The following is a 112,774-nucleotide window of genomic DNA, read 5'->3' on the forward strand; positions in this document are numbered from 1 at the left end:
AAGCCGCCACGGTCGCCACCACGGTCATCGCGGTTGAAGCCACCCGAGGGACGGTCGTCACGACGGAAGCCACCACCGGACGGACGGTCGCCGCCGGAGCGGAAGCCGCCGGAGGGACGGTCGTCACGGCGGAAGCCGCCACGGTCGCCACCACGGTCATCGCGGTTGAAGCCACCCGAGGGACGGTCGTCACGACGGAAGCCACCACCGGACGGACGGTCGCCACCCGAGCGGAAGCCGCCCGACGGACGGTCGTCACGGCGGAAGCCGCCACGGTCGCCGCGGTCGCCACCACGGTCGTCACGGTTGAAGCCACCGGACGGACGGCCGCCGCGGTCGCCGCGGTCGTCACGGCGGAAGCCGCCACGGTCACCACCGCGGTCACCACCGCGGTCGCCACCGCGGTTGTCGCGACGCTCGAAGTTGCCGCGGTCGTCGCGCTGGGCGCGCTGCTCCTCGCGGCGCTCCTGCGCGGCCAGTTCGGCGGCGGCAGCAGCGGCGGCGGCAGCGACCTCGGCCTCGGCGGCCTCGGCCACCTCGGCGACAGCGGCCTCCGGGTCCTCGCCACGCTCGCGCGCGGAGCGGGCGACCAGGCGGTCGGCCTCCTCGCGCAGCTCCACGGCACGGCGCGACAGGCGCTCCAGCTGCTTGGTGAGCTCGGCGACCTCGCGCTCGGCCTGCTTCGCGGCGTTGTTCGCGGAGTCGGCCTGGACCTCGGTAAGCGAACGGGCACCGGTGATCTCGGCGACCTCGGGCTCGAAGGCGCCGGCGCCCTGGACGATGTGGCGCGAGGCGTCGACGCCCGCGTCCTCCATCAGACGGAAGATCTGGCGGCGCTGGTGCGGCAGCGCCAGGGAGACCACGACACCGGACTTGCCGGCGCGGGCGGTACGGCCCGAGCGGTGCAGGTAGTCCTTGTGGTCGCCGGCCGGGTCCACGTTCAGGACCAGGTCGATGCCGTCGACGTGGATGCCGCGGGCGGCGACGTCGGTGGCGACGAGCGCGTTGACGTAGCCGTCCTTAAAGTCGGCGAGGACGCGGGTACGGGCACCCTGCGTCATGCCGCCGTGCAGCGCGTCGGCCTTCACGCCGGCCTCGACGAGCTGCTCGGCGATGCGGTCGGCGCCCAGCTGGGTGCGGACGAAGATGATGGTGCGGCCCTTGCGGGCGGCGATGGCGGCCGTGACCGGCGCCTTGTCCTTCGGCTTCACGACGAGCACGTGGTGCGTCATGGTCGTGACGTTGCCCTGCGCGCTGTCGACCTCGTGCGTGACGGGGTTGGACAGGTAGCGCTTGACCAGGGTGCCGATCTCGTTCTCCATGGTGGCGGAGAAGAGCATGCGCTGGCCGCCGCCGGGGATCTGGTCGAGCAGCTCGGTGACCTCGGGCAGGAAGCCCAGGTCGGCCATCTGGTCGGCCTCGTCGAGGACCGCGACCGAGACGTTCTCCAGGGAGCAGGCGCCGCGGTTGATGATGTCGCGCAGCCGGCCCGGGGTGGCGACGAGGACGTCGACGCCGCGCTCGAGGGCGTAGATCTGGTTGCTCATCGAGGTGCCGCCGCAGACGACCTTCATCTTCAGGCCGAGCACGTCGCCGTAGGGCTGGAGGGCGTCCGCGACCTGCATCGCGAGCTCACGGGTCGGCGTGAGGATGATCGCGCGGGGCTTCTTCTTCTCGGTGAAGCCGCCGGCCAGCGTGGCCAGGGTCGGCAGACCGAAGGAGAGGGTCTTGCCGGAGCCGGTGCGGCCGCGGCCGAGGATGTCCTTGCCGGCCAGGGCGTCCGGGATGGTCGCGGCCTGGATCGGGAAGGGGGTGGTGACACCGTTCTGCGCGAGCTTGCGCACGACGCCCTCGGGCAGACCGAGGTCCGCGAAGGTGATCGTGGGCTCGGCGTCGGCGCCGGACTCGTCGTCGCCCTCGGCGTCGACGGAGTCGATGGACTGGTCGGTCGTCACGTCGGCCTCAAGGGCCTCGATGGTCTCGTCGACCACAAGGGTCTCTACTGCGTCGACGATCTCGTTCGAGTCGTTCTCGGGCATGACGGCACGGTCAGAACTGGAAATGGACATGCGAAATGCGAAACCTTCCGGAGTCTCGGCACGCGCCCAAACTCCGTGAATCGCAAATCGACCGCCTCAATGCGGTCAGCCACGGCTAGGGAGAGTACGCGCCACACGGCGCTCTTCGGATTCGGCGCCGGGCAATGGGATCAAACGATCTATAACCATACGCACCCTCCCCCGGGTCTGGCAAGTCACTCCGGCAGGAACGGCTCTGACCTGCGGATATGACCGGAGCCCGGGGGTGGGTCGGAGCAGGGGGCGGCGGCGAGGACGGGAGGATGACGGCACGAGGACGGGGCGAGGACAGCGCGAGGACGGGACCGGGACGAGGCTTCGCGCCGGGCCCTGAACGGCCCCGGACGCCCCCGCACGGCACCCCCCGCTACGCCCCCGGCGCGGTGCTCGGCTCCGGCTGCTGGCTCGCCGGCGGCGTGGGTTCCGTCACAGGGGGCGTGGTGGCCGGCGGCTCCGGAGTCGGGCTCGGCGACTGCTGGCCGCCACCCGGGCCACCAGAACCGGAACCACCCGCTCCGCCCGAACCCCCGGACCCTCCCGAGCCGCCGGATCCGCCCGACCCTCCCGAGCCGCCCCCGGAGGGCTCCTGCGGCCCCTGCCCGCCCGCCCCGCCGCCCGGCTCCGCCGACGGCGAGGGCACGCCCGGCTGCCCGCTCGGCGCCCCCGGGCTGGGTGAGCCGCCGGTCGCACCGGACGCCTTGCCGTCCTCCTTGGGCCTGCCGTCCTGGCTCCCCGTACCGTCCTTCGTGCCGTGCCCGTTGCCGTGCACCCCGGAGCCCCGGCCGGCCGTGGACCCCCCGCCCGCCGCCGCACCGCGGCCGTCGGACGAGGCGGAGGGCCCGGGCTTCGCCGAGTCCTCGCCGACACTCATGCAGCCCGCCGTCGCCGCGACCGCGAGCGCGGTGACGGCCAGTCGGAGGGAAGCGGACAACTGGCGCACGAGGGCACCTCCGAGCCTGAGGGATGAGCGGTCCGCATGAGCGGGTCAAACAGCCCAACTCCCTTTGCCCCGTATGGGACACGCCCTCAGCCGAACAGCTGCCGCGCCACCTGCGACCCGAGGTGTACGGCGCCCAGCCCGACCAGCACCGATGCGGCGACGTTCGCCGCCGCGAGGAACTTCCAGCCGCGCTCGGCCAGTCGCAGCGTCTCGTACGAGAACGTCGAGTACGTGCTCAGCGCCCCGCACAGCCCCGTCCCCAGCAGCAGCTCCAGCCGGCTGGAGGCGGCCCCGGCCAGCAGCGCCCCGGCCAGCACCCCCAGCAGCAGGCAGGCGGCCGCGTTGACCACGAACGTGCCCCAGGGGAACGGCGAATCACGGCGCGCCTGCACCGCACGGTCCGTCAGGTACCGCAGCGGCGCCCCGACCACCGCGCCCGCCACCACCAGCAGCCAGTTCACCGCGGCTCCGCCCGGCCACGGCCCGTACGAACCGGCGCTGCCCGGCCCCGTACCGCCCGGCGCGTCACCGAGGCCGCCGCCCACACCGCGCCGAGCGCCGCGGCCACCGTGAGCCCCGCGTACGCCAGCGCGGTGCCCGCCTCCCCCTCGTCCAGGAGCCGCGAGAAGTCCAGCGCGTACGTCGAGAAGGTGGTGAAGCCGCCCAGGATCCCGACCCCGGCGAAGGGCCGGACCAGCGGATGCGGGGCCGTCCTGCCGCCCTCGCTGATCAGCACCATCAGTACGCCGATCAGCGCACTGCCGGCCGCGTTGATCACCAGGGTCGCCCACGGGAACTCCCCGGGCCCGGCCGGCCACAGCAGGCCGATCCCGTACCGCGCCGAGGCCCCGACCGCCCCGCCCGCCGCCACCGCGACGAGCACCCGGCCCTGCGGCTCGGCGGCCTGCGCGGGCACGCGCAGGTCGACGTCCGGGTCGATGGCCTCACCGCCGGGGACGGCCGGCCGGGTCATCCGTAGCCCAGCGCGTGCAGCCGCTCGTCGTCGATCCCGAAGTGGTGGGCGATCTCGTGCACCACGGTGACCTCCGTCTCGGCGACCACGCTCTCCCGGTCCTCGCACATCCGCAACGTGGGGTTCCGGTAGATCGTGATCCGGTCCGGCAGCACCCCGGCGTACCACTCGCCGCGGTCCGTCAGCGGGGTCCCCTCGTACAGGCCGAGCAGCTCGGGGTCGTCGGCGGGAGGTTCGTCCTCGACGAACACCGCCACGTTGTCCATCAGCCGCGTCAGCTCCGGCGGGATCCGGTCCAGGGCCTCTGCGACGAGCTCTTCGAACTCCTCGCGCGTCATCTCCAGCACCGGGCCATTGTCCCCCCGGCGGGGGCGCCTTCCGCTTGCCGGGAGAAACCGTTTTGGCGATAGCTCCCCGGATCCCATATGCTTCTCACGTCCCCGACGCGCTGGAAAGTGCCCGGCGGGCCTTTAGCCCTCATCGTCTAGTGGCCCAGGACGCCGCCCTTTCAAGGCGGTAGCACGGGTTCGAATCCCGTTGGGGGTACGCATTACCGTGTGCAAGACTTGTCTCGCACACTGCAAGGTCCTGTGGAGCAGTTGGTTAGCTCGCCACCCTGTCAAGGTGGAGGTCGCGGGTTCAAGTCCCGTCAGGATCGCTGAAGCCGGAAACGGTTTCGTGGCTGGGTAGCTCAGTTGGTACGAGCGATCGCCTGAAAAGCGATAGGTCGCCGGTTCGACCCCGGCCCCAGCCACCATCAAGAAGGCCCCGTCCTCTGGACGGGGCCTTCTGTGGTTACTCCGTCTCGGCCGCCTCCGCCGCCTCCGCCGTACGGGTCCTGCGGCGCCACTGCGCCAGCCCGACGGCCGCCGCCCCCGCCGCGACCAGGCAGAGCAGCGCCCAGTCCGGGACCCCGTCCGCCACCGACCGGACCCACTCCTCCACCGCGAACGAGTCGTCCACGTCCAGCAGCCCGGGCAGTGCGCTCGCCCCGTCGAAGACCAGGAACATCGCGCCCAGGGCGGTGAAGAACAGCCCGGACAGCAGCGAGGTGGTGTGCAGCTCGAAGCGGCCCGCCGTGAAGGCCCGCCCGCGCAGCCAGCGCCTGCGGCCCAGGTCGAACCGCTCCCACAGCAGGGCCAGCAGGAACAGCGGCACGGCCATCCCCAGGGCGTAGACGGCCAGCAGCAGGCCCCCGTAGACCGGGCTGCCGCTGACCGCCGCCACGGTCAGGACGCTGCCCAGGATCGGGCCCGCGCAGAAGCCGGCCAGCCCGTAGACCGCGCCGAGGGCGTACACGGACAGGGCCGTCGTCGGCCGGATCCGCCCCGACAGTTCGGAGACGCGCTTCGAGGCGAAGCCCAGTCCGAGGATCTGGGCGAGCCCGAGCGCGATGATCAGCCAGCCGCCGGCGAGGACCAGCGCGTCGCGGTTGCCGTGGAAGAACCGCCCGGCGTACGAGCCGGCCGCCCCCAGCGGTACGAGGGTGGTCGCGAGGCCAGCGTAGAAGATCCCCGTGCGGGCCAGCAGCCGGGACGTGGAGTCGATCGAGTACGCGAAGAAGGCGGGCAGCAGCAGGGCGCTGCACGGGCTGAGCAGCGCGAGGAGGCCGCCCAGCAGGGCGGCCAGGTATCCGATGTCGGTCACGGGCGGGCCGCCGCCTCGGCCTTGGCGATGGCGGCGGTGAAGGCGTCGAGGGGCTGGGCGCCCGCGATGGGCTGCCCGTTGACCAGGAACGACGGGGTGGAGGTCACGCCGATGCGGTAGCCCTCGTCCTGGTCCTTCTTCAGGGCCGCCGCGGCCTGCTCGCCGGCCATGTCCTTCTTGAAGCGCTCCAGGTCCGGGACGCCCGCCTGCTCGGCCAGCTCCATCAGGCGGGCCTCGCCGAAGCCCTTCTCCTTGGATCCGTCGGCGTACGCGGCCGCGTGGAAGGCGGCGAAACGGTCCTGTTGCCCGGCGGCCCAGGCGGCCTTGGCGGCGGCCTCGGAGTCGGCGCCGAAGATCGGGAAGTTGCGCCACTCGATGCGCAGGGTGCCGTTCTCGACGTACTTCTTCACCAGGGCGGGCTCGGTGTCCCGGGCGAACTTGCCGCAGTAGCCGCACTTGAAGTCGGAGTACTCGATCAGCACGACGGGGGCGTCGGCGCGGCCGACGGCGAGCTTGTCGCCGGAGTCGCGGCGGGCCAGCGCCTTCAGCTCGGCGGCGGGATCGGTACGGGGCGCGGCGGACGCGCCTGCGCCTGCGCCGGCGCCGGCCGCGGGCTGGTCGGTGGAGGCGGTGGAGGCCTGCCAGGAGACGAGGCCGAGGGTGAGCGCGGCGAGGGCGACCCCGGCGGCGATGTGCAGGGGCTTACCGGACGCCTTCCCGGACTTGCCGGGCTTGGCGGACGCCTTGGCGGGCTTGGCGGTGTTGTCGGGGGTGCCGGGGTGGGGAGTGGGCATGCGGGCTCCAGGGGTGCGGGTGGTGGGGTGGACCGGTGGGGTGACCGGTCCTCCTAGACCCGCATCACGGACAGCTCCACAGGGCCGGGCGCCGGCTGGTCCGGCCCGCGTACGAGGATCCGTACGGGTATCGCCCGGCAGTCCCAGGCCCGGTCCGCCGAGAGCCGCCCGGCGGCCGGGGCCTGGCCGTGCGCCGGGTCTCCGGCGCGCGGCGGAACCGCCGGCGGGCGGCCGTGGTCCCCGGTCGCGGGGGCGCAGGACGGGCCCCCGCCCGCGTACGCCGCCGCGTGGACCAGGGCGGCCGGCGGCGGGGACGAGAGCGGCTGGGCCGCGGCGGCCGGCACCGCACACCCCGCCAGCAGGGCCAGTACGGCGCCGAGCAGGCACCACACACGGCTGCGGCGGGACAAGGTGGGCTGCCTCTCACTCGTACGGCCGGGGGACTCGTCCCGAAATGGTACGGGTCCGCCCCACAAATGCGTTCGCCACCCGGCGGCCCCGGGTGAGATCCTCGACCAGGTATGTCTACTTCCTTCGCCGCCCTGCAGACGCTTCTCGGTGAGATCTCCCTCCGCGACGCGCACCGCCTAGGCCGCCGCCTCGAGGGCGCCCGCCGAATCCGCAAGCCCGAGGCCAAGCAGGCCGTGCTCGACGAGATCGCCGCGGAGGCCTCGAAGGCCGCCGAGCGACTGGCCGGCCGTGCCTCGCGGATGCCCGAGGTCACCTATCCCGAGAACCTGCCCGTCAGCCAGAAGAAGGACGAGATCGCCGAGGCGATACGCGACCACCAGGTCGTGATCGTCGCGGGCGAGACCGGCTCCGGCAAGACCACGCAGATCCCCAAGATCTGCATGGAGCTGGGCCGCGGCGTCCGGGGCATGATCGGGCACACCCAGCCCCGCCGGATCGCCGCCCGCACGGTCGCGGAGCGCATCGCCGAGGAGCTGAAGTCCGAGATCGGCCAGACGGTCGGCTGGAAGGTCCGCTTCACCGACCAGGTGGACCAGGACGCGACCTTCGTGAAGCTGATGACGGACGGCATCCTGCTCGCCGAGATCCAGACGGACCGCGAGCTCCGCGCGTACGACACGATCATCATCGACGAGGCCCACGAGCGGTCGCTCAACATCGACTTCCTGCTCGGCTACCTGGCCACGCTGCTGCCCAAGCGCCCCGACCTCAAGGTGATCATCACCTCCGCCACCATCGACCCGGAGCGGTTCTCCCGGCACTTCGGGGAAGCGCCGATCGTCGAGGTCAGCGGGCGGACGTATCCGGTGGAGGTCCGCTACCGGCCGCTGCTGGAGGAGGATTCCGAGGAGAGCGACCGGGACCAGATCACCGCGATCTGCGAGGCCGTGGACGAGCTCCAGTCCGAGGGCGCGGGCGACATCCTGGTCTTCCTCTCCGGAGAGCGCGAGATCCGCGACACCGCCGACGCCCTGAACAAACGGAACTTGCGCTTCACCGAGGTGCTCCCCCTCTACGCACGGCTCTCGCACGCCGAGCAGCACCGGGTCTTCCAACAGCACACCGGCCGCCGGATCGTCCTCGCGACGAACGTCGCCGAGACCTCCCTCACCGTCCCGGGCATCAAGTACGTGATCGACCCGGGGACCGCCCGGATCTCCCGCTACAGCCACCGCACCAAGGTCCAGCGCCTGCCCATCGAGCGGATCTCGCAGGCCAGCGCCAACCAGCGCAAGGGCCGCTGCGGCCGCACCAGCGACGGCATCTGCATCCGGCTCTACTCCGAGGACGACTTCAACGCCCGCCCGGAGTTCACGGACGCGGAGATCCTGCGCACCAACCTGGCCTCCGTCATCCTCCAGATGACCGCCGCCGGGCTCGGCGAGATCGAGAAGTTCCCCTTCATCGACCCGCCGGACCACCGCAACATCCGCGACGGCGTGCAGCTGCTCCAGGAGCTCGGGGCGCTCGACCCGGCCGAGAAGGACCCGAAGAAGCGGCTCACGCAGATGGGCCGCCAGCTCTCCCAGCTGCCCGTCGACCCGCGGCTGGCCCGCATGGTCGTGGAGGCGGACAAGAACAACTGCGTCCGCGAGGTCATGGTCATCGCGGCGGCCCTGTCGATCCAGGATCCGCGCGAGCGGCCCTCGGACAAGCAGACGCAGGCCGACCAGAACCACGCCCGGTTCAAGGACGAGACCAGCGACTTCCTCTCGTTCCTGAACATGTGGCGCTACGTGCGCGAGCAGCAGAAGGAGCGCGGCTCGTCCTCCTTCCGCCGGATGTGCAAGCAGGAGTACCTGAACTTCCTGCGGATCCGCGAGTGGCAGGACATCTACTCGCAGCTGCGCACGGTCGCCAAGACCATGGGGATCCACGTCAACGAGGCCGACGCCCCCGAGACGAGCATCCACATCTCGCTGCTGGCCGGCCTGCTCTCGCACATCGGGCTCAAGGACACCGACAAGAACGAGTACCTGGGGGCCCGCTCCGCCAAGTTCGCGATCTTCCCGGGCTCGGCGCTCTTCAAGAAGCAGCCGAAGTTCCTGATGTCGGCGGAGCTGGTGGAGACCTCGCGGCTGTGGGCCCGGGTCAACGCCAAGGTGGAGCCCGAGTGGGTCGAGCCCCTGGCCCAGCACCTGATCAAGCGCACCTACAGCGAGCCGCACTGGGAGAAGGACCAGGCGGCCGTGATGGCGTACGAGAAGGTCACGCTGTACGGCGTGCCGATCGTGGCCCAGCGGAAGATCAACTACGGGCGGATCGACCCCGAGGTCTCGCGCGAACTGTTCATCCGCAACGCCCTGGTCGAGGGCGACTGGCGCACGCACCACAAGTTCTACGCCGACAACCGCAAGCTCCTCACCGAGGTGGAGGAGCTGGAGAACCGGGCCCGGCGCCGCGACATCGTGGTGGACGACGAGACCCTCTTCGACTTCTACGACCAGAAGATCCCCGAGCACGTGGTCTCCGGGGCGCACTTCGACTCCTGGTGGAAGCACAAGAAGCGCGAGGAGCCCGAACTCCTCGACTTCGAGCGGGAGATGCTGCTGACCGAGAAGGCGGCCGGGGTCACCAAGGCCGACTACCCGGACTCCTGGCGGCAGGGGCAGCTGAAGTTCCGGGTGACCTACCAGTTCGAACCGGGCGCGGACGCGGACGGCGTGACCGTGCACATCCCGCTCCAGGTGCTGAACCAGGTCACCGACGAGGGCTTCGACTGGCAGATCCCGGGCCTGCGGGAGGAGGTCGTCACCGAGCTGATCCGCTCGCTGCCGAAGCCGATCCGCCGGCACTACGTCCCGGCGCCGAACTTCGCCGGCCGCTTCCTCGACACGGCGGTGCCCCTGCAGGAGCCGCTGCCGGTCACGCTGGCGCGCGAACTCCAGCGGATGGTCGGGGTGCCGGTCTCGGCCGAGGACTTCGACCTGACCCGGATCCCGGACCACCTGAAGATCACCTTCCGGATCGTCGACGAGCGCCGCAAGAACCTCGCCGAGGACAAGGACCTGGAGGCCCTCCGGCTGCGGCTGAAGCCGAAGGCCCGCCAGGCGCTCTCCAAGGCCGCCGCTGCCACCGCCGAGCGGGCGGGCGGGGAGTCGGTGGAGCGCACCGGGCTGACCGACTGGACAATCGGGACGCTGACCAAGGTCTTCGAGACCCGGCGGGCCGGCCAGCCGGTGAAGGCGTATCCGGCGCTGGTGGACCAGGGCTCGACCGTCTCCGTACGGCTCTTCGACACGGAGGCCGAGCAGCAGCAGGCGATGTGGCTGGGCACCCGGCGGCTGATCCTGCTGAACATCCCGGTGAACCCGGCGAAGTTCGCCTCGGATCACCTGACCAACCAGCAGAAGCTGGCCCTGTCCAGGAATCCGCACGGCTCCATCCAGGCGCTGTTCGACGACTGCGCGACCGCCGCGACCGACCGGCTGATCGCCGCCCACGGCGGCCCCGCCTGGGACGAGGCGGGCTTCCGCAAGCTCTACGAGGCCGTCCGCGCCGACCTGGTGGACACGACCGTGCGCACGGTCGAGCAGGTGCAGCAGGTGCTGGCCGCCTGGCAGGCCTGCGAACGCCGCCTGAAGGCCACCGGCAGCCTCGCGCTCGTCGCCAACCTTCAGGACGTGAAGACGCAGCTGGCGGCGCTCATGCCGGCGGGCTTCGTGACGCTCACCGGGCTGCGCAGGCTGCCGGACCTCATGCGCTACCTGGTGGCGGTGGACCGGCGGCTCCAGCAGATGCCCACGGGCGTCCAGCGCGACACCACGCGCATGGAGAAGGTGCACGAGATGCAGGACGAGTACGCCTGGCTGCTGGAGCAGTTGCCCAAGGGGCGGCCCGTGCCGGCGGCGGTCACCGACATCCGCTGGATGATCGAGGAACTGCGCGTCAGCTACTTCGCGCACGCCCTCGGAACGGCCTACCCGATCTCCGACAAGCGGATCGTGAAAGCGGTGGACGCGGCGGCCCCGCCGTCTGCCCGGTGATCGGGTTCGACTGCACCCCCTGAGCTGCGGTACAGTCTGATTCGCAGCCGCCGAGCGGCCGCAAATCAAGGACCTGTGGAGCAGTTGGTTAGCTCGCCACCCTGTCAAGGTGGAGGTCGCGGGTTCAAGTCCCGTCAGGTTCGCAGAAACGTCAGGGCCCGTATCCCCCAGGGGATACGGGCCCTGACGCGTTGGCGGGCAAATCCGCAGGGCCGCCTTGGGGACCGCCGGGACCCGCGCGGCCCCCGGGGCTCCCGGGGCTCCCGAGAGTCCCGAGAGTCCCGAGGCCGGCCGCCGGTCCGCCGACGCCCTCCGGGCCCCTCCGAGCCCTTCCCGGACCAATCCAGGCCCTTCCCGGCCCTCCGAGCCCTTCCCGGACCATCCAGGCCCTTCCCGGCCCTCCGACGCCCGTTCCGGCGCCCAGGGCGTCCCCTGACGGCCGCTGCGCCCACCCCGTCCCTTCCCGCCCCGCCCAAAGGGCCCTGGGCCCCTCCCCGCCAGAATCCCCCGTTCGCGTGATGCCCTCCGGGCCCGACTTCCCCTTACGGGGTGCATTCCCGTGAATACAAGAGTGATCATCTGTGACGGGAGTCACCGTATGAGTTTTTGGGATGTGTACGTTTATCGCACCCATACACCCCCTCGATTTAATATGTGCAATGGCACCTACCCCGCCGGCATCCGCACACCAGCCCGATACCGCCCCCACCGGGGCATAAAAAGATCGCGCTGGACCCGGCGGAGTCCAGCGCGATCGACGACTTGTGAACCTGTTGGGGCAGGCTCAGCCGTATCAAGCCATGTGGGTTTCATCGGATTGGGGGACCCGATGGAAACCCGTTAAAGCAGGGGTGCTTGCGCGACCTCAGGCCTCGCTGCGCTGCTGCGGAATTCCCGCGAGCAGTGCGCGAACCTCGGCCTCGCGGTAACGGCGGTGTCCACCCAGGGTGCGGATGGACGTGAGCTTGCCAGCCTTGGCCCAGCGGGTGACCGTCTTCGGGTCCACGCGAAACATCGTGGCAACCTCAGCCGGGGTCAGCAGCGGCTCGGCATCAGGGGTGCGAGCGGTCATGAGCGGCCTCCTCGGGAGAACCGAACCATCTCGGTTCTTTCCTCTAAATTCTGCACCTTGGCCCGCGTTGCCCGAAATGGACATACGCGGGCCGAGTCGGTTATAGGACGAACGGCTTGTCCTCGGCACTACAACTACACCATCCGTCCAGCCCCAAGGGCCAAACCGACGGAATTGCCCTCCGAGGTGTTCATCAGCGGCGGAAGCCGATGGACCGCCCCATAACGGACAGTCACCCCACTGTGACGATCAGTCACAGAGCCATCAGGAGTCGTCAGACCCCCCGTAGAGCGCAATGCCGAGCATTCCGCCCTTAGTTGGACGGAAGGAACCCTCCCCGGACTCCTTGTCCTATTTTGGCACGAGGGTAGGGGAAGGGCGCAAGGGTGTGGTTAGTGCGGTCCGTCACGCTTGGGCCAATGGCCCGTATCGGGACGTAGGTCCTGGTACAACGTCCCTAAAGCGATGATCAAGCCCCTGATCAGCCACTTATGGCCGAAAGACCGATACGCGGGGGTACGTACGGGTGCTACCGGAGCCGGATCCGGGCCCCGCCGGCCCCGGAAACTAATTCGCGAACAGTCTCTCCCGGACCGCCCTCCACCGTTCCGCGAGCTCCTCGTAGACCTCGGCCGCCCCGTCCTCGTCACCCGCCCGCAAGGCCGCGATCCCCTCCGCCAGGTCGCCCGCCGAGCGGTCCGCCGCCAGCCGGTCCGCCGGCAGCGCGTGCAGCAGCCCGCCGTAGTCCAGCTCGACCATCGACCGCGGGTGGAACTCCTCCAGCCAGCTCCCGACCTCCACCAGGCCGTCCGCGAGCATCCCGTACCCCTCCGCCGACCGCAGGGTCCGCAGGGCGCGCGCCAGCCGCCGCCGCGCCTGCACCATCGGCGTCCGGTAGCGCAGCCGCTCGCCCGGCACGTAGTCCCGCTCCTGATCCGCCACCAGCACGAACCAGCGCAGCGGGACCTGCCACACCCCCGTACGGATCCACGGGCGGGCGTCCGGGTTCCGCTCGCGCCAGCGCTCGTACTCCTCGGCCGCCCGCAGGCGCACCGTCGGCGGGAGCGCCGCGTCCAGCACCGGCAGCGGGAACCACTCGACCAGCTCCTCCAGCGCCAGCCAGCCGCGGAGCCGGGTGCGCCACGGGCAGACCAGCAGCACCCCGTCCACCTCGGCGGTGAACGCGTCCGCACTCTCGTGGGCCGGCACCCCCACCACGGGAACCCGCACCAAGTCGGTGAGCGACCGGCGCAGTTCGTCCTGGGCCGTCGGGGCCGTCCCGCGCCGGGCGTAGTCGGCCCAGTGCGCCCGCTCCGGCTCCGGGAAAGCCACCAGGGGCTCGTACACTCGCAGGTAGGAGGCGTACGGGACGGCCGGCGCCGAGCGCGCGGAGGGCAGCAGGGGATCGGGAGATTCGCTCACGCTCTCGTACTCCCCTTTTTGCGGCTCCGCTACCTCCGGCGCGCCAGTGACACGGGAGTGTTCCGATCCTCGGACAGGCGGTCCCCACGCCCCCCGGAGGTCTTACGCTGCTCCCAGCACGCCCTCCCCCACCCGCAGGGCGGGCGTCATTTCCGCGCCGCATCTCTTCCATGGGAGTCACCACCGTGACCGAAATGACCGACGGCGTCCTGCACACCCTGTTCCGTACGGAGCAGGGCGGCCACGAGCAAGTCGTGCTGTGCCAGGACCGAGCCACCGGCCTGAAGGCCGTCATCGCGATCCACTCCACCGCACTGGGCCCGGCCCTCGGCGGCACGCGCTTCCACGCCTACGCCTCGGACGAGGAGGCCGTCCTCGACGCGCTGAACCTCGCGCGCGGCATGTCGTACAAGAACGCCCTCGCCGGTCTCGACCTCGGCGGCGGCAAGGCCGTGATCATCGGCGACCCCGACGTCCTCAAGAGCGAGGAACTGCTGCTGGCCTACGGCCGGTTCGTGGAGTCCCTCGGCGGCCGCTACGTCACCGCGTGCGACGTCGGCACGTACGTCGCGGACATGGACGTCGTGGCCCGCGAGACCCGCTGGGCGACCGGCCGCTCCCCCGAGAACGGCGGCGCGGGCGACTCCTCGGTGCTCACCGCCTTCGGTGTCTTCCAGGGCATGCGCGCCAGCGCCCAGCACCTGTGGGGCGACCCGACCCTGCGCGGCCGCAAGGTCGGCGTGGCCGGCGTCGGCAAGGTCGGCCACTACCTGGTCGAGCACCTGCTGCAGGACGGCGCCGAGGTCGTGATCACGGACGTGCGCGAGGAGTCGGTGCGCCGGATCCTCGACAAGCACCCGGGCAAGGTCACCGCGGTCGCCGACACCGACGCGCTGATCCGCGTCGAGGGCCTGGACATCTACGCCCCCTGCGCGCTCGGCGGCGCGCTGGACGACGAGACCGTGCCGGCCCTCACCGCCAGGATCGTCTGCGGCGCGGCCAACAACCAGCTCGCCCACCCCGGCATCGAGAAGGACCTCCAGGACCGCGGGATCCTCTACGCCCCGGACTACGTGGTCAACGCGGGCGGCGTGATCCAGGTCGCCGACGAGCTGGTCGGCTTCGACTTCGACCGCTGCAAGACCAAGGCCGCGAAGATCTTCGACACCACCCTGGAGATCTTTGCTCGCGCGAAGGCGGACGGTATCCCGCCGGCCGCCGCGGCCGACCGGATCGCCGAGCAGCGGATGGCGGACGCCCGCTCCGCGCGCTAGGCGCCGGCCCCTTCCGGGGGCGTCCGGACGCGCCCGCCGGGGTGCGGGGAGACAGAACTCACTGCACTTCGGCGGGTCGCGGGCCAGGAAAGCGTTAAAATCGCGGTGACCAGCGAGGACGGGGCGCCTTGTTGGTACTGCACCGGGGCGCGTCATGCGGGCGGCGTACCGTATGGCCGCGGAAGCAGGTACCGTTAAACCCCTACGGACGGTCTCTCCACGGAGAGCCCGCTCCGAACCATGAACGCGTGTCAGACTCTGGGGCCGTCGAGCCCCGTCACCGAGGGGGTCGAGCCATGGGGCGCGGCCGGGCCAAGGCCAAGCAGACAAAGGTCGCCCGCCAGCTGAAGTACAACAGCGGCGGGACTGACCTCTCGCGTCTGGCCAATGAGCTGGGCGCATCGCCGACAGAGCCGCTGCAGATCAGCGAGCCGGTCGAAGTCGATGACGATCTGGACGACGACGACCCGTACGCCAAGTACGCGGATCTCTACAACAGCGATGACGACGACGAGGACGAAGAGTCCGGTCCGTCGGCACAGCGTCGCGGCGCTTGACGCTTTCTCGAGAGCGTCTGCACAACAAGGTCAAAGACTGAAACCCGGTCCAGGGCATCGCCCCGGGCCGGGTTTCAGTGCTGCTCAGCTCGCGTAGGACCCGGTCAGGGTCGAGCCCTCGGTGTGCTCGCCGCGCTCGACGATCTCACCGGCGACCCAGGAGTCGACGCCCCGGTCGGCCAGCGCGGTCAGGGCCACGTCCACCGATTCGGCGGGCACGACCGCCATCATGCCGACGCCCATGTTCAGCGTCTTCTCCAGCTCCAGCTGCTCGACCTGCCCGGCCTTGCCGACCAGGTCGAAGATCGCGCCCGGGGCCCAGGTCGACCGGTCGACCGCGGCGTGCAGGTGGTCCGGGATGACCCGGGCCAGGTTCGCGGCCAGGCCGCCGCCGGTGATGTGCGAGAAGGCGTGCACCTCGGCCGTCCGGGTGAGGGCCAGGCAGTCCAGCGAGTAGATCTTGGTGGGCTCCAGGAGCTCCTCGCCGAGGGTGCGGCCGAGCTCCTCGATCTCCTGCTCCAGGGACATCCCGGCCCGGTCGAAGAGGACGTGCCGGACCAGCGAGTACCCGTTCGAGTGAAGGCCGGACGAAGCCATCGCGATGACGGCGTCACCCGTACGGATGCGATCCGCGCCGAGCAGCCGGTCGTACTCGACGACACCCGTGCCGGCGCCCGCCACGTCGAAGTCGTCCGGGCCCAGCAGGCCCGGGTGCTCGGCGGTCTCGCCGCCGACCAGGGCGCAGCCGGCGAGGACACAGCCCTCGGCGATGCCCTTGACGATGGCTGCGACACGCTCGGGGTGCACCTTGCCGACACAGATGTAGTCGGTCATGAAGAGCGGCTCGGCGCCGCAGACGACGATGTCGTCCATGACCATCGCGACCAGGTCGTGGCCGATGGTGTCGTACACGCCGAGCTGACGGGCGATGTCGACCTTGGTGCCGACGCCGTCGGTGGCGGAGGCGAGCAGCGGACGCTCGTAGCGCTTGAGGGCGGAGGCGTCGAAGAGGCCGGCGAAACCGCCGAGGCCGCCGAGGACCTCGGGGCGCTGCGTCTTCTTCACCCACTCCTTCATCAGCTCGACGGCGCGGTCTCCCGCTTCGATGTCCACGCCTGCGGCTGCGTAGCTGGCACCGGTGGTCTTCTCTGTCATGACAGGAGAGAGCTTTCGTGTCGTTACTGCGTGTGGTGCCGGGCCCTGGGAGAAGCCTCAAAGACAGGGCCCGGCGCAGGTTGAACCAGGGGGGCTACGGGCGACGGAGCGCGTCGGCGGCGTCCGTGCCGCCCGCGAGCTCGGTCTCCAGGAGCTGCTTGCCCAGGAGCTGCGGGTCGGGCAGCTCCATCGGGTACTCGCCGTCGAAGCAGGCACGGCAGAGGTTGGGCTTCTGGATGGTCGTCGCCTCGATCATCGAGTCGAGCGAGATGTACGAGAGCGAGTCCGCGCCCAGGGACGTGGCGATCTCCTCGACCGTCATGCCGTTGGCGATCAGCTCGGCCCGGGTGGCGAAGTCGATGCCGAAGAAGCACGGCCACTTCACCGGCGGCGAGGAGATCCGGATGTGGACCTCGGCCGCGCCGGCCTCGCGGAGCATCTTGACCAGGGCGCGCTGGGTGTTGCCGCGGACGATCGAGTCGTCGACGACCACCAGGCGCTTGCCCCGGATGACTTCCTTGAGGGGGTTGAGCTTCAGGCGGATGCCGAGCTGGCGGATCGTCTGCGAGGGCTGGATGAAGGTCCGGCCGACGTAGGCGTTCTTGACCAGGCCGGAGCCGTACGGGATCCCGCTGGCCTCCGCGTACCCGACGGCGGCGGGCGTGCCCGACTCCGGGGTCGCTATGACCAGGTCGGCGTCGACCGGGGCTTCCTTGGCCAGGCGCCGGCCCATCTCGACACGCGAGAGGTAGACGTTCCGGCCGGCGATGTCGGTGTCCGGGCGCGCCAGGTAGACGTACTCGAAGACACAGCCCTTGGGCTTCGCTTCCGCGAATCGGGAGGTGCGCAGGCCGTTCTCGTCGATCGCGATGAGCTCGCCCGGCTCGACCTCGCGGACGAAGCTGGCGCCGCAGATGTCGAGGGCGGCGGTCTCGCTCGCGACCACCCAGCCGCGCTCGAGGCGGCCGAGGACCAGCGGGCGGATGCCCTGCGGGTCACGGGCGGTGTAGAGGGTTCCCTCGTCCATGAAGACGAGGGAGAAGGCGCCCTTGACCTTCGGGAGGACCTTGGTGGCCGACTCCTCGATCGTCAGGGGCTTGCCGTCCTCGTCGGTCTGCCCCGCGAGCAGGGCGGTGACCAGGTCGGTGTCGTTGGTGGCCGCCACCTGGGTGGCGCGGCCGTCCTGACGGGGAAGGTCGGCGACCATCTCGGCAAGCTCGGCGGTGTTCACCAGGTTGCCGTTGTGACCCAGGGCAATGGAGCCGTGGGCGGTCGCGCGGAAGGTCGGCTGGGCGTTCTCCCAGACGGAGGCTCCGGTGGTCGAGTAGCGGGCGTGACCGACCGCGATATGACCTTGGAGCGAGCCGAGAGAGGTTTCGTCGAAGACCTGGGAAACGAGACCCATGTCCTTGAAGACGAGGATCTGGGAACCGTTGCTCACAGCGATTCCCGCGGACTCTTGTCCGCGGTGCTGCAGCGCATACAGTCCGAAGTAGGTGAGCTTGGCGACCTCTTCACCCGGAGCCCAGACACCGAAGACGCCGCAAGCGTCCTGGGGGCCCTTTTCTCCGGGGAGCAGGTCGTGGTTGAGTCGTCCATCACCACGAGGCACACCTTGAGTGTAGGCGAGGTCGACCACTGGTCCGAATTCGGGATGCCCGGGAAATGTCACAGCACAGAGGGTGACGGGGCTGCTCCGTCTCGGTATCCGGATTCCTTTGTTGACAGCTGTATGGACATTCGTACAGGTTCTCGGCCCATGCAGCCTCTCGGTGACCGCACCGTCACCCTCGTCGAGCGCCGGCACGTGGACCTGGTCCGTGTCGCGAGCGCCATCTGTCGCTGTTCTGCGTAGTCACACGCCGCAATTCCTTTCCCTCTCGTGAGCGCCGCCGCCGCGGCCGTGGGACTGGGTGCCGCCGCCCCCGCCCAGGCCGCCGAGGCCGCGCACGAACGGGAGTTCCGCGCCGCGCGCGGACGTAAGTCCCGGCGTCCCAACATCCTGTTCGTCCTGGGCGACGACCTGGGCTGTGCGGACCTGTCCTCGTACGGATCTCCGCACATCAAGACCCCGAACCGGCAGGTCAGCCGCGTCCCGGTGTTCAGCCCGGACTGGACGGCGACGCTGCTGCCCTACCCGGTCTGAGCCCGCCGTGGCCCGCGCGACCCGCGGGTCACTCGACCGCCGTGGCGCCCTTGGCGGTGAGGCCCTTGCCGTCGGGGGCGGTCAAGGTGAGGTCCTGCCCGTGGATCTTCCAGGTGAGCGGGCCGCCGCCGAACAGCGCGGTCAGGGTCCGCTCCAGCTCGCCGGCCGGGCCCTCGCAGGCCATCCGGGTCGTGGTGAGCGGCCCGAAGGTGACCGAGGAGCCGTCGACGGTGGCCTTGGCGTTGAACCGGTTGCAGCCCAGGCTGCCGCTCGCCGCGCCGTCGGTGGTCAGGGTGAACCGGGCCTTGCCGGCCGCGTCGGCGGGTACGGCGGACACGGTCCCGCCGTCGACCAGCGCGTCGACCTGCCACTCGGTCGAGGCGAGCGGGGCGTCCGGGGCCGGGGGCTGGGAGGTCAGGGCGATCGTGCTTCCGTCGGAGGTCTTCAGGGTGAGCCGGTCGGGGCCCCGGTCGATGGTGAGGCGGCCCTTGAAGAGCTTGGCGAACGCGTTCTCGAACTCCTGGTCCTCGCAGGCCATGGTGGTGGTCACGCCGGGGGTCACGGTGACGGCGGAGGCGCCTTCGAAGACGGCCTTCGCCAGGAGGCCGTTGCAGCCGTAGCTGCCCCTGGCCTCGTCCGCCGTGAACTCGACGCGGGCGGCCGCCGGCCCGTGCAGGGTGCGGCCGCCGGTGGTGAGGGACTCGACGGCCCAGGAGCCCTGGGGGTCGGGGAGGGGCCTGCTCGCGCCGTCCCCGGACTGCGCGCACGCGGACAGCGCGAGGACGAGGGCCAGGCCGGTCGGAAGGTGCCTGAGGGTACGCATGACGATGGGACGGAGCAGGCGCCCGGGCGGTTCCGCCCTGCTGGCGGCTCAGCCCATCAGGGGGAGCAGCGCGGACAGGTCGGCCCGCTCGCCGCTGGCCCTGACCTGCGCCGCGTCGAGGGCCGCGGCCCAGTCCGTACGGCCCGTCGCGAGCCGGATCCAGGTCAGCGGGTCGGTCTCCACCACGTTGGGCGGGGTGCCGCGGGTGTGGCGGGGGCCCTCGATGCACTGGACCACCGCGAAGGGCGGGATCCGCACCTCGACCGAACCGCCCGGCGCCTTGAGGGCGAGGGCGTCGGCGAGCAGCCGGGTGCAGGCGGCCAGGGCCTGGCGCTCGATGGGGATGTCCGCTCCGGCGGCCCGGTTCAGGTCGTCGGTGTGGACCACCAGCTCCACGGTCCGGGTGACCAGGAAGTCGGCGAGGGTCATGTCCCCGATCCACAGGTTCAGCACGCGGTCGCCGGTGTTGGCCTCCAGTCCCGCGGCCAGGCCGGCGGCCGCCCGGTCGAAGAGCTCGGGGAGCGGGGCTCCGGCGAGGGTCTCGCGGGCGGCCTCGGAGATCTTCCCGGCGAGGGAGGCGGTGGCGAAGGGCCACTCGACGGCGGTCAGCTCGGGGACGGCGGCGGGCGGCCGCGCGAGGCCGACGGCGAGCGAGTCCGCGATCCACGCGATGTGCGCGGCAAGGTCGGCGACGGTCCACGCGCCGAGCCCGCTGGGCCGCGCGAGCTGCTCGTCCCCCAACTCCCGCACGCCCCGGGAGACATGCCCGAACTGTGCGGTGACGGCCGTACGGATCTTGACGGGGTCGTAGGCGCGCGGCTTCTTCTTGGCGGGCGGCATGTCCCGACCCTACTCGGGCGGAGGCAGCACGAGCCCGGAGCATCCGCGGCGCGCGGCCGCGTCGGCGGCGTAGGCCTTGAACAGCTCGTCGAGGCGGGCGCCGAGCACCGTGTCGTACCGGAAGGCCACGATCATGCCGAGGACGGCGGGGCGGCCCTGGCAGGTGGCCGAGGCGTACAGGAAGCGGTACCCCCGTCCCGCCTGGCCGGCGGCGATCGCGGTGGCCTTCTTCCCGGCGCCGATTTCCGCCATGGTCCCGGCCGCGTCGTCGCCGAAGTGGGAGAAGGTCCGCAACCACCAGGGGTTGGTGAAGCGCTCGCCGGGGCCACCGTAGGCCACACCCTCCGCGAGGAGCCGGGCCTCCATGCCTTCGCGGGTCTCGGCGTCCAGGGCCAGCACGCAGGATTCGCTCCCGCCGTGCTCCGACACCGGCGCTCCGAGCGCCTTGTCGGGGAGCCGCTCCCGATCCTGACGGCCGCGCAGGAAGGCCGCGTACCAGGCACAGCTGCCGGTGCCCTGCTCGGCGGGGCCGAGGGCGCGGCCCTGCGCGGGCAGGGCGGCGGGCAGTTCGGGCGCGGTGGCGGCGCAGCCGGCGCGCCCGGCCGCCGTGACGGCCGCCGAGCGGGCCATCACTGCCAGGGCCTTGCGTTCCTTGTCGGTCGGGTCGCCGTACCCGGCGGTCGCGGAGGCCCGGAAGGCGGTCACCCCGGCGACGGGCTGCGCGCAGACGGCGGTCACCGAGACGGTCCGGGCGGAGTAGGTCCCGGCACGGCCGTCACCGAGGGGGGCGGGGAGCGGATCGGTCACCTCGTCGGTGACGTCCTCCTCCGCGGCCCGCGGGCTCCACGGGTTGAAAGGTTTGTCGTCGGTGTCGAGTACGTGCAACCCGTGCTGGGGCAGCGCGTGCACCTTCAGGCCGAAGTACGTGGTCCACCGGGTCTTGCCTTCGTCCTCGTACGAGGAGAGCAGGACGCATTCGTCCGGCAGTTGCCCCAGGTCCAGCTGCTTGCGGCTCGTGACCTCGCTCGGCATGAGCCAGTCCCGGCCCCCGTCCAGCAGCATCACCGCATCGGGGTCCACCAGGTCCGCGCACGCCTTGCCGATCGCGGTGCGGCTCTCCCCGCGGTGCTGCCAGGACTGGTAGGAGTCGTACAGGGACCAGCCGGCCAGGCCCACGCCGCCCAAAGCCGCGATGCACAGCAGCACATTGACCGCGTTGCGCCAGCGGCCCCGATCCGGCAGCACCCCACCCCTGTAAGGCCCCAGTGGCTCGAACATCCCCGACCCCCGCTTTTGCGAACGCGATGACCCGGCCGACCGTACCAACCTCCGCCGACAACGCGGAGGCCCCGCCCACACGATGGGCGGGGCCTCGTACGGCCGAGAACCGGATCAGGCCAGCAGGGCCGGGATCGTCTTCTCGTGGGCCTCGCGGAGTTCGGTCAGGGGGAGGGTGAACTCGCCCTGGATCTCGATCTCCTCGCCGTCCACCACGCCGATGCGCGCGACCGGCAGGCCCCGCGCGCCGCACATGTCCGTGAAGCGGAGCTCCTCGCTGCGCGGGACGGACACGATGGCCCGGCCCGCGGACTCGGAGAACAGGAAGGTGAAGGCGTCCAGGCCCTCCGGAACCACGATCCGCGCACCGTTGCCGCCGCGCAGGCAGGACTCGGTGAGCGCCTGGATCACGCCGCCGTCGGACAGGTCGTGCGCGGCGTCGATCATGCCGTCGCGCGAGGCGGAGATCAGGATCTCGCCCAGCAGCTTCTCGCGGCCCAGGTCCACCTTGGGCGGCATGCCGCCGAGGTGGTTGTGGACGACCTGGGACCAGGCCGAGCCGCCGAGCTCCTCGGCCGTGTCGCCCAGCAGGTACAGCAGCTGGCCGGCCTCCGAGAACGCCATCGGCGTACGGCGGTTGACGTCGTCGATCACACCGAGGACCGCCACGACAGGGGTCGGGTGGATCGCGATGTCACCGGTCTGGTTGTACAGCGAGACGTTGCCGCCGGTCACCGGGGTGCCCAGCTCCAGGCAGCCGTCGGCCAGGCCGCGGCAGGCCTCGGCGAACTGCCACATGACGTCCGGGTCCTCGGGGGAGCCGAAGTTCAGGCAGTCGGAGATCGCGAGCGGCTTCGCGCCGGTCGCGGCCACGTTGCGGTAGGACTCGGCCAGCGCCAGCTGCGCGCCCGTGTACGGGTCGAGCTTGGCGAAGCGGCCGTTGCCGTCGGTGGCCATGGCCACGCCGAGGTTGGACTCCTCGTCGATGCGGACCATGCCCGCGTCCTCGGGCTGCGAGAGCACCGTGTTGCCCTGGACGAAGCGGTCGTACTGGTCGGTGACCCACGACTTCGACGCCTGGTTCGGCGACGAGACCAGGGCCAGGACCTGTGCGCGCAGCTCGGCCGAAGTGGCCGGGCGGGGCAGCTTGTTCGCGTCGTCGGCCTGGAGGGCGTCCTGCCAGGAGGGGCGCGCGTACGGGCGGTTGTAGACGGGGCCCTCGTGGGCGACGGTGCCCGGGGGCACGTCCACGATCTGCTCGCCGTGCCAGAAGATCTCCAGGCGCTCGCCGTCGGTCACCTCACCGATGACGGTGGCGATGACGTCCCACTTCTCGCAGATCTCCATGAACCGGTCGACGTACTGCGGCTCGACGATCGCGCACATGCGCTCCTGCGACTCGCTCATGAGGATTTCCTCGGGCGAGAGGGTCGCGTCGCGCAGCGGGACGGTGTCCAGCTCGACGCGCATGCCGCCGGAGCCGGCGGAGGCGAGCTCGGAGGTCGCGCAGGAGAGCCCGGCGCCGCCGAGGTCCTGGATGCCCGCGACCAGCTTCTCCTTGAAGATCTCCAGGGTGCACTCGATGAGGAGCTTCTCCTGGAAGGGGTCGCCGACCTGGACGGCGGGGCGCTTGGTGGGTTTCGTATCGTCGAAGGTCTCGGACGCGAGGACCGAGACGCCGCCGATGCCGTCGCCGCCGGTGCGGGCGCCGTAGAGGATGACCTTGTTGCCGGGGCCGGAGGCCTTGGCGAGGTGGATGTCCTCGTGCTTCATCACGCCGATGCAGCCGGCGTTGACCAGCGGGTTGCCCTGGTAGCACGCGTCGAAGACGACCTCGCCGCCGATGTTCGGCAGGCCCAGGCAGTTGCCGTAGCCGCCGATGCCCGCGACGACGCCCGGCAGGACGCGCTTGGTGTCGGGGTGGTCGGCCGCGCCGAAGCGCAGCGGGTCCACGACGGCGACCGGGCGGGCGCCCATGGCCAGGATGTCGCGGACGATGCCGCCGATGCCGGTGGCCGCGCCCTGGTAGGGCTCGATGTAGGAGGGGTGGTTGTGCGACTCGACCTTGAAGGTGACCGCGTAGCCCTGGCCGACGTCGACGACGCCGGCGTTCTCGCCGATGCCGACGAGCATCGCGTCGTTCTTCGGGGCCTTCTTGCCGAACTGGGCGAGGTGCACCTTGCTGCTCTTGTACGAGCAGTGCTCGGACCACATGACGGAGTACATGGCGAGCTCGGCGCCCGTGGGGCGGCGGCCGAGGATCTCCCGGATGCGTGCGTACTCGTCCTCCTTGAGGCCGAGTTCCTTCCAGGGCTGCGCCGCGTCCGGGGTCTCGGTGGCGTTCTTGACCGTGTCGAGGCTCATGCGTTGACCAGCTTCTTCAGGACCGACGTGAAGAACGGGAGGCCGTCGGTGCGGCCCGTCCCGATCAGCGGCTCGACCGCGTGCTCGGGGTGCGGCATGAGGCCGACGACGTTGCCCGCGGCGTTGGTGATGCCGGCGATGTCGCGCAGCGAGCCGTTGGGGTTCAGGTCCACGTACCGGAAGGCCACGCGGCCTTCGGCCTCCAGTTCGTCGAGCGTGCGCTCGTCGGCGGTGTAGCGGCCGTCCATGTTCTTGAGCGGTACGGAGATCTCCTGGCCGGCGGTGTAGTCGCCGGTCCACGCGGTCTCCGCGTTCTCCACCCGCAGCTTCTGCTCGCGGCAGATGAAGTGCAGGTCGTTGTTGCGGAGCATCGCCCCCGGCAGCAGGTGGGCCTCGGTGAGGACCTGGAAGCCGTTGCAGATGCCGAGGACGGGCATGCCGGCCCGGGCCTGCTCGATGATGGTCTCCATCACCGGCGAGAACCGGGAGATGGCTCCGGCGCGCAGGTAGTCCCCGTAGGAGAAGCCGCCCGCGAGGACGACCGCGTCGACCTGGTGCAGGTCCTTGTCGCGGTGCCAGAGCGAGACCGGCTCGGCCCCCGCGAGGCGGACGGCGCGCAGCGAGTCACGGTCGTCGAGCGTTCCGGGGAACGTGACGACTCCGATGCGAGTGGTCACCGTCAGGCCTCGACCTTCACGGTGAAGTCTTCGATGACGGTGTTGGCGAGGAAGGTCTCGGCCATCTTGTGGATGCGGTCGAGGGCGGCCTGGTCGACCGGTCCCTCCACCTCGAGCTCGAAACGCTTCCCCTGGCGGACGTCCGCGATTCCCTCGAAGCCCAGGCGCGGCAGTGCACGCTGCACCGCCTGGCCCTGGGGGTCGAGGATCTCCGGCTTGAGCATGACGTCGACTACGACGCGTGCCATCGGGCACTCCCGTGTGTGGTTGGTGCGAAGGCGGTTCCCTCAGCGTACCCGGCCGAAATTTCTACGCGGGTAGATATCCCAGAGCGGTGATCACCAGGCCGTTTCGGCTTCACCAACGCTTCGCAAAATCCGACGGAAAACCACGCGCCCGGCATTGCGGCGGGACACGCGGAGAGAATTAACTGGGCTTCGCAATGCAATGGGAATCGGGGTACAAAGGAATCACCCGGGATTCCGGATGAATGATGCATTGCCCCGAAACATCCACACAGTCGACATCGCCCCACGTCAGCAGGGAGCGAGGTCGCACGAAGGGACCGATATCCGTGGCGCAGCGCGTAGTAGTCACGCTCTCCGACGACATCGATGGCGGAGAAGCGGCGGAAACGGTCGTGTTCGCTCTGGACGGAAAGTCGTACGAGATCGACCTCAATGTGGCCAACGCAAAGAAACTGCGGAAGGGCCTCGCGCCCTTCGTGGCCGCCGGCCGCCGCCAGTCGCGTTCGGGGAAGGCCTTCAAGCACACGTCCATCGCCCCCGACCCGGCGGTCGTCCGGGCCTGGGCCCGGTCCAACCAGTACGAGGTGCCGCCCCGCGGCCGCATCCCCAAGAAGATCTACGAGGCCTACAACGCGGCCCACTGAGAGCCGATTTGCCATCCACCCCCCTCCGTCGGCTAGTGTGTGGATCACGCCGAGGGGCCAGACCGCAGGTCAGAGCCCCGAAGTCGTGCGGGTGTAGTTCAGTAGCAGAACATCCTCCTTCCAGGAGGAAGGCGCAGTGTGCGATTCCTGTCACCCGCTCTGCATCGGTTTACCGACCACCACAGTGGATCAGGTAGAGTGATGCACGCACTGCTCGCAGTGCACGCAGTAAACCTGCGGACGTAGCTCAGTTGGTAGAGCACCACCTTGCCAAGGTGGATGTCGCGCGTTCGAGTCGCGTCGTCCGCTCCATAGGAGAAGGCCCCGGTCATTACGACCGGGGCCTTCTTCGTGTTTCTCTCCCGTGCCCTGACAAATGTCATCGGGGATCATGACAGCGCGCACTGCCCCGGCCCTCCCGGCGCCGCGAGGCTGGAGTCATGACTGACACCGTGATCGACGTCGAGGGGCTGCGCCGGGGCTACGCCGGCGGTTTCGAAGCCGTACGGGGCGTCTCCTTCTCCGTGGCCCGCGGCGAGGTCTTCGCCCTGCTCGGCACGAACGGCGCCGGCAAGACCTCCACCGTCGAGCTGCTGGAGGGACTGGACGCGCCGAGCGGCGGGCGGGTCCGCGTCTTCGGGCTCGATCCGTACGCCCGGCGGGCGGAGGTCCGCCCGCGGACCGGGGTGATGCTCCAGGAGGGCGGCTTCCCCTCGGACCTCTCGGTCACCGAGACCGTGCGGATGTGGGGCGGGGTCACCACCGGCGCCCGGCCCGCGGCGGAGGTGCTGGACCTGGTGGGCCTGGGCGCGCGTGCCTCCGTACGCGTCAAGCAGCTGTCCGGCGGTGAACGGCGGCGGCTCGACCTCGCGCTGGCCCTGCTGGGGCGGCCCGAGGTGCTGTTCCTGGACGAGCCGACCACCGGCATGGACCCCGAAGGGCGCCGGGACACCTGGGCACTGGTCCGGGAACTGCGGGACCGGGGGACCACTGTGGTGCTCACCACGCACTACCTGGAGGAGGCCGAGGAGCTCGCCGACCGGCTGGCGATCCTGCACGAGGGGGAGCTCGTCCTGTCCGGCACCCCGGCCGAGGTGACCGCCACCCGGCCCGCCCGGATCCGCTTCACGCTGCCCGACGGGGTGCCCGCCGCCCGGCTCCCGCTGTCGCTGCACGCGGCGGCCTACGGGCAGCGCGTGGAGATCCGTACCGGGCGGCTCCAGGAGTCCCTGACGGAACTGCTGCGCTGGGCCCACGACTCCGGAGTGTCGCTGGACCGGCTCGACGCCCGGTCCGGCTCGCTGGAAGAGGCCTTCCTGGACATCGCGCAGGGCCGCCGCGGCGGCGCGGGCGACACCGGGGACATCACCGAGCCGGCCGGTCCGGCCGACGCACTGACAGGAGCCGCCCGATGAGCACTCTGACCCTGAACCCCGGCCGGCTCACCGCGCTCGGCCGCAGCGAGCTCACCCTGCTCGTCCGCAACCGGGCGGCCCTGAGCGTGGCCCTGCTGATGCCGGTGCTGATGGTCTTCGTACTGCGCTCCACGCTGGACGGGGCCCAGGGCGCCGCGGCCGTCGGCGAGGCCACGCTGACCGGCGGGATCGGCATGGTGCTGCTGCTCGTCGTCTACATGAACCTGGTCTCCGCCTTCGTGGCCCGGCGCGAGGAGCTCGTACTGAAGCGGCTGCGCACCGGCGAGGCGAGCGACCTGGAGATCCTGGGCGGGACCGCGCTGCCGTCCGCCGTCCTCGCAGTCGGCCAGATCACCGTCCTCGCGGTCGCCGGGGCGGCCGCCCTGGACGTGCGGATGCCGCTGAACCCGCTGCTGCTCCTCGCGGCGGTGCTCGCCGGGATCGTGCTGCTCGCCGGGATGTCCGCGCTGACCAGTGCCGTCACCCGCACCGTGGAGAGCGCGGGCCTGACCACGCTGCCGCTGTTCCTGCTGACCGCGCTCGGCTCCGGGCTCTTCGTACCGCTGGACCGGCTGCCCGGCCCCGCGGCCTCGGTCTGCGAACTGCTGCCGCTCAGCGGGGTGATGACCCTGGTGCGGGCCGGCTGGAGCGGCGGCACGGACGCCGCAGGCCTGCTGGGGGCGGCGCTCACCACGCTGGCCTGGGTCGTGATCACGGTGTTTGCTGTGCAGAGGTGGTTCCGCTGGGAACCGCGCCGCTAGAGGAGCCGGGGGGACGGGAACCGTGTCGAAGCTGACGGGGTGGTGGAAGAACCGCAGCAGTGCGGAGAAGGTCGAGCTGTACACGCGCTGGTCGTGCCATCTCTTCGTCCTCCTCGAGATCTTCTCGTTCGGGATGATTCCGGTGGCCGTCGAGGCCCCGGAGCGGCCCCTGGTGGCCCTGGCGCTCTTCCTGCTGGTGGGCGTGCACGCGGTGCTGTGCGGATTCGTGTACTCGCGGGCGATGGACTGGGTGGTCGGCCGGCGCGAGCGCCCGGTCCGGCTCGCGGTCACCGTCGCGGCCGTGACGGCCGTCTTCGTGGTGACCGTGCTCGTCCTGCGCCGGTACGGGGCGCTCTCCGACCCGGCGGTGGCCCCGCAGCTGGTCGTGGGGATGGCCGGCTTCGGGAGCGGGGCCCTGGTGATGTGCCTGCCCTCGGTGCGGCAGATGCGGTACGTCGGCCCCGCGTGCTCGGGCGGCACGGGACTGGTGGTCCTGGCCCTCGGACTGTCCGCCGGGGAGGCCCTCGGCTACGTGGTCGGCGTGCTGATCACCAGCCTCTTCTTCTCGCTGGCCTGCGGGTTCACCAACTGGCTGCTCAAGACCGTCTGGGAGCTGGACCGCTCCCGCGAGGCCCAGTCGCGGCTGGCGGTCGCGGAGGAGCGGCTGCGCTTCGGCCGGGACCTGCACGACGTGATGGGCCGCAATCTGGCGGTGATCGCGCTCAAGAGCGAGCTGGCGGTCCAGCTGGCACGGCGCGAACGCCCGGAGGCGGTGGACCAGATGATCGAGGTGCAGCGCATCGCCCAGGAGTCCCAGCGAGAGGTGCGGGACGTCGTGCGCGGCTACCGGGAGGCCGACCTGTCGGTGGAGCTGGAGGGCGCGCGCGGGGTGCTGAGCGCGGCCGGAATGGACTGCCGGGTCGATTTCGCGGCCGGCCGGGCGCTGCCCGCCGAGGTGCAGTCGGCGCTCGGCTGGGTGGTGCGCGAGGCGACCACGAACGTGCTGCGGCACGGGGACGCGCAGCACTGCCTGATACGGCTGACCGCGCCGGAGGCCGGGGCCGTGACCCTGGTGGTCGAGAACGACGGGGCGCCCGAGTGTCCCGCCGGGCCGCCCGGCTCGGGGCTCGCCGGGCTGCGCGAGCGGCTCGCGGCGCTGGACGGGACCCTGCAGGCGGGGCTGGTGGCCGGAGGGCGCTTCCGGCTGTGCGCCGAGATCCCGAGTGCCCATGTGCAAGGACTGGAGGTGCGGGCGTGAGCCCCGTACGCGTACTGCTCGCCGACGACGAGCATCTGATCCGCGGGGCGCTGGCCGCGCTGCTGGCGCTGGAGGACGACCTGCTGGTGGTCGCCGAGGCCGCGTCGGGGCCGGAGGCCCTGGCGATGGCGCGGGCACACCGGCCGGACGTGGCGGTGTTGGACCTCCAGATGCCGGGGGCGGACGGTGTGAGTGTCGCCACATCGCTGCGGGCCGAACTCCCGGACTGCAAGGCCATGATCGTGACCAGCCACGGCCGTCCCGGGCACCTGAAGCGGGCCCTCGCGGCGGGGGTGCGGGCCTTCGCTCCGAAGACCGTGTCGGCGCAGCGGCTGGCCGAGCTGATCCGGACCGTGCACGCCGGAGGGCGTTATGTGGACCCGGAGTTGGCGGCCGACGCGATCAGCGCGGGGGACTCTCCGCTGACCGCCCGGGAGGCGGAGGTGCTGGAGTTCGCGGCGGACGGGGCGCCCGTCGCGGAGATCGCGGAGCGGGCCCGGCTCTCGCAGGGGACCGTACGGAACTACCTGTCGTCGGCGGCGATGAAGCTGGGTGCCGAGAACCGTCACACGGCAGTGCGTCTCGCACGCGAGCGAGGTTGGGTATAGTAGTTCTCGCGTTACGGCGCACCTGCGGACATAGCTCAGTTGGTAGAGCACCACCTTGCCAAGGTGGATGTCGCGCGTTCGAGTCGCGTTGTCCGCTCAGAACGAAGAAGCCCCCGGTCCTGCGACCGGGGGCTTCTTCGCGTCTCAGGCCCCGCTCTGCCAGGTCAGGCCGGTGAGCCGCTCGTAGGCCTCGACGTACTTGGCGCGGGTCTGCTCGACGACCTCCTGCGGGAGGGCCGGCGGCGGGAGTTCGCCCTTCGGGTCCCAGCCGGAGGCCGGGGAGGCCAGCCAGTCGCGGACGTACTGCTTGTCGAAGGAGGGCTGGGCGCGGCCCGGCTCCCACAGGTCGGCCGGCCAGAAGCGGGAGGAGTCCGGGGTCAGCACCTCGTCGGCGGCGACCAGCGTGCCGTCCTTCGGGTCGAAGCCGAACTCGAACTTGGTGTCCGCCAGGATGATCCCGCGCTCGCGGGCGATGTCGCGGGCCCGGCCGTACACGGCGAGGGTCGTCTGGCGCAGCAGCGCCGCCGTCTCGGGGCCCGCAGTGCGCGCGACCTCCTCGTACGAGACGTTCTCGTCGTGCTCGCCGACCGCCGCCTTGGCCGCCGGGGTGAAGATCGGGGCGGGCAGCTCGGAGCCGTCCACGAGGCCTTCGGGGAGGGCCAGCCCGCAGACCGTGCGGGTCTGCCGGTACTCGGCGAGGCCGGAGCCGGTGAGGTAGCCGCGGGCCACGCACTCGACGGGGACCATGTCGAGGTTGCGGCAGATCAGCGTGCGGCCGGCCCAGTCGGCGGGGGCGCCGGCGGGCAGGTCGGTGGAGATGACGTGGTTCGGGACGAGGTCCGCGAGCTGGTCGAACCACCACAGGGAGAGCTGCGTGAGGACGCGGCCCTTGTCCGGGATCTCGGTGGGCAGCACCCAGTCGAAGGCGGACATGCGGTCGCTGGCGACCATGACGAGGCGGTCGTCCTCGTCGCGGTAGAGGTCGCGCACCTTGCCGGTGTGGAGGTGGACGAGGCCGGGAACCTCAACCGGCTCGGGCTTTTCGACGAATCCGGACACGGGGTCTCCCTGTGGGTCTGTACAAGCGCAAACCCATTCTCCCGTACGGGCCCGCCCTCCCGGGCAGGCGGGGTGCCGTGCGCGTCCCGGGATCTCAGTCCCGCTTGCAGATCCGGTCGAGGAGGTTGGCGGTGGCGCGCTGGACGCGCTCGTCGACGTGGCCGGGGCGGTCGAGCGCCGGGGACCAGGCGAAGGTGCCGGACGCGAAGACCAGGGCGCCGCTGGGCGCCCGGTAGAGCGAGGTCTCCTGGTGGCGGCGGTGGTTCTCGCTGTCGAGGTACGGGGAGTGCGCGAGCAGGATGCGCTCCTGGTGCGCGGGGAGCTGGGTGCGCGGGAAGTACCGGTCGGCCTCGCCCGCGACCAGGCCGGGCAGTTCGTCGTTCTCCCCCGCCCCGGTGGAGTCCCACAGCCAGTGCGTGGCGTTGCGCACGATGAGGGGCGCGGGCTCGGGGACGCGTCCCGCGTACTGGATGCCGAGCAGCTGCTGCTCCGGGCGGTCGACCTCGCGCCAGAGGCTGGGGCGGCCCGGGCCGCGGCGTTTTCGGCAGGTCAAGAGCCTGTCCTCGACTCCGGAGGGGGAGGGGCCGAGCTCGACCTGCCAGTACATGGTGTTGGCGGAGAGGAAGACGAGGGAGGTGCCGTGGTCGCGGGCGCGCTCGACGGTGCGGCGCATGGGCGCGGACCAGTACTCGTCGTGGCCGGGGAAGACCAGGCCGCGGTAGCGGGTGGGGTCGACGCGGCCGGCGTGCAGGTCGCGGGTGTCGGCGTAGGCGAGGTCGTAGCCGTAGCGCTCGGCCCAGCGGATGAAGTCGTAGGCGTGGCCGACGTGCAGGGGCAGGCCGGCGCCCGCGTAGGGGCGGTCGAAGGAGACGGTGTGGGCCGCGTCCTGCTCGCCGAGCAGCCGGCCGTCCTCGTCCCAGGCGTGGTAGAGGCTGGCGCCGGTCCGGCCGTCCTCCGGGTAGAGGTTGTAGGCCTGCCAGGTGATGTCGGGGAGCAGGAGCAGGAGGTCGGCGGGGTGGTCGTCGCGGACCGTGAAGGGGATGTGGGAGCGGTAGCCGTCGGCGGTGGTGAGGACGGCCACGTAGGCGCCGATGCTCCAGTACGAGGGGACCTGGAGGCGCCAGGACAGCCACCAGTGGTGGCAGGAGACGGTGCGGTCGGCGGCGAGGGGGGCCGGCTGGACGATGCCGGACAGGCGCGGGCTGGTGGTGATCTTGGAGGCGCCGTCGCCGCCGTAGTGGCCGATGCGGTAGACGTCGACGGAGAACTGCTGGGGCGGGTCGACCGTGATGTGGAAGTCGATCGCCTCGCCGGGGGCCACGGCGCCGGTGGAGGCGAAGCCCTTGATCTGGCGGTGCACGTCGTCGGCCGTACGGGGGCCGCCGGTGCCGCCGCGGCCGCGCGGGAGCTGGCCGGGGGCGAGGGCCGGGTCCACGTACCAGGGGACGACCTGGCCGGTGTCGTCGAAGTAGAGCTCGCTGCCCCGGAACCAGGGCAGGGGGCCCTGTCCGAAGGGGTCGTTCACCGCGTGCGCGAGCGCACCTGACTCCCAACGCCGGATCTGGTCCGCACCCATAACCGCTCCCCTCCCTCGCTCCCCCGAACGGGCAATGCATCGAGCCGGTCCCAGCACATCACATAACGCACGCAGTCCGTCACCGTTCGTCGCGAATTGACGTGATCGGAACATAGGGATCCGGTTGTGCGTGCGATCCGTAGCCCGTCCGTGAGGCGTCCGGGAGCTGCCTGGTGGTGCCTCCTGTGGCGCGTCCGGTGGGCGTCCGTCGGCGTGTCTGGTGGGCCTTCGGGGTGTGCCTCGGGGCCGTCAGACGAGGCGGACGGGCTTCTCGGGGCGGACGCCGAGGTCCGCGAGCCAGTCGCGCAGGGGCTCCGGGTCACCGTCCTCGACCAGGCACAGCACGCGGGGCGCGAGGTCGGAGCGGCGGTCGCCGCCGACGAGCAGGACCGGGCCGTCGAGCCAGTCCAGGCCCGGTGCGGCCCCGGCGGAGTCGACGGCCGCGCAGCACACCATGGCCGTGACGTGGTCGGCCAGCAGGTCCCGGCCGCTGCGCGGGGGCTGGAGCGGGAACAGCGGTACGGCGTCCGCACCGCGGGCCTTGCCGGTGTCCGCGCCCGAGCCGGCGGCGCGCTCCTCGCGGGCCAGGTCGCCGCTGAGCCGTCCGGCCAGGGCCTCCCCGGCCGCGCCCGCGCCGGCGGGGTCGGTGAGGTAGCCCAGCACCCGCTCCAGCGTGGGACCGGCGAAGCCGTCCACGGCGGCGGGGGCGGGGGGCGGTGTCGGGGGCGGCGCGGCGGCGGACGCGGAGGCCGCGGGGGCGGGTGCGGAGGGCGGTGCGGAGGCCGCGGAAGCCGGTGCGGAGGCCGCGGAAGCCGGTGCGGAGGCCGGTGCGGAGGCCGCGGAGGCCGGTGCGGCGGGCTCCGCGGGGGCGGGTGCGGAGGCCGCGGGGGCCGGTGCGGAGGCCGCGGGGGCCGGTGCGGCGGGCGGCGGCGCGACGGGGGACGCGAGGGGTGGCGCGGCCACCGCGGTCAGGGCGTCCAGCGCCGTGTGCAGGCGGGCCGCTTCCGTACGCCACTTTCGGTCCACGACCTCCTCCGGATAGGCCGCCCAGTCCACCGGGGACCACTCCGGGCCGGTCTCGGCCGGACCGCCGTGGAAGAGCCGCGCGGCCAGCAGCGAGGCGGCCTCGTCGATCGCGCCGGGCTGTTCCAGCAGGTCGCAGGCGGGGCGCTCGCCGAGGCGCGAGGTGAACCCGTCGGCCAGCCGGTCGCGCCGGGACAGCTCGGTCAGCGCGGAGACCACCCCGGCGTCGAGGTGCGCCGGCCAGCGGCCCATCCGCCAGGCGGGCAGCGCGACCCGGGTCAGCAGCCGGTCCCAGCCCGCGTAGGCCAGGCCGACCTGCTCCTGGGCGACGATGCGCAGACCGTAGTCCACACCCTGTGCACGGTCCGAGGCGGCCGCGGCCACGCCGCGCTCCATCTCGGCGGCGTCCACCCGGCACAGCCGCAGCAGCAGCCGGGCGGGGGCGGCGATCCAGCCGAGGCCCCGCCGGCCGCCCACGTCCACGGCGGCGTCCAGACCCCGTACGAAGCCGCGCGCGTCGGCTATGTCCGGGTGCGCCGAAGGGCCCGTACCGGCGACGACCGGGGCGAGGACGGCGCGCAGCTCGGCGACCCGCATCCACCACAGGAACGGCGAGCCGATGACCAGCACCGGGGCGGCACCGGGCTCGGACTCCGGCCCGGCGGATATGCCGCCGCGGCGGTGCGCCGCGTGGGTGCGGTCCTCCAGCCAGCTGTCGCAGTCCGGGGTGAGGGCTATCGCGGAGGGCGCCGGTACGTTCATGCGGTCGGCGAGGTCCCGCACCAGCCGGTACAGATCGGGGGCGGCGGCCTCGGACAGCGGCACCGTCGGCGTCACGGCCGGGCTCGCCCGCAGGACCACCGCGCCGAAGACCCCGCCGACGAGCAGCACCAGCACGGCGACCACGCAGACGGCGAGGGTCACCGCGGGCCAGGGGTCACCGGCGAGCCGACCCGTCATCCGGGCGGCCACCAGCACCACCGCGAGGGCGGCGGGCAGCAGCCCGACGGCCAGGGCCCTGCTGCGCACGCGCAGCACGGCCAAGGCGCGGGAACGCGCGGACGGCACGCCCACTTCCACGATCGAACCGGTTCCGGACACGGCCGGACCTCACCCCCTCTGCGCTGCGGCGGCTTTGCTCACTCCCCCACTGTGACACCCGCCACTGACATCGCAATGCCGGTGGGCCAAGTGCCGGAACGAGTGCCGGAATGCTTGCGCCGCACCCTAGTTGGGGCGCGCCCGGGCGTCAGGCGGACCGGGGGACGATCACCCGATGGAATGGCTTTGGGCAAAGGTGGGTGCGTTCGAACGCGGCCGGATGCAGTCGCACGCGAACGCGCCCGCGGGCCCGGGCGCACCTCGTGCGCACCGGGCCCGCGGGGTTCGCTCTGCCGCAGCTCAGGGGCGTTCGGCCGCCTTGGCCGCGATGTCCGTACGGTGCTGCGAGCCGTCCAGCCGGATCCGTGCGACGGCCTTATACGCCTTGTCGCGGGCCTGTGCCAGATCAGAACCGGTCGCCGTCACCGAGAGCACACGGCCCCCCGCGCTGACCACCGAGTCGCCCTCGCGCCGGGTCCCGGCGTGCAGCACGTACGCGTCGGGGGCGTCCTGCGCCGCGACCTCGTCCAGGCCCTCGATCACGTCGCCCGTGCGCGGGGTCTCGGGGTAGTTGTGCGAGGCGACGACCACCGTGACGGCCGCGTCCTCGCTCCAGCGGAGCCCGGGCTGGGCGTCCAGGGTGCCCTTGGCGGCGTTCAGCAGCACGCCCGCGAGGGGGGTGCGCAGCCGGGCCAGGACCACCTGGGTCTCGGGGTCGCCGAAGCGGGCGTTGAACTCGATGACCCGGGTGCCGCGGCCGGTGATGGCCAGGCCCGCGTACAGCAGTCCGGAGAAGGGGGTTCCGCGGCGGCGGAGCTCGTCGACGGTCGGCTGGAGGACAAGCTCCATGACCTCCTCGACCAGCTTGGGGTCGGCCCACGGCAGCGGGGAGTAGGCGCCCATGCCGCCGGTGTTGGGGCCCTCGTCGCCGTCCAGCGCCCGCTTGAAGTCCTGGGCGGGCTGGAGCGGGAGGACGGTGACGCCGTCGGTGATGGCGAAGAGGGAGACCTCCGGGCCGTCGAGGTACTCCTCGATGACCACGCGGTCGCAGGCGAGCGCGTGGGCGCGGGCGGCGGCGAGGTCGTCGGTGACCACGACGCCCTTGCCGGCGGCGAGGCCGTCGTCCTTGACGACGTACGGGGCGCCGAAGGCGTCGAGGGCCTCGTCCACCTCTTCCGGGGTGGTGCAGACGTAGCTGCGCGCGGTCGGGACCCCGGCCGCGGCCATCACGTCCTTGGCGAAGGCCTTGGAGCCCTCCAGCTGCGCCGCCTCGCCGGACGGGCCGAAGACGGGGATGCCGGCGGCGCGCACGGCGTCGGCGACTCCGGCGACCAGCGGGGCCTCCGGGCCGACGACGACCAGGCCGGCGCCGAGTTCGGTGGCGAGAGCGGTGACGGCGGCGCCGTCGAGGGCGTCGACCGGGCGGAGCTCGGCCACCTCGGAGATGCCGGCGTTGCCGGGAGCGCAGTACAGCGCGGAGACGTCGGGGTCGAGGGACAGAGAGCGGCACAGGGCATGTTCGCGGGCGCCGCCGCCGATGACGAGGACCTTCACGCTGCTCAGCCTAGCCCGGACGGCGCAGCCGGATTCGTGCGGCCACCCCAATCAGGCGGGGCTACTCATTCGTGTATTCCTCCACAACGGTGGCTCCGAGCTCGCGCACGATCAGGTCGTGTCCGGTCAGGGCGCTCTCGACGAGGTCGGGATCGTCGTCCTCGGCGAAGTCGTCCTCGGGGGCGACCGGCGGGGGCGCCTGCTGTACGGGGGGCTGCGGGGCGGGAGCCGACTGCTGGGGCTGCTGGGGCTGCTGCTGCGGCTGGTTCTGCGGGGCGGGAGCGGACGGGGCCGGCGCCTGGGGCGCGGGCGGGGGGCTGTAGGCCGGCGGGTTGTAGGCCGGGGCGGGGGCTGCCGGGGCTCCGTACGAGGGGCCGGACTGGAGCGGGGCCGGGGCTGCGCCGGCCACCACGGCGTCGATCTTCCAGTTGACCTGGAACTGCTCGGCCAGCACGGCCTTGAGCACGTCCTCGCTGCCGCTGCTCGCGAAGTTGTCGCGGGCTCCGGGGTTGGGGAAGCCCAGCTGGAGGGTGGTCCCGTCGAAGCCGGTGACCTGGGCGTTCTGGCTGAGCAGGATCCAGGTGAAGCGGCGGCGGTTCTTGACGGCCTCCAGGACGCCGGGCCACATCGCCTGGACCTGCCCGGCGCCGGCGGCCATGCCGGGCGAGGGCGCCGGGGCGGCCGGGGCCGCGGGGGTCTGGGCCTGGGCGGCGGGCGCGGGGGCTGCGGGCGCGGGAGCCGGGACCCCCTGGCCCGGGGCGGCCGCGCTGGGCCAGGCACCGGGGGCGGAGGCGGGTGCGGCCGCGGGCCGGGCTCCGGGGGCACCGCTGCCGGGCTGCGCTGCTCCGGGCCATGCCCCGGGGGCCGGTGCGGCGGCCGGGGCGGGGGCGGCGGGGGCGGGCGCGGCCTGGACCGGTGCCTCCGGCTGCGCGGCGGCCCGTACCGGCTCGGGAGCCTGCACCGGCGCGGGGGCCGGGACGGGCGGCGGGGCCTGTACGGCTGCGGCGGCACGCGTCGCGGCGACGCCGCCGCCCGGACCCGCCGGCGCCATGGGGTGCGCCTCCGGCCCGGGCACGTAGCCCATGGCGGGTGCGACGGGAGCGGGCGCGAAGGCGGCGGCCGCCCCGCTGCGCTCCAGCCGGTCGAGCCGGGCCTGGAAGGACCGCTCGTCGTCGAAGGCGGCGGGCAGCAGCACGCGGGCGCAGATCAGCTCCAGCTGGAGCCGCGGCGAGGTCGCGCCGCGCATCTCGGTGAGCCCGGTGTTGACGAGATCGGCGGCGCGCGACAGCTCGGCGGCCCCGAACACGGACGCCTGCGCCTGCATCCGCTCCACGACATCGGCGGGGGCGTCGATCAGCCCCTTCTCCCCGGCGTCGGGCACGGCGGCCAGGATGACCAGGTCGCGCAGCCGCTCGAGCAGGTCGGCGACGAACCGGCGCGGGTCGTTCCCGCCCTCGACCACCCGGTCCACGACCTCGAAGGCGGCGGCCCCGTCACCGGCGGCGAAGGCGTCGATGACCGAGTCGAGCAGCGACCCCTCGGTGTACCCGAGCAGCGAGGTCGCCATGGCATACGTCACACCGTCATCGCCCGCACCGGCGAGCAGCTGGTCCATGACGGACATCGAGTCACGCACGGACCCGGCGCCGGCGCGCACGACGAGCGGCAGCACGCCGTCCTCGACCGAGGCGCCCTCGCGGCCGCAGACCTCGCCCAGGTACTCGCGCAGGGTGCCGGGCGGCACGAGCCGGAAGGGGTAGTGGTGCGTCCGGGACCGGATGGTCCCGATGACCTTCTCGGGCTCCGTCGTCGCGAAGATGAACTTGAGGTGCTCCGGCGGCTCCTCGACCACCTTCAGCAGGGCGTTGAAGCCCGCCGAGGTGACCATGTGGGCCTCGTCGATGATGTAGATCTTGTACCGGCTCGACGCGGGCCCGAAGAAGGCCTTCTCGCGCAGGTCGCGGGCATCGTCCACACCACCGTGCGAGGCGGCGTCGATCTCGATCACGTCGATGGACCCCGGCCCGTTCCTGGCCAGGTCACGACAGGACTGGCACTCCCCGCACGGGGTGGGAGTGGGACCCTGCTCACAGTTCAGGCAGCGGGCGAGGATGCGCGCGCTGGTCGTCTTTCCACAGCCGCGCGGCCCGCTGAACAGGTACGCGTGGTTGACCCGGTTGTTCCGCAGGGCCTGCATCAGCGGGACAGTGACATGCTCCTGCCCGATGACCTCGGCGAACGACTCGGGGCGATAGCGGCGGTACAGCGCAAGGGACGACACGTCTACGAGGTTATCCGGGCCCACCGACAACGGCGGCCCACTAGGCCCCCCGGAACGCAAAGCGCCCCCCACGCACCCGCCAGAGCCCACTTACCCTTGCTGCCTTCCGGCCCTGGGGGAGTTGGGTGAGATAGCGCCACGTGAGGGGCTGACCCCACCCTAGCGGATGTTCGCCCCCGGAATCGAGCCCGCCCCCGGCCCCGCCCTCCGCGAACGATCACGTTCGCGAGCACCCCTCAACGTCTTGTATTGTTTGCGGCGGAGGATTCGCCTAGTGGCCTAGGGCGCACGCTTGGAAAGCGTGTTGGGGGCAACCCCTCACGAGTTCGAATCTCGTATCCTCCGCAGTCGCCTGACCAGGCGAAACGAAGACCCCGGACCGCTCCAGCGGCCGGGGTCTTCGGCATGCTCCGGTTGCAGTTCTGTTGAGGCGGCTCACAAGCCGTCAACGCCCGCCAAGGGGGTACCTGCCCTCATACGGCACCCGCGGCTCACGGGGATACGCCATCCTTGAACCGGCGCCGGGGCTCCGGCCCCGCTGCGACGGTCCCTGGTCCGACGAGGTGCACTCCCGTATGAAGTCCCGATCAACACTGGCGGCCTGGCTGGGCAGCCTCGACGACTCTCGTCTGGCACGCGTGCTCGGGACGCGGAAGGACGCCGTGTCCCCTCCGGAGCCGCGGTCGGTGGGCGAACTGGCGGACCGTCTTCAGCGCCCGGGGTCGGTGGCACTGGTCCTGCCGCGGCTCGCGCTGCCGCATCTCCAGGTCGCCGAAGCGTTGGCGGCGCTGCGTGCGCCCGCGCCGCGCGATGCCCTGGCAGATCTGCTGGGAGTTGCGGACGACGGCACCACCCGCGAACTGGAGGCCGTGCTGGAGGCTTTGGCCGATCAGGCTCTGGTCTGGCCGGACGGCGCGGGGAAGCTCCGCATGGCCGGCCCGCTGAGGCAGGCATGGGACGCGCCACTGGGTCTGGATGCCCCGCTGGAGGAACTGCTCGCGGGCACGACCTCCGACGAACTGCGCGGCATGCTGGCGGCACTGGCCGTCAAGCCGCCGGGCAGCAAGTCGCAGCGGCTGGCCGCCCTGGTGGAACATCACAGCGACCCGGAGCGGATTGTCTCCGCGGTCGCCAAGGCCCCTGCGGCGACCCGGAAGCTGCTCGAAGGCCGAGCGGGGGCTGGGCCGGCGAGGCCCGCGCGGTTCATCATGTTCGGGAGTCCGGGCCCCGATCTCGAACCGGGGGCTCGATGGGCACTGGAACGCGGACTCCTGATCCATGACCGCCACCGCTACGGCCCGGCCCGTATGCCTGCCGAGGTGGCGGTCGCGCTGCGCGGGCCCGGCTGGCACGCGCCGTTCCAACCCGTCCCGCCTTCCGCGCGATCGGTGTCCGTCACCCCGGTGGAGGTGGACCGCGAGGCGTCGGCCGCGGCCGCGGCGTTCGCCACCCACGCCGCCTCGGTCCTGTCGGCCTGCTCAAAGACCGCGCCGGCCCGGCTGAAGTCGGGCGGAATCGGTGCGCGTGAACTGGCCCGGATCGGCAAGGCGGCCCAGGCCGACGACGCCGTCGTACGCCTCACCCTGGAGACCGCGTATGCCGCCGGGCTGCTGGCCCGGGACGGCGATCGCGTGGCCCCCACCGAGGCCTACGACGCCTGGGCGGAACAGGAACCCCCGGAGCAGTTCGCCGTACTGCTCCAGGCATGGCGGAACCTGCCGCTCACCCCCACCCGGGCGCGGGACGAGGACAACAAGGCGCTCGCCGCACTCGCCGGCGCACCGCCCTGCAACGGCTGTGTGCAGGCCCGTCACGGGCTGCTGGCCGCAGCGGCGCGGCTCCCGGCAGGGCAGGGCCTGCGTGTCGCGTCGGATCTGGGGCCGCTGATCGCCTGGGACCGCCCCCTCGCCGACTCGTCGTCGGACGGACCGCCGTTCGCCACCGTGATCCGCGAGGCCGAACTCCTCGGCGTACTCGCGCGAGGCGCCCTGTCCGCCATGGGCATCCACCTCCGGACCGGCGACGCGGAGGGGCTGGGAATCGAGTGCCGACGGCTGCTGCCCTCGGCCACCGCGACGGCCCGGATCGGCGCCGACCTCACCGCCGTCGTCTCCGGCACACCGTCCGCGCGGCTGGCCGCACTCCTGGACTCCGTCGCGGACCGGGAGACCAGCGGCACGGCGTCGGTGTGGCGGTTCAGTGCCGGCAGCGTCCGCCGGGCTCTGGACGCCGGCCGTACCCACGAGGACATCACAGTCGACCTGGCCGCTGTCGCCGCCGGGCCACTGCCACAGCCGCTGTCGTACCTGATCGCCGACACCGCACGAGGCCACGGGCGGGTACGCATCGCCCCCGCCGCCTGCGTCCTCCACGGCCACGAGCCCGCACTCCTCGCCGAACTCGCTGCCCACCGCAGGCTCGCCAAGCTCGGACTACGACAGCTGGCGCCGACGGTGCTGATCAGCCGCAGCCCGCTCGACACGACACTCGCCGCGCTCCGGGCCGAGGGATACGCCCCCGTCGCCGAAACCGCCGAGGGCACGGTACGCATCGAAAAGGCCGGGCCTCGGCGTGCCGCCGCTGCCGTTCCGGCTCCGCGCGACTCCAGGGCCAGGGGCGGCGGCCGGATCGTCACGAGCACGGCGAAGGAACCCGCGGCCTTCGACCCGAGCAACTTGGCGATGCGGCTGCTGGCGGCTCCGCCCGCTCCCGAACCGGCGCCACTCGACGGCGGAGCGCCCTTCGCCACGGACACCGAGGAGATCGTCGCGGGATGGGCGAAACGCCTTCCGTACAGCGACGTCCGCCAGCTCGCTCATGCCATCGATGCCGGTCAGGCCATCAAGGTCGAGTACGTCGCAACCTCGGGCAGCCGGACCGTGCGCACCCTCAGCCGCCTCCAACTCGATCCGCCCTACCTCGAAGCCTGGTGCCACCTTCGGAACGCCGAGCGCGTTTTCACCCTCTCCCGCATCCACAGCGTGATGAGCGTCGCACCTGAATGAGAGGATGGTATCGACAGCGATACTATCTCTGTCGATACTATTGCTTGCGGGAGGCTTATGTGCGGCGCTTCATCGGGCGGGATCGCGAGCTGAACGTGCTCGGCAACGCCTTGCGGTCGGTACGCGATGCCGTCGGGTCGGTGAAACCGGGGCAGTGCATCCTCATGCGCGGACGGCGGCGGGTCGGCAAGTCCAGCCTCGTCGAAGAATTCCTCCGACGCACCGAGGTGCCGTATCTGTTCTTCACCGCGGCGGGCGGCGCGGCGGAGGACGAGCTGACGGAGTTGCTCGACGCCGTCGCCAGATCCACCCTGCCCGAGCGGGAACTGTTCTCGGAGGAGACTCCAGAGCAGTGGAATGCGGCATTCAGGCTCCTCGCGGAGATCCTCCCCGACGACAGCCCGAGCGTGGTCGTCATGGACGAGGTTCCGTACCTGATGGATCGCATCGAGGCCTTCGAGGGCATGCTCCAGCGGGCATGGGACCGTCTGCTCAGCCGCAAACCCGTACTCCTCCTCCTGGTCGGGTCCGACCTGTCCATGATGGAGGCACTGAACAGCTACGACCGGCCCTTCCACCAGCGGGGCCGGGAGATGGTCGTGGGGCCGCTGAACCCGGCCGACATCGGCGAGATGCTCGGTCTCGAGCCGGCGGCCGCCTTCGACGCCGCCTTGATCACGGGCGGACTTCCGCTGATCTGCGCAGAGTGGCGGCCCGGGGCCGACGTCTGGGAGTTCCTCCGCGACTCGCTAGACAACCCGATCTCGGCACTGCTGGTCTCCGCCGAGCGGTCACTGGCCGCGGAGTTTCCACCACAGGCGATGAGCCGGGAAGTCCTACGGGCCATCGGAAGCGGGGAGAGAAGCTTCACCAACATCGCTCGCGCGGCGGGCGGTATCGCCCACACCACTCTCACCCGCGCCACTGATGTCCTGACCGAGAAACGGGTGGTGGCGGCCGAGCTGCCCCTCTCGCTGAGGCAGTCGAAGGAACGCCGCTACCGCGTGGCCGACCCCTACCTCCGCTTCTGGCTCGCGTTTCTGGATCCGCACATGGCGGAGATCGAGCGGATGCGGGGAGATCTCACGCTGGGCCGGATCCAGGAGCAGTGGACGAGCTGGCGGGGGCGTGCGATCGAGCCCCTCGTCCGGGAATCCCTCGCCCGCCTCCTGCCCGCCGCCCCCGCGATCGGCGGGTACTGGACCCGCAGCAACGACGTCGAAATCGACCTGGTGGGCGCCGACCGGCAGCCGGTGGCCAAGAAACTGATCTTTCTCGGTTCGGTCAAGTGGCTGGAGAACTCCTCGTTCGACAGCCACGACCTGGCGGCGCTGCAGAAGCACCGAGCCGCGATCACCGACGAGCCGGTACCGCTCGTGGCGGTCTCACGCAACGGGACCACCTGTTCCGGGCTCCAGGTGGCATACGGACCCGGAGAACTGCTCGGAGCCTGGCGCAGGGCGTGATCAGGGGCTGGACTCCTGTGGTTGCAGTCCTGGTTGCGTTCGCCTCCGTTCGGGGCCGTCCGGACGGAGCCCATCAGGACACTCCGCCCCAGGTCAGGAGGCCCACGCCCCCCTCCGGACGGCCAGACGAACATGTGGAAAGCGTGTTCGGGGCAACCCCTCACGAGTTCGAATCTCGTATCCCCCGCTTCGATTGAAGGCTCGGACCGATCTAAGGTCCGAGCCTTCGTCGTTTTCCGGCACAGGCCTCCGACGTCGCATGAGAACGGCGCTCCTCCTTGCTCAGCGAGCTCGTGGGTTCGTTCCGCTACCCCGCCCCCGAACGTTTCCGGAGAGGCATGGCCGAGCCCGGTTCCTTGATCCACCTGTGGTCCCTCAGAGCGACGCTGTACCGGGCGGTCGAGGATCGCACCCGTTCAGCGGGCCACAGCCGTGGGGGCGGCGTGCGCCCCACCACAGACCGGTGCGACCCGCCGCGCCGCGCCGCGCTGGGCCCGGTTGATCGACGGCCTACTCGTGAAGGACCCCGCCGAGTGGATGGTCGCGGACCGGGCCATATTCCTGCTGGACCGCGCCGCAGGGCAGGGGGCAGGAGCGGGGACGGGCAGCACCGGGAGCAGAAAGCTCCGACGGTCAGCCCACCCGACGGGAACGTGCATGAGTGCTCGCGAGCGCGGCCTTGGCAGCCGCCGCACGTTCCGGCCAAGGGGACGGGCCTCCCGCCACCGCGTGGAAGGGCGGGCGCCGTCGGCATACGCCTGATGGTCAACGGTCGCGGTGGTGGCCCTCACCGCCACCGCGACGGCGGGCGCCGTGCGGTCACCTGCTTCGACCTCACCAGGCCGACGGGCCTGCGGGTCGACGTCGTCACATTCGCCGACGTGGAACCGCTCCGGCACTGACGTGGAGACAGAGGAGGCCCAGACCCGCCGCGAGAACCCGGGCTACCAGCGGATACGGATGGACGAGACCACCTTCCGGGGACAGCGAGCGGGCGAGGTACTGGGAGTTCACGCAGGGGCCGCGTACGCGATTCCCGCGCGGCGGAACTGGCGTTCACCAGCACCGACGGGACCCAGTACGTAGTCTTCCTGTCCGCGCCGAGTGCCCAGTGGGACGAGTTCCGCCCCGCCTTCGATGTCGCCGTGAACGGGATCCGGCTGCCGGAGTAGTGGTGCGTGAGCCGGGGTGGTGCACGGCCCTCCGTGCACCACCCCGGCCCCCCTGCTCAGCACCAGGTGTCGGACCGACCACGCGCGATGCGCGCACCCGCTTCGAAGTCGTCGTAGTGCACGCGCACGTCCTGGATTCCGAGAGCCCGCATCAGATCCGTCAGCCGCACGACGTACCGACGCCCGGCTTTCCTTAATGGGCAAGGGAATTCACCGCTTCTCGCGCGCGCGTACGCTGTGCTCAGCCCCAGGCTCAGCGCGTCCGCCGCCATGCGCATCCCCACCTCCTCCGGAAGTCCGAACAGGGCGGAGAAGGCGACGGACTCATCACGATGGCGCTTCATCGGGCGGACCCCCGTATCCCGAACAGGCTCAACTGCTCGCTCACTGCGGCCTGGGCGCGAGGGCTGGCTCGGCGGCGACCACGCTGACGTACCTGGCGCACATGGTCCAGCAGGTCCAGTCGATACGCCAGCGACCCCAGCCGTTCGCCCTGTGCCTGCTGGGCGAGAGTCCTGGACATCCCGTCGACGCGTACGACTTCCTCGGCCGCCATCGTCAATGGATCGCGCCCTTCCGGCTCCCGTACCGTTCCCCACTCTCCCACCGGGGTCTCCTCCGGACTGCGGCGGCCCGTCCGCCACCCGGCGGCGAAGGCCTCGTCGACCAGGTGCTGCTCAGCGAGCGATGTGTCCGCCCGGCCAAGGGTTCGAACACCCTCCAACGTTCCTTGCAGCAACGCGGAGCACACGTCAGCGTGCTCGGCGCCGGTACGGCGGGAGAGCGAGTACGCCACTCCTCTCAAGCGGGGCGCGAGCAGCCACACAGCCACAAGCGTCCAACTCCGTCCGCTTTCAACCTCGTCCTGACGGATGTGGCCGGCAATGTGCCGCCAGTGAGCGGTCCGGTCAGGGTGGCCCGGTTCTGCTCGAAGGGCCTGGGACCGCAGATCGTCCAGCGAGGTGCCCGCTCGACCACAGTGCGGCTCCATGGGTACGTCCGAACCACTGCACAGCGGCTGCCCCTGGGCGTACCGCTGCTCCACGGACCTGCAGATGCGGGTGAAGACATCGGGGGACGGGGTCATCGCGCACCCCCGGGCCAGTCCGGGCCGGGGTCGCTCTGCGCCCATGCGTCGGGGCCGAAATGCCTCGAGAAAGAGCCTGCTTCGGCGGCCGTGCCTTCCGGTGCCGTCGGCCGACCCCCGGTGCTCGACGGTTCCGCCGCGTCGCCCGGGTGGCCGGCCGCGTCTCCGCCGTGCGGCGGCCGGGAGGCGGGTGGGGCCGGCGGGGAATCCTCCGTACCGGTCTCCGAGGGGTCGGCAGGGGGACGTCCGTCCTCGTGGTCGGCCCGACGCATATGCCTGCGGATGTTCTCCGCGGCCTCCGGCCGGCCCGCCGCGTCCGACGTACGCGCGAGGCGGTCCAGGAACACCCTGGTCTCGTCCGACCCTTCGGTGAACCCCTCGCTGTCCAGCCAGGCGGCCAGGAGATCGGCGGGAGGTTCCTGTCTCGCTGCCGGACGGATCGGGCCATGGACCGGCGAGGTCTGCCCACCACCCGGCTCCGGGTGGTCGAATCCGCTCATCGGCTCCCCTTCCACTGGTTTCCAGCGGCTCCGGAACAGATCCCGGTACTCTTCGGGGATCTCCTCGTCATTGGCGGCGGCGGACAGGACCGTCAGAGGAGCGATCATGTCCACCGCACGCTCGATCTGGTCGTCGTGGCGGGCCATCCACCAGACCACCGCGTTGCCGGGACTCCGCAGAACGTCTTCCCCCAGGTACTCTCGGAGGTTGCGCTCGTGCTGCCGCCGGCTCTCCCAGCTGCCCATGGCCTTGCGCAGCCCGTCCAGCTCTTCCAGGTGCTCCCGGTCCCTGGGCCGCAGGACCAGCCGGATGTCCGTGGCGAAGGCCTCCACCAGCTCCGAACCGTCGAGGATCGGTGTTCCCAGCACCCCCTCCAGCGAACGTTCCAGGAACGTGCACCGGCCGGGGTTCTCCGTCAGCGTCACGCTCTCCACACGTTGCAGGACGGACGTCGCGGCCAGGGCGGCCGGGTTGCCGTGTGAAGAGGGGGCGAACCTCCCCGCGGGCCGCCACCAGACGGAGGCGGAGAACAGGAAGGGGCAGTCCTCAACGGCACTCTGGACGGGAACCACCACGATCGACGTCTCCTGGTAGGGGACTTCAGCCGGAGGCTCGGGAACAGACTCGTCCAGGTCTGGAGCCGTGGGATGCGTGCCCTCCGCACGCGACACCCGCATATCGATCAACAGAGCACCGGCGATGAGCGCAGACAGGAGGAACCACACCCAAAGCGGACAGCCAAGCGCGACTCCCACCGCCAGGGTTGCGGCAACGACTCCGCCAGACATGAGGCGCGTGATGTGTTGGGGACTCATGGTCCTTCCCTTGTCCCTTGCGAACCCGAAGCCGAGGCGAGGTCTCCGACTCCTTGCGCAAGGTCGATTTCCCGGCAGAACCGGTCTGCGGTCTGCAAACGGTCGTCGCGCTGGGCCCGCAATCCCTCAGGCGTGTCGGCGGGCTCCGACTCAGCCCAGTCGCGCGTCATCACATAGAGCTGGTTCAACAGGTCCCGGTCTCCGTAGGCGGCCAGGAGCAACGCGTTCAGGACCTCCTCCCCCACCCGCCGCAGCGTCAGGGCAGCGAGCCAGCGCTGCACCGATGGGGACCAGGCGCGCGCCGGCTTCCCCGCCATCACGGCCCGCCAGGCGAAGACGAATGCCTGCCAGGGCGGGTGGACGCGGAGTTCAGCAGGGTCGAGCAGCGCCAGAAGTACCTCCAGCCCGCCGTCCGCCGGTCTCGCCCGTGGCAGAAGGCGGTGCACCAGCCGCCCGTACAGCCGCCGGTTGCCGCGCGCCAGCTCCAGGAGAGCGGAGCGGGCCGCCGCCTTGATGTCCTCGGGGTTCTCCTGCCGCAGGGCGAGATGCCTGAGCCGGACCACAGCCTGCTCCGGATGGGTGACGGCCATCACCTGCCGGCACACGACCGTCAACACTCGTGCGAGATCGGGTGCTATGCGCGCCATCGTCACCCACTGGAAGACGTGCGAGCGGAACCGCGACCCGTACCGTTCGTGGCTGAGGCCCAGTTCGAGCGCCGCCGCGGCCTCGGCCCGCAACCTGCCCTCTGCCGAGGGGTGGGTCCATTTCTCGATGAGCAGATGCAGGTCATCGGGTCGATCGATCCGCAGGACCTGCTCCGCGAAGCGGGCGACCAGACGCGCGCGGTCCTCCGCCCCGAGGCCAGGAAGCTGCATGCATTCGCCCACCCAGTCCCGGAAGTCTGAGCGGAGTTCGGGGAAGTTCTCCCAGAAGTGCCTTCTGACCGCGTCGTCGTAAGCGAGCCTGACGAACCGCACCCGCCCGTCGTCCTCCCGGGCAAGGGACAACTCCTCGAACTGCTCACTCAGACCCGCCCGGGCCAGTTTGGGCGTTTCGTCCGGAGGGTGTCCCAGGACGCCGAGAAGGCTGTGCGCGGTGCTCAGCACCGTGTCCGCGGGTCCGCCACTCGTCATGCTTGCCGCGAGCAGCAGTGCTCGTTCCTCCGCGCCTCGGTGCTGCCGCAGGTCTCCGGCCACCTGCTGCGACCAGTTGGTCGCGGCGGCCATCGCCTCGTCCCTCCAGTGCTCGAAATTCGTGCCACGGCCGGCCCGGTCCCGGGCCTGGACCACCAGGCCCGCCAAGCGGTCCAACTCCCGCATGGGAGCGGTCTCGAACAGATGGGGCAGGTCACCGTGGTCCAGTTGCTCGTACTCGAACCTCACGCCCCGCACCCTCAGGTGCCGGCTGAAGGCCGCCCGCCCATGCGGCCGTTCGAGGTGCACCGCCAAAGGGGCGAGTTCCGCATCGAGCATCCATTCCAGACCCGACGGAGCCACGGCGACCAGCCGGGCACCGCTCTCCTCGACCAGCGCTCGATAAAACATGAGCGTGCGCTGAGCAGCCGGGTAGTCGCTGTCGCCGATGCTCGACATGTCCAGCAGATAGCGGTCGTCGGATGACGGGTCGAAGGGCTCCTCCTCCCTGACGATTGGCAGTTCCTCGATGCGGCTGCCCGGCACCGACGCCTCCACCAACAGCATGGTCGCCGCGGAGCGCCGGCCGATTCCGGGCGGTCCTTCCAGGAGCACCACCGCACCGGGCCGCACCAGCCGGTCGGTCGCCCGGGCGTATCCGCCCGGCCATACGAAGCACTTGGCGAGCCGCTTCCGGTGCTCGCGTACGATCTCCAGCCGATCAACGCCGGCCCTGACCAGGGGTTCTCGCAGGCCGATCGAGTAGTAGTAGGCGTTGTTCTGGTCACCGTCACCGCTGTGCACCGGTCCCTGCGGGTCGCTGATCGACGTACCGCCCGTGCCGGTCAACATTCCTCGTCCACAGGCCGCCCATTTCGGCCTGTCCTTTGCCGGACTTCCCCATGGTTCTCGCCCACGTACTGCACGTTGCCTCCGTCGCCGGAGTTACGCGGGCCCAGGTACTGCTCACGCGCCTGATACAGGTGCCCGCTCCCGGTGTGGACCGGGCCCTGGGGCTCGCTGACGAAGGTTCCGGAGAAGTCCCCGTTGAGATTGCCGATCCCCCCGCGCTGGCGGTGCTTGATCACCCTGGCCTGCGTCCGGGCGTCTCCGGCCCCGTCCCTGTCGGTGCCGAGGTCGTCGGCCAATGTTGCCGAACGGGTTCGGTAGCCGTTGCTCCGCGCGGCGGCTCCCAGTTCGGGCAGCAGCTCCACGAGGTCGTCTACCAGCCCCGTCAGGTCGGCATCCGCGTTGCGGTGGCTGAGCCGCCGGTACTGGCAGGAGGCCAGGGCCTCGATGTCGCCGGGAAGGTCGTCGGGGCGCAGCCTCTTCGCGCCACCAACCAGCAGAGGGATGGCCACGGCCCCGGTCTCGAGCGCTTCCCTGATCTCCCTCCGGGTCCAGTCGTCCTCATCCTCCAGAGGACTCCGGCCGCCGGGACCTCCCGGCTGCAGCCAGCGGGGCCCAATGACGGCCAATAGCACGCTGCTGCGCCGGACCGCGGTGAGCAATTCCTGGGGGAACCGGCTTCCCAGCCGGATGGACTTGCTCGCCCGGAAGACATTGTCATTGCCGAACACCCTGGACAGTTCTCTTTCCACAAGTGTGGCGGTAGCTTCCTCGTCGCTGGTCCGGTAATTCACAAAGATGAGAGGCATGCAGAATTCCGTTTCTGTGCGATGTTCCCATTTGCGACGGAAGGACGAAATGATGTCGATGGGATACCAAAGACCCGGAGGGCCGGATCCGGAGACGAAAAGCGGCCTAATTACTGTGCGGCCAAGACTTCTGTGACCGGAAACAGCCCTCAGCGGCCGACGCCGAGTACGTTGGCGAGTGCGGGACGGAGCGCGCGCACCGCCGGGTTTCCACGGAACCGGGACCATTCACGATCCAGCCGACGCAAGTCCGTACGGACGGTGGCCGAGTAAACGACGCTCATGAAGGCCAGCGGTTCGCGGGCCGTTTCGCACGACCGCTCGATCTCACCCGATGCGGCGAGCGCCAGAGCATGCCGGAGGCCGTACCGCGCACGAGTATTTAGCGCGTGGGGTGCAATGCGCCGGCACTGGCGCTCCAGCACGTCGGCAGCCTGCCGGGGGCAACCCAGGTCGTAGAGGCACCACCCTTCCACCATCGAGACCGGGTCCTTGAGCTGGGTGGTGCCGAGCACCGGGCCGACCGATGGGTCCACGTCAGCTGCCAAGAGATCGCGCGCCCGTTCCAGCGCTCTTCCGCAGGCCCTTTCGTCACCCGCGAGGGCATGGCCCTGGGCCTCGCGCTGGGCCGCCAGACCTCTGACTCTGGGCGGCGCGGCGCTGCGCTGAGCCTGTCGGGCGAGTGCAATCGTCCGGAGAGCGTCCCCGTCGTAGTAGGTGACGAGCGCGCGGCGGACCAGCGCATAGTCCGCCAGATCCGTGTCCCCACCGGCCTGCGCCAGCTCCACCGCCTCGGCCGTGGCGCGCAGTGCGGTGGTCTCGTCCCCGTTCTCCTGGGCCATCCACCCGATGTACTCGGCGAAGCGGGATGCGGTGATGAACAGGCCGGCCCGGGAGGGTCCGGTGGTGCGGGAGGCCAGCGTCGTGACGGTGGAGGCCTGTGAGCGGAGAACGGGCAGCATCGCGGCGGGTGCCAGGTTCTGGCCCAACCTCTTCATCTGGTGCAGTTGCTCCTGGAAGAGGGCGCCCGGCGGTAGGTCCTGGTCGCCGACATGACCGGCCCCACCCCCGTCCGCCATGCGGGCGGCGAGAAGCGAGCCCACTCCTGTGGCGATCACCCGGCGCCGCGCGGGCCTCGGCCTGCTTACGGCCGATTGAACCTCCGCGGAGAACAGTCGGCGTAACCGTCCGCCGGCATTGAAGTAGGCGTCACAGCACTGGGCCAGATTCATCGCGGGAGGATTCACACCCCGCTCGATCTTGGAGAGATGCCCGGTGCTATAGGTCGTGACTTCCGCCAGCTGCTTGAGCGTCATTCCCGCGTCCTCACGCAGCCGACGCAGCTCCGCACCGAAACGTAACGGGACGTCCATACCCCCACCTTTCCCATACTTGTACAGCCGAATTGCCCATCGGTCGCCTTCTGAAGGAGATTCTGGCATGGTCGCGCATCGTTCAGCCGGCTAAAGCAAAGTTTCATGTTTCCTCCTTCTGCTCGGGCACGGGAACCCGGGGCGCAGCCCATGACCCCGTGCTGTGACCGCAGCCCGGTATCAGGCGCTCGACGTGCAAGGATCCCTCTGACTCCGATTCCGCACCCCGGCCCTCAGGAGATGCGACATATCGGGTTCCAGATCGCATGGTTTCCGCGATCACCCCTGCCGACCGCATCGGATGACTATCGTGTCGACGAGCCGAAGACCGAGCGGGAGGGGCCAGGTGTTACCGGAAGCACTGAGCAGCATCGCGGCAGAGGCCGGGGTGGCCGTGGTGGAGACGGCCGGGACCGGTCACTGGACGCTCTTCGGGGAACAGGTGGCCTGCTGGCTCGCCCGGGGCGGGCAGGCCGAGCGGGCCGACCTCGCCCGCCTGGCCGAGACCGAGGAGGCTCTGCGCTCGGCCGTCGACTCCTCGTCCCGGGCTGTCGCCGCCCGCCACGCGATGGTCTGGCAAGGCCGCTTCACCGACGTGCTGGAGCAACTGAGCGCCGATGAACGCCACGCTGCGGCAGCACACCTCCAGCGTCTCGTGCGCGACCACGTCGCCGTCGCCGCCCCGGCGGCCGCTGCCCCCGGCGTCATCGCCGGGGAGAACGTGCGGCTCCAGGCCGACCGCGGGTCGCTCGTGGTGGGCGTGGCGAACGGGGACGTGCACTTCACTTCCCCTTTCCGCCCGGGTCCGGCACTGGGCTGAACGGACCGGGTGACTCAGGCCCACCCTCCTCCGAACGGATCACGCGGGCGGCGCCGCTCCCCGCCGGAGACGGGACCGCACCATGCGCCCGAGCGGACCTCGTACAGGCATCCGACCACGGCTTCGCCGTCGGCTGCTGGAACCAGTACGTGTTCCTCGAAGCACCGCAGACAACAGGCAGCGCGCCGCACGGCCCCCACGCAGCTGACGCCACCCGAGAGGCCGTCCATGCCGCCCGGCAGCGCTTCCTGCGGCGCGGCAGAAGCATCCGCCCTCCGTTCGGACTGGCCGCACGGCCCCACGCACAGGAACTGCTGGACCGTCTGGTCGCGGAGGACGGGCCGGCCACCGTCGTCTGTGAAGGCCCCGCGGGAATGGGGAAGTCCGCCGTCGTCGAGGAGGTCATCGGCCTGGTGGCCAACCGGGGATGGCCGGTCCTGCCCTTCCGGATGGACGAGGTGGAGGCAGACGACCGGACCGCACAGGCAGTGGGCTCACGACTGAGGCTCCCCGACTCCCCCGCCGCGCTGATCGCCCAGGTGGCGCAGGGCGGTCCCGCTCTGCTGGTCGTGGACCAGCTCGATGCGGTGAGCAGCTACAGCGGGCGCATCCCGGAGGTCTTCGAAGCCGTCGACGAGATGCTGGAGGCGTTGGCCAACTCACCGAACGTCAAGGTCGTGCTGGTGGCGCGGACGGTCGATGTCGAGAAAGACCCAAGGCTCACAAGCCTGGTCGACCAGAAAGACATGGTCGAGCGGTTCGTGCTGGGGCTGCTGGACGACCAGGCCGTTCGCGCAGTACTCGAGCAGAGCGGCACACCTCCGGAGGAACTCGACACGGAGACCCTGGCCCTGTTGCGGACACCCCTGCACCTCGCCGTCTTCAGCAGATTGACGAAGGGGGCGCGGGCAACGGCCTATCGGAGCCTGCAAGATCTCTACGATCAGTACACAGACGACAAGCGGCGTGAGGTGGAGCGGTTGCTCCCCCGGGCGGTCTGGCCGGCCATCACCCAGCATCTGGTCGAGGAGATGAGCCGACGCGAGACCGTCACCGTTCCTTACGCGCTCCTGGACCAATTCGCCAGAACCGACCTGGCGGTGCTCTCCTCGGCCGGAATCCTTCTCCACGCGGAGAACGGCCGTATCGGGTTCTTCCACGAGACGTACTTCGACTATCTCTTCGCCCGCTCCTTCGTCCTGGCGGGCCACGACCTCCATGACTTCCTCGCGACAAGCGGACAGGCCCTGTTCCGCCGGGCCCAGACCCGTCAAATCCTGGAACATCTGCGGGACACTGACCGCACGGCCTTCCGGCAAACTGCGGTTCGCCTGCTCACCTCGGACCTTGTCCGGCCGCATCTGCGGTTCGTGGTCGTGGCCGTACTCGAACAGCTCGACGCCACCAGCGAGGACTGGGCCGCGCTGGAACCCCTTGCCTGGGGAGAGGATGTGACCTCGGGCAACCTGCGCCGCCTGCTGGCCCTGCCCTCCTGGTTCGAGGCGGCCGACACCGGAAGGTGGGAAAGGTGGCTCGCCACACCCGAAGCGGTACCGCTGGTCCTCCCTCAACTGGAGTGGGGCACCCCACACCATTCGGCGCGCATAACGGAACTCCTCGAGCCGTATCTGGATGCCGGGCGTCCGTGGCGGCAGCGCCTCCTCTCCTGGGTCCAGTCACGGCCCTCGGTGCACACCCTCGGGCTGATCCTCGCTCTCATCGACCGTGGTGACTTCGATGTCGGGCCCGACGAGCCCTCCGACACCAAGGCGGACTTCTGGTCCCTGTTCGAACAGCTCGCCCAGGAGGACGTAGGTGTCGCACTCCAGGTGCTGGGAACCTTTCTCACCCGCGGGTTACAGCAAGCCGCCGCAGCGGGTCACGGCGACCCCTTCGCCTCCGGCCATCTGCCCATTCACACAGGCTCCAGAGCGGGCACGCTCGTCACCGAGGCGGCCGAGGCGGCCCCCGCGGCAGCGCTCGAACACGTCCTGCCGTTCGTCATCGCGGTCGCGAAGTCCAGCCACGCGGCCCTCTCCGACGTCTCCCTTCTACGCCCCCGGTGGGCGCTTCCCCCTTCTGAGCTCCAACCCGACCTTGACGAAGCCCTGTACTGGACGGCTCACGAGGCCCTGCGGACCCTGGCCCAGCAGGACCCCTCCTCCGTCACCGAGGCCGTAGAGGCCCTGACGGCGGTGGACGGTGGTCGGGCCCTGCGCTTCCTTGCCTGCCGGACCTACACAGTCTGGAACCGCCCGGACGAAGCGCTCGCCTGGCTGATGAGCGACCCCGAGCACTTGCGTATCGGCTGGGCGGACAGTGCGTACTGGGCTTCACGTGAACTCATCGTCGCGACGACGCAGCGGTGCGAGGACACCACTCTGGAGCGGCTCGTCCAGCTTCTACTCGACCACTTTCCCCGCTGGGAGCGGCTCCCCGAGGGCCGTCGCCTTTTCGGGCGAGCGCAGTACGTGCTCCTTGGCGCGGTCGACGAGAAGCGCCGCAGCGCTGCTGTGGAGAGGCGCCTCGGCGAGTTGGAACGAAAGTTCGGGCAGCATCCTCCCATCGGGCCTCGGAGACAAGAGGCCCATTGGGTGGGTTCTCCGGTGCCCGGCTCCGCAGGTGAGCACATGACAGATGACCAGTGGCTGCGTGCGCTGAGGAAGTACGACACGGAACAGACCAACTGGGAAGGCGACATCCCGACAGGCGGAGCGACCGAGCTGGCTTCCATGCTGCGTGCCGTAGCCGGGCAGGAGCCACAACGGTTCGTTCGGCTGGCGCTCACCTTCGACGAGACCGTTCCGGCTCCTGCCTTCGCAGCCGTGATCGACGGGGTTGCGGGGAAGACCGACGCCGATGCCCTGCTCCGGCTCTGTTCCCATGCTCGTCGTCTCATGGGGAAGAGTTTCGCCAGAACCATCTGCGGGGCCATAGAAACCGCTGCCTCGGATGTCGTAGGGCACGCCGCCCTCGTCGACCTGTTGACCGACTGTGTCGCGGACCCGGATCCCGCCGGCGAGGCGGCGCGATCCGGTGCCGACCCAGGGCTGGACCCCTACGGCGGGGACCTCCTGACCGCAGGGTTGAACTCCGTACGAGGGCAGGCCGCGCTCGCCATCGGCGCTCTGCTCAGGGCGTCGGACACGGTTGCCCAGGAACTCATCCCCCTACTCGGAAGACTCGCGGTGGACCCGATCATGGCGGTCCGCGTCTGCGCGGCGGAGGCGGTGGCCGCTCTGCTGCGCTACGCCCCGGAGACCGCCCTAGACCTGGCGGAAAGCCTCTTCACCGACACACGCGTCGAGGTTCACGAGGCCCGGACCACCCACTGGCTGCTCACCTGGAGCCTGATCCGCGACACCCGGCGCTTCGCACCGGAACTCCTCCGGGCCCTCTGCGGCCCGGAGGAAGCTGCCCGGTACGCCGGAGCGACTTGGGCGGTCCTGAGCATGCAGGGGCGGTTGATCCCCGGCCTGCCCACCGACCCGGCCGGGCTCGCGACGGCGGCACGCGAGGGCGCCGCCGAGATGGCCGCCGGGGACCCCGCATATGGCGCATCGCTGCTCCAAAGGATGTTCCATGACAGCGATGCGGCGGTACGCTCAGCGGCAGCACGCGCGATGACCGACGTGATGTCGCTGTCGCCCGCTGCCGCGGACGGTCTCATCGGCGCCTTCCTCGGCAGCCCCGCCCTTATGGAGCACCCCGACACGCTGGCCCGTGCCCTCGCCAAATCGGCCGCGCGGCTGCCTTCCCGAGCGATCGAGGCATGCCAGGCGTTGGCAGCGGTATCCGAGCGCAACAGCAGAGAGGGTCGACGCGGATACGCGCTGATCCAACGGTATCTGATCGAGGCGGTGCTCCGCCTGTACCGGCAGGGGGATGCGGAGGTCCGCGCGCAGTGCCTCGACATCATCGACGTCCTCTATAGCACCGGTGCCCACGGACTGACCGCCGCGCTCTCGGGCGAGCGCTGAAGCTCTCCGTGATTCTGGGAAGCCTCAGGCGTCGAACAAAGCGTGTTGGGGGCAACCCCTCACGAGTTCGAATCTCGTATCCTCCGCCAGTGCCTCACCGGGCACTTGAAGGCCCCGACCGGGAAACCGGCCGGGGCCTTCTGCGTTCCGCGGTAGCAGTTCCACCCTACGAACCCACCGACCTGAGCCTGGCGGAGGTCCGTCAGGCGTCACAGGCCATCGCCGCGATGTGGCCGTGGCAGCACGTCAGCCGAGAACACCAGGCATGGGCCGATCTCCCGGGGCAGGCAGCCCAGGGCCGCCGCTGCCGCCGCGCCGGCGCTGGGCGGACATGAGGGCAAGCATGAACCTCCTGTGGGCTGACCGAGGCCCCTGGCGGGGCGGGCATCGCTCGTGAACAGCCTTCTCCTCCTGCGCGTCAGGTCTCCCCCTGCCGAAGAAGGTGGTCTCGTCGTCGGCCTCCGGCTCCGGCGTTGTGGGCAGGGACTCCCACCGACCGGTCAGCACTCCACGCCCCGCAGTCGGTGCGAGGCACGCACATGTGCGGCCGACCCGGCCGCCACCTCGGCTCGGACGAAGACCGGCATGCTGTCCCCCATCGCGCCGGCTTCGCCCCACCACCGACGACTTCGTCGGCGCGCTCGCGATAGGGGACGGGCCCTCATCGCTCGCCGAGGTGAGCGACGTGAAGCATCAGGTCGGCCGGGACCGGGCTGTTGGCTCACGCGAGGCACGTTGGCACCCGCAGGCTGTCTCAAGGCCATTCCCCAGAGGAGGCCGCCGGCCTTGTCGACGGTGTCCCTATGGATACGGCTGGTGAGGTGCTGCTGACGGCGCATCCCGGCGATCACTGTGTTCACCGCAGCGCGGGCAGTAACCAGACGTGCGCCCGTAGCGGCTGGCGTACCAGGCCGCAGCGGGTTCCGGGGGGCCGCAGTCGCTCTGCGCCGCAGGCCGGGCGAAATCTGTCGACTGCAGATAGTCATGTGCCGAATATTTTGGCGCCGTCAAACCTAGTTCACTCAATGGGGCTGGATCTCAGTAAAAATCTCCGAAGTGCAGCCGCCACGCCTCATGATTTTCCGTAGGCCCGACTTGGCGGCACGAGAGGAAAACCATGCGCGATGTCTTCACTCTCATCACGGAGCGAGTTCTGCGCGAGATCGGCGGGGATCCCATCTGCGCACATGTCGGCGATGTTCAAGCGTGCGCCATCAAGATCCATCCCACATATCAAGTACTGCGCGGGAAAGTTCAACTTGGTCGATCGAAATCCGTAGCCAGTTTGCGCCTCTGGGAGTCGGTGTGCACTTTGGCGAAAGAGAGCACTCGCCGGGATCGGGAGAAATGGCTGATGATCCTATTGGACCTCCTGACTCCCTACTTTAAGGGATGGTCGAAAGAGTTGGCGCAAAAATGGCGTTACGAGGTCTCTGACATCAGGTCTGCGATGGTAGAGGGCGCCTTGGAAGCATGGTTTTCCATGGCCGGCAGTACGCCTCCCAAGAAGCTCCTGGACACCATGATGGTTCGCGCGTTCACCAGCGCTCGCGGCCTGGTGGAAGCCGGAAGCTCGGAAACGTGTGCGCCAACCGCGGAGTTTTTGATTGCCGATTCCACACATGAGCAAGATTCCACGCTGCCCTCATCATCGATTATTGACGTAGGCACGGTGCGGGATCCGGATGCCGATGAGAGAATTCGCGGTGAGCGGACAGGAGCCTTGCTGCAGCGAATGGGGGCCATGGACCACGCCAAGGCCCTTCACCGCAAACTTCGCAGCGGCTTTCGCGATGAGTCAGATGCCCCGTGCATTACTCCCGCACAGGTTGGGCGATCCTGGGTGGACGGGAAGAACCTCTACTATCGAATTTCCGATCTCCTGCCGAAACATATCGGCTTCAGTGAGGCCGCCAACGCTATCGGCCTTTCAGAATCACAAGCATCGAGGATGGCCAGGAAAGGCTCCCTCCCCTTTAGGGTACTCTGGATTGGCAATAGCCGAGTCGTGTTGGTCAAGTCGCTTATGCACATCTCGGGAATCCAGGATTCCATCGTACATCCCGACGATGTGGAGAATGGCGCCTCTCATGTCGGCGGCGAATAGAGAGTCGATGCTTTCGCTGCCAAGGTGTCCCCACACGCGGGGTGCGTGGCACGCTTGTTGCCCACCATTCCGTCTGCCCTGCTGAGGTGCTAGGGCACCCGGGGCTCTGGACGACCGCACGCCCAGGCCTCGACGTGCCGGCCAACCGACCGCTCACGCCATCCAGCAGCGCCTGCGCCGCCGTCACGGTCGGGTACATCGCCCGAGGCGCCCGACGACACCCACGCAAGGTGCCTCGCGAGATATACTTGGCCCCACATCTGATATCAGGAGGCACACATGAGTCGGACGGTCATCGACCTGGACGACGACCTGGTCGCCGATGTGGCGAAGGCCCTTGGGACGAGCACCAAGAAGGAGACCGTCAACACCGCCCTTCGCGAGGTGCTGGAGAGTCGGCGTCGTGCCCTGGCTCTCGCGCGGCTGCGGGCCGCGGCGGGCGACGGCGCATTCGATCTGGAACTGTTCGAGAACAAGGAGAACTACCGCCGGTGAACTCGGCCCAGTTTCTGATCGACACCAGCGCGCTCGCGCGCTTCATGCGCAGCGAAGCAGAGCAGTACGGCTGGGACCAGGCCGCCGCAGCTGGACTCATCGCGACCTGTCCGATCACCGAGCTCGAGTTCTTCTACAGCGCCAGGTCAGCTGCCGACCGGGCACGAGGCATCGAGGACATGCGGCTGATCTTCGGCTGGGTTTCCGTCGACGACCGCGCCTACGACCGAGCCTGGCAGGTCCAGGAAGCCCTCACCAAGCAGGGAAAGCACCGAAGTGCCGGAGCTGTCGACCTGGTCGTCGCCGCGACAGCTGAGCTGCAGGGGCTCACCCTGCTCCATCGCGATCACGACTTCGAGTGCATCGCCGCGGTGACCGGGCAAGCCCTTCAGTGGTACGGCCCAGAACACGGCAAGTAGGTCCGCCGGCACCTCACCGGGCGCGATGTCGAAGAGCCCCGCTGCTTGCGGGGCTCTTCGCGTTACGCGTTCTCAGTTCACCGGCTCGGGTCCCGTCCTCGCTGTCCGTCCGCCAGTCCGCTGGGCTTGCCACGCACTGGGGTGGAGGGTCGGCCGACGGCGCGATGCCCTGATGGGCGGCGTCGTTGTTCCCGGCACTGATCTGGGCGGTCCTGGCGCTGTCCGTCGGCTTCTCGGTGCGGCGCGGTGGTGTGGGCGCCGGGCCGTGGGCGGGCGCGGCGCTGCTGTCGGGCGGCGTGTTCCTGGCGGGCGTCCAGGCATCCATCGTGCGCGCCAACCTGGACCGGGCCGAATGGCGCGACGCCGGCTCCGTGGGTAGCGCAATCGCGGCCACGGCGGCGGCCGCGACGGCAGCCGGCGTGCTCAGGTGGCTGGCGGGGCGTCGTGGGGCCACCCCGGCCTCCGGCGAGGAGACCGGCGGCGCGCCGCGGATGGAGATCCCCGAGGGGGAACGGTTCGTCTGGCTTTCCCGTGCGACGAACCCGTGGCTCCAGCTGACCGCCGCCCTCACCGGCCTCGTGGCCGCAGCCGGGCTGATCGACCTGCGGTGGGCGCTGATCGCACCGTTCGCGATCGCCTCGATCCTCGTGCTCTTCTGCTCTTCCGTGCAGGCCCGGGTGACGGAGAAGGGGCTGGACGTGGCCTTCGGACCGCTCGGCCGGCCCGTACGCCACTGGGCCGCCCAGGACATCGAATCGGCGCGGGCGGAGTCACGGACACCTGCGCAGGTCGGCGGTTGGGGCTACCGGCTCAGCGGCCTGGGAACGGCGGTGATGCTCCGGACCGGCGAATGCCTGGTCATCCGCCCCCGCACAGGTTCGGAGTTCGCCGTCAGCGTCGACGACGCCGAGCGCGGCGCCGCACTGATCAACTCCCTCTCCGCCCGGCGCGTCGGCCTGCGGTGACTGCGGCGCCGCCGACCGGCCGGGTCGGCGCGGGGGTCTTCGGGCCTCGGGATGCGGGACGAGTGGCCGGGGAAATGATCGATCGAACGGCGTCCAATGGAGGGTGCGGCGACGAGGCCGCCGGCGTCGGGAGGTCCCAGTGGCGGTCGAGGAGAAGCGCGGGTTCTGCACCCTGTGCAAGTCGCGGTGCGGAGCGGTCTACACCGTCGAGGACGGCCGGCTCACCGGCGTGCGGCCCGATCCGGAGCATCCCACCGGGGCCGCCATGTGCCCGAAGGGGCGCTCCGCACCCGAGATCGCGCACAGCACCCGCCGGCTGACCACGCCCCTGCGCCGTACGCGCCCCAAGTCGGACCCCGACCCGGGCTGGGAGCCGATCTCCTGGGACGAGGCGATGGGGGAGATCGCCGGGCGGATCGGGCGGATCGCCGAGGAGAGCGGGCCCGAGGCGGTGGCCTTCGCGGTGGCCACGCCCTCGGGGACGATGGTGTCGGACGCGACCGAGTGGATCGAGCGCTTCGTGCGCCACTTCGGCAGCCCGAACACCGTGTACAGCGCGGAGATCTGCAACTGGCACAAGGACTTCGCGCACGCCTTCACCTTCGGCTCGCCCCTCCCGCCGCCCGACTACGCGCACGCCGGCCTCGCCCTGCTGTGGGGCTTCAACCCGGCCAAGACCTGGCTGTCGCAGTCGGCCGCCGTGTCCGCCGCGCAGGCGGCCGGCATGAAGCTGGCGGTGGTGGACCCGCGGCGGTCCACCAGCGCGCTGCGCGCCGACCACTGGCTGCGGGTGCGGCCGGGCACGGACGCGGCGCTCGCGCTGGGCCTGGCGAACCTGCTGATCGAGAACGGCACCTACGACGAGGAGTTCGTACGGGCCTGGACCAATGCCCCGCTGCTCGTGCGCGCCGACACCGGGCGGTTCCTGCGGGCCGGGGAGCTCCCCGGGGAAGGGGGCGCGGGCCCGGAGGGGTTCGTCGTCTGGGACGAGGAGGGCGGGGTGCCCGAGGCGTACGACACCGGGCGGGCCGCCCGGCGGCCCGGGCGGTTCGCGCTGACCGGGGTGCGCCGGGTGGTGACGCGTACGGGCGGGGCCGTCGACTGCGTCCCGGCCTTCCAGCGGTACGCGGACGCCTGCGCTCGGTGGCCCGCCGACCGGGTGGCGCGTACGACGTGGATTCCCGAGCGGGAGATCCGGGCACTGGCGGCGGAGATCGGCGCGGCGGGCTCGGTGACGTACTACGGGTGGACCGGGGTCGGCCAGAGCGGGAACGCGGCCCAGACCGAGCGCGCGCTGGCCACGCTGTACGCGCTGACCGGGTCCTACGACACCCGGGGCGGCAACCACGTCGTGCCCCCGCCCCCGTACAACGCGGCGGCCTCCCCCGACCAGTTCCCGCCCGGCCAGCGGGCCAAGGCGCTCGGCCTGGACAAGCACCCGCTGGGACCGCCCGCCCTCGGCTACGTCAACGCCGGCGACCTGTGCCGCGCCATCGAGGAGCACGAGCCCTACCCGGTGCGGGCGTTGATCGGCTTCGGGTCGAACCTGGTGGTGGCCCAGCCCGATTCGGACCGGGTGGCGCGGGCGCTGCGGCAGCTGGAGTTCCAGGTCCACCTCGACCTGTTCGCCAACCCGACCAGCGCCAGCGCCGACATCGTGCTGCCGGTCAGCAGCGCCTACGAGCACGAGGCCCTGCGCTTCGGCTTCGAGATCGGGCACCGCGCCCAGGAGCAGGTGCAGCTGCGGCCGCGCCTGGTCGAGCCGGTGGGCGCGGCGCGGTCCGACACCGAGGTCGTCTTCGACCTCGCCCGCCGCCTCGGCATGGGCGGGCTGTTCTTCGACGGGGACGTCGAGGCGGCCTGGAACTGGCAGCTGGAGCCGCTCGGCCTGACCGTCGGGGAGCTGCGCGAGCGTCCCGGCGGGGTGCGGGTGCCCCGGCCGCCCGCCTACCGCAAGTACGCCGCGCAGACCGACGGCCACGGCACGGTGGCCGGGTTCGGCACGCCGACCCGCCGCGTCGAGCTGTACTCGGAGCGGCTGCTGGAGCACGGCTACCCGGCCGTTCCCGAACACCGCGACCCCGCCCCCACCGACCCCGCCTTCCCGCTCGTGCTGACCTGCGCCAAGCACGGCTCCTTCGTCCACAGCCAGCACCGCGGGCTGACCTCGCTGCGCCGCCGCGCCACCGACCCGTGCGTGGACATGAGCCCGCGGGCGGCCGCCGTACGGGGCATCGCCGAGGGCCAGTGGGTGGAGCTGTCCACCCGGCTGGGCAGCATCCGCCTGCGGGCCCGCTTCGACGAGTCGCTGCACCCGTCGGTGGTGGTCGGCGAGTACGGCTGGTGGCAGGAGGCCGCCGACCTGGCGCTGCCCGGCGCCGACCCGCTCGCCGCCACCGGCAGCAACCTCAACCGGCTCGTCGGCCACGACGGCGCCGACCCGCTGAGCGGGTCCGTGCCGCTGCGCTCCGCGGTGTGCGAGATCCGCCCGGCGCCCGGCGACGGCACCTGGACCGGCACCCGCCCGTTCACCGTCACCGCCGTGGCCGCCGAGGGCCCCGGCATCCGCACGCTGCGCCTGGAGCCCGCCGACGGCGGCCCCCTGCCCGACTACCGTCCCGGCCAGCACCTGACCGTGCACGCCCAGGACCCCTCCGGCCCGGCGGGGGATCCGGCGGACGGGCGCAGCTACTCGCTCACCGGCCCCGCCACCGAGGCCGGCCGCTGCGCCTACCACCTCGCCGTACGCCGCGTCCCCGACGGCGCCTTCTCCACGTACGTGCACGAGCGGCTCGGGGTCGGCGACCGGCTGCACCTCACCGCCCCCCGCGGTGTCTTCCGCATCCCCACGCACACCGACACCCCCGTCGTGCTGCTCGCGGGCGGCATCGGGATCACCCCGTTCCTCGGCTACCTGGAGACGCTCGAGCGGACCGGCGGCACCGTCCCCGAGGTCGTCCTGCACCACGGCAACGACAGCTCGGCCGACCACCCCTTCCGGGACCGGCTGCGCGCACTCGAAGAACGCGTCGGGGCGTTGCGGATCATCGACCACTACGCGAACCCGGCCGAGGGCGACGTACCCGGCCGGGACCACGACCGCCGCGGCTTCGTGACGGCCGAAGACATCGCCCCCGAACTGATCGCCCGCCGTGCCCGCTTCTACCTCTGCGGCCCCGGGCCGATGATCGACTCGCTGACCGCGGGGCTGAAGGCGCGGGGCGTGCCCGGCTTCGAGATCTTCAGCGAGCGGTTCCGGGCCGAGCGGCGGGAGGTCGCCGTCCCGGACGACGCGGCCTTCACCGTGCGCTTCGCCCGCTCCGGCCGCGAGCTCACCTGGCGCAAGACGGACGGCACCCTCCTCTCCCTCGCCGAGCGGGCTGGCCTCGCGCTGCCCAGCGGCTGCCGCGTCGGGCAGTGCGAGAGCTGTGCCTGCGCCGTCCTCGCGGGCGAGGCCGCCCATCTGGTCGCGCCGTCCGAGGACCTCCCCGACAGCGAGGTCCTGACCTGCCAGTCCGTCCCGGCGTCCGACCTCGTCCTGGACGCCTGAACCGGCCGGCCGCGCCCGCGCCCGCAATGCGGGACCCCGGCACCTCGCCTAGCGTTTTCGCAGGCGGCCGCGGTCTGAGGCAGGAGAGCGGATGGAGTGGTTCAGGGCGAACGTCTTCCTGCCCTATCCGGAACTGCTGATCTTCCTGACCATCGCCGCCGGCTTCCTGCTCGGGCGGCTGCGCTACCGCTCCGTCGCCCTCGGCGCGGTCACCGGATGCCTCATCGCCGGGCTGGTCATCGGCTCCCAGGCCAAGGTGGAGATCGACGGGCCGATCAAGTCGGTCTTCTTCCTGATGTTCCTCTTCGCCCTGGGCTACGACGTGGGCCCGCAGTTCTTCCGCGCCCTGCGCAAGGACGGCCTCCCCCAGGTCGTCCTCGCCGCGATCGTCTGCATCAGCGGGCTCGCCGTGGCCTGGGCCTTCGCCACCCTGGCCGGCTACGGGCCCGGGCTCTCCGCCGGGCTGCTCGGCGGCGGGCTCACCCAGTCGGCGGTGATCGGCGTCGCCTCGGACGCGATCTCCCGCCTCCCCGGCCTCGGCCCCGCCCAGGCCCGCGACGAATCCCATCTGGTCGCCGTCGCCTACGCGGTCACCTACCCCCTCGGTACGGTCCTGCCCGCCCTGCTGCTCGCGGGGGTGCTGCCGCGCCTCGTCCGCAAGGACCTCGCGGCCGAGAGCGCCGTACTGGCCGCCGACCTGGAGGCGGCGGAGGAGGATCCCGATGCCGGGGAGGGCTACTACAAGCACGTGCTGCGCGCCTACGACGTGGACGTCCCGCGCTTCGCGGGCCGCACGATCGGGGAGTTCGAGGCCGACCAGAAGGCCGCCGGGCGGCGCCTGTACATCACCCGGCTGCGCCGCGCGGGCCGGATCCTCGAACACGATCCGGACACCCGGATCGAGCTCGGCGACACCCTGGCGATCAGCGCGGTCCGCGGGGACCTCGTCGCGTACGACGCCCGCAGCCACATCGGGATGGAGACCGACGACAGCGAACTGCTCGGCTACCGCACCGAGTCGCTGCACGTGGTCGTGACGGGCCGGCGCGGTGCGGGCGGCGCCCGCACCATCCGCACCCTGCGGCACGAGGAGTTCATGCCGGGCGTGTTCATCGAGGGCCACTGGCGGGCCGGCGTCGACCTGCGGGTGCGCCTGGACAACACCGTCGAGCGCGGCGACACCCTGGTCCTGACCGGGCCCCGGGAGCGGGTCGACGCGGCCGCCGCGGAGCTCGGCACGCCGGTGCCGACCAGCTTCGCCACCGACATGGTGTGGATCGCCCTCGGGCTCTTCCTCGGCGGCTGCCTGGGCATCCCCGCCCTGCGCGCGGCGGGCGCCCCGCTGTCGCTGTCGACCTCGACCGGAGCCCTGCTGATGGGCCTGGTCTTCGGCTGGGTGCGCAGCAAGTACCCGACGTACGGGAACCTGCCCTCCGCCGCGCAGTGGCTCATGGGCACGCTCGGCCTCTGCGTGTTCGTCACCATCGTCGGCCTCAACGCGGGCCCCAGCTTCGTCCCCGGCCTGCGCCAGGCCGGGTGGCCGCTGCTGCTGTGGGGCGCGGTCGTCACCACGCTGCCGCTGCTGGCCGGCTTCCTCTACGGGCACTTCGTGCAGCGGCTGCCGCTGCCGATCCTGCTCGGCGCCCTGGCCGGGGCGCAGACCACCACGGCCGCGCTCGGCGCCCTCGCCGAGCGGGCCCGCAGCCAGATCCCGGCCCTCGGCACCACGGTCCCGTACGCCCTCGGCAACGTGCTGCTGACGATGTGGGGCTCGGTGATCGTCCTGCTCCGGCGGTGACCCGCCGTCCCCGGGGCCGTCAGAAGCCGAGGGCGAGGGCGGCCACGGCCGGGGCGGCGTACAGGAGCGGGAAGGGGAGGTGCCCGTAGGAGCGGGCGCGCAGGACCGTGAGGGCGGCTCCGGTGAAGTAGAGGGTGATGCCGACAGCGGCGGCGATTCCTATCGCGGGGACGAACAGGCCGACGACGAGACCGGCCGCGCCCGCCGCCTTGGCGACGCCGAGCCAGGTCCACCACGAGGCCGGGACCCCGTACGCGGCGAGGGGCTCGACGACCCACTTGGCGCGGAGGAAGACCGAGACGGCCGAGAAGCCGGCCATGAAGGCGCCGACGAGGGTGAGGACTACGGCGGTGGTGGACATGGGGTTCGCTCCCTTGGCAGGTCCTGACGGGTGCCGGGCGCGCAGTGCGGTGATTCGGTGTGGTGCGCTGCTGCCCGGCCTTCACTCCACTGACCCGCCCCGCCGCGCGGATGTGACGGCCCGCCGGAAAAACTTCCCGGAGCCCGCTACAGGCAGCGCGGCTAGAGGCAGCGCAGCGCCGCGTAGAGGTCGAGCTTGTGGTCCAGGCGGGACAGGTCGCGGCCCGTCAGGACCTGCACCCGTTCGATCCGGTAGTGCACGGTGTTCACGTGCAGGTGGAGGGCCTCCGCCGTGCGCGCCCAGGAGCAGTTGTTGGCCAGGAAGACCTCAAGGGTCTCGCGCAGCATCCCGTCCCCGAGCGCCCCCAGCGTCCGCGCCCCGAACACCTGGCGCACCTCGGGCGGCACCCCGGCGAGGAGTTCCGCGAGGGTGCCCAGCTGCTCGACCGCGCGCACCGGCACCTCCTGGTCCGTCGCCGTCAGGGCGAACCGGGCCTGGCTCAGCGAGGCCCGCAGCCCCTCCGCCCCGTCCGCCCGCCCGGTCCGCGCTCCCGCGCCCAGCCGCAGGTCCGCCTCCGGGCCCCCGCAGGCCCGCAGCAGCGGCCACAGGGAGCGGAGCCGGTCCGCGGGTCCGGTTCCCGCGTCCGGGTCCTCGTACAGCACCGCCGCCGTACGGCCCGCCGCGTACGGGACCCCGTCCAGGTGCTCCAGCGCTTCGGCCAGGGCCTCGCCCGAGGTGGCCGCCAGCGCGCGGTACCCGCCGCCGGCCGGGAGGCCCGCGGCGGCCAGCGCCTCCTCCAGGGCCCCCGGGTCGGCCGGTCCGGGCTCCTCCAGCAGGGCGATCAGCTCCTGGCCCGCCGCCCGCGCCTGGGCGGCCCGCCGGTTCTGCCCGTCGCGGTAGCGCGCGAAGACCTCGGCGATCTCGTGGAGCACGCGCGGCGGCGCGGCGTCCGGGTCGGGCAGGAACAGCCGCCAGGCGTCGTACGGGGAGCTCTCGGCCTCGATGCCCAGCGCTATCCCCTCGCGCCCGGACACGGCCACGGCCCGCTCGGCGGGGAGCACGGGTGCGGACGGGGTACGGGCCACCGTGCGGCCGCTCGCGGTGAGCAGGTAGCCGCTGACCCGGCCCAGGTGCGCGCAGGACCGGTCGAGCAGTTCGGCGGCCCCGGCCCCGCCCTCGAGCAGCCGGCTGAGCTCGCCGCGCACGTTCTCGGGGAGGGCGAAGGTGCGGGTCGGACGCCGGCTGAGGTCGCCCCAGTGCCGCAGGTACACCGCCTCGGTCACGGCGCGGAAGCTGGTGCGCGCGGGGACGGCCACGATCGGGACCCGGTGGGCCCGGCAGGCGGCGACGAGAGCGTCGGGCACCCGGCCGTGGGTCTCCTCGCCGGCCAGCAGCGCGGTGGCCCCGGCCCCGGCGAGCGCGGCGACGAACCGGTCCGCCTTGGCCAGGTCGCCCTCCGACCACCACACCAGCCCGCTCAGGACCAGCTCGCCGGGGCCCAGGAAGCGGCCCGGGTCCTCCAGGTCGGTGGCGGTGACCCCGCTGATGTCCTGGCCGAGAAGGGTGTCCTCGCCCCAGAGCAGGGTGAGGCCGAGGCTGTCGGACTGGAGCAGGTCGAGGACGTGCACGGCAGGGTCTCCTTGCGATGGGTGGCAGCCCGCATTCGCGAGGTTGATCGGGCGATGGCCATCGTAAATGCAAGGTCAGACTGGTCCCTTGCCTCCTGGTTGATCCTCCAGTGCGGACCACCCCGGGCCCATGCCCTTCCGCGTCCGAGACCAGCCCCCTCCCCGGCCCCCCTTGGGTGCCAGGTGGAAATGACCAAAACCCACGCACCTGCGGCTCATACCATGCTCTTAACATCGCAGATGAGGTTCCGGACGGCCGAGCCCCGGGCATGACGTACACATGGCCAAACTGATGCTGCACGGAGACCTGGACCACCCGGCGACCCTGAGCGTCGCGGACCTGCGGGAATGGGCACAGCACCGGGCCGCGGTCACCTTCGACTGCGCGACGAACGGTCCGCAGCACCACGTGTTCGAGGGCCCGTTGCTGCGCGACGTCATCGCGGACGCGGGTCCCGCGTTCGACGCCCGGCGGCGGAAGGACAGGAGCCGCTTCCTGATCGCGATCAGCGGCGGGGACGGGCACCACTCCGTCCTGTCCTGGGCCGAGCTCGACGCCGACTTCGGCGACAGCCCCGTCCTGCTGGCCACCCGGCTCGACGGGGAGGACCTCGACGAGGCGGGCAGCCAGCTGGTCGTGCCCTCGGACCGGTGCGGGGCGCGCTACGTCAGCGCCGTCACCCACGTGTGGTTCGGCGCGCTCACGGCGCCGGGGGCCGGGATGTGACCAGGCGGTCCTGAGCGAGCCGTTCCGGACCCCGGAACGGTGACGTCCGCGCGGCCGGACGGGCCGCACGGACGTGACGGTATGCGGTGGTTCAGACGAAGTCCGGCATCTCCCCGACCGTCGTCGACATGTCGATCACGGCGAAGGCCGCGCCCTGCTGGTCCGTCAGCGCCGCGAAACGGCCGAACGGGCTGTCCATCGGGCCGGAGACCAGCTGCCCGCCGTGCTTCTTCGCCTTCTCGACCGCCTCGTCGCAGTTCGGGACGCCGAAGTACACCTGGACGTACGAGGGGACCTCCGGCGGGAACTCGTCGCCCATCTTCATCCGGCCCAGCACCGGATTCTCCGGACCGCCGACGCTGTAGACCTTGAAGTCCATGCCGGCCGCCTCCGGGTCGTCGCCCGCGTCCATCTGCTGGGTGCTGTACGGGAACACCGCCGGAAGGAAGCCGTCCGGCTTGTCGGGCTCACGGGTGTAGAGCTCCGCCCAGGCGTACGCGCCCGCCTCGCCCATCTTCTCGAAGCCCTTGTGGTCACCCGGCTGCCAGACGCCGAAGACCGCCCCGCTCGGCTCCTTCGCGATCAGCATCGAGCCGAAGCTGCCCACCTGCATCGGGCCCATCAGCACCTCGCCGCCGTTCGAGGTGACCTTCTCCGCCGTGGCCGCCACGTCCGGCGAGTGGAGGTACAGGCACCACTGCGACGGGGCGTCCGCCCCGGGCATCGGGGGCACCACGGCGGCGACGGCCTTCCCGTCGGAGTAGGCCTGCGTGTAGTTGCCGTACTCGCTGCTGGCCTCGCCGAAGGTCCAGCCCAGCACGTCGGCGTAGAAGGTCTTGGCGGCCTCCACGTCGGCGAACATCGCGTCCACCCAGCACGGCGCGCCTTCGGTGAACTCACCCATGATCGATCGACTCCTCGGACTCGGACTCGTACGCGTAACTGTCGTCGTATCCACGCTAGGCGCGCGGTGTGCCGACCGCGCGGGGAGCGCGCCCGCGCGCGAGGCTGGAGCCATGGACAAGGACATCACCATCCGGCTGGCACAGCAGCCGGAGGCCGACGCACTGCTCTCCCGGAGTCCGCTCGCCGCACTCGTCGGGATGCTGCTGGACCAGCAGGTGCCGATGGAGTGGGCCTTCTCCGGGCCCTGGACGATCGCCCAGCGGCTCGGCGCCGACGACCTGGACGCGCACGCCATCGCCGCGTACGACCCGGAGGCCTTCGCCGCCCTGCTCTCGGACAAGCCCGCCGTGCACCGCTACCCCGGGTCGATGGCGAAGCGGATCCAGCAGCTGTGCGCGTACCTCGTGGAGCACTACGACGGGGACGCCGAGGCCGTCTGGGCCGGTGTCGGGACGGGGCAGGAACTGCTGGCGCGGCTCAAGGCGCTGCCCGGCTTCGGCGAACAGAAGGCCCAGATCTTCCTCGCCCTGCTGGGCAAGCGGCTCGGCGTGCGGCCGAAGGGCTGGCGGGAGGCGGCGGGCGGCTACGGACCGGCGAACGTCTACCGCTCGGCGGCCGACATCACCGGCCCCGCGTCACTGGCCAAGGTGCGGGCGCACAAGCAGGAGATGAAGGCCGCGGCGAAGGCCGCGAAGAGCTCGGGCTGACGGGCGGGGGCAAGGCCGCGGGGCGCTCGTAATTGACCGGTCGGATCCGGGCTTGATTGACCCCTGAAGCCGGTCTATCCGGACTGTAGATTGATGGACATGACAGAGATCGCGACCCGCGCCGCCACCGCCGAAGCCATCCACGACGCCCCCGGCAGCCTCATCACGCTGCTCACGGACACCGCCGAACTCACCTGCAACACGGCCACCTTCGACGAGGGCGCGGCCGGGGCCCCGGTGCACTTCCACACCAAGGCCACCGAGTTCTTCCACGTCACCGCCGGCCGGCTCGACGTCCTGGTCGGCGACGAGGTCCACACCCTCGACGCCGGCGACTTCCTCGCCGTCCCGCCCGGCGTCAAGCACGCCTTCGCCCCCGCCGCCGGCCACACCGCGAGCGTGTTCGTCGGCTTCACCCCCGGCATGGGCCGCTTCGACTACTACCGCCTCCTCGGCCGGGTCAACGCGGGCGAGGCCACCGTGCAGGACATCAAGGACAGCTCCGCCACGTACGACAACCACTACGCGGAGAGCGCCGCCTGGAGCGGCCGCCGCCGCAGCGCGGAGCCGTAGGTCACGTCCGCGTCGAGGCGGCGCAGCTCCTCCGCGATCAGTTCGGCGCCGCTGCGGATCTTCAGGGCCACGCTGCGGTCGGGGCTCCCCGGCAGGACCAGCGTGGCCAGGGCGCCCGCGGGCCGGTCCACCCGGATCTCGCCGCCCGTGGTGCGCAGGGTGACCCGGGTGATCACCGGGCCCTCGCTCGCCACCCGGTCCACGGGCACGCCCAGCCGGTCCTCCAGCCAGCGCGCCAGCAGCTCGGCGCTCGCGTTGTCGGGCTCGCTCTCCACCGCCGCGCCGGTCACCGGCAGCGGCTTCTGGTCCAGGGCGGCCGCCAGCAGGGCCCGCCACGGCGTCAGCCGGGTCCAGGCCAGGTCGGTGTCGCCGGGCTGGTAGGCGGTGGCCCGCTCGTCCAGTACGCCGACCGGGTCGAAGGCCGCGGCCGCGTCCGTGATCCGGCGCTGCGCGAGCGCGCCCAGGGAGTCCCGCGCCACGTCGGCGGGGGCGTCGGCCGGCCACCACGCCACGACCGGCGCGTCCGGCACCAGCAGCGGCAGGACGACCGAACCGGCCTGCCCGGTCAGCTCCCCGTGCAGGCGCAGCACCAGGGTCTCCCCGGTGCCCGCGTCCGTGCCGACCCGCAGCTCGGCGTCGAGCCGGGTCGCGCGGAGCTTGTGCGAACCCCGCGAGGTCCGCTTGATCACCGTGATGACGCGGCAGGGGTGCTCGCGCGAGGCCTCGGAGGCGGCGCGCAGCGCGTCGTAGGCGTTCTCCTCGTCGGTGACGACGACGAGGGTGAGCACCAGCCCCGTGGTGGGGCTGCCTATCTCCCGGCGGGCTGCGAGCAGGGCCCGGTTGATCTTGCTGGACGTGGTGTCGGTCAGTTCGGTCCGCATGCCACGAGTCTGTCAGCGACCGACCGGTTTCCGTCACCCGGTGCGCTTGATTCCGCCCGGAGCAGGGGACCGGGCGGAGCAGGGGGCTGGGCGGAGCAGGGAACCTCGGCTCAGCGCCGCCTGCGTGCCGTGCCGAAGATCGAACGCGAGATCTCCCGGCCCAGCTGCGTCCCGATCGACCGGGCCAGCGAGCGGAACAGCCCGCTCCCCACCACCTGCTCGGCCAGCGAGGGATCCGGCTTCGGGGCGCTGCGCGCGGCCCGCGCGGCCTCCTTCTCGGCCTCCTTGGCCTGCTTCTCCGCCTCGGCGGCCGCCGCTGCCGCCTCCGCCTGCGCCTCCGCGGCGGCCTGCTCGGCGCTGATCTTCTCGTACGCCGACTCGCGGTCCACGGGCTCCGCGTAGCGCGACCAGAGCAGCGAGGACTTCACCGCCTGGTCCAGGGCCGCCGGGTCGATCGGCCCCATCAGCGACTGCGGGGCGCGCAGCCGGGTCGCGGCGACCGGGGTCGGGGCGCCGCTCTCGCTGAGCACGGTGATCACCGCCTCGCCGGTCCCCAGCTGCGTGAGCAGCTCCTCCAGGTCGTAGTCGGAGTTGGGGAAGGTCTTCACCGTCGCCTTCAGCGCCTTCGCGTCGTCGGGGGTGAAGGCGCGCAGCGCGTGCTGCACGCGGTTGCCGAGCTGCGCGAGCACGTCCCCCGGCACGTCTTTCGGGGTCTGGGTCACGAAGAACACGCCCACGCCCTTGGAGCGGATGAGGCGCACCGTCTGGGTGATGGAGTCGAGGAAGGCCTTCGAGGCGCCGTTGAAGAGCAGGTGCGCCTCGTCGAAGAAGAAGACGAGCTTGGGCTGCTCCAGGTCGCCGACCTCCGGCAGGTCGTTGAAGAGGTCCGCCAGCAGCCACATCAGGAAGGTGGAGAAGAGCTGCGGCTTGTCCTGGACCGCGGGAAGCTCCAGTACGGAGACCATGCCGCGGCCGTCCGCGGCGGTCCGCAGGAACTCGCTGGTGTCGAACTCCGGCTCGCCGAAGAACTCCGCCGCCCCCTGCTGCTCGAAGGCGGTCAGGGCCCGCAGGATCACCCCGGCCGTCACCGTGGACAGCCCGCCGATGCCCTTGAGCTCCGGTTTCCCCTTGTCCGACACGAGGAAGGCGACGACCGCGCGCAGGTCCTTGAGGTCGATCAGCTCCAGGCCCTTGGCGTCGGCGTAGTGGAAGATCAGGCCGAGGGACTGCTCCTGCGTCTGGTTGAGCTGGAGCACCTTCGACATCAGGACCGGGCCGAAGCTGGTGACGGTGGAGCGGACCGGGATCCCGGGGCCGATGCCGCCCAGCGAGTAGAACTCGCTCGGGTACCCGGTGGCCTCCCACTGCTGGGCCACGTCCTTCGCCCGTTGCCCGACCTTCTCGTTCGGCGCGCCCGGCGCCGAGATCCCCGAGACGTCGCCCTTGATGTCCGCGAGGAAGACCGGGACCCCGTTGGCCGACAGCTGCTCGGCGATGAGCTGGAGGGTCTTGGTCTTGCCGGTGCCGGTGGCGCCCGCGACCAGCCCGTGCCGGTTGAGCATCGGCAGGGGGATGCGGATCTGGTGGTCCGGCAGGCAGCCGCCGTCCCAGAGCAGGGCCCCCAGGTCGAGCGCCGGTCCGGTGAAGGCGTATCCGGCAGCGATCTTGTCGGCTGGGCCCGTCTGGTCCGCCACGGCGGCGGGGTCGGTGCTCTCGCTCATGCATCACTCCCGAATTGGCGCTCTTCGCCACTTTTGCACCAACGCGGCGAGGCTGCGCTCGCAGGGCCGGGCCCGGTAGGCTTTCCGTGTGATCTTCAAGCGCATCGGTAACGGAAAGCCGTACCCCGACCACGGCCGGGAAAGCACCCGGCAGTGGGCGGATGTCGCGCCGCGCCCGGTCCGGCTCGACCAGCTGGTGACGACCAAGGGGCAGCTCGACCTCGAAACGCTGCTCGCCGAGGACTCGACCTTCTACGGCGACCTCTTCGCGCACGTCGTGAAGTGGCGGGGCGACCTCTACCTGGAGGACGGGCTGCACCGCGCCGTGCGCGCCGCCCTGCAGCAGCGCCAGGTGCTGCACGCCCGCGTCCTCGAGATGGACTGAGCCGACGGCCGGGCCTGCCCCGCGGGCCCGGCGGCCAAGGGCCGTCAGGCCCCCGCCGGCCCGCGTCCGCACCCGCCCGTGTCCACCGCCCGCCCGCCTCCGGACACGGCTCCGGATTTCCGGCGCTTCGCGTGGATTGCGCCTTTCGGGTCACCATTGACCTATCAGCAGATCATTTAGTAGGCATCGCCACCGGGCGGCACTACGCTGCGCCCATGAGCATGCTCACTCCCCCCGGCATGGGCGGAAAGTACCGCGTCACGGGAGCCGCTTACCCCCGCATGAGCCGTAAGCGGAGCCCCCGTCGGATCATCTTCGCCGTCCTCGGCTCGGTCCTCGCACTGGCCCTGCTCGGCTACGGGGCCTTGCAGCTCATCGACGTGTTCCAGGGCGACAGCCCGAAGCGGAACACGGCCGCGGGCGCCAAGGACTGTCCGACGAAGGCGGCCGACAACGCCGCCAAGGGCGGCCCCGAAGCCGCGGCGGCCGCCTCCCAGAAACCGGCGGTCGTCCTGCCGAAGCCCTCCGACATCACCGTCAACGTCTACAACGCGACCCCGCGCGCGGGGCTCGCCAAGGCCGTCGGCGACGAGCTGCGCAAACGCGGCTTCAACGTCGGCCACGTCGGCAACGCCCCCGCCGACTTCGACAAGAAGGTCCCCGGCACCGGGATACTGCTGGGCTCCCCCGCCACCGACAAGGCCGCCTTCAGCGTGCTGGGCACCCAGCTCGCCGGCACCACCCAGCAGACCGACACCCGCGAGACCGCGGACATCGACCTGATCCTGGGCGATGCCTTCAAGGAGCTGAGCACGAAGGAGGACGCGGACAAGGCGCTGGCCGTACTGGCCAACCCCGTGCCCGCGCCCGCCACGAAGTGCTGACGCCCTGACGACGCCCGAAGCCCCGGCCCGGGGCTCCGGCGGCCGGGCGCTCCGGCGGTCGGCGCTCCGGCGGTCGGGGCTGCTACTCGGCCGAGCCGTACATGCGGTCGCCCGCGTCGCCCAGGCCCGGGACGATGTAGCCGTGCTCGTTGAGCCGCTCGTCCACCGCGGCCGTCACCACGGTCACCGGCGTACCCGCCAGCTCGCGCTCCATGATCTCGACGCCCTCGGGCGCGGCCAGCAGCACCACGGCCGTGACGTCGTCGGCGCCGCGCTTGATCAGTTCCCGGATCGCCGCGACGAGCGTGCCGCCCGTGGCCAGCATCGGGTCGACGACGTAGACCTGCCGCCCCGAGAGGTCCTCGGGCATGCGCGTCGCGTACGTGGAGGCCTCCAGGGTCTCCTCGTTGCGGACCATGCCAAGGAAGCCCACCTCGGCGGTCGGCAGGAGCCGCACCATGCCGTCGAGCATGCCGAGACCGGCCCGCAGGATCGGCACGACCAGCGGGCGCGGGTGCGAGAGCTTCACGCCGGTGGTCGGGGCGACCGGGGTCTCGATGTCGGCCTGCTCGGTGCGCACGTCACGCGTGGCCTCGTACGCGAGCAGGGTCACCAGCTCGTCGGCGAGCCGGCGGAAGGTGGGGGAGTCGGTGCGCTTGTCGCGCAGGGTGGTGAGTTTGTGCGCCACCAAGGGGTGATCGACGACCTGCAAACGCACAACATCCTCCAAAACTCGGCCTGCGACCTGCAAAAACGGCCGCGAGACGCGACCTGCACCCAAAAGGCTACGCGCTGAGCGGACCCCCGCGCGTCCGTCTGGGGATGCGACCCGCGCGCGAGCCCACCAGGCTGGACTGATGAGCAACGCACCGGTGATCGCCGCCGTCGACGGATCCGAGCACAGCCTGGGCGCCCTGGAATGGGCCAGGGCCGCGGCGCTGCGGCACGGGACGGGGCTGCTCGTCGCCCATGTACTGCCCGACCACGCCCAGTTGTACGCGGGCCGCCGGGCCGCGCTGCACGACGCCGCACAGCCGGAGGAGTTCGCCGACCCGGTCAGCGACCGGATCCGGGCCCTGCTGGGCGGCGGCCCCGGCCTGCCGGAAGGCGTCAGCTACGAGTCCCTGGAGGGCTCCGTACCCGAGGCCCTGCGGGTGATCGGCGCGGAGGCCCTGATGCTCGTGATGGGCTCCCGCGGGCGCGGCGGCTTCGCCAGCCTGCTGCTCGGCTCGAACAGCCGCGCCGTCGCCACCACCGCGCCCTGCCCGGTGGTGGTGATCCCGCACGCGGAGCGGAAGGTCTCCGACGCCTCGGCGGAGGAGTCCGCCGGCAAGGTGGTGCTCGGACTGCACGCCGCGGAGACCCCGGACGACGTACTGGACTTCGCGTTCACCGAAGCGTCCGTGCGGGGGACCACCGTCCAGGTGGTGTCCGCGTACGCCATACCGCCCGCGCCGACCATGGTGATCGACGCCCCGTTCGTCGTGATCCCGCCGGAGGGCCTGGCGGACGATGGGGACGCCGTACCGGCCGAGCGGGAGATGCTGCGGTCCCAGACGGAGCGGCTGGCCCCCTTCCGCACCCGCTACCCCGCCGTCCCCGTCGAGCAGGCCGCCGTGCCCGGGGACGCGGCGGGCCGGCTGGTCATAGCCTCGCGGTCGGCGGAGCTGGTCGTGGTGGGCCGCCACCACCCGCGGCGCAAGGCCATGTCACTGCTCATCGGCTCCGTGGCGAACGCGGTGCTCCAGCACGCGCACGGCCCCGTGGCCGTCGTCCCGACCCTCCCCGAGGAGGCGGCCGACGCCGCCTGACCGTTCTGACCTGCGGCGGGGTGGCATCAAACGGCCCGTCCGGGGGAAGGTGGGTGCCAGGGGGAACGACCGACCAGCCCGGGGTGGTGGCCGATGCCCGACACACAGCCGAGCGACGAAGTGCCCGAGACCGCGGCGCAGCGCCGAGCACGCCGCGCGCAGTTCCTGCGCGACCTCATGGAGGCGCGGGCGCTGCGCGACCGCGTCCAGCCCCGGCGTGCCCGCGCCGCCCGCATGCGCCAGCAGATGCGCATGCGCACGTTCCGCTGGTGACCCCCCGCGCCGCCTCCGAGCCTCCCCCGAGCCACCGCCGTGCCCGCCGCCATGCCCACGCCATGGCCCGCGGCCGTGCCTTCCGCCGGGCCCACGGCCGCGGCCCCCGCCGTGTCCCCGCCGCGCTCCTCCGCCCCGACACGGCCGGGGCGCGCCCGGCGCGCGGGGGCGCCGCTCCGGAGCCCGGCCGGGGCCCCGGACCCGTACGGCACCGCCGCCCCGCGCCCTCCGTACGGGCCGCGCACCGCACGGCACGGGACGACGCAAGCGCGGAAGACCTCTCGCAATGCCGCCGTTTCTGCCACGATGCCGATTGGGCGGGGCAGTACGGCGAGCACCACGGCCGTTCGACCCCAACCTCCGGCCGGGGGGACCTCCAACCGGCACGCCTAAGACCAGTGGGAGAGTCACGGTGTATTTCGCCGCACTGCTCGCGCGCACCGAAGACGGGTGGGAAGCGAGCGACATGGAACTCGACGACGTCGAGTCCCTCAGTGATCTGATCGATCTCGCCCGGTCCGCCGCTGTCGACGACGACACGGTGGTCGCCCTCATCGAGCAGGAGGACGCCTGGTTCGGCGTCGTCCGCGTGGACGGCGAGGAGGACCCGCGGTACTTCGTATCGAACGCCTCCGCGGCCGCCCGCAGCTCCTACGGCTCGATGCTGACCAAAGAGCTGCTGGGCAGCGACGAGGAGGACGACGAACTCGACGAGCTGGACCTGGACGGCACCGAGGACGGCGAGGAGGAACCCCTCACCGCCTTCACCGACGAGACCGACGACGAGGACGAGCCGGGAGGCACCGGCGCGGAGCCGGTACCGGCCGGTCCGCTCGGCGACCCCCAGTTGCTGGACGACCTCGGCGTGACCCACAAACAACTGATGACCCTGGACGGGGACGCCCTCTCGGAGATCGCCGAGTCCCTCGGTGCCACCGAGGTCCTGGAGGCCGTCCGCTAGTGCTCCCTCCGCATCACGAGCACGACCAGCACGACACGCACGACCGGCACGACGCGCACGACGAGCACGGCCCCGATCCCGTACGGGACCCGTGGCGGGACCCCATGCGCCTGGCGCTCCGGGAGGCCGCCCGGGCGGTGCCGGCCGGCGACGTGCCGGTCGGCGCCGTCGTGCTCGGCCCCGACGGCGCGGTCATCGCCGCCGGGCACAACGAGCGCGAGGCGACCGGCGACCCCACGGCGCACGCCGAGGTACTGGCGCTGCGCCGGGCCGCGGCCGCCCTCGGGGAATGGCGGCTTCCGGGGTGCACCCTCGTGGTGACCCTGGAGCCGTGCGTGATGTGCGCGGGCGCGCTCGTGCAGTCCCGCGTCGTCCGCGTCGTCTACGGCGCGGACGACGAGAAGGCGGGCGCGGCCGGCTCGCTGTGGGACCTCGTACGGGACCGCCGGCTCAACCACCGGCCCGAAGTGATCCGCGGCGTCCTCGCCGAGGAGTGCGCACGGCAGCTGACCGACTTCTTCCGCGACCTGTGACCGGCACAGCGGATTTCCGATTTCGGTGAACGAGGATCCTTAGGCTAGGATCCATCTCGGTAGTGTGTCCGAGTGGCCGAAGGAGCTCGCCTCGAAAGCGAGTATGGGGCAACCCATCGGGGGTTCAAATCCCTCCACTACCGCTCCGATCGAGAGCCCCGCCCCGCAAGGGTCGGGGCTCTCGGCGTTCCGCCCGAGCGGCGGCGGGGGCCGCTCCGCGCCCCGCCCGCGCGCCCCTCCGGATGACGTCCGCGTGACCGCCCGCCCCCTCGGCCGTTGTCACGGCATGACCAAGACCCAGCGCATGCTCGCCGCCATCGCCCTCGCGGGGGCCGCCGCGGGACTCGCCGCGCCCGCCGCCTCCGCCGCGCCCGTGGCCCCCCTGACCCTCCCGGACCTCCCGTCGGCCGCCCCGGGCATGCCCGCGGGCGCCCAGCCCACCTCCGTCCAGGAGATCGGCGGGAAGATCAGCGACGGCGCGAACCAGCTCAACCGGCTGGCGGAGCTGCCGAACGACCTGGAGCCGGTCATCGCCCCCGTACAGCCCCTGACGGACCTGGCCGGCGCCATCCAGTAGCGGCGAGGCGGCGCCCGCCGGAAAACGGAGCGCGCGGGAAAGCGGAGCACGCGGGGTAACCGGCACACACGAAGAAGGCCCCGACCGGAGCCGGGACCTTCGACGTGTGGGACGGGGGAAGTGGCATCGGGGGGACAAGCCACTTCCCCCGATGAGGACGGAACCTGCCAGTCCGGGCCGCAGTCAGGGGGGAAGCTTGCGGCTCGGACCCCGCAGTGAGGTCCTGTCCCTCACCCACCGATTTCCTGCCAGAACCGGTGGGCTCACACCAATCCTGCGCCTCCCGCAACCGCGGGCACACCGGCAAAGGGCCCGGAATGCCGGGTCATTGGTCCTTAAAGGCCGGGTGAGTGTCCAAACGCGACCGGTTAGACTCACCCGACTTCGCAGGACCGGTTGGGGAGGCCGTCAGCGCACATGGACACCAAGAAGCTCATCACGGGTGCCCTCACCGTCTTCGTTCTCTTCGTGATCATCACCCAGCCCAAGCGCGCGGCCGAGATGGTCGGAATAGGCTTCCAGGGCATATCGGATGCAGCCTCCGGTATCGGCGAGTTCATGACCGAACTGGTGCGCTGAGCCCGTACGCTGAAGCGGCTTCCGGATTTCCCGGCCCCCCACTCCGACGGGTGGGGGGCTTTTTGCATACCCACCACTGGGAGTAATGCCCCAATATGCCCAACTTGCCCTCAACACGGTGATATACGGTGCTTGCACACAGTGCACATCTCTTGTGATGCTATGACCGCTTTTGACGGATGAGTTGACTGAAGGGGTGGCGTGACCGTGCCGGCCAGTACAGCGCCTCAGGTGCCACCCCAGCAGGACCCGCAGCAGGACTCCCCGACACCGCCCCGCCAGGAGTCGCGCCAGGGGCCGCGCCCGGAGCCGCGCCAGGACCCCTCCCCCGAGGAGCCCCCGCCCACACCGGGACCCCCGGCCGCACCGGGACCCCCGCCCGCGCCCCCCAGGCCGCCGAGCCGGGGCGCGGACACCCGGGCCCTGACCCAGGTCCTCTTCGGGCAGCTGAAGGGGCTCCAGCCGGGCACCAGCGAGCACAACCGGGTGCGCGGGGCCCTCATCGAGGCCAACCTCCCGCTCGTCCGCTACGCGGCCGCCCGCTTCCGCAGCCGCAACGAGCCGATGGAGGACGTGGTCCAGGTCGGCACCATCGGGCTGATCAACGCCATCGACCGGTTCGACCCGGACCGCGGCGTGCAGTTCCCGACCTTCGCGATGCCGACCGTCGTGGGCGAGATCAAGCGCTACTTCCGCGACAACGTGCGCACCGTCCACGTGCCCCGCCGCCTCCACGAGCTGTGGGTGCAGGTCAACGCCGCCACCGAGGACCTCACCACCCTCCACGGCCGCACCCCGACCACCGCCGAGATCGCCGAGCGGCTGCGCATCACCGAGGACGAGGTCCTCTCCTGCATCGAGGCCGGCCGGAGCTATCACGCAACCTCGCTCGAGGCCGCGCAGGAAGGCGATGGAATGCCCGGCCTCCTCGACCGGCTCGGTTACGAGGATCCGGAGCTGGCCGGGGTCGAACACCGCGACCTCGTCCGCCACCTGCTCGTACAGCTGCCCGAGCGAGAGCAAAGGATCCTGCTCCTGCGGTACTACAACAATCTGACGCAATCCCAGATCAGCGCGGAGCTCGGCGTCTCCCAGATGCACGTCTCGCGGCTCCTCGCCCGCAGTTTCGCCCGACTGAGATCCGCAAACAGGATCGAGGCGTAACCGTAACGAGTGGAGATCATTCACTTGATTCCCGACAGAACGGGCTGATCGCCCTCTGACCTCGTCTGTCGCTGGAGATATATGTCGACTTGGCGCTACAGCGTGTTGCCGACATGTGACATTCTGCTTGAACCGCGTTTGCCGCAGCCCCGCCTCCGGTATTCAGGTGGAGGCTGCGTTCCTCCGACGGGCGCGCCGAACGCGACCGTCCGCGACCTCAAGGGGGTGGCATGTCCGTAGACCAGGGCAGCTCCAAGGTGCTCACGCTCGACAAGAGCGCGGCGCCGGCAGCACGGCCAGTGTCTGACCGCTCGGAAGCCATCGACACCCGCACCCTCTCCCGCTCCCTCTTCCAACGCCTCGCCGCCCTGGACGCGGACAGCCCCGACCGTACGTACGTACGCGACACCCTGATCGAGCTGAACCTGCCCCTGGTCCGGTACGCCGCCGCGCGTTTCCGCAGCCGCAACGAGCCGATGGAGGACATCGTCCAGGTCGGCACGATCGGCCTGATCAAGGCGATCGACCGGTTCGACTGCGAACGCGGCGTGGAGTTCCCGACGTTCGCGATGCCGACCGTCGTGGGCGAGATCAAACGATTCTTTAGGGACACCTCCTGGTCCGTCCGCGTCCCGCGCCGGCTCCAGGAGCTGCGCCTGGCGCTGACCAAGGCCAGCGACGAGCTCGCCCAGAAGCTGGACCGCTCGCCGACCGTCCCCGAGCTCGCCGCCGTCCTGGGCGTCTCGGAGGAGGACGTCGTCGACGGCCTCGCCGTGGGCAACGCCTACACCGCCTCCTCGCTCGACTCGCCCTCCCCCGAGGACGAGGGCGGCGAGGGCTCGCTCGCGGACCGCCTCGGCTACGAGGACACCGCGCTCGAGGGCGTCGAGTACCGCGAGTCGCTGAAGCCGCTGCTCGCCAAACTCCCGGCGCGCGAACGGCAGATCATCATGCTGCGGTTCTTCGCGAACATGACGCAGTCGCAGATCGGCGAGGAGGTCGGCATCTCCCAGATGCACGTCTCCCGGCTGCTCACCCGCACCCTCGCGCAACTGCGCGCAGGCCTGATCGGCGAGTGATCCGGGCGCACGGGGTTCCCAATTGACGGAGCGTCAGGAAAACTGGCGCGATGCGAAAGGGATCTCGCGCGGCCGTCCTCATCGCCCTGTGCTGCACGGCCGCCGCCGGCCTCACCGGCTGCGGCGGCCCGGCGCGGGACGGCTACCTCGCCGTGGGCGCCGCGGCCCCGGGCCCCGAGCGGGGCGCGGGGGAGAACGTGGCGCCGCAGGGCGGGGTGGAGTTCCAGCCGCTCGGCGGCCCGTCGGCGGCGGGCGGATCCTCCGTGTCGTCGAGTACGTCGGCCAGTGCGCCGGAGTCCCAGGTGCCCGGCGGCTCCGCCCAGGGCGGGACCGCGGCGACCGGACCCGGCGGCTCCGGACGACCCCCGGGCACCCCACCCGGAGCCGGCCCGTCCACCCACACACCCGGCACACCCGGCGGCAACGGCGGCAGCCCCGGGGGCTCCGCGGGCACGGGAAGCCCCGGCACGCCGAACCCGCCGTCGAGCCCGCCCACGAAGCCCGGCACCACGCCCCCGGCGCCGCCGGCCACTCCGGCGAAGCTGACGCTGTCCGCGCCCGTCAGGGCGGCCGCGGGCGACCGCTGGTGCGAGCGGGTCACCGTCACCTTCACCAACACCGGCACCGCCGCGGCCCGTTCGGGCACGGTCAGCTTCGCGACGCACATCATCGGCGCCCTCGGCATCGACTGGGCGACGATCACCACCACCCAGCCGCTGCCCGCGCCCATCGCGGGCGGCAGCGCGAAGACGCAGACCTACACGGTCTGCGTGGAGGCGTGGCGGGTGCCGCTGGGCATGCACGTGGACACCCGCCAGGTCACGGCCACCTGGAACTGAGGCCCGCGGCAGGCTCCGGCTCCGACCTCGGCCCGATCCGGCTTCGGCTTCGACCTCGGCCCGAGACCGCTTCGGCCGGGGCTCGCTTCGGCCGGGCCCCGCGGCTCAGCGCAGGGCGAGCCAGGCCGCCACGCCGATCACGACCACCACCGCGACGGCCAGCCCCAGCCACAGGCCCTTCTTGGAGCCGGCGGCCTGCTGCTGCTCCTCGCGGAGCTGACGACGGGTGGGCGCCTGCCGGGCCGGTGCGGCCTCCTCGACGAACGCCCGGAACATCTGGGTGCTGCCCGCGGGGTCGTAGTTGCCCTCGGGGCCCTGTGAGTTGTGGTTCGCAGCCATGGAGCAGGACCCTAGCCGGTTTTCCGATTCCTTTACCGCCCCACCCCCGGATTCGTTTGCCTGTAGCAACCATCCGCTTCTATGGTTGCTTTAAGCAACAAGATGGGGGGCTGTCCGGTGACCACACAGACGGCGGAGACGACGGAGACCACGCGGTACGAGGAGCTGGCCCGCCAGCTCACCGGAATCGGCGCGGTCAAACGCGACCTCGCCCGCATCCTGCCCCCGGACTGCCCGCCCGGCGCCGCCGCCGTCCTCACCGTGCTGCACCGGCACGGCGAGATGCGGCTGAGCCGGCTGGCCGAGCTCATGGCCGTCGACATCTCGGTGACCAGTCGGCACGTGACCCACGTCGCCGAGCGCGGCTGGATCGGGCGCGAGGCCGACCCGGGGGACGGCCGGTGCCGGATCCTGCGGCTCACCCCGGCCGGCCGGGCGCTCCTCGCCGAGCTCGGCTCCCGCTACACGGCGGCGCTGGAAAGAGCGCTGGCCGCGTGGTCCCCCGAGGACGTCGACACGCTGAACACGCTGCTGGCCCGGCTCCGCTCGAGCTTCTAGACAAAGGAACGACATGGTCCAGTCGGAGACGACGACCGACAACCCGCCCCCGTCCGCGACCACCTCCGCGACCACGTCCGTGACCACGTCCGCGACGCCGTCCGTGGCCCCGGCCATGACCCACCCGCAGATCATGAAGGCCCTGTCCGGGCTGATGCTCGGCATGTTCGTGGCGATCCTGTCCTCCACGATCGTCTCCAACGCCCTGCCCCAGATCATCAGCGACCTCGGCGGCACGCAGTCCTCGTACACCTGGGTGGTCACGGCCGCCCTGCTGTCGATGACCGCGGCCACCCCCCTGTGGGGCAAACTGTCCGACCTCTTCAGCAAGAAGCTGCTGGTCCAGATATCCCTCGTGATCTACGTCCTCGGCTCCGTGGTCGCGGGCATGTCCCAGAACACCGGCACGCTGATCGCCTGCCGCGTGGTCCAGGGCATCGGCGTCGGCGGCCTGTCCGCCCTCGCGCAGATCGTGATGGCCGCGATGATCTCCCCGCGCGAGCGCGGCCGGTACAGCGGCTACCTCGGCGCGGTCTTCGCCGTCGCCACCGTCGGCGGCCCGCTGCTGGGCGGTGTCATCACCGACACCGAGTGGCTGGGCTGGCGCTGGTGCTTCTACGTCGGCGTGCCCTTCGCGATCATCGCGCTGATCGTCCTGCAGAAGACCCTGCGGCTTCCCGTGGTGCGCCGCGAGGTCAAGGTCGACTGGCTGGGCGCCTTCCTGATCAGCGGGGCCGTCTCGGCGCTGCTGATCTGGGTCACGCAGGCCGGCGACTCCTACCCGTGGATCTCGTGGCAGACCTGGGCGATGACGGGCGGCGCGCTCGCGCTCGGCCTGCTGTTCGTCCTCGTCGAGTCCCGGGCGAGCGACCCGATCATCCCGCTGCGGCTGTTCCGCAACAAGACCATCACGCTCGCCTCGGCGGCCTCGCTGTTCGTGGGCATCGCGATGTTCTCGGGCACGGTGTTTTTCAGCCAGTTCTTCCAGCTCGCCCGCAACGAGTCCCCCACGATGTCCGGAATCCTCACGATTCCGATGATCGGCGGGCTCTTCGTCTCCTCCACCGTTTCCGGTCAAGTGATCACCAAGACCGGCAAGTGGAAGGCCTGGCTCATCGTCGGCGGCGTCCTGCTGACCGCCGGCCTGGGGCTCCTGGGCACCCTGCGGTACGACACCCCGTACTGGCACATCGCGGTCTACATGGCGCTGACCGGACTCGGCCTCGGCATGATGATGCAGAACCTGGTCCTCGCCACCCAGAACCAGGTCGCCCCCGAGGACTTGGGCGCGGCCAGCTCGGTCGTCACCTTCTTCCGCTCGCTCGGCGGCGCCATGGGCGTCTCGGCGCTCGGCGCGCTGATGGCGCACCAGGTCACCGGGTACGTGAAGGACGGCCTGACCGCGCTCGGCCCGAAGGCCGCGGCGCTCGGCCACGGCGGTACGGGCGGCGGCGCCATCCCCGACCTCGACAAGCTGCCGGCCCCGGTCCGCACGGTCATCGAGGCGGCGTACGGGCACGGCGTGGGCGACGTCTTCCTCTACGCGGCGCCCACCGCGCTGCTGGCGCTGCTGCTCTGCCTCTTCATCAAGGAGGTCGCGCTGAAGTCGAAGCCCGAGGCCCACACCCCGGCGGCCGGCTCCGCCGAGGCGCCCGCGGTCCCGGCGGAGGTGCCGGCCAAGGCCTGAGCACCGCCCGGGACGGCTACGCCGTGGCCGCGGCCCCGGCCTTGGCCTCGATGCCGGCGATCAGGACGTCGAGCGCGAGGCAGAAGTCACCCTCGGGCGCCCGCCGGGCCGCGCCCCCGCAGCCGTGCAGGAACTGCGAGACGGCGAGGTGGGCGCCGGTCCGGGCGGGGTCCGCGAGGCCCGTGGCGTCCAACAGCCGCTGGAGGGCGGCGTCGAAGGCCCGGGCGTGCGGGCCGATGTTCGGATAGGCGGCGGTGAGCGGGGCCACCCAGGGGTGGTCCGCCAGCAGCCGGCGATAGGCCCGGGCCAGCACCCGCAGCCGGCCGGACCAGCCTTCGGGCCCGGGCGCGGGCGCGGGCGGGGGCCCGGCGTGCGGCGGAGGCGCGCCGTCCGGAGCGGGCCCGGCGTCCGGAGCGGGCCCGGCGTCCGGAGCGGGTGCTTCCGGTGCCGGGCCGGCCGACAGGGCCAGTTCGCCCAGGGCGCGGTCCAGGGCGAGTTCGAGCAGGTCGTGCTTGGTGTCCACGTACCAGTACAGGGACATCGCGGTGACCCCCAGCCCGCCGGCCAGCCTCCGCATCGAGAACCGGGCCAGGCCCTCGGAGTCGAGCAGCCGCACGGTGGCTGCGGTGATCCGGTCCCGGTCGAGCCCCGAGGGCGCCTCGCTGCGGCGTCTGGCGGGCGCGGCCGGCCTGGCGGTCAGCCACACACTGGACTCGACCGGGAGCGGATCACCGGAATCGGCCGCGGTCACCATGGAGGCACCCTCCTCACGCCAGGTGGATCAGCCCGGAATGCCCGGTCCGCCCTCTTGATGCTAGGGGGTGTGCCACGGCCGGGGCTGGATCAGGACGTGGAAGCCGTCAGGTCGTAGAAGGTGGCTCCGCCGACCGTGGTCGCCTTGAAGGTGGCCTTGACCCAGGTCTCGATGGCGGTGCCGGTGGCCCCGCCCGGTCCGCCGCCGCCCTGGCGCATCCCTCCGGCGGTACCGCCCTCCGCTCCGGCCCCGGTACCTCCCTGGCCGATGAACCAGTGGATCTCCCCGTCCCGTACGTACTGCTTGAACTGCTCCAGGGTGGGCGACGGGTCGCTCCCGTTGAAGCCGCCGATCGGCATCACCGGTGCGCCACTGGCCAGCTGGTAACTCGCCGCGTTCTGCGAGCCGATGGCCGCCGCCGCCCAGGTGTAGCGGTCGGCGTCGGCGCTCAGGGCCGCCTCGGCCTCGGCACCGACCCGGGTGCCGCCCAGCAGGCCGCCCGGCCCGCCCTGGCCCCCGCCGCCCACGCGCCCGAGGCCGCGCCCGCCCTGACCGCGCCCGCCGCCACCGTCCTGCGGCACCTGGCCCGCCGGAGGGGCGGCCTGCCCCGCCTGGCCCCCCGGCATGCCGCCCTGCGGCGGGGTGTTGCCGCCCTGGCCCGCACCACCAGGACCGCCCGGACCGCCCGGAGGCAGTTCGCCCGCCCCGCCCCGCATCATGCCGCCGGGTCCGCCCCGGCCACCCGCGACCGCGGGCCCGGCGGTCACGATGGATCCGGTGTGCCCGGTGTTCACGGTGGTCAGGCAGTACGCGAGGGGCCCCGCCAGTGCCGCGCCCAGGGCCAGCGCCGCGGTGGCCAGGAGCACCCGGCGCCCCGCCCGCGCGGCGAACGGCAGCGCCGCCGCCGCGAGCAGCCCGCCCACCAGCACCGCCCAGCGCAGCCACGGCAGATAGCCGGTGGCACGGCCGAGCAGCACGTACGACCAGACGGCGGTCAGCGCGAGCGTGCCGGACAGGGTGAGGAGCGCGGCCCGGCTGCCCCGCTCCTCCCACAGGACGGCGACTCCCATCCCGGTCAGCGCGGCCACGAACGGCGCCAGCGCGACGGTGTAGTACTCGTGGAAGATGCCCTGCATGTAGCTGAAGACGAGGGCGGTGATCAGCAGCGCACCGCCCCAGGCCAGGAACGCCGCCCGGGCCATGCCCTCCAGCGAGTCGGTGGCCCGGCGGGCCCGCCAGGTGATCACCAGTCCGGCCACGAGCAGCACCAGCGCCGCGGGCATCAGCCAGGAGATCTGGCCGCCGATATTGGCCGAGAAAAGCCGGTCGATGCCCGTCTCGCCCCAGCCGCCGCCTCCGCCGCCACCGGCGCGCCCGCCCCCGCCGACGCTGCCCGTCTCGTTGCCGTTGATCCGGCCCAGCCCGTTGTAGCCGAGGGTCAGTTCCAGGAAGGAGTTGTTCTGCGAGCCGCCGATGTACGGGCGCGAGGAGGCGGGCCACAGCTCCACGACGGCCACCCACCAGCCCCCGGCCACCACCATCGCCAGCCCCGCCAGTAGCAGCTGTCCCAGGCGCCTGCGCAGCGCGGTGGGCGCGCAGACGGCGTACAGCAGGGCGAGCGGCGGCAGGATGACGAAGGCCTGCAGGGTCTTGGTGAGGAAGGCGAAGCCGACCGCGACCCCGGCCCAGACCAGCCACTTCGTGTGCGCGCCGTCGAGGGCGCGCAGGACGCAGTACACGGTGACCGTGAGCAGCAGGGTCAGCAGCGCGTCGGGGTTGTTGAAGCGGAACATGAGCGCGGCGACGGGCGTGAGCGCGAACACGGCGCCGCTGAGCAGCGCGGCCGCCGGCCCGAACTGGCGGCGTACGGCCGCGTACAGCACCGCGGTCGTCGCGACGCCCATCAGCGCCTGCGGGACGAGGATCTGCCAGGAGCCCAGCCCGAACAGCCGGACCGACAGCATCATCGGCCAGAGCGCGGCCGGGGGCTTGTCGACGGTGATGGAGTTCCCGGCGTCCGAGGAGCCGAAGAAGAAGGCCTTCCAGCTCTCGCTGCCCGCCTGTACGGCCGCGGAGTAGAAGGAGTTGGCGTAGCCGGAGGAGCCCAGGTCCCACAGCAGCAGGAGGGCCGTGCAGATCAGGAGCCCGGCGAACGCGGGCCGTTCCCAGCGGGGCCGGCCGGTGCGGGCCCGGGCCTCGGCGGCCGGGAAGAGCGGAAGTGCTGCCGTGGTCATCGACTGTCCTTGGGCGTAGGGAACTCGGGGCCGCGCCGGTCGGGGAAGACCCAGGCGCGGAAGAGCAGGAACCGCAGCACGGTGGCGGCGAGGTTGGCGGTGATCAGCACGGCCAGTTCGGTGCCGTGCGCGGGATCGGCTGCGGCCGCGCCGAGCGCGGCCAGGGAGCCGCTGGTCAGGGCGAGTCCGATGGCGAACACCACCAGCCCTTGGGCCTGGTGGCGCACGGCCCGCTCCCGGCCGCGCACGCCGAAGGTGAGCCTGCGGTTGGCGGCGGTGTTGGCGACGGCCGACAGCAGCAGGGCGGCGCCGTTGGCGACCTGCGGGCCGGTTCCGGTGCGGAAGGCGGAGTACAGCAGCAGGTAGAGCAGGGTGGACAGGGCACCGACGGCGCAGAAGCCGAGGAGCTGGCGGGCCAGCCCGCCGTCCACGCCCGGCAGGGCGGAGCGGTCGCGCGGGTCGTCGCCGAAGGGGCGGGCGAGCCGGTCGAGCGGCAGCGCGCCGACGGCCAGGGCCCTGCCCACCCGCCAGACGCCCTTCAGGTCCTCGGTGGCGGTCCGGACGATGTGGACGGTGGAATCCGGATCGTCGACCCAGTCCACCGGCACCTCGTGGATCCGCAGCCCGGCCCGCTCCGCGAGGACGAGCAGCTCGGTGTCGAAGAACCAGCCGGAGTCCTCCACCAGCGGCAGCAGCCGCTCGGCGACCTCCCGCCGGATGGCCTTGAACCCGCACTGGGCGTCGCTGAAGCGGGCGGCGAGGGAGGAGCGCAGGAGGAGGTTGTAGGCGCGGGAGACGAACTCCCGCTTCGCTCCGCGCACCACCCGGGACGAGCGGGCGAGGCGGGTGCCGATGGCGAGGTCGGAGTGGCCGGAGATCAGCGGGGCGACCAGCGGCAGCAGGGCGTTCAGGTCGGTGGAGAGGTCCACGTCCATGTACGCGAGGACCGGCGCGTCGGAACCGGACCAGACGGTGCGCAGGGCCCTGCCCCGGCCCTTCTCCTCCAGCCGGGTGCTGCGTACGCCGGCCAGCTTCTCGGCGAGCGCGCCCGCGACCTCGGGGGTGCGGTCGGTGCTCGCGTTGTCGGCGACGGTGATCCGGAAGGGGTAGGGGAACGTGCGGGTGAGGTGCTCGTGCAGCCTGCGCACGCACGGTCCGAGGTCTTCCTCCTCGTTGAAGACCGGAATCACCACGTCGAGGACGGGCTCCCCGGGCACGGGTGCGAGGGGTGCCCGGGCCGGAAGGGCCCCGGGAGAGGCGTCGGTTGACATGCTCCGACCCTGGTGGAGCGGGCTGTCACGGCTGTGTGGTGAGCCTGTGCCCCGTCTGTGAGTCCGTCCGCGGCCGGGCTCCGGGGCCGGCGAGCGGCAGCAGGACTTCGAAGCAGGTCCGCCCGGGCTCGCTCCGTACGCCGACCCGGCCGCCGTGCGCGGTGACGACGGCCTGGACGATGGCGAGCCCGAGGCCGGTGGAACCCGCGGCCCGGGAGCGGGAGGCGTCACCGCGGGCGAAGCGCTCGAAGACGTGGGGAAGCAGGGCGGGCGGGATGCCCGGGCCGTCGTCCTCGATCCGCAGCCGCACCCCGGTGGTTTCTCCCCCGGCTACCGCCGGGGGTGCCCCCAGCGAAACATCGGCGGTGACGGTGGTGCCGGGCGGGGTGTGCGTACGGGCATTGGCCAGCAGGTTGACCAGGACCTGCTGGATGCGGGCCGGGTCGCCGCGGACGAGCGCGGGCTCGTCGGGCAGGCGCAGCCGCCAGTGGTGTCCGGGCCCGGCGGCCCGGGCGTCGCTGACGGCGTCCACGACGAGCGGTGCCAGGTCGGTGTCGGTGTCGCCGGCGGCGAGCGGCCGGCCGGCGTCGAGCCGGGCCAGCAGCAGGAGGTCCTCGACCAGGCCGGTCATCCGGGTGGCCTCGGACTCGATCCGGCCCAGCGCGTGCCGGGTGTCGGGGCCCGGCTCCTCCCGTCCCCGGCGGGTCAGCTCCGCGTAGCCCCGGATGGAGGCGAGCGGGGTGCGCAGTTCGTGGCTGGCGTCGGCGACGAACTGCCGGACCCGCGTCTCGCTCTCCTGGCGGGCCGTGAGGGCGGCGGAGACATGGCCCAGCATCCGGTTGAGCGCGGCGCCGACCTGCCCGACCTCGGTACGGGGGTCGGCCTCGGCGTCCGGGACCCGTTCGTGGAGGGCGGGTTCGCCCTTGTGCAGGGGGAGTTCGGAGACGCGGGTGGCGGTGGCGGCGACCCGGCGCAGCGGGCGCAGGGCCACCCCGACCAGGGCCTGCCCGGCGAGGGAGGCCGCGATCAGCCCGGCGAGGGTGACGCAGACCTCCACCGCGATCAGGGTGTTCACCGTGGAGTCGACCTCGCGCAGCGGGAAGCCCAGGACGACGCTGCCGTCGAGCGCGGACAGCACCCGGTACTCCCCGAGCCCCGGAAGGCTCAGGTTCACCGCTGCGGCCCTGCCCGCCTCGTTCGGGCGGGCGGTCTTGGCGAGGACGGCGATCTGGGCCTCGGTGAGCGGGTTGGGTTCGCCGCGCTCGGGGTCCTCGAGGCGCATGCTGCGGTCGGCGCCGAACACCTTGCCGTCGGAGTCGATCCGGAAGCCGACGGCGCCCAGCGGGGTACCCGGGCCGAGCACCGACTTCCCCTCCCTGATCACCTTGCCCGAGCCGGGCGGCGGGGAGGCCATGGAGACGGAGGTGCGCAGCTGCTCGTCGAGCTTGTCGACCAGGTAGGAGCGCAGGGCGAGGGTGGTGACGGTCCCGATGGCCGCGCCCACGACCGCGATCAGGGCGACCGCCGAGACGACGAGCCGGGTCCGCAACGACCAGGGCCTGCGGGCCCGCGGCCGCCGGTTGCCGCGGAAGGCCACTATTCGGCCGGCTTGATCAGGTAGCCGGCGCCGCGCCGGGTGTGGATCAGCGGCGCCATGCCCGGCCCGCTCTCCAGCTTCCTCCGCAGGTAGGAGATGTACAGCTCGACCACATTGGCCTGGCCGCCGAAGTCGTAGGACCACACCCGGTCCAGGATCTGCGCCTTGCTGAGCACCCGGCGCGGGTTGCGCATCAGGTAGCGCAGCAGCTCGAACTCGGTGGCGGTCAGGTGGATCTCCCGCCCGGCACGGACCACCTCGTGGCTGTCCTCGTCGAGCCGCAGATCGCCGACGACGAGCACCGAACCGCCGCGCGCGGCCTGCGCCGCGCCCGAACGCCGGACCAGGCCGCGCAGCCGCGCCACGACCTCCTCCAGGCTGAACGGCTTGGTGACGTAGTCGTCGCCGCCCGCCGTCAGGCCCGCGATGCGGTCCTCCACGGAGTCCTTGGCGGTCAGGAAGAGCACCGGGACGTGGGGCAGCTCGCGGCGCAGGCGTCCCAGGACGGCGAGGCCGTCCATGTCGGGGAGCATGATGTCGAGGACCACGACGTCGGGCCGGAACTCGCGCGCCGCCCGTACCGCACCGGCCCCGTCACCGGCGCTGCGGACCTCGCAGCCCTCGTAGCGCAGGGCCATGGACAGGAGCTCGGAGAGCGAGGCCTCGTCGTCGACGACGAGGACCCGGCAGGGGCCTCCGTCGGGCCGCACCAGGGCCGAGGGGTTGCTGGTGGACGTGGACGCGTGTGAGGTGGTCGTCGCAGTCATGCATCCACGCTGTCCGGCGCCTCTGAGAGCGTTCTTGTCCCTCTCTGTGAATTTCCTGAGAAACGGATACAGACCACCTCATCCACCGCGGCAGCCCCAGCCCCAGCCCCAGCCCCAGCCGTGGCGGCGGTAGCGGGAGCGGCGGCCGCGGCTCAGCCGTCGAGCCGGAACAGCCGGGCGCCGTTGTCGTGGCAGACGGCCCGCAGCCAGTCGTCGCCCAGGCCGAGCCGTTCGAGGGCGGCGAGCTGGTGCTCGTAGGGGTAGGGGATGTTCGGGAAGTCGGTGCCGAGCAGGATCCGGTCGCCGAGGTCGACGAGCCGCCCCCGGTCCCCGGGCGGGAAGCCGCTGAGCCGTTCCGAGAAGTCGGTGAAGGCCATGGTGGTGTCGAGGCGCACCTCGGCGTACCGGTCGGCGAGGTCCAGGAAGTCGCCGTACTCGGGCATGCCCATGTGGGCCACGATCAGCGGCAGCCGCGGGTGGCGGGCCAGCAGCCGGGCGATCGGCTCGGGTCCGGTGTACTTGGCCGGGACGGGCCCCGAGCCGCAGTGGATCACGGTCGGTACCCCGGCCTCGGCGAGCAGCCCCCACACGGGGTCGAGCCGGTCGTCGTTCGGGTCGTAGGCCCCGACCTGGAGGTGGGCCTTGAAGACCCGCGCGCCCGCGTCGAGGGCCTGGCGGACGTACGCGACCGCGCCCTCCTCCGGGAAGAAGGTCGCCGTGTGCAGGCAGTCGGGGGTCCGGGCGGCGAAATCGGCGGACCAGGCGTTGAGCCACGCCGCCATCGCCGGTTTGTGCGGGTAGAGCATGGCGGTGAAGGCCCGGACTCCGAACTCCCGCAGGAGCGCCACACGCTGCTCCTCCTCGTGCCGGTAGGTGATCGGCCACTCCACGCCGGTCAGCGGACCGACCGCGTCGAAGTAGTCCCACACCTTGGCCAGGACCCGCTCGGGCATGAAGTGCGTGTGTACGTCGACCAGTCCGGGCAGCCCGAGCCGCTCCCGGAAGGCGCGGACCGCCTCAGCCGTTGCGGGCAAAGCCGTGGCTCCGTTCGACGGTCGCGACGTGCAGGGTGTAGCTCTCGTACCAGTCCGCGCGGCCCTGCTTCATGGCCGACTGGTGCTCCATGTCCTCCCGCCACACCCGCAGCGACTCGTGGTCGCGGAAGTAGGCGACGGTGATCCCGAGGCCGCCCGGGGTCCGCGCGGACTCGTGGCCGAGGAAGCCCGGGTTCTGCGCGACGATCTCGTTCATCCGGGCGAGGACCTGCGGATAGCCGCTGTCGTCGTCGGTGCGGACATTGCTGAAAACGGCCATCACATAGGGCGGTTCGAAGGCCGGTACCGGTTGGATGCTCATGCCCACCACCCTGTGCGGCCCGACCTGGCATGTCCACCGGAATCCGCCCCACCAGCCCAAAGGGATCCAAGTTTTGACCATGCCCGCCCATGCCCGGCCATGCCACGCCGTGCCCGCCCACGCCCGGCCATGCCACGCCCGCCCAAGCCCGGCCACGCCCTGCCATGCCCTGCCGTGCCCGCCCATGCCCTGCCATGCCACGCCCGCCGAAGCTCGACCACGCCCTGCCATGCCCGCCACGCCCGCCCAGGCCCACCCAAGCCCGGACCCGCCCGCCCAAGCCCGGCCATGCCACGCCGTGCCCGCCTATGCCCGGCCATGCCACGCCCGCCCAGGCTCGGCCACGCCCTACCAGGCCCGGCCATGCCCTGCCGTGCCCGCCCAACCTCGGCCATGCCCGCCCACGCCCGGCCGTGCCCGCGCATGCCCGGCCATGCCCCTCGGCGGCGGCAGACCTCAGAACAACCCGTCCTGCTCCACAGGCGGGTGCTCCGGGGCCGAAGGGATCTCCGCCACCGGCACCGAGGTCCCCGCGACCCCGTCCACCGGGGCGGCGAGCTCCCACCCGGCCAGCAGGCGGGTGTCCACGACCAGCCCGTCCGCGAAGTGCAGATCGGGACCGGCCGCACCCACCAGCCGCCCCACGACCGCCCCGTCCGGGACCATCTCGGTGATCACCCGGGCGGGATCGGGCAGCCCCTCCAGCCCGAACACATCCGCATGGTCGGCGACTTCACACCCCACCCGCTCCAGCGAGTCCGGCCAGCCGGTCAGCGCGGCGGCCCGCGCGTGCAGCTCGGCGACCTCCCGGGCCCGCTCCGGCGCGGCCGGCAGGTGCGCCCGTACGGCCCTCTTGCGGGCGTACGCGATCCGGTCGGGCACCCCCAGCGCCGCCCGCAGCAGCTCCTCGGTACGCCGGGCGGCCATCAGCGGCCCGCGCCCCAGCCAGGCCCAGGCCACGGCCCCCTGCTCCAGCAGCCGGGCCCGCCCCCGCTCCTCGGCGGTGATCCCGACCTTGACCATCCCGGGCCCGAACCACGCCAGGTAGACGCGGTAGGTACGCGGATCGGCGGCATTGGTGTCGGCGGCCACCGAGAACGACCGGTCGAGCCGCGCGCATTCGGGACACTGCGCTCTCCCGGCCCGCCCGGGCACGGTGGCACCGGTGGGGCAGGGCGTCCGCTTCCCGGCCCGCCACACCCCGAGGCAGCGCCGCTCCCCGCGGGCCACGAAGGCCAGCCGCTGCCCGTAGGCGAGCGGGCTGGCCCGCTCCCCGCGCCCCTGCCCGTACCAGCCGATGGCCGGCTGCCCGTCCTTCCACCGGATCCCGGTGCACCACCAGCTCACAGCGGGAGCGGCCGCTCGAAGAAGGTCTCCAGGACGACGGTCGCGTGCGTACCGCTGACCCCGTCGATCGCGTAGAGGCGCCGCAGGACGTCCTGCAACTCCCCGGTCGAGGCCGTGCGCACCTTGACCAGCACCGACGCGCTGCCCGCGATGATGTGCGCCTCCTGGATCTCGGGGATCGCCGCGAACGCGGCGGCGGACTCTCCCATCCAGGCGTTGGAGTCGACCATCACGTAGGCGAGCACCCCGCTGCCGACGGCCGCCGGGTCCACCTCGACGGTGGTCCGCCGGATCACCCCGCGCTCGCGCAGTTTGCGGACCCGCTCGTGGGTCGCCCCCGCCGAGAGCCCCACGGCCGCGCCCAGCGCGGCGTACGACTGGCCGGCGTCCTCCTGCAGGCGCAGGACGAGCGCCCGGTCGATCTCGTCCACGCGATCTTCCTCTCATGGGCCCGTCGGCCCTTGCGAAGACGGTACCTGATCCTGCAATCTCACCATCATGCCGAAGATAATTCGGCAGTTCGCCATCAGGGGGAATCATGTCAGGCATTGCCGACCTCACCTTGTACGAGATTCTGGACGAGCGCTTCAAGACCGGCCGCTGCGCCAACGGCGACGCGCGCCTGGACCGGCTCTACGACGACTGCCGCTGGGCGGAGGGCCCGCTGTACCTGCCCGCCTGGCGGCAACTGGTGTGGAGCGACATCCCCAACGACCGCATGCTCCGCTGGGACGAGGCGACCGGCGCGGTGTCCGTCTTCCGCTCGCCGGCCGGCCACTCCAACGGCAACACCCTGGACCGCGAGGGCCGCCTGATCACCTGTGAGCAGGGCAACCGGCGCGTCACCCGCACCGAGCCCGACGGCCGCCTCACCGTCATCGCCGACCGCTACGACGGCAAGCGGCTCAACAGCCCGAATGACGCGGTGGTCCGCTCGGACGGCTCGGTCTGGTTCTCCGACCCGGACTTCGGCATCACCAGCGACTACGAGGGCCGTCGCGCACCCAGCGAGATCGGCGCCTGCAACCTCTACCGCGCCGACCCCGCGACCGGCGAGGTCCGCATGGTCGCCGACGGCTTCCTCGGCCCCAACGGGCTGGTCTTCTCCCCCGACGAGAGCGAGCTCTACGCCGCCGACACCCGCGCCGGCCACATCCGCGCCTTCAAGGTCACCGACGAAGGCACCCTCACCGCCGACCGCGTCTTCACCACCTGCCCGTCCGTCGACAACATCCGCTTCGACGACGAGGGCCGCCTGTGGGCCGCGGCGATGACGTCCGGCGTCCACTGCTACGCCGCGGACGGCACCCTGATCGGCCGCGTCCGGGTCCCCGAACCCGTCTCGAACATCGCCTTCGGCGGTCCCAGGAACAACCGCCTCTTCATCACGGCCACCACCTCCCTCTACTCCCTGGTGATGTCCGTGACCGGCCTGCCCCGAGTCCTCTGAGAACGGCGCCGCGCCCGGCTACCGGGCGACGAACTGCGTCAGGATCGCCTGCACCTCGTAGATGTCGACACCCTTGGTGAAGGTCTTCTCGATCGGCGCCGAGGTCCCGGATATCCAGATCTTGAGCTCGGCGTCGAGATCGAAGTGGCCGGCGGTCTCCACGGAGAAGTGCGTGATGCTCCGGTAGGGCACGGAGTGGTACTCGACCTTCTTCCCCGTGAGCCCCTGCTTGTCGATGAGCACCAGCCGCCGGTCGGTGAACAGGATCGTGTCCCGGATCAGCAGATAGGCGGCATGCACCTGCTCGCCCTGCCCCAGCAGCCGCGCGTAGTCCCGCTGCGCCGACGCCGAGTCGATGCCGTGCGCGTTTCCGAACAGTCCCATGAGAGCCCCCGTGTTCCGGTTTCCGCTTCGAACGATCTTCAAGAACCGTACGCAAACCGCCCCGTAACCCGCGTCCCCCTGCAGAGCCATTCCACCCCTGACCACCCACGGGGTACCCCGTCCCCACAAAGGAGGAGACCAGCCCCCGCCCATCCCCTTGCCCGGCTCCGCCAGGACATAACGAAAGAGGCCCTCAGGATTTCTCCTGAGGGCCTCTGCCTCACTGTGCACTCGGCAGGATTCGAACCTGCAACCTTCTGATCCGTAGTCAGATGCTCTATCCGTTAAGCTACGAGTGCTTGTCCGCCGGGGTTTTGCGCCCCGTTGGCCTTGCGAGAACAACAATACATGGACCTCGCCGGGACGCGAAATCCATTAGCCAAACCAGCGCTGAGCTGCGGAAACGCTCTGGAAGAAGATCATCCGGTTGGGTGCGGGAAGCGCCCGCGGAAGTGGTGTGCGGCCGCCCCGGTTCCGTTCGGGACGGTTCAGAGGTCGCACAGATGTCGGGGCAGGGCGGGACGCTGCGGGGCAGCGCGGGACCGTCGGGCTCAGGGCGCCGTGGACTGAGCGGCGGGCGCGGCCGGGGCCGGGGTCGGAATGCACCGAAGCCCCGGTCCGTGGGGACCGGGGCTTCGTGAAGTGCGGAGGCGGAGGGATTTGAACCCTCGATGGGGTGTAAGCCCCAAACCGCATTAGCAGTGCGGCGCCATAGACCGGACTAGGCGACGCCTCCAGCACACCCTCGCGTACGAAGGTGCGTGCAGATGATGACACAGGCGCAGGGCCCCTCACCAATCCGCTCCCACGGTACTAGGAGGGGCGGGCGAAGGGCAAAGCCTTAAACCCCCTCGGCACGCAACGTCGGCGGACCCGAGTCGTTGGTCAGGCGTACGACGTACGGACGACCTGGAGTGCCCCATGCTGCGTCTCGCCGGCTTCGCCGTCACCTCCGCCCTGGCCGCCGCGGCCCTCGGCCCGCTGCCGCCGCTGCCCGAGCCCCTGGGCGGTCTGCTCGCCTCGCCCGACCGACTGACGATCACCATGGCCAACACCGGCAACCCGCGGATGGACCGCGAGTACCAACTCGAATGCGGCCCCGTGGGCGGCAACCACCCCTCGGCGGAGGAGGCCTGCGCGAAGCTCGACCAGCTCGCCAAGGAGCGGAAGGATCCCTTCGCACCCGTCTCCGACCGGCAGATCTGCCGCATGCAGTACGGGGGCCCGGCCACCGCCGACATCACCGGGACCTGGCGGGGGCGGAAGGTGGACGCGCACTTCCGCCGGACGAACGGCTGCGAGATCAGCCGTTGGGAGGAGTTGGAACCTCTGCTTCCGCCCGGGCGTTCCTGACCTGGGAGGATGCTCGTGACGGGTGGTGTCCGCCACACATCGGCCACCTCATCGCGGGACTGTGGCCTTAGACTCCTCCCGTGACATGCCAGTAGTCGTGGTCAGGGAGGAAGCTCGTCGTGAGCAGCAGGCCATCCCGAGGCGCTGCTCGCCTCGCAGCAATACTCGACGCACTTCCGGACGCGCTGTTGCTCGTCAACGCCAACGGCACTGTGGTCAACGCCAATTCGATCGCTCTCGAGGTCATGGAGAGCCCGGGCACCGGGCTCGTCGGCCGGGGCGTGCTCGACCTCCTGCCCGAATTCGACTCCAAGCTGATCCCCGGCTCCATGCGCCGGCCCGGCGAGGACGAGGGCGGCCGGGCCAAGCCCAAGCGGATGGTGGCGCGCCGGACCGACGGCAGCGAGTTCCCCGTCGAGGTCACCAGCGCCCACCTCGACGGGCGCGACGCCTACCGCGAGCCGCAGCCCGGCTACACCGGTGACGAGCTGCTGATGCTCGTCGTACGGGACCTCTCGCAGACCGTGGACACCGAGGCCGAGCTGGCCCGCTCCCAGCGGCAGACCGAGATGATCCTGCGAGCCGCGGCCGAGGGCGTCGTCGGCACCGACACCGACGGACGGGTGGTGCTGGTCAATCCGGCCGCCGCCCAGATCCTCGGCTACCGGGCCACCGACCTCGGCAACCGCGAACTGCACGGGCTGGTCCAGCACTCGCGCGCCGACGGCTCGCCGTTCCCCTACGAGGAGTCCCCGCTCGCCGACACCCTGCGCAGCGGGCGCAAGCACCGCGTGCGCGGCCAGGTCCTGTGGAACAAGGCCGGGCAGCCGGTCGCCGTGGACCTCACCACCTCGCCCGTGCGGGACGGGGAGCAGCTCGTCGGCGCGGTCATGACCTTCACCGACCGGCGGCCGTACGACGCCCTGGCCGCGCGCCACGCGCAGCTGCTGGCCGTGCTCGGCGAATCCCTGCGCGGGCCGCTGGACGAGCTGCGCGGGGAGCTGGCGACGCTGGCGGCCGACGACGCCGGGCAGCTGTGGCCCGAGGCCAACCAGCTGCTGCACCACCTGGCCGCCGGGTACTCCCGGATGACCACGCTGGTGGACAACGTGCTCGGCTTCCAGCGCCTGGACTCGGGCAGCGACCGGCTGAAGAAGAAGAAAGTCCTGATCAACGGCGTGGTCAAGGCGGGCGTCGACGGCGCCGTCGAGCTGATCGGCCCGGGGCGCGCCCAATTCGCCGTGCACGCTCCGACGATCGAGGCCGAGGTCGACGCGGACCGGATCTCGACCGCCCTCGCGCATCTGGTCGCGGACGTCGCCGGGGTGGACGCCACCGGCAAGACCCGCCAGGGCAGCGGCTACAGCGACTCGACGATCGTGGTGGCCGCCGCGCAGCGCGGTGACGTCGTACGGATCGAGGTGCGCGGGCCGTACGAGGGCGGCAACCCGGTCCACGAGCCGATCGTGCGGGGCATCGTGACCGCGCACGGAGGCGTGCTGCAGACGGTCGAGGTTCCGGGCGCGCCCGGCGGTGCGTACGTGCTGGAGCTGCCGCTGGGCTCGGGCGCCGGGACGGTCACCGTGCCCGAGCCGGCGGAGGAGGAGCCCCCGGCCGAAACGGCCCCCGCGGGCCGGGTCTCCGGAGGCCGGCGGGCCCGCCGCGGGGTGGACGCGTTCCTGGAGGACGAGGCCGGCGGTTCCGGTGCGCCCGGCGCCGAGAAGGCCGCCGAGGGCGGCTCCGCGCTGGCGCTGCCGTCCGGGCGGCGCCGGGCGGGCGAGGCCGCCGCGGGGGCCGAGACGGGGCCGGAGCTCGCGCAGTCCCCGGTGAACCCGGCGGGGCTGGGCACCGGCCGGCGCCGTGGCCGCGCCGGTGACGGCAGCGGCGAGGGCGGCCCGGGGCAGCCCGTGCCCCCGCAGGGCACCGCCATGCCCGCGCTGCCGCCCGTACCCACCGTGCCCCCGGTACCGCTGATGGAGCATCCCGCGGGGCGGCGGCGGGCGCTGGGCGCGGCCGGTCCGGCGCAGCCCGGCGGTCCCGTGCCGGCCAACGGGCTCCGGCCGGCGACCGCTCCCGCCCAGGCTCCGGCGCGGCCCATCGCCCCCGAGGGCGGCTTCGCGCTGCCCGCAGGCCCGACCCCCGCCGGCCCGACCCCCGCTGCCCCGGCTCCGCAGGATCCGGTGATGGCCGGTTCGGCGCCCGCTCCCGCCGAGGCCGATGCCGAGGCCGAGGCGCCCGGTGGGCGGCGTGGACGGCGGGTGCTGGGCGCGCCCGCGGCCGAGGACGAAGCCCCGGCCGCGCCGGCGGCCGCGGCCGAAGGGGACCCCGTGCCTCCCACCGGGCGGCGGCGGGCGCTGACGAACGCGCCGGCCTGGCCGGTTCCGGCGGCCCGGACCGCTCCGGAGGACGGCGACACGGCCTCCGGCCAGGTCGCGGTTCCCGGGGCCAGGCAGCCCCAGGACACCCCGGCGGAGGGCCAGGCCGCGCAGCCGATCAGTGTGCGCGCCCTCGGCACCCTCGGACAGGGCGTCTCCGTGGACCCCGCCGGTTCGGGTTCCGGCCGCCGTCGCCGTCTCTCCGAGCCCGCCCCGCAGGGACGGGCCTTCGCGATAGGAGCCCCCGAGGCGGGCTCCGACGAGGGTCCCGAGCCGCTGGACGGGCCCGGCGGCGCCGTCGAGGTGGTCAACCGGCCCGTACCGCGGCCCGTGGACGACGAGCTGCCGCCGGAGCCGCTGGACAACCCGCGCCGGCTGCTGGTGTGGCCGGCGCCCGACGTGCAGACGCAGCAGGCGCTCAGCGACCGCGGCTACCGGCCGGTGATCGTGCACTCCCGCGAGGAGGTGGACGCGCAGATCGCCGCGTTCCCCGCCGCGCTGTTCGTGGATCCGCTGACCGGGCCGATCACCCGGACCGCCCTGCAGTCCCTGCGCCAGGCCGCGGTGGCCGCCGAGGTGCCCGTGCTGGTCACGGCCGGGCTGGGGCACGCCACGCGGGAGGCGGCGTACGGAGCCGATCCGGCCGTCCTGCTCAAGGCGCTCGCTCCGCGCGACAGCGAGCAGCACCCCTCCCGGGTCCTGCTGATCGAGGAGCACGACGAGATCGCGACCGCCCTGACCGCCGCGCTGGAGCGGCGCGGCCTCCAGGTGGCGCGGGCGGGCGCCGACACGGACGCCGTGGAGCTGGCGACGCGGATACGGCCCAACCTGGTCGTCATGGACCTGATGCAGGTGCGCCGCCGGCGGGCCGGGATCGTGGACTGGCTGCGTGCCAACGGGCAGCTGAACCACACCCCGCTGGTCGTCTACACGACGTCCGGCATCGAGCCGTCCGAGCTGCCGCGGCTGGCGTCCGGCGAGAGCGTGCTCTTCCTCGCCGAAAGGGCCACGACGGCGGACGTACAGGGCCGCATCGTGGACCTGCTGGCGAAGATCGGCACCAACTAGTCATCCTGGCCCGATGGCCACGACCCACACGAGCGAGCACACCGTCCCCGCCGACAACGGCGAGGTGAACCTGCTGATCGCGCGGCAGGTGGAGCCGGGGCACGAGGAGACCTTCGAGGCCTGGGCGCACGGGATCCTGGAGACGGCCGCGGGCTTCCCGGACCATCTCGGGTACGGGCTGTTCCGTCCGGCGCGGGACGGCGGGCCGTGGTTCCTGGTCCACCGCTTCCGCAACCAGGCGGCGTTCCAGCGCTGGCAGGACTCGGCGGAGCGGGCTGAGTGGTTCTCCAACTGCCTCGGACACCACCACACGGAGATAGCCCGCCGCGAACTGCACGGCATGGAGACGTGGTTCGCCAAGCCGGGTACGACCCGGCCCGCGCCGCCGCGGTGGAAGATGGCGATCAGCTCGGGGCTGGCCATCTTCCCGATCTCGCTGGCGGGCAACGCGGTGCTCGGGCCGTACCTGGTGGATCTGCACTTCGTGGTGCGGACGGCGGCCTTCGCCGTCGTCTTCAGCACCCTGATGACCTACGTGGCCATGCCCGCCGTCAGCAGGCTGCTGCGGCCATGGCTCACCAAGGGCTGAAGGAGCGGACCGGGAGCGGTCAGTCCAGCTTCGTGACCTCCAGCGCTCCGTCCGCGTACTGCCTGCGGATCACCTTCTTGTCGAACTTGCCGACGCTGGTCTTCGGGACCGCCTCGATGACCGTCCAGCGCTCCGGCAGCTGCCACTTGGCGATGGACTGGCCGAGGAACGCGCGCAGGTCCTCGTAGTCGACGGTCGCGCCCTCCTTGAGGACGATGGTGGCCAGCGGGCGCTCGCCCCACTTGTCGTCGGGGACGGCCACGACCGCGGCCTCGGCGATCTCTGGGTGGGCCATCAGCGCGTTCTCCAGCTCGACGCTGGAGATCCACTCGCCGCCGGACTTGATGACGTCCTTGGCCCGGTCGGTCAGGGTGAGGTAGCCGTCGGCGCTGATGACACCGACGTCGCCGGTCTTCAGCCAGCCGTCCGCGCTGAACTTGTCTTCGGGACGGATGGGTTCTCCGCTCGCCCCGCCGTAGTAGGCGCCCGCGATCCAGGTGCCGCGCACCTCCAGCTCGCCCGCCGATTCGCCGTCCCAGGGCAGGACGTCGCCGCCGGGGCCGATCAGCCGGGCCTCGACACCCGCCGGGAAGCGGCCCTGGGTGATCCGGTAGGGCCACTCCTCCTCAGCGCTCAGCCCGGCCGGCGGGTGGGCCATCGTGCCCAGCGGGGAGGTCTCCGTCATGCCCCAGGCGTGGCAGAGGCGGACGCCGAGCTTGTCGTAGGCCTCCATCAGGGAGGGCGGACAGGCCGCGCCGCCGATGGTGACCTGCTTCATGGAGCTCAGGTCGCGGGGATGGGCGGTGACCTCGGCGAGGAGCCCCTGCCAGATGGTGGGAACGGCCGCGGCGTGCGTCGGCTTCTCCCGCTCGATCATCTCGGCGAGCGGGGCGGGCTGCAGGAACCGGTCCGGCATCAGCATGTTGATGCCGGTCATGAAGGTGGCGTGCGGCAGCCCCCACGCGTTCACGTGGAACTGCGGGACCACGACGAGGGTGGTGTCCTTGTCGTTCAGGCCCATCGACTCGGCCATGTTGACCTGCATGGAGTGCAGGTAGATCGACCGGTGCGAGTAGACGACGCCCTTCGGGTCCCCCGTGGTGCCGGAGGTGTAACACATGGCCGCCGCCTGGCGTTCGTCCAGCTCGGGCCAGTCGTACGTGTCGGGGCGGCCCGCGAGCAGCTCCTCGTACTCGTGGACGCGTACGTCCAGGCCCGCGAGGGCGGAGCGGTCGCCGATGCCCGAGACCACCACGTGCTCGATGGTCGGCAGGTGCGGCAGCAGCGGCACCAGCAGGGGCAGCAGGGTGCCGTTGACCAGCACGACGCGGTCGGCGGCGTGGTTGACGATGAAGACCAGCTGCTCGGGAGGGAGCCGCAGGTTGAGGGTGTGCAGGACCGCGCCCATGGACGGGATCGCGAAGTATGCCTCGACGTGTTCAGAGTTGTTCCACATGAGGGTTGCCACACGGTCGTCCTGCTGCACACCGAGTTCGTCGCGCAGGGCGTTCGCGAGGCGGGTGGCCCGGGTACCGATCTCGGCGAAGCTGCGGCGGTGCGGCTCAGCCTCCCCGGTCCAGGTCGTGACCTGGGACTTCCCGTGGATCGTCATCCCGTGCTGGAGTATGCGGGTGACGAGGAGTGGTACGTCCTGCATGGTGCTCAGCAAAGCGTCCTCCCGGTGAGCGCTGCGGCGCTGCGGCGGCTACGGATGCTGCCGATTCTGCGCACGTACCGGTCGGCATGTCACTACCCGGGAGTAGAAACCACTCTGTGTTTCACGTGAAACATCCCCTCGTTTCACGTGAAACATCGCCCGGCTCACCTGACCGGCGTAAGCTCCGGGTCCTCGCGGAGCTTGCCCAGCGCACGGGAGACGGCGCTCTTGACCGTGCCGACCGAGACCCCCAGCAGTTCGGCGGTCTGCGCCTCGCTGAGGTCCTCGTAGTACCGCAGGACGACCATGGCCCGCTGCCGGTCGGGCAGCCGGGTCACCGCGCGCCACATCGCGTCGCGCAGGGCCTGCGCCTCCGCGGGGTCGGCGGCCGGGGCGTCCTCGGTCTCCGGGAGCTCGTCGCAGGCGAACTCGTCGACCTTGCGCTTGCGCCACTGCGAGGTCCGGGTGTTGACGAGGGCCCGCCGGACGTAGCCGTCGAGGGCCCGGTGGTCCTCGATGCGGTCCCAGGCCATGTACGTCTTCGCGAGGGCCGTCTGGAGCAGGTCCTCGGCGTCGCACGGGTTGGCCGTGAGGGAGCGCGCGGTGCGCATCAGGACCGTGCCGCGGGTCCGGACGTACGCCGAGAACGACGGGTACGGCGTCGGCTGCGAGGCGAGCGTGCACACAGGCGTGGTCATGGCTCCACGCTAGGAGCGCCCGCCCGCCCTGGGATCGCCCGCAGGTGCCGAAGGGAGGTCCGCCTCAGGTTGTAGGAGTAGGGCAAACCCCACCCCCTGAAGGTGGAGGAGGCGGGGCACCGCGGCGGGCCGATCTCAGCCGTCGGCTCCGAGGATCAGCCCGGAGGTCGGCACGCCGGTGCCGGCCGTGACGAGCACGTGCTCCGCCCCAGCGACCTGGTTGACGGAGCTGCCGCGGAGCTGGCGGACGGCCTCGGCGATCCCGTTCATGCCGTGCAGGTAGGCCTCCCCCAGCTGGCCGCCGTGGGTGTTGATCGGCAGCGCGTCCGCGGCCACGAAATCACCGGCCTCGCCCGGCCCGCAGAAGCCGAACTCCTCCAGCTGCATGAGCACGAAGGGGGTGAAGTGGTCGTAGAGGATGCCGACGTCGATGTCCGAGGGCCGCAGCCCGCTGGTACGCCACAGCTGGCGCGCGACCACGTCCATCTCGGGCAGCCCGGTGAGGTCGTCCCGGTAGAAGGAGGTCATGCCCTCCTGGCGGCGGCCGGCGCCCTGCGCGGCCGCGGTGATCACGGCGGGCGCCTGCCGCAGATCGCGTGCCCGCTCGGCCGTGGTGACGACGAGGGCCTGGCCGCCGTCGGTCTCCTGGCAGCAGTCCAGCAGCCGCAGCGGCTCCACGATCCAGCGCGAGGCGGCGTGGTCGGCGAGGGTAATGGGCTTGCCGTGGAAGTACGCGGCGGGGTTGTTCGCGGCGTGCCGCCGGTCGGTGACGGCGACGTGCCCGAAGGCCTCGGGGGTCAGGTTGTAGGTGTGCAGGTAGCGCTGGGCCGTCATGGCCACCCATGAGGCGGGGGTCAGCAGTCCCCAGGGCAGCGACCAGCCGAGCGCGGCCCCCTCGGCCGAGGGCTCGCGCTGCTGGACGCCGGAGCCGAAGCGCCGGCCCGAGCGCTCGTTGAAGGCGCGGTAGCAGACCACGACCTCCGCGACCCCGGTGGCGACGGCGAGGGCGGCCTGCTGGACGGTGGCGCAGGCCGCGCCGCCGCCGTAGTGGATCCGGGAGAAGAAGGACAGGTCCCCGATGCCGGCCGCCTGGGCGACGGTGATCTCGGGGCTGGTGTCCATCGTGAAGGTGACCATGCCGTCGACGTCGGCGGGGGTGAGCCCGGCGTCGTCGAGTGCGGCGTGCACGGCCTCCACGGCGAGCTTGAGCTCGCTGCGGCCGGAGTCCTTGGAGAACTCGGTGGCGCCGATGCCGGCGATGGCGGCGCGGCCGCCGAGTTCGTCGCGCGTGCGCACGCTCATGCCGGTACCTCCGCGGTGACCGTTCCCGTCACGTGGTGGCCGATGCCGTTGGCGCCGACCACGCGGATCTCGACCGTGGACCCGGCCACGGCGGTGACCGTGCCGGAGAGGGTCATCGTGTCGCCCGGGTAGTTGGGGGCGCCCAGCCGGATCGCCACCTTGCGCAGCACGGCCTGCGGACCGAGGTGGTCGGTGACGTAGCGGCCGACCAGGCCGTTCGTCGTGAGGATGTTCATGAAGATGTCCGGTGAGCCCTTCTCGCGCGCCAGCGCCGCGTCGTGGTGCACGTCCTGGTAGTCCCGGGAGGCGATCGCACCCGCCACGATCAGCGTGCGGGTGACCGGGATCTCCAGCGGCGGCAGTGTGTCGCCGACCCTCATGCGCGTTCCCCCTCGGCTATCGAAGCTCCCAGCTCGGCCAGCAGCTCGCTGCCGCAGCCCAGATACGCGTCCAGCTGGCGCCCCCACAGGAAGTGCCGGTGCACGGGGTGGTCCAGGTCGGCGCCCATGCCGCCGTGCAGGTGCTGGCCCGCGTGTACGACGCGCTTGCCCGCCTCCGAGGCCCACCAGGCCGCGGTCAGCGCGTGTTCGCGCGCCGGGAGCCCCTCGTCGATCCGCCAGGCCGCCTCGTACGCGGTGACCCGGATCGCCTCGGTGTCCATGTACGCGTCGGCCGCGCGCAGCATGACCCCCTGGTTGGTGGAGAGCGGCCTGCCGAACTGCTCCCGGGTCGAGGTGTACTCGACCGCGCGGGCGAGCGAGCCCGCGCAGACGCCCGCCTGGAGCCCGGCGAAGGCGGTCCGGGCCGTGGCGAGGACCTCGTCGTAGGCCTCTGCGCCGCCGATCCGCTCCGCCTCGGCGCCGGTCAGGGTCAGCCGTCCCGCCGACCAGGGTGCGGTGGTCTCCACCGGGGAGGTCCGTACGCCCGGCGCGTCCGTCCGTACGAGCCACAGGGCCCGCTCGGCGTCGGGGACCAGCACGTGCGTGGCCTCGCGCAGCCAGGGCACGGCGGGGGCGGTGCCGGTCAGCCGGCCGTCCTGCTCGGTGATCCGGCCGCGGGCCGGGAAGGCCCCGGTGGCCACCGCTTCGCCGCTCTCCAGCTCGGGCAGCAGCCGGGCGCGCTGCTCGGGGCTGCCGTGCGCGGCCAGCGGGAGCACGCCGTACACGCAGGTGGCGGCGTACGGGACCTGTGCGGTGGTGCGGCCCTGCTCCTCCAGGAGCAGGACCAGCCCGAGCAGACCGACGTCCTGGACGGCGGCGATCAGCCCGGAGGCGGTCAGGGCCTTCCACAGCTCGGCGTCGCTGCCGGTGCCCGCGGCGGCGAGGCGTTCGTGGGTGGCCAGGTCGTGGAAGATCCGGGCGGCGAGTCCGGCCGCGGCGGCCTGCTCCTCGGTGGGGTGGAAGTCCATCAGCCCGCACTCCCGCGGAAGACGGGAAGTTCGAGGTCGTCGTCGACGCGCAGGAACTCCAGTTGGACGGGCAGCCCGATGCGCACTTTGTCGTAGGGGACGCCGGTGATGTTGCTGATCATTCGGACCCCTTCGGCGAGTTCGACGAGCGCCACGGCGTACGGGGGGTCGAAGGCGGGGAACGGCGGATGGTGCATGACGACGTAGCTGAACACCGTGCCTTCGCCGGAGGCCTCGACGGTGTCCCAGTCGGGGGAGGCGCAGGCGTTGCAGCCGGGCAGCCAGGGGAACCGGAGGGTGGCACAGGCGGTGCAGCGCTGGATCAGCAGCTTGTGGTCCCGGACCCCGGCCCAGAAACCCTCGTTGTCGCGGTTGATCACCGGACGGGGGCGCTGGGCCTTGGCCTTGGGCTCGGGCTTGGGCTCGGCCTTGGGCTCGGGTTTCTGCTCCCGCGGCCTGCCGGCCGGCGCGTACTTCAGGATCCGGAAGCGGTGGGTGCCGGCGAGCTCCCCGTCCGCGTGGACGTCCATGCGCGTGGTCACGAAGTGGCCCGTGCCCAGCTTGGTCGTCTTGCGCGGCGACACGGACTCGATGACGGCGTCGAAGGTGATCGCGTCGCCGGGGCGCAGCGGGCGGAGGTACTCCTGCTCGCAGTCGGTGGCGACGACGGAGGTGAATCCGGCGGAGTCGAGGAGCGTGAAGAGGTCGTCGTAGGCCGAGGAGCGGTCCGAGTGGCCGGACAGGCCGCCCATCGTCCAGGCCTGGAGCATGGTGGGCGGAGCGATGGCGTCCGGGCCGGTGTAGGCGGGGTTCGCATCGCCCATCGCCTCGCACCAGTGCCGGATCATCGGCTGGTTGACCACGTCCTTGCCGCGGCCCGCGGTGGCGGCGGGCTGCCCTTCGAAGGCCGTGAGGAGGGTGTGGAACCGGGCCGCCTCCTCGGCTGCGCCGGCAGCGTCCGCCGTCATCGCTTCCTTCCCTTCATGCCGAGCCGCATCATGGCGACGATCTCCCGCTGAACCTCGCTGACCCCGCCGCCGAAGGTATTGATCTGCGCGGCCCGGTTCATCCGCTCCAGCTCACCGCCCGCGAAGGCCTCGGGCCCCCGGACGAGGGCCTCCTCGCCGACCACCTCCTGGCACATCCGGTACACCTCGACGGTGGATTCGGTGCCGAGGAACTTCACGCCGCTGGCGTCGCCGGGGGCCAGCGTTCCGCCGCCCACGTCCTGGACGAGGCGCCAGTTGAGCAGGCGTACGGCGGCCAGCCGGGCGTGTGCCTCGGCGAGCCGGGAGCGCACCCAGGGGAGGTCGGCGGGGCGGTCGCCGGTGACCGGGTCGGGGGTGCGGGCGTGGGCGAGGGCCGCCTCGTAGAAGTCCTCGGCCTGCATCCCGATGGCGGCGAGGGCCACGCGCTCGTGGTTGAGCTGGTTGGTGATCAGGCCCCAGCCGCCGTGTTCGGGGCCGACGAGATTCCCGGCGGGCACGCGCACGGAGTCGTAGTACGTCGCGGTGGTCGTGAGCCCGCCGACGGTGTCGATGGGGGTCCAGGAGAAGCCGGGGTCGTCGGTGGGGACCAGGATGATCGAGATGCCCTTGTGTTTGGGGGCTTCGGGGTCGGTGCGGCAGCCGAGCCAGATCCAGTCAGCGTTCTGGGCGTTCGAGGTGAAGATCTTCTGCCCGTCGATGGCCCAGTCGCCGCCTGTCCCGGCCCTGGCTCCTGCCCCGGCGCCGGCAGCCGCCCCGGCGCCGTCGTGGCGGACGGCCCGGGTGCGCAGGGCGGCGAGGTCGGTGCCTGCCTCGGGTTCGGAGTAGCCGATGGCGAAGACGATCTCGCCCTTGAGGATCCGGGGCAGGAAGTAGTCCTTCTGCTCCTGGGTCCCGTACTTCATCAGGGTCGGGCCGACCGTGTTGAGCGTGACCATGGAGACGGGGGCCCCGGCCCGGTAGGCCTCGTCGAAGAAGACGAACTGCTCGTCGGGGCCGCGCCCTTGGCCGCCGTACTCGACGGGCCAGCCGAGCCCCAGCAGTCCGTCGGCGCCGATGCGGCGCAGCAGTTCGCGCTGGCGGGCCGGGTCCTCGGGGACCCCGTCCGGCAGCAGATCCTGGAAGTACTCCCGCAGTTCGGCGCGCAGCCGCAACTGGCCTTCGGTCGGGGCGAGGTGCACGGCGCTGGCCTCCCGGCATCACATCATCGAGTGAACCTGACTGTCCGTCAGATTCACCTGTGGTGTCAAGGTCGGGGAGGGGCTGGGCGGGCACGCGCGAGGGCGCCTGCGCTACCGGACCCCAGCCGGTCCGGTCGCACAGGCGCCCTCATCAGTACGAGATCAGTGGGTGCGGCTCAGGCCGCGGCTACCACCAGGGGTAGAAGTCGATGGCGACGTTCGAGTTGGACTGGTTGATCGCCGTGAAGGCCGAGCCGTTGACCTGCGCGGTGTTGTTCTGGTTGGAGGCGCCGGAACCGGTCGCCACCTGCTGCGACGTGGACGAGTTGCCGTTGTTGTCGCCGCCCACGCCGCTGCCGATGATGCTGGCGACGCTCGCATTCGATCCGTCGTTCGCGAAGGAGCCGTTGTCGGCCGAGGCCACCCCGCCGAACAGGGCGACGGCGAGGGGGAGCGCGGCGACGGCGGCGATGACGCGGGCGGTACGGATGCTTGCCATGTCTGAATCCTCCAGATAACCGAAGTGGGCTTTACCCCAAGGCAGTTGGCCGACCGCCTCGGTCGTTCTGCGTGCTGACGACGTCGCGAGATCAGAATTGCCCACCGAATCCCCGGCGAACCACCCCGGAGTCAGCGATTCCCCCGCAAGTATGACCAACATCGGATAAACCCCATTCGCGCCCCCTGCGCCCCAGGTCAGCCCCCCGGGACCCGCTGAAACCCCTGCCCCACAAGAGACGAAGCGTTCCAGCAGAAAGCCTGTCCCGAACATGCCGAAAAGGGCCGCGTCGTCCGGGAACCCCACCGTCTCCCGGGCCTGCGGCCCTGCAATCCCAAGCTTTGCGCCCCCTGCACGCCCCCGGCGCCCGCCGGGGCATTCCTTCCGTGCCCCGCTCCGGGGCACCACACGGCGCGATCCTCGGTCACATGTGACCGGGCTCCAGCGCCGGTTCCCACTGCTCTGCCCGGAGGCGGCGCGTGCGCCTGCGCATCCGGATCCTGCGACTGCTGCGGTACGGCTGTGAGTACGAGTACAAGTACGAGTTGTTGCAAGTTACGAGTTACGAGTTGCGAGTTGCGAGTTGCGAGTACGGATACGGGCCTTTGGCCGCTCCTGCGCGTGTGCGTGCGCCTGCGCCTACGCGGCGAGCGCGAGCACTTCCCGGGCGGCTCCGGCAGCGGCTCCGGCCGGGGCAGCGGCCTGCGTACCGACTGGGGCACCGGCCTGGGCACCGACCCGGGTCAGCGATCGAGCGGCGGTTCCCGGTCCGGCTCCCATGGCCGCGGCGGTGGTCGAGCGGCGGACGGACGGGGTCTTGCCGTGGGCCTCCGCGCGGATCCGCTGCTTGATGGTCGGCGGCAGCGATCCGCCCCGCATCATCGCCCGCCACGTCCGCCGGGCGGCGAAGGCCGGACGGCGCACCGCGGCGACAGCCGCGGCGGGGCCGGCGGTGGCCGGCGCCGAGGCGGCGGCCGGAGCGGCCTTCCCGCCGAGACCGAGGAAGGCGAGGAGGGCCACGAGGGCGGCCAGGACCGAGGTCCAGACCGAAGAGAGGGTGCTGCGCTGAGCCATGACAGGGGCCTCGTTTCGAGATGTTCCGACGGGCGGATCTGAATACATTCGTCATGATGTGCCCGCAACCGCACCGCCCCCATGACCCGCGCCGATCTTCCGACAAACACCACTCGGAAGGACCAGTCGTCGGGGTCGTCGCCGGTGGCGAAGAAGCGTCTCCGAGACTCCGTAAGCCGTGCTGACCTGCACGTTCACCCATGTCAGGGCGCTGATTCCGCAGCGGCACGCGCGCGGCGCCGCGGCAAGTCGTGATGCGCGTCGCGCGTCGTTACCCCGGAGGGGAAGCCGCTTGACCGGTCGGGTCCGTTCCCCAGCCCGTAGGCGCGATGTGGACACCCCTGTCCCGCGCCACGACGCTCCCGTGCGTTCTCGGACCACAATTGCCCCCTGAGCCGTGGGCGCTCGTCGCCTCGGGAGGGAGGGCGATATGCCGGTGGCCGGAAGCGCGGGCACGACCGGTCTGGGAGTCGAGATGACCCGGGTGGGCAACCGGTGGCGGGTGACCCGGCCGTGGCCTCCCCAGTTGCGCCCCTTCCTGCACAGCTATGCCGGCTACTGGGAGGCGGCGGCCTCGCCCTACCGGGTGCGGCTGGTTCCCACGGGCCGAGCCGTCGTGGTGATCAACCTGGGCGAGCCGTTCGCCCAGGTCCGACGGCTGGCGGACGCGAACCCGAACAACAGCCAGGTGACCGGCTCTCTGGTGGTGGGGCTGGAGGACGGGCCGCGGGTGTGCGACCACCCCGGCGGCCAGGAGGCCATCCGGCTCGAGCTGACCCCGCTCGGGGCCTTCCGGCTGTTCGCCGTACCGATGAGCGAGCTGACGAACAGGGCGGTCGAGCTCGGCGACGTGCTCGGTCCCCAGGCCGGACTGCTGGTGGAACACCTGGCCGCCACCAGCGACTGGGGAGCCCGGTTCGACCTGCTGGACTTCGCGCTGTCGGCCCGCCTCGCGCGCGGCCCGGAGCCCGCGCCGGAGGTCCGGCACGCGTGGCGCCTGCTGTCCCGCTCCGGCGGGGCGATCCCGGTCGGCCGGATCGCGGCCGAATTGGGCTGGAGCCAGGGCTACCTGATCCGCCGCTTCACCGAGCAGATCGGGCTGACCCCCAAGACGTCCGCCCGCGTGCTGCGCTTCCACCGGGCCGTACGGCTGCTCACCCGGGAGGGAGCCAACCCCACCGACGTGACGGCGGCCTGCGGCTTCTACGACCAGGCGCACCTCAACCGCGAGTTCCGCGCCCTGGCCGGGACCACCCCGGGCCGGATGGCCGCCGCACGCGTGGCGGAGGGAGCCCTCCCGCAGTGACGGCCGAGGTCAAATTTGTCCAAGCCAGGCCGTCCTCGCGTCGCTAGTGTCCCCAGTCGTGGTGATCAGGGCCCCACGCGCGTGGAACGCGTCGTGGTGAACCTGGCTCAGAGGGGGAGTACTGGATGGAAGACCTGCTGCGCATCCTCGTGTCCGGCGCGATCACGGGAGGCCTGATCGGTTTGGCGGGAGCCCTCGGCGCCCGCAGGCGCCGGCGCCGGGAGGGCAGCCACACCAACGGCCGCTGACGTGCACTGACGTCGCCCGCCTCGCGGGCGGGCCGGCCGCCACGGCCGGCCCCTGTGCACTGGTCGGCGCCGGGAAGTCGGGGGATCCCGACGCCGACCAGTAGAAAGACAGAGGGCGGGCCCCGCAACGGGGACCCGCCCTCTGCCGGTCGGTTCACGTCGCGGAATCCTCCGCACCGTGTGCCGGACATGGGGGATACGTTGCGCGATGTCCCCGGCGTGCGCGCCGTGCACGGTTCTGACCAGGTACTCAGGGCCGAACAGGGTGAGTAGGCGTACTCAGGTGGCGATCCTCGGCAGCTTCGAGACTGGGCACAGGTCGAACGAAGCGGAACGGAACGGGGAACGTCATGGTGCGGCGCTGGTCGAAGCCTGAGTTGTGGGTGCCCGGTGGATACCTGGCGCTGGTGGTCGCGATGCTGCTCTACGTCGCGATCGGCAGCCGGATCGGGGACATCGGGTTCTTCGGAGTCTGGCCCATCCTCGCCACCGCGCCGGTCAGCCTCGCCCTGCTGAGCGTCTTCTGGCCCACCCCGGACGCCCCGGACGACCCGGCCCTAGTCGAGGGGCCCGTCTACGAAGGCTCGCAGCCGCCTCCCGAGCCGCCCACGGAGTTCATCCCGGAGTCCGCCCCGCGCCCCTCGGACTGGGTGGCACCGGACACGTCCGTCGACACCAAGCTCGACATGTGGTCCGAATTCGGCTTCTACGGCGCGGTCCTGGTCGGCGCCCTGGTCAACGCCACGGCGATCTGGGCCCTGCTCCGCTACGTGGCACGGCGGCGCGACGCCAGGAGTGCGCAGCTCTAGCGCCGCGATCCGGGCCCGCGGATGGCCCGTACCCGCCGGTCAGGAAAAGGGCGGGCACCCTGATCGGGTGCCCGCCCTCTGACCTGCTACTTCTCTGACCTGGCGGTGGGTGTGGGATTTGAACCCACGGTGACATCGCTGCCACGACGGTTTTCAAGACCGTTCCCTTAGGCCGCTCGGGCAACCCACCTGGCCGGTACAGAGTACCGGCCAGGTGGGGGTGGCGGGGCCGGTGAGGGTCAGGCGGTCTGGGCCTTGTCGTAGACCGCCTTCGCCTCGTTGCCGAAGTACGGGCCGTACATCCGGTTCGGCAGGAAGGTGTAGCCGAAGCTGTTCACCGAGACCTGGGTGCCGAGGCCCGTGGTCTCGTTGAAGTCCTGGAACCAGGGGCCGCCGCTGGAGCCGCCCGTCATGTTGCAGGCCAGGCTGTGGTCCTTGGTGAGCAGGAAGTCCTTGCCGCTGTTGCCGCTGCAGTAGACGAGCTTGGTGCCGTCGTACGGGGCCGCAGCGGGGAAGCCGAAGGAGTACATCCTCTTGTTGTAGCCACCGTTGAAGAGGATGCCCTGGGCTCCGACGACCTGGCTCAGGGTCTGGCCGTTCAGCGGGGCGACGACGGCGAGGCCGACGTCCATGTTCATGTCCTCGCTGGCGGCCCACTGGTCGGTGGCGAAGGTCTTCGTCGCGGACCACTGGCCGTAGGGCGCGCTGCCGTTGTTGTAGGCGGGGACGAAGACCCAGTTGGTGTGCCAGGCGCCCTGGTACTTCACGCAGTGGCCGGCCGTCATGACCGTGCTGCCGTTGGCACTGGTGACCGAGTCGCCGGAGCAGGAGGCGGTCCGGCCGCCCATGGTGAAGAAGACCCGGCCCGAGGTCTTCACCACCGCTCCGCCGCCCGTCCAGGCCCCGCCCGGCTGCGGGAAGGCGGTGGGCGACGCGGAGGCGGCCGTCGGGGCGATGCGGGTGGGGGCGGCCGAGGTGACCGGGGCGGCGACCGGCGTACGGGCCGTGCCGGGGGCCGCCGTGATGTCGAGCGGGGTCGCGGCCCGCATCCGCTCGGCAGTCCAGAAGCCCTGGGTGTGCTGCTGCCGGAAGGACGCGGACGTGTCCGCCGCGGCCGACGGGGAGGCCGCGGTCAGCGCCCCCGCGATCAGGGCGCCTGCCGATAAGAGGACGGATGCGGCGATGCGGTGACGATTCACGCATGACTCCTTCTGCCGTGCCCGGTCCGTGCCTGTCGGTCGGACCAGGGCAGGGTGGGGGTGAAGAACGGTCGGTGCGGATCGGTCGTGCGGTGTGTGCGGGCCGTGCCGGGCGGTGCGGGTGTGCGCTTGCCGGGCAGAGTGGCACGGCCGCGCATCATTGTCAGCGGGCAGTCAGAACGTTCGGTCGGTTCCGGCCATGAAATGGCCAACTCCCTTCCCTCTCCGATGTCATGCGGTGAGCAGCACGCCCGCGTACGAGACCCCCGCCACGACCACCCAGGCCCCGAGGCCGAGCGCCGCGGCCCGCCCGCCGG

At 71.7% G+C, this 112,774-nt stretch carries 99 protein-coding genes, 12 tRNA genes, 1 other RNA gene and 1 pseudogene (1 of these 113 only partly in view); 52 read left to right on the forward strand and 61 right to left on the reverse strand.

Features of this window, described 5'->3' with window-relative positions:
- The 5 genes from ACFWP3_RS06360 to ACFWP3_RS06380 all read right to left on the reverse strand — a co-directional run.
- Positions 1–2,039: DEAD/DEAH box helicase (locus tag ACFWP3_RS06360; RefSeq protein ID WP_384216762.1), on the reverse strand; the 2,039-nt coding region annotated here is incomplete at its 3' end.
- Positions 2,040–2,445: 406 nt separating this feature from the next.
- On the reverse strand, positions 2,446–3,018 hold the full coding sequence (locus tag ACFWP3_RS06365; protein WP_384216763.1) for a hypothetical protein: 573 nt from the start codon (positions 3,016–3,018) through the stop codon (positions 2,446–2,448).
- 86 nt (positions 3,019–3,104) lie between these two features.
- Positions 3,105–3,479 carry a fluoride efflux transporter FluC gene (locus ACFWP3_RS06370; RefSeq protein ID WP_384216765.1) on the reverse strand — a complete coding sequence of 125 codons (375 nt, stop codon included), beginning with the start codon at positions 3,477–3,479 and terminating at the stop codon, positions 3,105–3,107.
- Complete coding sequence (locus ACFWP3_RS06375; protein WP_384216767.1) at positions 3,476–3,991, reverse strand: CrcB family protein; 516 nt, start codon at positions 3,989–3,991, stop codon at positions 3,476–3,478. Before ACFWP3_RS06375 ends, ACFWP3_RS06370 begins: the two co-directional genes overlap by 4 nt.
- A complete protein-coding gene (locus ACFWP3_RS06380; protein WP_030012899.1) occupies positions 3,988–4,338 on the reverse strand; it encodes a metallopeptidase family protein in 351 nt (116 codons plus the stop codon). The genes ACFWP3_RS06375 and ACFWP3_RS06380 overlap by 4 nt, the downstream gene beginning before the upstream one ends.
- A 126-nt stretch (positions 4,339–4,464) precedes the next feature.
- On the opposite strand from ACFWP3_RS06380, the gene ACFWP3_RS06385 reads away from it, so the two are divergent.
- From ACFWP3_RS06385 to ACFWP3_RS06395, 3 genes are all read left to right on the forward strand, one after another.
- Positions 4,465–4,537, forward strand: a tRNA-Glu gene (locus ACFWP3_RS06385).
- 38 nt (positions 4,538–4,575) lie between these two features.
- A tRNA-Asp gene (locus tag ACFWP3_RS06390) sits at positions 4,576–4,649 on the forward strand.
- Positions 4,650–4,671: 22 nt separating this feature from the next.
- A tRNA-Phe gene (locus ACFWP3_RS06395) sits at positions 4,672–4,748 on the forward strand.
- 38 nt (positions 4,749–4,786) lie between these two features.
- On the opposite strand, the gene ACFWP3_RS06400 is transcribed toward ACFWP3_RS06395, so the two are convergent.
- Genes ACFWP3_RS06400 through ACFWP3_RS06410 form a run of 3 tightly spaced genes read right to left on the reverse strand, consistent with a single transcriptional unit; the run spans position 4,787 to position 6,842 of the window.
- A complete protein-coding gene (locus ACFWP3_RS06400) occupies positions 4,787–5,638 on the reverse strand; it encodes a cytochrome c biogenesis CcdA family protein (protein WP_384216769.1) in 852 nt (283 codons plus the stop codon).
- On the reverse strand, positions 5,635–6,432 hold the full coding sequence (locus tag ACFWP3_RS06405) for a DsbA family protein (RefSeq protein ID WP_384216771.1): 798 nt from the start codon (positions 6,430–6,432) through the stop codon (positions 5,635–5,637). The genes ACFWP3_RS06400 and ACFWP3_RS06405 overlap by 4 nt, the downstream gene beginning before the upstream one ends.
- Before the next feature lie 53 nt (positions 6,433–6,485).
- Complete coding sequence (locus ACFWP3_RS06410; RefSeq protein ID WP_384216773.1) at positions 6,486–6,842, reverse strand: hypothetical protein; 357 nt, start codon at positions 6,840–6,842, stop codon at positions 6,486–6,488.
- A 111-nt stretch (positions 6,843–6,953) separates the two neighbouring features.
- Between ACFWP3_RS06410 and hrpA the strand changes: the two genes are divergently transcribed.
- Together hrpA and ACFWP3_RS06420 are read left to right on the forward strand one after the other, a co-directional pair.
- A complete protein-coding gene (gene hrpA, locus ACFWP3_RS06415) occupies positions 6,954–10,889 on the forward strand; it encodes an ATP-dependent RNA helicase HrpA (RefSeq protein WP_384216775.1) in 3,936 nt (1,311 codons plus the stop codon).
- 69 nt (positions 10,890–10,958) lie between these two features.
- Positions 10,959–11,032: transfer RNA gene (locus ACFWP3_RS06420), tRNA-Asp, on the forward strand.
- 722 nt (positions 11,033–11,754) lie between these two features.
- Here the strand turns inward: ACFWP3_RS06420 and bldC are convergent.
- Complete coding sequence (gene bldC, locus ACFWP3_RS06425; RefSeq protein WP_003949541.1) at positions 11,755–11,961, reverse strand: developmental transcriptional regulator BldC; 207 nt, start codon at positions 11,959–11,961, stop codon at positions 11,755–11,757.
- 567 nt (positions 11,962–12,528) lie between these two features.
- Complete coding sequence (locus ACFWP3_RS06430) at positions 12,529–13,383, reverse strand: hypothetical protein (protein WP_384216777.1); 855 nt, start codon at positions 13,381–13,383, stop codon at positions 12,529–12,531.
- Between the two features lie 185 nt (positions 13,384–13,568).
- On the opposite strand from ACFWP3_RS06430, the gene ACFWP3_RS06435 reads away from it, so the two are divergent.
- The gene (locus ACFWP3_RS06435) at positions 13,569–14,657 is read left to right on the forward strand and encodes a Leu/Phe/Val dehydrogenase (protein ID WP_384216779.1); all 1,089 of its coding nucleotides are present in this window, start codon (positions 13,569–13,571) and stop codon (positions 14,655–14,657) included.
- 296 nt (positions 14,658–14,953) lie between these two features.
- Positions 14,954–15,214: a DUF3073 domain-containing protein gene (locus ACFWP3_RS06440; protein WP_069921195.1), complete on the forward strand. Its 261-nt coding sequence runs from the start codon at positions 14,954–14,956 to the stop codon at positions 15,212–15,214.
- An 84-nt stretch (positions 15,215–15,298) separates the two neighbouring features.
- On the opposite strand, the gene purM is transcribed toward ACFWP3_RS06440, so the two are convergent.
- Together purM and purF are read right to left on the reverse strand one after the other, a co-directional pair.
- Positions 15,299–16,369, reverse strand: a complete 1,071-nt coding sequence (purM, locus tag ACFWP3_RS06445; RefSeq protein ID WP_384216781.1) for a phosphoribosylformylglycinamidine cyclo-ligase — start codon at positions 16,367–16,369, stop codon at positions 15,299–15,301.
- A 94-nt stretch (positions 16,370–16,463) separates the two neighbouring features.
- The gene (gene purF, locus ACFWP3_RS06450; protein ID WP_384216783.1) at positions 16,464–17,981 is read right to left on the reverse strand and encodes an amidophosphoribosyltransferase; all 1,518 of its coding nucleotides are present in this window, start codon (positions 17,979–17,981) and stop codon (positions 16,464–16,466) included.
- A gap of 147 nt (positions 17,982–18,128) precedes the next feature.
- Between purF and ACFWP3_RS06455 the strand changes: the two genes are divergently transcribed.
- Both ACFWP3_RS06455 and ACFWP3_RS06460 read left to right on the forward strand, forming a co-directional pair.
- Positions 18,129–18,224, forward strand: a complete 96-nt coding sequence (locus ACFWP3_RS06455; protein WP_324617183.1) for a putative leader peptide — start codon at positions 18,129–18,131, stop codon at positions 18,222–18,224.
- A 12-nt stretch (positions 18,225–18,236) separates the two neighbouring features.
- Positions 18,237–18,446 (forward strand): annotated as a pseudogene (locus tag ACFWP3_RS06460) (twin-arginine translocation pathway signal protein); the annotation flags it as partial.
- A gap of 97 nt (positions 18,447–18,543) precedes the next feature.
- Here ACFWP3_RS06460 and ACFWP3_RS06465 read toward each other — a convergent pair.
- From ACFWP3_RS06465 to purS, 6 genes are all read right to left on the reverse strand, one after another.
- Entirely contained in the window at positions 18,544–19,338 is a 795-nt protein-coding gene (locus ACFWP3_RS06465) for an META domain-containing protein (RefSeq protein WP_384216785.1), read from the reverse strand.
- Positions 19,339–19,386: 48 nt separating this feature from the next.
- Positions 19,387–20,178 (reverse strand): sterol carrier family protein, encoded by a 792-nt coding sequence (locus tag ACFWP3_RS06470; RefSeq protein WP_384216787.1) that lies wholly within the window; start codon positions 20,176–20,178, stop codon positions 19,387–19,389.
- A gap of 9 nt (positions 20,179–20,187) precedes the next feature.
- Complete coding sequence (locus ACFWP3_RS06475; RefSeq protein ID WP_384216789.1) at positions 20,188–21,423, reverse strand: hypothetical protein; 1,236 nt, start codon at positions 21,421–21,423, stop codon at positions 20,188–20,190.
- Positions 21,424–21,570: 147 nt separating this feature from the next.
- Positions 21,571–23,820 carry a phosphoribosylformylglycinamidine synthase subunit PurL gene (purL, locus tag ACFWP3_RS06480; RefSeq protein WP_384216791.1) on the reverse strand — a complete coding sequence of 750 codons (2,250 nt, stop codon included), beginning with the start codon at positions 23,818–23,820 and terminating at the stop codon, positions 21,571–21,573.
- Positions 23,817–24,497 carry a phosphoribosylformylglycinamidine synthase subunit PurQ gene (gene purQ, locus ACFWP3_RS06485; RefSeq protein ID WP_384216793.1) on the reverse strand — a complete coding sequence of 227 codons (681 nt, stop codon included), beginning with the start codon at positions 24,495–24,497 and terminating at the stop codon, positions 23,817–23,819. The genes purL and purQ overlap by 4 nt, the downstream gene beginning before the upstream one ends.
- Positions 24,498–24,499: 2 nt before the next feature.
- Positions 24,500–24,745 carry a phosphoribosylformylglycinamidine synthase subunit PurS gene (purS, locus tag ACFWP3_RS06490; protein ID WP_030009438.1) on the reverse strand — a complete coding sequence of 82 codons (246 nt, stop codon included), beginning with the start codon at positions 24,743–24,745 and terminating at the stop codon, positions 24,500–24,502.
- Positions 24,746–25,071: 326 nt separating this feature from the next.
- On the opposite strand from purS, the gene ACFWP3_RS06495 reads away from it, so the two are divergent.
- The 8 genes from ACFWP3_RS06495 to ACFWP3_RS06530 all read left to right on the forward strand — a co-directional run bounded on the left by ACFWP3_RS06495 (position 25,072) and on the right by ACFWP3_RS06530 (position 29,528).
- On the forward strand, positions 25,072–25,389 hold the full coding sequence (locus ACFWP3_RS06495) for an Lsr2 family protein (protein ID WP_384216795.1): 318 nt from the start codon (positions 25,072–25,074) through the stop codon (positions 25,387–25,389).
- 87 nt (positions 25,390–25,476) lie between these two features.
- Positions 25,477–25,548, forward strand: a tRNA-Gly gene (locus ACFWP3_RS06500).
- 77 nt (positions 25,549–25,625) lie between these two features.
- Positions 25,626–25,701: transfer RNA gene (locus ACFWP3_RS06505), tRNA-Gly, on the forward strand.
- A 128-nt stretch (positions 25,702–25,829) separates the two neighbouring features.
- Positions 25,830–26,804, forward strand: coding sequence for an ABC transporter ATP-binding protein (locus tag ACFWP3_RS06510; protein WP_384216797.1), 975 nt, complete (start codon positions 25,830–25,832; stop codon positions 26,802–26,804).
- Positions 26,801–27,565 carry an ABC transporter permease gene (locus tag ACFWP3_RS06515; RefSeq protein WP_384216799.1) on the forward strand — a complete coding sequence of 255 codons (765 nt, stop codon included), beginning with the start codon at positions 26,801–26,803 and terminating at the stop codon, positions 27,563–27,565. The genes ACFWP3_RS06510 and ACFWP3_RS06515 overlap by 4 nt, the downstream gene beginning before the upstream one ends.
- A 22-nt stretch (positions 27,566–27,587) precedes the next feature.
- Positions 27,588–28,823, forward strand: coding sequence for a sensor histidine kinase (locus ACFWP3_RS06520; RefSeq protein WP_384216800.1), 1,236 nt, complete (start codon positions 27,588–27,590; stop codon positions 28,821–28,823).
- On the forward strand, positions 28,820–29,431 hold the full coding sequence (locus tag ACFWP3_RS06525) for a DNA-binding response regulator (protein WP_384216802.1): 612 nt from the start codon (positions 28,820–28,822) through the stop codon (positions 29,429–29,431). The genes ACFWP3_RS06520 and ACFWP3_RS06525 overlap by 4 nt, the downstream gene beginning before the upstream one ends.
- Before the next feature lie 24 nt (positions 29,432–29,455).
- Positions 29,456–29,528 (forward strand) — tRNA-Gly (locus tag ACFWP3_RS06530).
- 47 nt (positions 29,529–29,575) lie between these two features.
- On the opposite strand, the gene ACFWP3_RS06535 is transcribed toward ACFWP3_RS06530, so the two are convergent.
- The 6 genes from ACFWP3_RS06535 to ffs all read right to left on the reverse strand — a co-directional run bounded on the left by ACFWP3_RS06535 (position 29,576) and on the right by ffs (position 38,178).
- Positions 29,576–30,490, reverse strand: coding sequence for a phosphoribosylaminoimidazolesuccinocarboxamide synthase (locus tag ACFWP3_RS06535; RefSeq protein ID WP_384216804.1), 915 nt, complete (start codon positions 30,488–30,490; stop codon positions 29,576–29,578).
- A gap of 94 nt (positions 30,491–30,584) precedes the next feature.
- Positions 30,585–32,066, reverse strand: coding sequence for a N,N-dimethylformamidase beta subunit family domain-containing protein (locus tag ACFWP3_RS06540; protein WP_384216806.1), 1,482 nt, complete (start codon positions 32,064–32,066; stop codon positions 30,585–30,587).
- Between the two features lie 249 nt (positions 32,067–32,315).
- A complete protein-coding gene (locus tag ACFWP3_RS06545) occupies positions 32,316–34,190 on the reverse strand; it encodes a hypothetical protein (protein ID WP_384216808.1) in 1,875 nt (624 codons plus the stop codon).
- Between the two features lie 300 nt (positions 34,191–34,490).
- The gene (gene purD, locus ACFWP3_RS06550) at positions 34,491–35,744 is read right to left on the reverse strand and encodes a phosphoribosylamine--glycine ligase (protein ID WP_384216810.1); all 1,254 of its coding nucleotides are present in this window, start codon (positions 35,742–35,744) and stop codon (positions 34,491–34,493) included.
- Between the two features lie 61 nt (positions 35,745–35,805).
- Positions 35,806–38,025 (reverse strand): DNA polymerase III subunit gamma and tau, encoded by a 2,220-nt coding sequence (locus ACFWP3_RS06555; protein ID WP_384216812.1) that lies wholly within the window; start codon positions 38,023–38,025, stop codon positions 35,806–35,808.
- Positions 38,026–38,079: 54 nt separating this feature from the next.
- Positions 38,080–38,178: signal recognition particle sRNA small type (ffs, locus tag ACFWP3_RS06560), an RNA gene on the reverse strand.
- A gap of 107 nt (positions 38,179–38,285) precedes the next feature.
- Here ffs and ACFWP3_RS06565 point away from each other — a divergent pair.
- From ACFWP3_RS06565 to ACFWP3_RS06575, 3 genes are all read left to right on the forward strand, one after another.
- Positions 38,286–38,370, forward strand: a tRNA-Ser gene (locus ACFWP3_RS06565).
- Between the two features lie 230 nt (positions 38,371–38,600).
- Positions 38,601–41,030, forward strand: coding sequence for a helicase C-terminal domain-containing protein (locus ACFWP3_RS06570; RefSeq protein WP_384216814.1), 2,430 nt, complete (start codon positions 38,601–38,603; stop codon positions 41,028–41,030).
- 59 nt (positions 41,031–41,089) lie between these two features.
- Complete coding sequence (locus tag ACFWP3_RS06575) at positions 41,090–42,496, forward strand: ATP-binding protein (protein ID WP_384216815.1); 1,407 nt, start codon at positions 41,090–41,092, stop codon at positions 42,494–42,496.
- 1,228 nt (positions 42,497–43,724) lie between these two features.
- Here the strand turns inward: ACFWP3_RS06575 and ACFWP3_RS06580 are convergent.
- From ACFWP3_RS06580 to ACFWP3_RS06605, 6 genes are all read right to left on the reverse strand, one after another.
- Positions 43,725–44,012 carry a hypothetical protein gene (locus ACFWP3_RS06580; RefSeq protein ID WP_384216817.1) on the reverse strand — a complete coding sequence of 96 codons (288 nt, stop codon included), beginning with the start codon at positions 44,010–44,012 and terminating at the stop codon, positions 43,725–43,727.
- Positions 44,009–44,392 (reverse strand): hypothetical protein, encoded by a 384-nt coding sequence (locus tag ACFWP3_RS06585; protein ID WP_384216819.1) that lies wholly within the window; start codon positions 44,390–44,392, stop codon positions 44,009–44,011. Before ACFWP3_RS06585 ends, ACFWP3_RS06580 begins: the two co-directional genes overlap by 4 nt.
- A 359-nt stretch (positions 44,393–44,751) precedes the next feature.
- The gene (locus tag ACFWP3_RS06590; RefSeq protein ID WP_384216821.1) at positions 44,752–45,831 is read right to left on the reverse strand and encodes a hypothetical protein; all 1,080 of its coding nucleotides are present in this window, start codon (positions 45,829–45,831) and stop codon (positions 44,752–44,754) included.
- 236 nt (positions 45,832–46,067) lie between these two features.
- Positions 46,068–48,059: a hypothetical protein gene (locus ACFWP3_RS06595; RefSeq protein ID WP_384216823.1), complete on the reverse strand. Its 1,992-nt coding sequence runs from the start codon at positions 48,057–48,059 to the stop codon at positions 46,068–46,070.
- On the reverse strand, positions 48,053–48,865 hold the full coding sequence (locus ACFWP3_RS06600; protein ID WP_384216825.1) for a toll/interleukin-1 receptor domain-containing protein: 813 nt from the start codon (positions 48,863–48,865) through the stop codon (positions 48,053–48,055). Before ACFWP3_RS06600 ends, ACFWP3_RS06595 begins: the two co-directional genes overlap by 7 nt.
- A 149-nt stretch (positions 48,866–49,014) precedes the next feature.
- Positions 49,015–50,238, reverse strand: coding sequence for a helix-turn-helix domain-containing protein (locus ACFWP3_RS06605; protein ID WP_384216827.1), 1,224 nt, complete (start codon positions 50,236–50,238; stop codon positions 49,015–49,017).
- Between the two features lie 346 nt (positions 50,239–50,584).
- On the opposite strand from ACFWP3_RS06605, the gene ACFWP3_RS06610 reads away from it, so the two are divergent.
- From ACFWP3_RS06610 to ACFWP3_RS06645, 8 genes are all read left to right on the forward strand, one after another.
- Positions 50,585–51,058 (forward strand): hypothetical protein, encoded by a 474-nt coding sequence (locus ACFWP3_RS06610; RefSeq protein WP_384216829.1) that lies wholly within the window; start codon positions 50,585–50,587, stop codon positions 51,056–51,058.
- A 149-nt stretch (positions 51,059–51,207) separates the two neighbouring features.
- Complete coding sequence (locus ACFWP3_RS06615) at positions 51,208–55,038, forward strand: hypothetical protein (RefSeq protein ID WP_384216830.1); 3,831 nt, start codon at positions 51,208–51,210, stop codon at positions 55,036–55,038.
- Between the two features lie 1,117 nt (positions 55,039–56,155).
- Positions 56,156–57,145 carry a hypothetical protein gene (locus ACFWP3_RS06620; protein WP_384216832.1) on the forward strand — a complete coding sequence of 330 codons (990 nt, stop codon included), beginning with the start codon at positions 56,156–56,158 and terminating at the stop codon, positions 57,143–57,145.
- 279 nt (positions 57,146–57,424) lie between these two features.
- Positions 57,425–57,640 (forward strand): type II toxin-antitoxin system VapB family antitoxin, encoded by a 216-nt coding sequence (locus ACFWP3_RS06625; protein WP_023548893.1) that lies wholly within the window; start codon positions 57,425–57,427, stop codon positions 57,638–57,640.
- A complete protein-coding gene (locus ACFWP3_RS06630; RefSeq protein ID WP_384216835.1) occupies positions 57,637–58,059 on the forward strand; it encodes a PIN domain nuclease in 423 nt (140 codons plus the stop codon). The genes ACFWP3_RS06625 and ACFWP3_RS06630 overlap by 4 nt, the downstream gene beginning before the upstream one ends.
- 185 nt (positions 58,060–58,244) lie before the next feature.
- Positions 58,245–59,024, forward strand: coding sequence for a hypothetical protein (locus ACFWP3_RS06635; protein ID WP_384216837.1), 780 nt, complete (start codon positions 58,245–58,247; stop codon positions 59,022–59,024).
- 139 nt (positions 59,025–59,163) lie between these two features.
- Complete coding sequence (locus ACFWP3_RS06640; protein ID WP_384216839.1) at positions 59,164–62,574, forward strand: molybdopterin-dependent oxidoreductase; 3,411 nt, start codon at positions 59,164–59,166, stop codon at positions 62,572–62,574.
- 91 nt (positions 62,575–62,665) lie between these two features.
- Positions 62,666–64,372: an aspartate:alanine exchanger family transporter gene (locus ACFWP3_RS06645; protein ID WP_384216841.1), complete on the forward strand. Its 1,707-nt coding sequence runs from the start codon at positions 62,666–62,668 to the stop codon at positions 64,370–64,372.
- Positions 64,373–64,391: 19 nt separating this feature from the next.
- Here the strand turns inward: ACFWP3_RS06645 and ACFWP3_RS06650 are convergent, their stop codons facing one another.
- Positions 64,392–64,733 carry a DoxX family protein gene (locus tag ACFWP3_RS06650; protein ID WP_384216843.1) on the reverse strand — a complete coding sequence of 114 codons (342 nt, stop codon included), beginning with the start codon at positions 64,731–64,733 and terminating at the stop codon, positions 64,392–64,394.
- Between the two features lie 161 nt (positions 64,734–64,894).
- Entirely contained in the window at positions 64,895–66,361 is a 1,467-nt protein-coding gene (locus ACFWP3_RS06655; protein ID WP_384216845.1) for a helix-turn-helix domain-containing protein, read from the reverse strand.
- Positions 66,362–66,641: 280 nt separating this feature from the next.
- Here ACFWP3_RS06655 and ACFWP3_RS06660 point away from each other — a divergent pair, with 280 nt between their 5' ends.
- Positions 66,642–67,088, forward strand: a complete 447-nt coding sequence (locus ACFWP3_RS06660; protein WP_384216847.1) for a molybdopterin-dependent oxidoreductase — start codon at positions 66,642–66,644, stop codon at positions 67,086–67,088.
- A gap of 91 nt (positions 67,089–67,179) precedes the next feature.
- On the opposite strand, the gene ACFWP3_RS06665 is transcribed toward ACFWP3_RS06660, so the two are convergent.
- A complete protein-coding gene (locus ACFWP3_RS06665; protein ID WP_384216849.1) occupies positions 67,180–67,992 on the reverse strand; it encodes a VOC family protein in 813 nt (270 codons plus the stop codon).
- Positions 67,993–68,104: 112 nt separating this feature from the next.
- Here ACFWP3_RS06665 and ACFWP3_RS06670 point away from each other — a divergent pair, with 112 nt between their 5' ends.
- Together ACFWP3_RS06670 and ACFWP3_RS06675 are read left to right on the forward strand one after the other, a co-directional pair.
- Positions 68,105–68,701, forward strand: coding sequence for an HhH-GPD-type base excision DNA repair protein (locus ACFWP3_RS06670; protein WP_384216851.1), 597 nt, complete (start codon positions 68,105–68,107; stop codon positions 68,699–68,701).
- Between the two features lie 99 nt (positions 68,702–68,800).
- Positions 68,801–69,274, forward strand: coding sequence for a cupin domain-containing protein (locus ACFWP3_RS06675; protein ID WP_384216853.1), 474 nt, complete (start codon positions 68,801–68,803; stop codon positions 69,272–69,274).
- On the opposite strand, the gene opcA is transcribed toward ACFWP3_RS06675, so the two are convergent.
- Both opcA and ACFWP3_RS06685 read right to left on the reverse strand, forming a co-directional pair.
- Positions 69,223–70,155, reverse strand: a complete 933-nt coding sequence (gene opcA, locus ACFWP3_RS06680) for a glucose-6-phosphate dehydrogenase assembly protein OpcA (protein ID WP_384216855.1) — start codon at positions 70,153–70,155, stop codon at positions 69,223–69,225. The two genes, ACFWP3_RS06675 and opcA, sit on opposite strands and share 52 nt — an antisense overlap.
- Before the next feature lie 110 nt (positions 70,156–70,265).
- Positions 70,266–71,876 (reverse strand): helicase HerA-like domain-containing protein, encoded by a 1,611-nt coding sequence (locus tag ACFWP3_RS06685; RefSeq protein ID WP_384216856.1) that lies wholly within the window; start codon positions 71,874–71,876, stop codon positions 70,266–70,268.
- Between the two features lie 88 nt (positions 71,877–71,964).
- On the opposite strand from ACFWP3_RS06685, the gene ACFWP3_RS06690 reads away from it, so the two are divergent.
- Together ACFWP3_RS06690 and ACFWP3_RS06695 are read left to right on the forward strand one after the other, a co-directional pair.
- Entirely contained in the window at positions 71,965–72,261 is a 297-nt protein-coding gene (locus ACFWP3_RS06690) for a type II toxin-antitoxin system VapB family antitoxin (protein ID WP_017240525.1), read from the forward strand.
- A gap of 215 nt (positions 72,262–72,476) precedes the next feature.
- The gene (locus ACFWP3_RS06695; RefSeq protein ID WP_384216858.1) at positions 72,477–73,145 is read left to right on the forward strand and encodes a LytR C-terminal domain-containing protein; all 669 of its coding nucleotides are present in this window, start codon (positions 72,477–72,479) and stop codon (positions 73,143–73,145) included.
- A gap of 82 nt (positions 73,146–73,227) precedes the next feature.
- Here the strand turns inward: ACFWP3_RS06695 and upp are convergent, their stop codons facing one another.
- Positions 73,228–73,863: a uracil phosphoribosyltransferase gene (gene upp / locus ACFWP3_RS06700; RefSeq protein WP_069921170.1), complete on the reverse strand. Its 636-nt coding sequence runs from the start codon at positions 73,861–73,863 to the stop codon at positions 73,228–73,230.
- A gap of 139 nt (positions 73,864–74,002) precedes the next feature.
- On the opposite strand from upp, the gene ACFWP3_RS06705 reads away from it, so the two are divergent.
- The 10 genes from ACFWP3_RS06705 (at position 74,003) to ACFWP3_RS06750 (ending at position 80,961) form a co-directional block, all read left to right on the forward strand.
- Complete coding sequence (locus tag ACFWP3_RS06705) at positions 74,003–74,956, forward strand: universal stress protein (protein ID WP_384216860.1); 954 nt, start codon at positions 74,003–74,005, stop codon at positions 74,954–74,956.
- A gap of 93 nt (positions 74,957–75,049) precedes the next feature.
- Positions 75,050–75,229, forward strand: coding sequence for a hypothetical protein (locus ACFWP3_RS06710; protein ID WP_384216862.1), 180 nt, complete (start codon positions 75,050–75,052; stop codon positions 75,227–75,229).
- Positions 75,230–75,641: 412 nt separating this feature from the next.
- Complete coding sequence (locus ACFWP3_RS06715; RefSeq protein ID WP_384216864.1) at positions 75,642–76,190, forward strand: hypothetical protein; 549 nt, start codon at positions 75,642–75,644, stop codon at positions 76,188–76,190.
- Positions 76,191–76,294: 104 nt separating this feature from the next.
- Positions 76,295–76,723 carry a tRNA adenosine(34) deaminase TadA gene (tadA, locus tag ACFWP3_RS06720; RefSeq protein ID WP_384217014.1) on the forward strand — a complete coding sequence of 143 codons (429 nt, stop codon included), beginning with the start codon at positions 76,295–76,297 and terminating at the stop codon, positions 76,721–76,723.
- 58 nt (positions 76,724–76,781) lie between these two features.
- A tRNA-Ser gene (locus ACFWP3_RS06725) sits at positions 76,782–76,866 on the forward strand.
- A gap of 143 nt (positions 76,867–77,009) precedes the next feature.
- On the forward strand, positions 77,010–77,300 hold the full coding sequence (locus tag ACFWP3_RS06730; RefSeq protein ID WP_384216866.1) for a hypothetical protein: 291 nt from the start codon (positions 77,010–77,012) through the stop codon (positions 77,298–77,300).
- A 417-nt stretch (positions 77,301–77,717) separates the two neighbouring features.
- Positions 77,718–77,879 carry a hypothetical protein gene (locus ACFWP3_RS06735; protein ID WP_215014193.1) on the forward strand — a complete coding sequence of 54 codons (162 nt, stop codon included), beginning with the start codon at positions 77,718–77,720 and terminating at the stop codon, positions 77,877–77,879.
- 231 nt (positions 77,880–78,110) lie between these two features.
- On the forward strand, positions 78,111–79,043 hold the full coding sequence (locus tag ACFWP3_RS06740) for an RNA polymerase sigma factor SigF (RefSeq protein ID WP_384216868.1): 933 nt from the start codon (positions 78,111–78,113) through the stop codon (positions 79,041–79,043).
- A gap of 230 nt (positions 79,044–79,273) precedes the next feature.
- Complete coding sequence (locus tag ACFWP3_RS06745; protein ID WP_384216870.1) at positions 79,274–80,122, forward strand: RNA polymerase sigma factor SigF; 849 nt, start codon at positions 79,274–79,276, stop codon at positions 80,120–80,122.
- A gap of 50 nt (positions 80,123–80,172) precedes the next feature.
- On the forward strand, positions 80,173–80,961 hold the full coding sequence (locus tag ACFWP3_RS06750; RefSeq protein ID WP_384216872.1) for a hypothetical protein: 789 nt from the start codon (positions 80,173–80,175) through the stop codon (positions 80,959–80,961).
- A gap of 105 nt (positions 80,962–81,066) precedes the next feature.
- Here ACFWP3_RS06750 and ACFWP3_RS06755 read toward each other — a convergent pair whose 3' ends face one another.
- Positions 81,067–81,300 carry a hypothetical protein gene (locus tag ACFWP3_RS06755; RefSeq protein WP_384216874.1) on the reverse strand — a complete coding sequence of 78 codons (234 nt, stop codon included), beginning with the start codon at positions 81,298–81,300 and terminating at the stop codon, positions 81,067–81,069.
- Positions 81,301–81,402: 102 nt separating this feature from the next.
- Between ACFWP3_RS06755 and ACFWP3_RS06760 the strand changes: the two genes are divergently transcribed.
- Positions 81,403–81,858 carry a MarR family winged helix-turn-helix transcriptional regulator gene (locus tag ACFWP3_RS06760; protein ID WP_384216875.1) on the forward strand — a complete coding sequence of 152 codons (456 nt, stop codon included), beginning with the start codon at positions 81,403–81,405 and terminating at the stop codon, positions 81,856–81,858.
- A gap of 115 nt (positions 81,859–81,973) precedes the next feature.
- A complete protein-coding gene (locus ACFWP3_RS06765; protein ID WP_384217016.1) occupies positions 81,974–83,545 on the forward strand; it encodes an MDR family MFS transporter in 1,572 nt (523 codons plus the stop codon).
- Positions 83,546–83,561: 16 nt separating this feature from the next.
- On the opposite strand, the gene ACFWP3_RS06770 is transcribed toward ACFWP3_RS06765, so the two are convergent.
- The 9 genes from ACFWP3_RS06770 to ACFWP3_RS06810 all read right to left on the reverse strand — a co-directional run bounded on the left by ACFWP3_RS06770 (position 83,562) and on the right by ACFWP3_RS06810 (position 93,302).
- On the reverse strand, positions 83,562–84,299 hold the full coding sequence (locus ACFWP3_RS06770; RefSeq protein ID WP_384216877.1) for a TetR/AcrR family transcriptional regulator: 738 nt from the start codon (positions 84,297–84,299) through the stop codon (positions 83,562–83,564).
- An 89-nt stretch (positions 84,300–84,388) separates the two neighbouring features.
- The gene (locus ACFWP3_RS06775) at positions 84,389–86,533 is read right to left on the reverse strand and encodes an ArnT family glycosyltransferase (RefSeq protein ID WP_384216879.1); all 2,145 of its coding nucleotides are present in this window, start codon (positions 86,531–86,533) and stop codon (positions 84,389–84,391) included.
- Entirely contained in the window at positions 86,530–87,804 is a 1,275-nt protein-coding gene (locus ACFWP3_RS06780; protein WP_384216880.1) for a glycosyltransferase, read from the reverse strand. The genes ACFWP3_RS06775 and ACFWP3_RS06780 overlap by 4 nt, the downstream gene beginning before the upstream one ends.
- Before the next feature lie 25 nt (positions 87,805–87,829).
- Positions 87,830–89,353, reverse strand: a complete 1,524-nt coding sequence (locus ACFWP3_RS06785) for a sensor histidine kinase (RefSeq protein WP_384216882.1) — start codon at positions 89,351–89,353, stop codon at positions 87,830–87,832.
- A 47-nt stretch (positions 89,354–89,400) separates the two neighbouring features.
- Positions 89,401–90,168, reverse strand: a complete 768-nt coding sequence (locus ACFWP3_RS06790; RefSeq protein WP_384216884.1) for a response regulator transcription factor — start codon at positions 90,166–90,168, stop codon at positions 89,401–89,403.
- 152 nt (positions 90,169–90,320) lie between these two features.
- Positions 90,321–91,202, reverse strand: a complete 882-nt coding sequence (locus tag ACFWP3_RS06795; protein WP_384216886.1) for an amidohydrolase family protein — start codon at positions 91,200–91,202, stop codon at positions 90,321–90,323.
- Positions 91,186–91,524: an antibiotic biosynthesis monooxygenase family protein gene (locus tag ACFWP3_RS06800; RefSeq protein ID WP_384216888.1), complete on the reverse strand. Its 339-nt coding sequence runs from the start codon at positions 91,522–91,524 to the stop codon at positions 91,186–91,188. The genes ACFWP3_RS06795 and ACFWP3_RS06800 overlap by 17 nt, the downstream gene beginning before the upstream one ends.
- Before the next feature lie 456 nt (positions 91,525–91,980).
- Complete coding sequence (locus ACFWP3_RS06805) at positions 91,981–92,871, reverse strand: DUF2797 domain-containing protein (protein WP_384216890.1); 891 nt, start codon at positions 92,869–92,871, stop codon at positions 91,981–91,983.
- A complete protein-coding gene (locus ACFWP3_RS06810) occupies positions 92,868–93,302 on the reverse strand; it encodes an Lrp/AsnC family transcriptional regulator (RefSeq protein WP_384216892.1) in 435 nt (144 codons plus the stop codon). The genes ACFWP3_RS06805 and ACFWP3_RS06810 overlap by 4 nt, the downstream gene beginning before the upstream one ends.
- A 107-nt stretch (positions 93,303–93,409) precedes the next feature.
- On the opposite strand from ACFWP3_RS06810, the gene ACFWP3_RS06815 reads away from it, so the two are divergent.
- On the forward strand, positions 93,410–94,321 hold the full coding sequence (locus ACFWP3_RS06815; protein WP_384216894.1) for an SMP-30/gluconolactonase/LRE family protein: 912 nt from the start codon (positions 93,410–93,412) through the stop codon (positions 94,319–94,321).
- Positions 94,322–94,339: 18 nt separating this feature from the next.
- On the opposite strand, the gene ACFWP3_RS06820 is transcribed toward ACFWP3_RS06815, so the two are convergent.
- From ACFWP3_RS06820 to ACFWP3_RS06830, 3 genes are all read right to left on the reverse strand, one after another.
- Complete coding sequence (locus ACFWP3_RS06820) at positions 94,340–94,705, reverse strand: PH domain-containing protein (protein ID WP_384216896.1); 366 nt, start codon at positions 94,703–94,705, stop codon at positions 94,340–94,342.
- 226 nt (positions 94,706–94,931) lie between these two features.
- Positions 94,932–95,004 (reverse strand) — tRNA-Arg (locus tag ACFWP3_RS06825).
- Positions 95,005–95,350: 346 nt separating this feature from the next.
- Positions 95,351–95,441 (reverse strand) — tRNA-Ser (locus ACFWP3_RS06830).
- 185 nt (positions 95,442–95,626) lie between these two features.
- On the opposite strand from ACFWP3_RS06830, the gene ACFWP3_RS06835 reads away from it, so the two are divergent.
- The 3 genes from ACFWP3_RS06835 (at position 95,627) to ACFWP3_RS06845 (ending at position 100,090) form a co-directional block, all read left to right on the forward strand.
- The gene (locus tag ACFWP3_RS06835) at positions 95,627–96,058 is read left to right on the forward strand and encodes an SSI family serine proteinase inhibitor (RefSeq protein ID WP_384216898.1); all 432 of its coding nucleotides are present in this window, start codon (positions 95,627–95,629) and stop codon (positions 96,056–96,058) included.
- A gap of 119 nt (positions 96,059–96,177) precedes the next feature.
- Entirely contained in the window at positions 96,178–99,501 is a 3,324-nt protein-coding gene (locus tag ACFWP3_RS06840; RefSeq protein WP_384216900.1) for a PAS domain-containing protein, read from the forward strand.
- 13 nt (positions 99,502–99,514) lie between these two features.
- Positions 99,515–100,090, forward strand: a complete 576-nt coding sequence (locus ACFWP3_RS06845) for an antibiotic biosynthesis monooxygenase (protein WP_384216901.1) — start codon at positions 99,515–99,517, stop codon at positions 100,088–100,090.
- 19 nt (positions 100,091–100,109) lie between these two features.
- Here ACFWP3_RS06845 and ACFWP3_RS06850 read toward each other — a convergent pair whose 3' ends face one another.
- The 9 genes from ACFWP3_RS06850 to ACFWP3_RS06890 all read right to left on the reverse strand — a co-directional run bounded on the left by ACFWP3_RS06850 (position 100,110) and on the right by ACFWP3_RS06890 (position 108,895).
- A complete protein-coding gene (locus ACFWP3_RS06850) occupies positions 100,110–101,759 on the reverse strand; it encodes a long-chain fatty acid--CoA ligase (RefSeq protein WP_384216903.1) in 1,650 nt (549 codons plus the stop codon).
- A 152-nt stretch (positions 101,760–101,911) separates the two neighbouring features.
- Complete coding sequence (locus ACFWP3_RS06855; RefSeq protein ID WP_384216905.1) at positions 101,912–102,445, reverse strand: SigE family RNA polymerase sigma factor; 534 nt, start codon at positions 102,443–102,445, stop codon at positions 101,912–101,914.
- A gap of 135 nt (positions 102,446–102,580) precedes the next feature.
- Complete coding sequence (locus ACFWP3_RS06860) at positions 102,581–103,747, reverse strand: lipid-transfer protein (protein WP_384216907.1); 1,167 nt, start codon at positions 103,745–103,747, stop codon at positions 102,581–102,583.
- Complete coding sequence (locus tag ACFWP3_RS06865; protein WP_384216909.1) at positions 103,744–104,127, reverse strand: MaoC family dehydratase; 384 nt, start codon at positions 104,125–104,127, stop codon at positions 103,744–103,746. Before ACFWP3_RS06865 ends, ACFWP3_RS06860 begins: the two co-directional genes overlap by 4 nt.
- Positions 104,124–105,155, reverse strand: a complete 1,032-nt coding sequence (locus ACFWP3_RS06870) for an acyl-CoA dehydrogenase family protein (protein ID WP_384216911.1) — start codon at positions 105,153–105,155, stop codon at positions 104,124–104,126. Before ACFWP3_RS06870 ends, ACFWP3_RS06865 begins: the two co-directional genes overlap by 4 nt.
- On the reverse strand, positions 105,155–106,123 hold the full coding sequence (locus tag ACFWP3_RS06875) for a bifunctional MaoC family dehydratase N-terminal/OB-fold nucleic acid binding domain-containing protein (RefSeq protein ID WP_384216914.1): 969 nt from the start codon (positions 106,121–106,123) through the stop codon (positions 105,155–105,157). The genes ACFWP3_RS06870 and ACFWP3_RS06875 overlap by 1 nt, the downstream gene beginning before the upstream one ends.
- Positions 106,120–107,322: an acyl-CoA dehydrogenase family protein gene (locus ACFWP3_RS06880; RefSeq protein ID WP_384216916.1), complete on the reverse strand. Its 1,203-nt coding sequence runs from the start codon at positions 107,320–107,322 to the stop codon at positions 106,120–106,122. The genes ACFWP3_RS06875 and ACFWP3_RS06880 overlap by 4 nt, the downstream gene beginning before the upstream one ends.
- Before the next feature lie 187 nt (positions 107,323–107,509).
- Complete coding sequence (locus tag ACFWP3_RS06885) at positions 107,510–107,821, reverse strand: hypothetical protein (RefSeq protein WP_384216918.1); 312 nt, start codon at positions 107,819–107,821, stop codon at positions 107,510–107,512.
- Positions 107,822–108,460: 639 nt separating this feature from the next.
- Positions 108,461–108,895 carry a DUF6344 domain-containing protein gene (locus ACFWP3_RS06890; protein ID WP_384216921.1) on the reverse strand — a complete coding sequence of 145 codons (435 nt, stop codon included), beginning with the start codon at positions 108,893–108,895 and terminating at the stop codon, positions 108,461–108,463.
- A gap of 430 nt (positions 108,896–109,325) precedes the next feature.
- Between ACFWP3_RS06890 and ACFWP3_RS06895 the strand changes: the two genes are divergently transcribed.
- The 3 genes from ACFWP3_RS06895 (at position 109,326) to ACFWP3_RS06905 (ending at position 111,258) form a co-directional block, all read left to right on the forward strand.
- A complete protein-coding gene (locus ACFWP3_RS06895; protein ID WP_384216923.1) occupies positions 109,326–110,201 on the forward strand; it encodes a helix-turn-helix domain-containing protein in 876 nt (291 codons plus the stop codon).
- 125 nt (positions 110,202–110,326) lie between these two features.
- On the forward strand, positions 110,327–110,449 hold the full coding sequence (locus ACFWP3_RS06900; RefSeq protein ID WP_384216926.1) for a hypothetical protein: 123 nt from the start codon (positions 110,327–110,329) through the stop codon (positions 110,447–110,449).
- 383 nt (positions 110,450–110,832) lie between these two features.
- Positions 110,833–111,258 (forward strand): SCO4225 family membrane protein, encoded by a 426-nt coding sequence (locus ACFWP3_RS06905; protein WP_384216929.1) that lies wholly within the window; start codon positions 110,833–110,835, stop codon positions 111,256–111,258.
- Positions 111,259–111,358: 100 nt separating this feature from the next.
- Here the strand turns inward: ACFWP3_RS06905 and ACFWP3_RS06910 are convergent.
- From ACFWP3_RS06910 to ACFWP3_RS06920, 3 genes are all read right to left on the reverse strand, one after another.
- Positions 111,359–111,448, reverse strand: a tRNA-Ser gene (locus tag ACFWP3_RS06910).
- 49 nt (positions 111,449–111,497) lie between these two features.
- Positions 111,498–112,457, reverse strand: coding sequence for a peptidase (locus ACFWP3_RS06915; protein WP_384216932.1), 960 nt, complete (start codon positions 112,455–112,457; stop codon positions 111,498–111,500).
- Between the two features lie 231 nt (positions 112,458–112,688).
- Positions 112,689–112,774, reverse strand: partial view of a YeiH family protein gene (locus tag ACFWP3_RS06920; protein ID WP_384216935.1) — the final stretch only. 961 nt of this gene lie beyond the right edge of the window; 86 of the gene's 1,047 nt are visible here — the last part of the coding sequence; its start codon lies off the right edge, out of view; the stop codon is at positions 112,689–112,691.

Origin of the sequence: Streptomyces sp. NPDC058525, assembly GCF_042719495.1 — a bacterium.
In the GTDB taxonomy this organism is placed as follows: domain Bacteria; phylum Actinomycetota; class Actinomycetes; order Streptomycetales; family Streptomycetaceae; genus Streptomyces.

Coding starts and splice junctions, on each gene's coding strand:
- ACFWP3_RS06750 (WP_384216872.1), top strand. CDS start 80,173: ATGCGAAAGGGATCTCGCGCGGCCGTCCTCATCGCCCTGTGCTGCACG.
- ACFWP3_RS06670 (WP_384216851.1), top strand. CDS start 68,105: ATGGACAAGGACATCACCATCCGGCTGGCACAGCAGCCGGAGGCCGAC.
- ACFWP3_RS06660 (WP_384216847.1), top strand. CDS start 66,642: ATGGCCAAACTGATGCTGCACGGAGACCTGGACCACCCGGCGACCCTG.
- ACFWP3_RS06900 (WP_384216926.1), top strand. CDS start 110,327: ATGGAAGACCTGCTGCGCATCCTCGTGTCCGGCGCGATCACGGGAGGC.
- ACFWP3_RS06820 (WP_384216896.1), bottom strand. CDS start 94,705: ATGGGACTGTTCGGAAACGCGCACGGCATCGACTCGGCGTCGGCGCAG.
- ACFWP3_RS06580 (WP_384216817.1), bottom strand. CDS start 44,012: ATGAAGCGCCATCGTGATGAGTCCGTCGCCTTCTCCGCCCTGTTCGGA.
- ACFWP3_RS06470 (WP_384216787.1), bottom strand. CDS start 20,178: ATGCCGCCCGCCAAGAAGAAGCCGCGCGCCTACGACCCCGTCAAGATC.
- purM (WP_384216781.1), bottom strand. CDS start 16,369: ATGACAGAGAAGACCACCGGTGCCAGCTACGCAGCCGCAGGCGTGGAC.
- ACFWP3_RS06865 (WP_384216909.1), bottom strand. CDS start 104,127: ATGAGGGTCGGCGACACACTGCCGCCGCTGGAGATCCCGGTCACCCGC.
- hrpA (WP_384216775.1), top strand. CDS start 6,954: ATGTCTACTTCCTTCGCCGCCCTGCAGACGCTTCTCGGTGAGATCTCC.
- ACFWP3_RS06650 (WP_384216843.1), bottom strand. CDS start 64,733: ATGTCCACCACCGCCGTAGTCCTCACCCTCGTCGGCGCCTTCATGGCC.
- ACFWP3_RS06540 (WP_384216806.1), bottom strand. CDS start 32,066: ATGGGTGCGGACCAGATCCGGCGTTGGGAGTCAGGTGCGCTCGCGCAC.
- ACFWP3_RS06645 (WP_384216841.1), top strand. CDS start 62,666: ATGGAGTGGTTCAGGGCGAACGTCTTCCTGCCCTATCCGGAACTGCTG.
- purL (WP_384216791.1), bottom strand. CDS start 23,820: ATGAGCCTCGACACGGTCAAGAACGCCACCGAGACCCCGGACGCGGCG.
- ACFWP3_RS06665 (WP_384216849.1), bottom strand. CDS start 67,992: ATGGGTGAGTTCACCGAAGGCGCGCCGTGCTGGGTGGACGCGATGTTC.
- ACFWP3_RS06695 (WP_384216858.1), top strand. CDS start 72,477: ATGAGCATGCTCACTCCCCCCGGCATGGGCGGAAAGTACCGCGTCACG.
- ACFWP3_RS06885 (WP_384216918.1), bottom strand. CDS start 107,821: ATGGCAAGCATCCGTACCGCCCGCGTCATCGCCGCCGTCGCCGCGCTC.
- ACFWP3_RS06705 (WP_384216860.1), top strand. CDS start 74,003: ATGAGCAACGCACCGGTGATCGCCGCCGTCGACGGATCCGAGCACAGC.
- ACFWP3_RS06405 (WP_384216771.1), bottom strand. CDS start 6,432: ATGCCCACTCCCCACCCCGGCACCCCCGACAACACCGCCAAGCCCGCC.
- tadA (WP_384217014.1), top strand. CDS start 76,295: ATGCGCCTGGCGCTCCGGGAGGCCGCCCGGGCGGTGCCGGCCGGCGAC.
- opcA (WP_384216855.1), bottom strand. CDS start 70,155: ATGCGGACCGAACTGACCGACACCACGTCCAGCAAGATCAACCGGGCC.
- ACFWP3_RS06760 (WP_384216875.1), top strand. CDS start 81,403: ATGGGGGGCTGTCCGGTGACCACACAGACGGCGGAGACGACGGAGACC.
- ACFWP3_RS06620 (WP_384216832.1), top strand. CDS start 56,156: ATGCGCGATGTCTTCACTCTCATCACGGAGCGAGTTCTGCGCGAGATC.
- ACFWP3_RS06605 (WP_384216827.1), bottom strand. CDS start 50,238: ATGGACGTCCCGTTACGTTTCGGTGCGGAGCTGCGTCGGCTGCGTGAG.
- ACFWP3_RS06780 (WP_384216880.1), bottom strand. CDS start 87,804: ATGTCAACCGACGCCTCTCCCGGGGCCCTTCCGGCCCGGGCACCCCTC.
- ACFWP3_RS06765 (WP_384217016.1), top strand. CDS start 81,974: ATGACCCACCCGCAGATCATGAAGGCCCTGTCCGGGCTGATGCTCGGC.
- ACFWP3_RS06600 (WP_384216825.1), bottom strand. CDS start 48,865: ATGCCTCTCATCTTTGTGAATTACCGGACCAGCGACGAGGAAGCTACC.
- ACFWP3_RS06515 (WP_384216799.1), top strand. CDS start 26,801: ATGAGCACTCTGACCCTGAACCCCGGCCGGCTCACCGCGCTCGGCCGC.
- ACFWP3_RS06755 (WP_384216874.1), bottom strand. CDS start 81,300: ATGGCTGCGAACCACAACTCACAGGGCCCCGAGGGCAACTACGACCCC.
- ACFWP3_RS06510 (WP_384216797.1), top strand. CDS start 25,830: ATGACTGACACCGTGATCGACGTCGAGGGGCTGCGCCGGGGCTACGCC.
- ACFWP3_RS06455 (WP_324617183.1), top strand. CDS start 18,129: ATGCAGCCTCTCGGTGACCGCACCGTCACCCTCGTCGAGCGCCGGCAC.
- ACFWP3_RS06710 (WP_384216862.1), top strand. CDS start 75,050: ATGCCCGACACACAGCCGAGCGACGAAGTGCCCGAGACCGCGGCGCAG.
- ACFWP3_RS06570 (WP_384216814.1), top strand. CDS start 38,601: ATGAAGTCCCGATCAACACTGGCGGCCTGGCTGGGCAGCCTCGACGAC.
- ACFWP3_RS06870 (WP_384216911.1), bottom strand. CDS start 105,155: ATGGACTTCCACCCCACCGAGGAGCAGGCCGCCGCGGCCGGACTCGCC.
- ACFWP3_RS06745 (WP_384216870.1), top strand. CDS start 79,274: ATGTCCGTAGACCAGGGCAGCTCCAAGGTGCTCACGCTCGACAAGAGC.
- ACFWP3_RS06375 (WP_384216767.1), bottom strand. CDS start 3,991: ATGACCCGGCCGGCCGTCCCCGGCGGTGAGGCCATCGACCCGGACGTC.
- ACFWP3_RS06895 (WP_384216923.1), top strand. CDS start 109,326: ATGCCGGTGGCCGGAAGCGCGGGCACGACCGGTCTGGGAGTCGAGATG.
- ACFWP3_RS06685 (WP_384216856.1), bottom strand. CDS start 71,876: ATGAGCGAGAGCACCGACCCCGCCGCCGTGGCGGACCAGACGGGCCCA.
- purS (WP_030009438.1), bottom strand. CDS start 24,745: ATGGCACGCGTCGTAGTCGACGTCATGCTCAAGCCGGAGATCCTCGAC.
- ACFWP3_RS06800 (WP_384216888.1), bottom strand. CDS start 91,524: ATGAGCATCCAACCGGTACCGGCCTTCGAACCGCCCTATGTGATGGCC.
- ACFWP3_RS06730 (WP_384216866.1), top strand. CDS start 77,010: ATGACCAAGACCCAGCGCATGCTCGCCGCCATCGCCCTCGCGGGGGCC.
- ACFWP3_RS06775 (WP_384216879.1), bottom strand. CDS start 86,533: ATGACCACGGCAGCACTTCCGCTCTTCCCGGCCGCCGAGGCCCGGGCC.
- ACFWP3_RS06770 (WP_384216877.1), bottom strand. CDS start 84,299: ATGGTGACCGCGGCCGATTCCGGTGATCCGCTCCCGGTCGAGTCCAGT.
- ACFWP3_RS06735 (WP_215014193.1), top strand. CDS start 77,718: ATGGACACCAAGAAGCTCATCACGGGTGCCCTCACCGTCTTCGTTCTC.
- ACFWP3_RS06675 (WP_384216853.1), top strand. CDS start 68,801: ATGACAGAGATCGCGACCCGCGCCGCCACCGCCGAAGCCATCCACGAC.
- ACFWP3_RS06465 (WP_384216785.1), bottom strand. CDS start 19,338: ATGCGTACCCTCAGGCACCTTCCGACCGGCCTGGCCCTCGTCCTCGCG.
- ACFWP3_RS06860 (WP_384216907.1), bottom strand. CDS start 103,747: ATGAGCGTGCGCACGCGCGACGAACTCGGCGGCCGCGCCGCCATCGCC.
- ACFWP3_RS06855 (WP_384216905.1), bottom strand. CDS start 102,445: ATGACCACGCCTGTGTGCACGCTCGCCTCGCAGCCGACGCCGTACCCG.
- ACFWP3_RS06835 (WP_384216898.1), top strand. CDS start 95,627: ATGCTGCGTCTCGCCGGCTTCGCCGTCACCTCCGCCCTGGCCGCCGCG.
- ACFWP3_RS06790 (WP_384216884.1), bottom strand. CDS start 90,168: ATGACTGCGACGACCACCTCACACGCGTCCACGTCCACCAGCAACCCC.
- ACFWP3_RS06845 (WP_384216901.1), top strand. CDS start 99,515: ATGGCCACGACCCACACGAGCGAGCACACCGTCCCCGCCGACAACGGC.
- ACFWP3_RS06625 (WP_023548893.1), top strand. CDS start 57,425: ATGAGTCGGACGGTCATCGACCTGGACGACGACCTGGTCGCCGATGTG.
- ACFWP3_RS06595 (WP_384216823.1), bottom strand. CDS start 48,059: ATGTTGACCGGCACGGGCGGTACGTCGATCAGCGACCCGCAGGGACCG.
- ACFWP3_RS06875 (WP_384216914.1), bottom strand. CDS start 106,123: ATGACGGCGGACGCTGCCGGCGCAGCCGAGGAGGCGGCCCGGTTCCAC.
- ACFWP3_RS06890 (WP_384216921.1), bottom strand. CDS start 108,895: ATGGCTCAGCGCAGCACCCTCTCTTCGGTCTGGACCTCGGTCCTGGCC.
- ACFWP3_RS06815 (WP_384216894.1), top strand. CDS start 93,410: ATGTCAGGCATTGCCGACCTCACCTTGTACGAGATTCTGGACGAGCGC.
- bldC (WP_003949541.1), bottom strand. CDS start 11,961: ATGACCGCTCGCACCCCTGATGCCGAGCCGCTGCTGACCCCGGCTGAG.
- ACFWP3_RS06440 (WP_069921195.1), top strand. CDS start 14,954: ATGGGGCGCGGCCGGGCCAAGGCCAAGCAGACAAAGGTCGCCCGCCAG.